General features: G+C 72.3%; 97 protein-coding genes, 1 tRNA gene and 1 pseudogene (2 of these 99 only partly in view). 55 read left to right on the top strand and 44 right to left on the bottom strand.

Annotation, left to right across the window (positions count from 1 at the left end):
* On the top strand, positions 1-341 hold the 3' portion of the coding sequence (locus Saso_RS04930) for a cytochrome b/b6 domain-containing protein (protein WP_189927551.1). It extends 283 nt beyond the left edge of the window; 341 of the gene's 624 nt are visible here — the last part of the coding sequence; the start codon falls outside the window, past its left edge; it ends in the stop codon at positions 339-341.
* A 52-nt stretch (positions 342-393) separates the two neighbouring features.
* Here the strand turns inward: Saso_RS04930 and Saso_RS04935 are convergent, their stop codons facing one another.
* The 4 genes from Saso_RS04935 to Saso_RS04950 all read right to left on the bottom strand — a co-directional run bounded on the left by Saso_RS04935 (position 394) and on the right by Saso_RS04950 (position 4,329).
* The gene (locus tag Saso_RS04935) at positions 394-1,536 is read right to left on the bottom strand and encodes an L-idonate 5-dehydrogenase (RefSeq protein ID WP_229901545.1); all 1,143 of its coding nucleotides are present in this window, start codon (positions 1,534-1,536) and stop codon (positions 394-396) included.
* Between the two features lie 16 nt (positions 1,537-1,552).
* Entirely contained in the window at positions 1,553-2,311 is a 759-nt protein-coding gene (locus tag Saso_RS04940) for an SDR family oxidoreductase (RefSeq protein ID WP_189927550.1), read from the bottom strand.
* A gap of 40 nt (positions 2,312-2,351) precedes the next feature.
* On the bottom strand, positions 2,352-3,749 hold the full coding sequence (locus Saso_RS04945; RefSeq protein ID WP_189927549.1) for a GntP family permease: 1,398 nt from the start codon (positions 3,747-3,749) through the stop codon (positions 2,352-2,354).
* Positions 3,750-3,810: 61 nt separating this feature from the next.
* Positions 3,811-4,329 carry a gluconokinase gene (locus Saso_RS04950; RefSeq protein ID WP_189927548.1) on the bottom strand — a complete coding sequence of 173 codons (519 nt, stop codon included), beginning with the start codon at positions 4,327-4,329 and terminating at the stop codon, positions 3,811-3,813.
* Between the two features lie 130 nt (positions 4,330-4,459).
* On the opposite strand from Saso_RS04950, the gene Saso_RS04955 reads away from it, so the two are divergent.
* Positions 4,460-5,161 (top strand): FadR/GntR family transcriptional regulator, encoded by a 702-nt coding sequence (locus Saso_RS04955; RefSeq protein WP_189927547.1) that lies wholly within the window; start codon positions 4,460-4,462, stop codon positions 5,159-5,161.
* Between the two features lie 3 nt (positions 5,162-5,164).
* Here Saso_RS04955 and Saso_RS04960 read toward each other — a convergent pair whose 3' ends face one another.
* From Saso_RS04960 to Saso_RS04970, 3 genes are all read right to left on the bottom strand, one after another.
* Positions 5,165-5,569, bottom strand: a complete 405-nt coding sequence (locus Saso_RS04960; protein WP_189927546.1) for a YchJ family protein — start codon at positions 5,567-5,569, stop codon at positions 5,165-5,167.
* Between the two features lie 191 nt (positions 5,570-5,760).
* Positions 5,761-7,113 carry a M1 family metallopeptidase gene (locus tag Saso_RS04965; protein ID WP_189927545.1) on the bottom strand — a complete coding sequence of 451 codons (1,353 nt, stop codon included), beginning with the start codon at positions 7,111-7,113 and terminating at the stop codon, positions 5,761-5,763.
* Positions 7,114-7,193: 80 nt separating this feature from the next.
* On the bottom strand, positions 7,194-11,063 hold the full coding sequence (locus Saso_RS04970; RefSeq protein ID WP_189927544.1) for a Pls/PosA family non-ribosomal peptide synthetase: 3,870 nt from the start codon (positions 11,061-11,063) through the stop codon (positions 7,194-7,196).
* 374 nt (positions 11,064-11,437) lie between these two features.
* Here Saso_RS04970 and Saso_RS04975 point away from each other — a divergent pair, with 374 nt between their 5' ends.
* Positions 11,438-12,316 (top strand): ABC transporter substrate-binding protein, encoded by an 879-nt coding sequence (locus Saso_RS04975; protein WP_229901544.1) that lies wholly within the window; start codon positions 11,438-11,440, stop codon positions 12,314-12,316.
* Positions 12,317-12,367: 51 nt separating this feature from the next.
* Here the strand turns inward: Saso_RS04975 and Saso_RS04980 are convergent, their stop codons facing one another.
* Positions 12,368-15,154 (bottom strand): SpoIIE family protein phosphatase, encoded by a 2,787-nt coding sequence (locus Saso_RS04980; RefSeq protein WP_189927542.1) that lies wholly within the window; start codon positions 15,152-15,154, stop codon positions 12,368-12,370.
* Between the two features lie 181 nt (positions 15,155-15,335).
* Positions 15,336-15,420, bottom strand: a tRNA-Leu gene (locus Saso_RS04985).
* A 206-nt stretch (positions 15,421-15,626) separates the two neighbouring features.
* On the opposite strand from Saso_RS04985, the gene Saso_RS04990 reads away from it, so the two are divergent.
* The 3 genes from Saso_RS04990 to Saso_RS38910 all read left to right on the top strand — a co-directional run bounded on the left by Saso_RS04990 (position 15,627) and on the right by Saso_RS38910 (position 18,425).
* Positions 15,627-16,955, top strand: a complete 1,329-nt coding sequence (locus Saso_RS04990) for a M20/M25/M40 family metallo-hydrolase (protein ID WP_189927541.1) — start codon at positions 15,627-15,629, stop codon at positions 16,953-16,955.
* A 166-nt stretch (positions 16,956-17,121) separates the two neighbouring features.
* On the top strand, positions 17,122-17,355 hold the full coding sequence (chpH, locus tag Saso_RS04995; protein ID WP_028806602.1) for a chaplin ChpH: 234 nt from the start codon (positions 17,122-17,124) through the stop codon (positions 17,353-17,355).
* 188 nt (positions 17,356-17,543) lie between these two features.
* Positions 17,544-18,425 carry a chaplin gene (locus Saso_RS38910; RefSeq protein ID WP_189927540.1) on the top strand — a complete coding sequence of 294 codons (882 nt, stop codon included), beginning with the start codon at positions 17,544-17,546 and terminating at the stop codon, positions 18,423-18,425.
* Between the two features lie 69 nt (positions 18,426-18,494).
* Here the strand turns inward: Saso_RS38910 and Saso_RS05005 are convergent, their stop codons facing one another.
* Positions 18,495-18,683, bottom strand: coding sequence for a DUF5703 family protein (locus Saso_RS05005; protein ID WP_005485166.1), 189 nt, complete (start codon positions 18,681-18,683; stop codon positions 18,495-18,497).
* A gap of 47 nt (positions 18,684-18,730) precedes the next feature.
* Between Saso_RS05005 and Saso_RS05010 the strand changes: the two genes are divergently transcribed.
* Entirely contained in the window at positions 18,731-19,426 is a 696-nt protein-coding gene (locus Saso_RS05010) for a hypothetical protein (RefSeq protein ID WP_189927539.1), read from the top strand.
* 86 nt (positions 19,427-19,512) lie between these two features.
* Here the strand turns inward: Saso_RS05010 and Saso_RS05015 are convergent, their stop codons facing one another.
* Both Saso_RS05015 and Saso_RS05020 read right to left on the bottom strand, forming a co-directional pair.
* Positions 19,513-21,813: a helix-hairpin-helix domain-containing protein gene (locus Saso_RS05015; protein WP_189927538.1), complete on the bottom strand. Its 2,301-nt coding sequence runs from the start codon at positions 21,811-21,813 to the stop codon at positions 19,513-19,515.
* The gene (locus Saso_RS05020; protein WP_189927537.1) at positions 21,810-22,796 is read right to left on the bottom strand and encodes an aldo/keto reductase; all 987 of its coding nucleotides are present in this window, start codon (positions 22,794-22,796) and stop codon (positions 21,810-21,812) included. Before Saso_RS05020 ends, Saso_RS05015 begins: the two co-directional genes overlap by 4 nt.
* Before the next feature lie 199 nt (positions 22,797-22,995).
* Between Saso_RS05020 and Saso_RS05025 the strand changes: the two genes are divergently transcribed.
* Together Saso_RS05025 and Saso_RS05030 are read left to right on the top strand one after the other, a co-directional pair.
* A complete protein-coding gene (locus Saso_RS05025) occupies positions 22,996-24,051 on the top strand; it encodes an LLM class F420-dependent oxidoreductase (RefSeq protein ID WP_189927536.1) in 1,056 nt (351 codons plus the stop codon).
* A gap of 244 nt (positions 24,052-24,295) precedes the next feature.
* Positions 24,296-25,084, top strand: coding sequence for a ferritin-like domain-containing protein (locus Saso_RS05030; RefSeq protein WP_189927535.1), 789 nt, complete (start codon positions 24,296-24,298; stop codon positions 25,082-25,084).
* 68 nt (positions 25,085-25,152) lie between these two features.
* Here the strand turns inward: Saso_RS05030 and corA are convergent, their stop codons facing one another.
* Positions 25,153-26,148 (bottom strand): magnesium/cobalt transporter CorA, encoded by a 996-nt coding sequence (gene corA, locus Saso_RS05035; RefSeq protein ID WP_189927534.1) that lies wholly within the window; start codon positions 26,146-26,148, stop codon positions 25,153-25,155.
* Positions 26,149-26,210: 62 nt separating this feature from the next.
* Here corA and Saso_RS05040 point away from each other — a divergent pair, with 62 nt between their 5' ends.
* The 4 genes from Saso_RS05040 (at position 26,211) to mshC (ending at position 29,749) form a co-directional block, all read left to right on the top strand.
* Positions 26,211-26,897 (top strand): histidine phosphatase family protein, encoded by a 687-nt coding sequence (locus Saso_RS05040; RefSeq protein ID WP_189927533.1) that lies wholly within the window; start codon positions 26,211-26,213, stop codon positions 26,895-26,897.
* Between the two features lie 111 nt (positions 26,898-27,008).
* Complete coding sequence (locus Saso_RS05045) at positions 27,009-27,599, top strand: DUF3090 domain-containing protein (RefSeq protein WP_189927532.1); 591 nt, start codon at positions 27,009-27,011, stop codon at positions 27,597-27,599.
* Positions 27,563-28,396 carry an SCO1664 family protein gene (locus tag Saso_RS05050; RefSeq protein ID WP_189927531.1) on the top strand — a complete coding sequence of 278 codons (834 nt, stop codon included), beginning with the start codon at positions 27,563-27,565 and terminating at the stop codon, positions 28,394-28,396. The genes Saso_RS05045 and Saso_RS05050 overlap by 37 nt, the downstream gene beginning before the upstream one ends.
* 123 nt (positions 28,397-28,519) lie before the next feature.
* Positions 28,520-29,749, top strand: coding sequence for a cysteine--1-D-myo-inosityl 2-amino-2-deoxy-alpha-D-glucopyranoside ligase (mshC, locus tag Saso_RS05055; protein ID WP_189927530.1), 1,230 nt, complete (start codon positions 28,520-28,522; stop codon positions 29,747-29,749).
* 99 nt (positions 29,750-29,848) lie between these two features.
* On the opposite strand, the gene Saso_RS05060 is transcribed toward mshC, so the two are convergent.
* From Saso_RS05060 to Saso_RS05095, 8 genes are all read right to left on the bottom strand, one after another.
* A complete protein-coding gene (locus Saso_RS05060) occupies positions 29,849-30,784 on the bottom strand; it encodes a PAC2 family protein (protein WP_189927529.1) in 936 nt (311 codons plus the stop codon).
* 178 nt (positions 30,785-30,962) lie between these two features.
* A complete protein-coding gene (locus tag Saso_RS05065; protein ID WP_189927528.1) occupies positions 30,963-31,634 on the bottom strand; it encodes a FadR/GntR family transcriptional regulator in 672 nt (223 codons plus the stop codon).
* A gap of 106 nt (positions 31,635-31,740) precedes the next feature.
* Positions 31,741-33,036, bottom strand: coding sequence for an amidohydrolase (locus Saso_RS05070; protein ID WP_189927527.1), 1,296 nt, complete (start codon positions 33,034-33,036; stop codon positions 31,741-31,743).
* The gene (locus Saso_RS05075; RefSeq protein ID WP_189927526.1) at positions 33,033-33,794 is read right to left on the bottom strand and encodes a phosphorylase family protein; all 762 of its coding nucleotides are present in this window, start codon (positions 33,792-33,794) and stop codon (positions 33,033-33,035) included. Before Saso_RS05075 ends, Saso_RS05070 begins: the two co-directional genes overlap by 4 nt.
* Positions 33,791-34,657, bottom strand: coding sequence for an ABC transporter permease (locus Saso_RS05080; RefSeq protein ID WP_189927525.1), 867 nt, complete (start codon positions 34,655-34,657; stop codon positions 33,791-33,793). The genes Saso_RS05075 and Saso_RS05080 overlap by 4 nt, the downstream gene beginning before the upstream one ends.
* A complete protein-coding gene (locus tag Saso_RS05085) occupies positions 34,657-35,700 on the bottom strand; it encodes an ABC transporter permease (protein WP_189927524.1) in 1,044 nt (347 codons plus the stop codon). Before Saso_RS05085 ends, Saso_RS05080 begins: the two co-directional genes overlap by 1 nt.
* Positions 35,697-37,247, bottom strand: a complete 1,551-nt coding sequence (locus Saso_RS05090) for an ABC transporter ATP-binding protein (protein ID WP_189927523.1) — start codon at positions 37,245-37,247, stop codon at positions 35,697-35,699. Before Saso_RS05090 ends, Saso_RS05085 begins: the two co-directional genes overlap by 4 nt.
* Positions 37,228-38,283 carry a BMP family ABC transporter substrate-binding protein gene (locus tag Saso_RS05095; protein WP_189927522.1) on the bottom strand — a complete coding sequence of 352 codons (1,056 nt, stop codon included), beginning with the start codon at positions 38,281-38,283 and terminating at the stop codon, positions 37,228-37,230. Before Saso_RS05095 ends, Saso_RS05090 begins: the two co-directional genes overlap by 20 nt.
* 379 nt (positions 38,284-38,662) lie before the next feature.
* On the opposite strand from Saso_RS05095, the gene mtnA reads away from it, so the two are divergent.
* Positions 38,663-39,694, top strand: coding sequence for an S-methyl-5-thioribose-1-phosphate isomerase (gene mtnA, locus Saso_RS05100; protein ID WP_189927521.1), 1,032 nt, complete (start codon positions 38,663-38,665; stop codon positions 39,692-39,694).
* 81 nt (positions 39,695-39,775) lie between these two features.
* On the opposite strand, the gene mtnB is transcribed toward mtnA, so the two are convergent.
* The 3 genes from mtnB to Saso_RS05115 are packed head-to-tail and all read right to left on the bottom strand — an operon-like array spanning position 39,776 to position 41,714.
* Positions 39,776-40,384 carry a methylthioribulose 1-phosphate dehydratase gene (mtnB, locus tag Saso_RS05105; protein ID WP_189927520.1) on the bottom strand — a complete coding sequence of 203 codons (609 nt, stop codon included), beginning with the start codon at positions 40,382-40,384 and terminating at the stop codon, positions 39,776-39,778.
* The gene (gene mtnC / locus Saso_RS05110) at positions 40,381-41,118 is read right to left on the bottom strand and encodes an acireductone synthase (RefSeq protein WP_189927519.1); all 738 of its coding nucleotides are present in this window, start codon (positions 41,116-41,118) and stop codon (positions 40,381-40,383) included. Before mtnC ends, mtnB begins: the two co-directional genes overlap by 4 nt.
* The gene (locus tag Saso_RS05115; RefSeq protein WP_189927518.1) at positions 41,115-41,714 is read right to left on the bottom strand and encodes a 1,2-dihydroxy-3-keto-5-methylthiopentene dioxygenase; all 600 of its coding nucleotides are present in this window, start codon (positions 41,712-41,714) and stop codon (positions 41,115-41,117) included. Before Saso_RS05115 ends, mtnC begins: the two co-directional genes overlap by 4 nt.
* 603 nt (positions 41,715-42,317) lie before the next feature.
* On the opposite strand from Saso_RS05115, the gene Saso_RS05120 reads away from it, so the two are divergent.
* The 4 genes from Saso_RS05120 to mtnK all read left to right on the top strand — a co-directional run bounded on the left by Saso_RS05120 (position 42,318) and on the right by mtnK (position 47,279).
* Positions 42,318-43,415, top strand: coding sequence for a substrate-binding domain-containing protein (locus Saso_RS05120; protein WP_189927517.1), 1,098 nt, complete (start codon positions 42,318-42,320; stop codon positions 43,413-43,415).
* A 118-nt stretch (positions 43,416-43,533) separates the two neighbouring features.
* Complete coding sequence (locus tag Saso_RS05125) at positions 43,534-45,009, top strand: sugar ABC transporter ATP-binding protein (protein WP_189927652.1); 1,476 nt, start codon at positions 43,534-43,536, stop codon at positions 45,007-45,009.
* 35 nt (positions 45,010-45,044) lie between these two features.
* Positions 45,045-46,091 (top strand): ABC transporter permease, encoded by a 1,047-nt coding sequence (locus Saso_RS05130; protein WP_189927516.1) that lies wholly within the window; start codon positions 45,045-45,047, stop codon positions 46,089-46,091.
* Between the two features lie 15 nt (positions 46,092-46,106).
* Positions 46,107-47,279 carry an S-methyl-5-thioribose kinase gene (gene mtnK / locus Saso_RS05135; RefSeq protein WP_189927515.1) on the top strand — a complete coding sequence of 391 codons (1,173 nt, stop codon included), beginning with the start codon at positions 46,107-46,109 and terminating at the stop codon, positions 47,277-47,279.
* 184 nt (positions 47,280-47,463) lie between these two features.
* On the opposite strand, the gene Saso_RS05140 is transcribed toward mtnK, so the two are convergent.
* From Saso_RS05140 to Saso_RS05155, 4 genes are all read right to left on the bottom strand, one after another.
* Positions 47,464-49,080, bottom strand: a complete 1,617-nt coding sequence (locus Saso_RS05140) for a glycerol-3-phosphate dehydrogenase/oxidase (protein ID WP_189927514.1) — start codon at positions 49,078-49,080, stop codon at positions 47,464-47,466.
* A 9-nt stretch (positions 49,081-49,089) separates the two neighbouring features.
* Positions 49,090-50,628, bottom strand: a complete 1,539-nt coding sequence (gene glpK, locus Saso_RS05145) for a glycerol kinase GlpK (protein WP_189927513.1) — start codon at positions 50,626-50,628, stop codon at positions 49,090-49,092.
* A gap of 73 nt (positions 50,629-50,701) precedes the next feature.
* Entirely contained in the window at positions 50,702-51,496 is a 795-nt protein-coding gene (locus tag Saso_RS05150) for an MIP/aquaporin family protein (protein ID WP_189927512.1), read from the bottom strand.
* Between the two features lie 408 nt (positions 51,497-51,904).
* Entirely contained in the window at positions 51,905-52,669 is a 765-nt protein-coding gene (locus Saso_RS05155) for an IclR family transcriptional regulator (RefSeq protein ID WP_189927511.1), read from the bottom strand.
* 362 nt (positions 52,670-53,031) lie between these two features.
* Here Saso_RS05155 and metH point away from each other — a divergent pair, with 362 nt between their 5' ends.
* From metH to Saso_RS05170, 3 genes are all read left to right on the top strand, one after another.
* Entirely contained in the window at positions 53,032-56,550 is a 3,519-nt protein-coding gene (metH, locus tag Saso_RS05160) for a methionine synthase (protein ID WP_203833507.1), read from the top strand.
* A 113-nt stretch (positions 56,551-56,663) separates the two neighbouring features.
* Complete coding sequence (locus Saso_RS05165) at positions 56,664-57,362, top strand: HAD family hydrolase (protein ID WP_189926442.1); 699 nt, start codon at positions 56,664-56,666, stop codon at positions 57,360-57,362.
* A gap of 478 nt (positions 57,363-57,840) precedes the next feature.
* Positions 57,841-59,448 carry an ABC transporter substrate-binding protein gene (locus Saso_RS05170; protein ID WP_189926440.1) on the top strand — a complete coding sequence of 536 codons (1,608 nt, stop codon included), beginning with the start codon at positions 57,841-57,843 and terminating at the stop codon, positions 59,446-59,448.
* Between the two features lie 256 nt (positions 59,449-59,704).
* On the opposite strand, the gene Saso_RS05175 is transcribed toward Saso_RS05170, so the two are convergent.
* Positions 59,705-60,376, bottom strand: a complete 672-nt coding sequence (locus tag Saso_RS05175; RefSeq protein WP_189926438.1) for a response regulator — start codon at positions 60,374-60,376, stop codon at positions 59,705-59,707.
* A gap of 14 nt (positions 60,377-60,390) precedes the next feature.
* A pseudogene (locus Saso_RS05180) lies at positions 60,391-61,430 on the bottom strand (RecB family exonuclease).
* Between the two features lie 250 nt (positions 61,431-61,680).
* Here Saso_RS05180 and Saso_RS05185 point away from each other — a divergent pair.
* The 3 genes from Saso_RS05185 (at position 61,681) to Saso_RS05195 (ending at position 65,156) form a co-directional block, all read left to right on the top strand.
* A complete protein-coding gene (locus Saso_RS05185) occupies positions 61,681-63,408 on the top strand; it encodes a site-2 protease family protein (RefSeq protein ID WP_372442402.1) in 1,728 nt (575 codons plus the stop codon).
* A gap of 52 nt (positions 63,409-63,460) precedes the next feature.
* Positions 63,461-64,363 (top strand): tRNA (adenine-N1)-methyltransferase, encoded by a 903-nt coding sequence (locus Saso_RS05190; RefSeq protein WP_189926432.1) that lies wholly within the window; start codon positions 63,461-63,463, stop codon positions 64,361-64,363.
* Positions 64,364-64,583: 220 nt separating this feature from the next.
* Positions 64,584-65,156, top strand: coding sequence for a hypothetical protein (locus Saso_RS05195; protein ID WP_189926430.1), 573 nt, complete (start codon positions 64,584-64,586; stop codon positions 65,154-65,156).
* A gap of 56 nt (positions 65,157-65,212) precedes the next feature.
* Here the strand turns inward: Saso_RS05195 and Saso_RS05200 are convergent, their stop codons facing one another.
* Positions 65,213-65,518, bottom strand: coding sequence for a ferredoxin (locus Saso_RS05200; RefSeq protein ID WP_189926429.1), 306 nt, complete (start codon positions 65,516-65,518; stop codon positions 65,213-65,215).
* Positions 65,519-65,761: 243 nt separating this feature from the next.
* Here Saso_RS05200 and arc point away from each other — a divergent pair, with 243 nt between their 5' ends.
* From arc to prcA, 6 genes are all read left to right on the top strand, one after another.
* Positions 65,762-67,528, top strand: coding sequence for a proteasome ATPase (gene arc / locus Saso_RS05205; protein WP_189926428.1), 1,767 nt, complete (start codon positions 65,762-65,764; stop codon positions 67,526-67,528).
* A 233-nt stretch (positions 67,529-67,761) separates the two neighbouring features.
* Positions 67,762-69,273 carry a depupylase/deamidase Dop gene (gene dop, locus Saso_RS05210; protein WP_351008037.1) on the top strand — a complete coding sequence of 504 codons (1,512 nt, stop codon included), beginning with the start codon at positions 67,762-67,764 and terminating at the stop codon, positions 69,271-69,273.
* A gap of 188 nt (positions 69,274-69,461) precedes the next feature.
* Complete coding sequence (locus tag Saso_RS05215; RefSeq protein WP_189926427.1) at positions 69,462-69,680, top strand: ubiquitin-like protein Pup; 219 nt, start codon at positions 69,462-69,464, stop codon at positions 69,678-69,680.
* A 36-nt stretch (positions 69,681-69,716) separates the two neighbouring features.
* A complete protein-coding gene (locus tag Saso_RS05220; protein ID WP_189926426.1) occupies positions 69,717-70,307 on the top strand; it encodes an endonuclease VII domain-containing protein in 591 nt (196 codons plus the stop codon).
* Positions 70,259-71,104, top strand: a complete 846-nt coding sequence (gene prcB / locus Saso_RS05225; protein ID WP_189926425.1) for a proteasome subunit beta — start codon at positions 70,259-70,261, stop codon at positions 71,102-71,104. Before Saso_RS05220 ends, prcB begins: the two co-directional genes overlap by 49 nt.
* 61 nt (positions 71,105-71,165) lie before the next feature.
* Positions 71,166-71,903, top strand: a complete 738-nt coding sequence (gene prcA / locus Saso_RS05230) for a proteasome subunit alpha (protein ID WP_189926424.1) — start codon at positions 71,166-71,168, stop codon at positions 71,901-71,903.
* Positions 71,904-71,964: 61 nt separating this feature from the next.
* Here prcA and Saso_RS05235 read toward each other — a convergent pair whose 3' ends face one another.
* Positions 71,965-72,981, bottom strand: a complete 1,017-nt coding sequence (locus tag Saso_RS05235) for a LacI family DNA-binding transcriptional regulator (protein ID WP_189926422.1) — start codon at positions 72,979-72,981, stop codon at positions 71,965-71,967.
* A 120-nt stretch (positions 72,982-73,101) separates the two neighbouring features.
* Here Saso_RS05235 and Saso_RS05240 point away from each other — a divergent pair, with 120 nt between their 5' ends.
* From Saso_RS05240 to Saso_RS05295, 12 genes are all read left to right on the top strand, one after another.
* Positions 73,102-74,361 (top strand): MFS transporter, encoded by a 1,260-nt coding sequence (locus Saso_RS05240; protein WP_189926420.1) that lies wholly within the window; start codon positions 73,102-73,104, stop codon positions 74,359-74,361.
* A gap of 9 nt (positions 74,362-74,370) precedes the next feature.
* Positions 74,371-75,732 carry a Pup--protein ligase gene (gene pafA / locus Saso_RS05245; protein WP_057607036.1) on the top strand — a complete coding sequence of 454 codons (1,362 nt, stop codon included), beginning with the start codon at positions 74,371-74,373 and terminating at the stop codon, positions 75,730-75,732.
* A gap of 138 nt (positions 75,733-75,870) precedes the next feature.
* Positions 75,871-76,875 (top strand): FKBP-type peptidyl-prolyl cis-trans isomerase, encoded by a 1,005-nt coding sequence (locus tag Saso_RS05250; RefSeq protein ID WP_189926413.1) that lies wholly within the window; start codon positions 75,871-75,873, stop codon positions 76,873-76,875.
* Between the two features lie 64 nt (positions 76,876-76,939).
* Positions 76,940-77,311, top strand: coding sequence for an FKBP-type peptidyl-prolyl cis-trans isomerase (locus tag Saso_RS05255; protein ID WP_020128331.1), 372 nt, complete (start codon positions 76,940-76,942; stop codon positions 77,309-77,311).
* A gap of 130 nt (positions 77,312-77,441) precedes the next feature.
* A complete protein-coding gene (locus tag Saso_RS05260) occupies positions 77,442-78,416 on the top strand; it encodes a helix-turn-helix transcriptional regulator (RefSeq protein ID WP_189926411.1) in 975 nt (324 codons plus the stop codon).
* A gap of 18 nt (positions 78,417-78,434) precedes the next feature.
* Positions 78,435-79,505 (top strand): helix-turn-helix transcriptional regulator, encoded by a 1,071-nt coding sequence (locus Saso_RS05265; protein WP_189926409.1) that lies wholly within the window; start codon positions 78,435-78,437, stop codon positions 79,503-79,505.
* Positions 79,502-79,792: a hypothetical protein gene (locus Saso_RS05270; RefSeq protein ID WP_189926407.1), complete on the top strand. Its 291-nt coding sequence runs from the start codon at positions 79,502-79,504 to the stop codon at positions 79,790-79,792. The genes Saso_RS05265 and Saso_RS05270 overlap by 4 nt, the downstream gene beginning before the upstream one ends.
* A 19-nt stretch (positions 79,793-79,811) precedes the next feature.
* Positions 79,812-80,006, top strand: coding sequence for a hypothetical protein (locus Saso_RS05275; RefSeq protein ID WP_189926405.1), 195 nt, complete (start codon positions 79,812-79,814; stop codon positions 80,004-80,006).
* 282 nt (positions 80,007-80,288) lie between these two features.
* On the top strand, positions 80,289-80,576 hold the full coding sequence (gene tatA, locus Saso_RS05280; RefSeq protein ID WP_189926403.1) for a Sec-independent protein translocase subunit TatA: 288 nt from the start codon (positions 80,289-80,291) through the stop codon (positions 80,574-80,576).
* Positions 80,577-80,623: 47 nt separating this feature from the next.
* Positions 80,624-81,583 carry a twin-arginine translocase subunit TatC gene (gene tatC / locus Saso_RS05285; protein ID WP_189926401.1) on the top strand — a complete coding sequence of 320 codons (960 nt, stop codon included), beginning with the start codon at positions 80,624-80,626 and terminating at the stop codon, positions 81,581-81,583.
* 31 nt (positions 81,584-81,614) lie between these two features.
* Positions 81,615-82,505 carry a diacylglycerol kinase gene (locus tag Saso_RS05290; RefSeq protein ID WP_189926399.1) on the top strand — a complete coding sequence of 297 codons (891 nt, stop codon included), beginning with the start codon at positions 81,615-81,617 and terminating at the stop codon, positions 82,503-82,505.
* 75 nt (positions 82,506-82,580) lie between these two features.
* Positions 82,581-85,439, top strand: a complete 2,859-nt coding sequence (locus Saso_RS05295) for a DEAD/DEAH box helicase (RefSeq protein ID WP_189926398.1) — start codon at positions 82,581-82,583, stop codon at positions 85,437-85,439.
* A 90-nt stretch (positions 85,440-85,529) separates the two neighbouring features.
* Here Saso_RS05295 and atzF read toward each other — a convergent pair whose 3' ends face one another.
* The 4 genes from atzF to Saso_RS05315 form a co-directional block, all read right to left on the bottom strand.
* On the bottom strand, positions 85,530-87,197 hold the full coding sequence (gene atzF / locus Saso_RS05300; protein WP_189926396.1) for an allophanate hydrolase: 1,668 nt from the start codon (positions 87,195-87,197) through the stop codon (positions 85,530-85,532).
* An 81-nt stretch (positions 87,198-87,278) separates the two neighbouring features.
* Positions 87,279-90,803 (bottom strand): 5-oxoprolinase/urea amidolyase family protein, encoded by a 3,525-nt coding sequence (locus Saso_RS05305; protein WP_189926394.1) that lies wholly within the window; start codon positions 90,801-90,803, stop codon positions 87,279-87,281.
* Positions 90,800-91,498, bottom strand: coding sequence for an urea amidolyase associated protein UAAP2 (locus Saso_RS05310; protein ID WP_229901467.1), 699 nt, complete (start codon positions 91,496-91,498; stop codon positions 90,800-90,802). Before Saso_RS05310 ends, Saso_RS05305 begins: the two co-directional genes overlap by 4 nt.
* A complete protein-coding gene (locus Saso_RS05315; RefSeq protein ID WP_189926392.1) occupies positions 91,495-92,322 on the bottom strand; it encodes an urea amidolyase associated protein UAAP1 in 828 nt (275 codons plus the stop codon). Before Saso_RS05315 ends, Saso_RS05310 begins: the two co-directional genes overlap by 4 nt.
* Positions 92,323-92,492: 170 nt before the next feature.
* On the opposite strand from Saso_RS05315, the gene Saso_RS05320 reads away from it, so the two are divergent.
* The 6 genes from Saso_RS05320 (at position 92,493) to Saso_RS05345 (ending at position 98,112) form a co-directional block, all read left to right on the top strand.
* Positions 92,493-93,119, top strand: a complete 627-nt coding sequence (locus Saso_RS05320) for a TetR/AcrR family transcriptional regulator (RefSeq protein WP_189926390.1) — start codon at positions 92,493-92,495, stop codon at positions 93,117-93,119.
* Between the two features lie 300 nt (positions 93,120-93,419).
* Positions 93,420-95,048 (top strand): sensor histidine kinase, encoded by a 1,629-nt coding sequence (locus Saso_RS05325; protein WP_229901466.1) that lies wholly within the window; start codon positions 93,420-93,422, stop codon positions 95,046-95,048.
* Positions 95,045-95,452, top strand: coding sequence for a roadblock/LC7 domain-containing protein (locus Saso_RS05330; RefSeq protein WP_062646899.1), 408 nt, complete (start codon positions 95,045-95,047; stop codon positions 95,450-95,452). Before Saso_RS05325 ends, Saso_RS05330 begins: the two co-directional genes overlap by 4 nt.
* A complete protein-coding gene (locus Saso_RS05335; protein WP_189926386.1) occupies positions 95,449-95,874 on the top strand; it encodes a DUF742 domain-containing protein in 426 nt (141 codons plus the stop codon). The genes Saso_RS05330 and Saso_RS05335 overlap by 4 nt, the downstream gene beginning before the upstream one ends.
* The gene (locus Saso_RS05340; RefSeq protein WP_189926384.1) at positions 95,855-96,475 is read left to right on the top strand and encodes a GTP-binding protein; all 621 of its coding nucleotides are present in this window, start codon (positions 95,855-95,857) and stop codon (positions 96,473-96,475) included. Before Saso_RS05335 ends, Saso_RS05340 begins: the two co-directional genes overlap by 20 nt.
* A 92-nt stretch (positions 96,476-96,567) precedes the next feature.
* Entirely contained in the window at positions 96,568-98,112 is a 1,545-nt protein-coding gene (locus Saso_RS05345) for a cytochrome P450 (protein WP_189926382.1), read from the top strand.
* Here Saso_RS05345 and Saso_RS05350 read toward each other — a convergent pair.
* Positions 98,106-99,077: a pseudouridine synthase gene (locus Saso_RS05350; RefSeq protein ID WP_189926380.1), complete on the bottom strand. Its 972-nt coding sequence runs from the start codon at positions 99,075-99,077 to the stop codon at positions 98,106-98,108. The two genes, Saso_RS05345 and Saso_RS05350, sit on opposite strands and share 7 nt — an antisense overlap.
* Before the next feature lie 69 nt (positions 99,078-99,146).
* On the opposite strand from Saso_RS05350, the gene Saso_RS05355 reads away from it, so the two are divergent.
* Positions 99,147-99,731: a GNAT family N-acetyltransferase gene (locus tag Saso_RS05355; RefSeq protein ID WP_372442404.1), complete on the top strand. Its 585-nt coding sequence runs from the start codon at positions 99,147-99,149 to the stop codon at positions 99,729-99,731.
* Positions 99,732-99,762: 31 nt separating this feature from the next.
* On the opposite strand, the gene Saso_RS05360 is transcribed toward Saso_RS05355, so the two are convergent.
* The 3 genes from Saso_RS05360 to Saso_RS05370 all read right to left on the bottom strand — a co-directional run bounded on the left by Saso_RS05360 (position 99,763) and on the right by Saso_RS05370 (position 103,645).
* Positions 99,763-101,319, bottom strand: a complete 1,557-nt coding sequence (locus tag Saso_RS05360) for an amino acid permease (RefSeq protein ID WP_189926376.1) — start codon at positions 101,317-101,319, stop codon at positions 99,763-99,765.
* A gap of 317 nt (positions 101,320-101,636) precedes the next feature.
* The gene (locus Saso_RS05365; protein WP_189926374.1) at positions 101,637-102,482 is read right to left on the bottom strand and encodes a siderophore-interacting protein; all 846 of its coding nucleotides are present in this window, start codon (positions 102,480-102,482) and stop codon (positions 101,637-101,639) included.
* 224 nt (positions 102,483-102,706) lie between these two features.
* On the bottom strand, positions 102,707-103,645 hold the full coding sequence (locus tag Saso_RS05370; protein ID WP_229901472.1) for a 5'-3' exonuclease: 939 nt from the start codon (positions 103,643-103,645) through the stop codon (positions 102,707-102,709).
* Positions 103,646-103,864: 219 nt separating this feature from the next.
* Between Saso_RS05370 and Saso_RS05375 the strand changes: the two genes are divergently transcribed.
* From Saso_RS05375 to Saso_RS05390, 4 genes are all read left to right on the top strand, one after another.
* A complete protein-coding gene (locus Saso_RS05375; protein WP_189926370.1) occupies positions 103,865-104,950 on the top strand; it encodes a quaternary amine ABC transporter ATP-binding protein in 1,086 nt (361 codons plus the stop codon).
* Positions 104,943-106,757: an ABC transporter permease/substrate binding protein gene (locus tag Saso_RS05380; RefSeq protein WP_189926369.1), complete on the top strand. Its 1,815-nt coding sequence runs from the start codon at positions 104,943-104,945 to the stop codon at positions 106,755-106,757. The genes Saso_RS05375 and Saso_RS05380 overlap by 8 nt, the downstream gene beginning before the upstream one ends.
* A 488-nt stretch (positions 106,758-107,245) precedes the next feature.
* On the top strand, positions 107,246-107,830 hold the full coding sequence (locus Saso_RS05385) for a helix-turn-helix domain-containing protein (RefSeq protein ID WP_189926367.1): 585 nt from the start codon (positions 107,246-107,248) through the stop codon (positions 107,828-107,830).
* Positions 107,830-108,555 (top strand): helical backbone metal receptor, encoded by a 726-nt coding sequence (locus Saso_RS05390; protein ID WP_189926365.1) that lies wholly within the window; start codon positions 107,830-107,832, stop codon positions 108,553-108,555. The genes Saso_RS05385 and Saso_RS05390 overlap by 1 nt, the downstream gene beginning before the upstream one ends.
* A 46-nt stretch (positions 108,556-108,601) precedes the next feature.
* Here Saso_RS05390 and Saso_RS05395 read toward each other — a convergent pair whose 3' ends face one another.
* Entirely contained in the window at positions 108,602-110,044 is a 1,443-nt protein-coding gene (locus tag Saso_RS05395; RefSeq protein ID WP_189926363.1) for a COG1470 family protein, read from the bottom strand.
* Between the two features lie 136 nt (positions 110,045-110,180).
* Positions 110,181-111,290 (bottom strand): TDT family transporter, encoded by a 1,110-nt coding sequence (locus tag Saso_RS05400; RefSeq protein WP_189926361.1) that lies wholly within the window; start codon positions 111,288-111,290, stop codon positions 110,181-110,183.
* Between the two features lie 70 nt (positions 111,291-111,360).
* On the opposite strand from Saso_RS05400, the gene Saso_RS05405 reads away from it, so the two are divergent.
* Positions 111,361-112,290, top strand: a complete 930-nt coding sequence (locus tag Saso_RS05405; protein WP_189926359.1) for a LysR family transcriptional regulator — start codon at positions 111,361-111,363, stop codon at positions 112,288-112,290.
* Positions 112,291-112,429: 139 nt separating this feature from the next.
* On the opposite strand, the gene Saso_RS05410 is transcribed toward Saso_RS05405, so the two are convergent.
* Both Saso_RS05410 and Saso_RS05415 read right to left on the bottom strand, forming a co-directional pair.
* A complete protein-coding gene (locus Saso_RS05410) occupies positions 112,430-113,149 on the bottom strand; it encodes a gamma-glutamyl-gamma-aminobutyrate hydrolase family protein (RefSeq protein ID WP_189926357.1) in 720 nt (239 codons plus the stop codon).
* Between the two features lie 76 nt (positions 113,150-113,225).
* Entirely contained in the window at positions 113,226-113,960 is a 735-nt protein-coding gene (locus tag Saso_RS05415) for a FadR/GntR family transcriptional regulator (protein ID WP_189926355.1), read from the bottom strand.
* A 105-nt stretch (positions 113,961-114,065) separates the two neighbouring features.
* On the opposite strand from Saso_RS05415, the gene Saso_RS05420 reads away from it, so the two are divergent.
* Positions 114,066-115,343, top strand: the 5' portion of a protein-coding gene (locus Saso_RS05420) for a glutamine synthetase family protein (protein ID WP_189926354.1). 105 nt of this gene lie beyond the right edge of the window; 1,278 of the gene's 1,383 nt are visible here — the first part of the coding sequence; it begins with the start codon at positions 114,066-114,068; its stop codon lies beyond the right edge, outside the window.

Genomic DNA, 115,343 nt, shown 5'->3' on the forward strand with positions numbered 1-115,343 from the left:
ACCGGCGCTGGCTGCGGGCCGCGCTGCGCCGGGACAAGCGCCGGGAGTCGCGTCCGGCGGCCAAGTTCAACGCCGGTCAGAAGATCTACGCGGCGTGGATCGCCGGGGCGACCCTGGTGATGGTCGGTACGGGTCTGCTCATGTGGTTCACCCATCTGACCCCGATCATGTGGCGGACCAGCGCGACCTTCGTCCACGACTGGCTCGCCCTGACGATCGGCGTCGTCCTGGCCGGTCACATCGGCATGGCCCTGGGCGACCCGGAGGCCCGCAGAGGGATGCGGACCGGCTCGGTGAGCCGGGAGTGGGCCGACCGGGAACACCACCTCTGGCACCCGTAGCACCCACCCGCCCCCACCGACCCGCTCCCCGCCCCGCCCCGGGCACACCGCCCTACGGCCCGCTTCCGGCGCACCGGCCCGCGCCCGCACCTCCGGCGTCGGCACCGGCGTCGGTTTCCGTCCCTCGTCCCGGGAACGGTGACGGGGACGGGGCGGGCCGGTGGGTCGGGTCGCCGAAGTCCAGCAGGACCTTGCAGGAGCGTCCGCGGTCCGCCGCGAGGGCGAACGCGGACTCCGCGTCCCGTACCGGGACCACCGCGCTGACCAGCGCGTCGAACGCGGGCTCGGCCGCGAGCAACCGCAGCGCCTCGTCGAACTCCGTGTCGAAGCGGAACGCCCCGCGCAGCTCGATCTCCCGGCTGACGACCAGGTTCCCCGCGAAGGGGCTCTGCCCGGGCGGCAGCATGCCGAGCTGCACGACGACCCCGCCGCGCCGCACCAGCCGCAGGCAGGTGTCGAGCCCGGCGGCGACCCCGGAGGCCTCCACGGCCACCTCGACCTCGGCGGGCCACCCGGCGTCCGCCGGGTCGTCGGCCCGTACGACGGTGTCGGCGCCCGCGGCGCGCGCGTACCCGAGGGCGGTGGGCAGCAGGTCGGTCACGGTCACCCGGGCCGCGCCCGCCGCCTTGGCCGCCGCGACCACCAGGCAGCCGATGGGTCCTGCGCCGGTGACCAGGACGTGCCGTCCGGCCACCGGACCGGCCCGCCGCACCGCGTGCAGGGCCACCGCGAGCGGTTCGGCGAGGGCCGCCCGGCGCGGCGGGAGCCCCTCGGGGAGCGGCCGCACCTGGGCGGCGGGGACGACGATCAGGTCCGCGAACCCGCCCTGGACATGCGGGGTGCGGGCCGCGCTGCCCAGGTAGCGGGTGTCCCGGCAGACGTTGCGCCGTCCGTCCGCGCACTCGGGGCACACCCCGCACGGCGTGGCGGGGTGGACGGCGACCGGCGTGCCCGCCGCGGGGTCCGACGCGGTGGGGGAGCCGTACGCGACGGCCGTCCCCACCACCTCGTGCCCCGGCACCATCGGCTCCGTGAGGCGGAAGTCACCGACCCCGCCGTGCCGCCAGTAGTGCAGGTCGGACCCGCAGACCCCGCCGTAGCGGACGGCGACGAGCACCTCGCCCGGCCCGGGCACCGGCGGCGCCAGCTCCTCGACGCGCAGGTCGCCCCGACCGTGGATCACACAACCGAGCATCCTTCGTCACGCCCCCTCAGAGCACACTGCTCATGCCGCCGTCGACGTACAGCACCTGCCCGCCGACGAAGTCCGCCGCGGGGGAGACCAGGTAGAGCAGTCCGCCCACCAGGTCCTCCGTGCGGCCCCACCGCCCGGCCGGGGTCCGGCGCCGTACCCAGGCGCTGAACTCCTCGTCCTCGACGAGGGGCCGGGTCAGCTCGGTCTCGATGTATCCCGGCCCGAGTCCGTTGACCTGGACGCCGTACGGTCCCCAGTCCGCGCACATGCCCTTGGTGAGCATCTTCAGCGCGCCCTTGGTGGCCGCGTAGGGCGCGATGCCCGGGCGGACCACCTCGCTCTGCAACGAGCAGATGTTGACGATCTTCCCGTGGCCGCGTCGCGTCATCCCGCGGGCGGCCTCCCGGCCGACCAGGAAGGCGCTGGTCAGGTTGGTGTCCAGCAGCCTGTGCCAGTCGGCGTCGGCGAACTCCAGGAGCGGGGCGCGCAGTTGCATGCCGGCGTTGTTGACCAGGATGTCGAGCGGGCCGACCTCTTCCTCGGTCCGCGCGATCCCGGCGGCGACCGAGGCGCCGTCGGTGACGTCGAACGTGCTCGTGCGCACGTCGCCGGGCAGGTCGGCGGCCGCCCGCTCCAGGCGCTCCGGGTCCCGCCCGTTGAGGACGACCGTGCAGCCGGCCTCGGCGAGGCCCCGGGCCAGGGCCAGGCCGATGCCCCGGCTGGAGCCGGTGACCAGGGCGATCCGGCCCGTGACGTCGAACAGGGGGTGGCTCATCGCCGTACTCCTCTCGTCCGTCTCCCTCTGCGGCGCGGCCCTACAGGACGAGCGAGAGGAGCAGGACCAGGCCGCCCGCGAACACGGAGATGATGGTCTCCATGACCGACCAGGTCTTGATGTTCTGGCCGACACTGAGGCCGAAGTACTCCTTCACCAGCCAGAACCCGGCGTCGTTGACATGGCTGAAGAACAGCGAGCCCGCGCCGATGGCCAGGACCAGCAGGGCGGTGTGCGTGGTCGACATGTCCGCCGCGAGCGGGGCGACCAGGCCGGCCGCCGAGATCGTCGCCACCGTCGCCGAGCCGGTCGCCAGCCGGATGACGACCGCGATGAGCCAGGCCAGCAGCAGCGCCGGGATCGACCAGTCCTTGGAGATGTCCAGGACCATCTGTCCCACGCCGCAGTCGATCAGCGTCTGCTTGAAGCCGCCGCCGGCGCCGACGATCAGCAGGATGCCCGCGATGGGCGCGAGGCCCTTCTCCACCAGCCCGGAGACCCGGTCCTTGGCGAACCCGGCGGGCCGCAGCAGGGTGAAGATGCCGACGAGGACGGCGGTGAGCAGGGCGATCAACGGGGAGCCGACGACGTCGAAGACGCGCTGCACGGTGTGCTCGGGGTCGTCCACCACGATGTCGACCAGCGCCTTGGACAGCATCAGCACGACGGGCAGCAGGATGGTGGCGAGGGTGGCGCCGAAGCCGGGACGCTTCTCCAGGTCCTCGGAGGGACGCTGGGGGATCATGCGGTCGGGGGCGGGGACGTCGACCCAGCGGGCGGCGAACCGGGAGAACAGCGGTCCCGCGACGACGACCGTCGGGACGGCGACGAGCACGCCGAGCGCCAGGGTGACCCCCAGGTTGGCGCCGACGGCGTCGATCGCGACCAGCGGACCGGGGTGCGGCGGGACGAGACCGTGCATGACCGACAGGCCGGCCAGGGCCGGGATGCCGATCCGCATCAGCGAGTAGTTGCCCCGCTTGGCGACCATCAGCACGACCGGGATGAGCAGGACGACGCCGACCTCGAAGAACAGCGGCAGGCCGATCACGGAGGCGATCAGCACCATCGCCCACGGCATCGAACGGCCGCCCGCCTTGGCCAGGATCGTGTCGACGATCTGGTCGGCGCCGCCGGAGTCCGCGAGCATCTTGCCGAGGATCGCGCCCAGCGCGATCAGCACGCCCACGCCGGCCACGGTGGTGCCGAGTCCGGTGGTGAACGAGGCGATGGCCTTGTCCAGGGGCGCCCCGGCGAACGCGCCGAGCGCGAGCGAGCCGATGGTCAGCGCCAGGAAGGCGTGGAGCTTGAACTGGGTGATGAGCGCGACGATGACGGCTATGCCCGCCACGACGGCGATGCCCAGCTGCACATGGCCGGCCGAGGTGATCGGCTCGACGGTGTCCGCTGCCAGCAGCTCGACATTGAGTCTGGTCACAGGGGATTCCCTTGCGGTGATGGGGAGGGGGTGATGTGAGGGGGACCTGGGGTGGGGAGGGTCAGGCGACGGCGTCGGGGAGTGCGGCGAGCGCGGCCACGGCCCGCTCGGTGATGGCCTCCGGGCTGCCCGAGACGTCGACGACGACGCCCGCCTCGTCCGCCTCGAGGGGCTGGAGCGTGGCGAACTGCGAGTCCAGCAGCGCGGTCGGCATGAAGTGACCCTGCCGGTGCGCCATGCGGTCCTCGATCAGCTGCCGGTCCCCCGAGAGGTGCACGAACACCACCGAGGGGGCGGCGGCCCTGAGCCGGTCGCGGTAGGACCGCTTGAGCGCCGAGCAGCTGACCGCCCCACCGAGTCCGGCCCGTTCGTCGGCCCAGGCGCCGATGGCGTCGAGCCACGGCCACCGGTCGGCGTCCTCGAGCGGGGTGCCGGCCGACATCTTGGCGATGTTGGCCTGCGGGTGGAAGTCGTCGCCTTCGGCGTAGGGAACGCCCAGCCGGGCGGCGAGCAGGGGACCGATTGTGGTCTTGCCCGTGCCGGCGACGCCCATCACCACGACGACGTGGGGGGTACGCATCTCTGCCTCGCTGTCTTCCTCGACACCTGATGTCGAGCACACTGAAGCCGATTAGGTACGACCAATACAAGAGTCTGTGACATATAAGTCTGACTTTTTAGCTCCGTGATCTACCCCGTACTCTGAGTGCATGACCACACCGGGCCGGGGTCTGCACGGCCGAGTACTGGACACCCTGGGCCCCGCGATCACCGCGGGCGAGTACCCGCCGGGCAGCGTCCTGCGCACCGACGAACTGGCCCAGCGCTTCGACGTCTCCCGCTCCGTGATGCGCGAGGCGGTCCGCGTCCTGGAGTCCATGCACCTGGTCGAGTCCCGCCGCCGGGTGGGCGTGACGGTGCGTCCCCGGGTCGAGTGGAACGTCTACGACCCGCAGGTCATCCGCTGGCGGCTGGCCGGCGCCGACCGCCCCCACCAGCTGCGTTCGCTGACCGTCCTGCGCTCGGCGATCGAGCCGGTCGCGGCGGGCCTGGCGGCGAAACACGCCACGGCGCAGCAGTGCGCCGAGCTGACGGAGTGCGCGCTCGGCATGGTGGCCAACTCACGCGGTCACCGGCTGGAGGGGTACCTCGTCCACGACGTCGCCTTCCACCGGGTGATCCTCGCCGCGTCCGGCAACGAGATGTTCGCCCGCCTCGCCGACGTCGTCGCGGAGGTCCTGGCGGGCCGCACCCACCACGAGGTCATGTTCGAGGACCCCGACCCGGCGGCCGTCACCCTGCACGTCCAGGTCGCGGAGGCGGTACGCGAGGGCGACGCGGCCCGCGCGGAACGGCTCACCCGGGAGATCACCGTGGGAGCCCTCCAGGAACTGGACATCCTGGCGCCCTAGCGGCTAACCGGAGCCCTCCGGGAACTCCCCGTCCACGTACACCCACGCCCCGGCCACCCGCTCGAACCGGCTGCGCTCGTGCAGCGCGCCGCCCCGGTAGGAGGCCCGGAACTCCACGGTCCCGGTGGTGTGGAAGGCGGTTCCCTCCGCCGTCCCGAGGATCTCCAGACCCGTCCACCGCATCCCCGGATCGAGGTCCAGCCGCTCCGGCCGCGTCCGCGGATGCCAGGTCCGCAGCAGATACCCCGCGTCACCGCGCACGAAGGCGCAGTACCGCGACCGCATGAGCGCCTCGGCGGTCGGCGCGGACCCGGCCCCCGCGTGGAACCGACCACAGCACGCCCCGTACTCCACGGGCAGCCCACAGGGACAACCGGCGGACGCCGCACGGTCATTTCGTCGAACCATCCCCCCATTCTCCCCCGAGGACGCGAGAGGAACTGCGCACAGCTGAGGGGAGCTGGACACCCGGCCCACCCCCACCCCCCCAGGGGCGCGGGGAACCGCGCACCCAGCCCTCACCGACCCGCACAACCCCCACTGGGAGCACCCCTCAGGGGCGCGGGGAACGGCGCAAAACTCCGCACCCCGGCGGAGCCCTACGCCGAGGCCGCCCCCCGCCCCACAGAAGCCACCGGCAACGGCGGCAGCGCCGTCCCGTACACCCACGCCTCGAACAACTCGTCCAGCGGCTCCGCCGCGAACCGCGCCGCATGCGCGACGAGCGTCGACGTCGTCACCGAAGACCCCCGGTGCAGCGAGAGCCAGGCACGCAGCATCCGGAAGAACCCCTCGTCGCCCAGCGCGCAGCGCAACGCGTGCACGGTCAGCCCGCCGCGCTCGTAGAGCCGGTCGTCGAACATCGACTTGCGGCCGGGGTCGCCGAGCCGCAGATCCTGCGGCAGCGAGGCCAGCGACCGGTGCGCGGCGGCGGCGAGCTGCTGCGCGCTGCGCCCGCCCGACCGCTCCGACCACAGCCACTCCGCGTACTTCGCGAACCCCTCGTTCAGCCAGATGTGCCGCCAGTCGGCGATGGACACACTGTTGCCGAACCACTGGTGGGCCAGCTCGTGCGCCACCAGCCGCTCCGAACCCCGCGCGCCGTCCACGTGGTTGGCGCCGAACAGCGACAACCCCTGCGCCTCGACGGGGACATCGAGCTCCTCCTCCGTCACGACGACCGCGTACTCGTCGAACGGGTAGGGCCCGAAGAGCTGTTGGAAGAGGTGCATCATCCCGGGCTGGCGCGCGAAGTCCCGCGAGAACTCCGCCAGCAGCTCCGCCGGGATGTGCCCGTGCTGGGGGACACCCCCGAGCCCCGGGTCGCCCAGCAGGACGGTCTGGTACTTCCCGATGGACAGGCCGACCAGATAGCTCGACGTGGGAGCCGACTGCTCGTACACCCACGTGGTCGTCGAGGCCTTCGTGGTGCGGGTCAGCAGCCGGCCGCCGGCCACCACGGAGTACGCCGACGGCGTCGTGACCGATATCAGGTAGGAGGCCTTGTCCGAGGGCCGGTCGTTGCACGGGTACCAGGAGGGCGCCCCGACGGGCTGGCTCGCCACCAGCGCCCCGTCGTCCAGCTCCTCCCAGCCGAGCCCGCCCCACGGGCTGTTCACCGGCTTGGGATTGCCCGACCAGTGCACCTCGACGGTGAAGGCGGCGCCCGCGCGCAGCGGCTTCGCGGGCCGCACCCGCAGCCGTCCGCCCCGGTGGGTGTAGTGCGTCGGCCGGCCGTCCACCCGGACCCGGCCGATCTTGAAGTCGGCCAGGTTCAGCTGGAACTCGGGCAGCGCCGAGCGCCCCGCGATCGCGTTGATCCGCGCCGCACCGGACAGCCGGTTCGGCCCGGGCCGGTAGTCCAGCGTGAGTTCGTAACGGTGCACCCGGTAGCGGGGATCACCGTTGGCCGGGAAATACGGATCCGGCCCGACCGACTGCTGAACTGCCACTTCCCCGTCCGCTCCCTGACCTGTGCTCGAACCACCCGCCGCCGGTGCACCGCTCCCCACCGGCTCCGGGTAGCCCCTTCTCAGGGACGCCATGCCTCGATCGGGTTGCCGAGCCAGCGGGTGTCGTCCGGGACGGACTCCGCGGCCATGACGAGCGACGCGGGACCCAGGGTCGTACGGGCCCCGACCGTGCTGCCGGGCAGCACGATCCCGCCAGGGCCCAGCGTGGCACCCTCACGGAGGACCACAGTATCCGTCCGCAAGATCCGGTCGTGGAAGAGGTGAGTCTGGAGCACGCACCCGCGGTTGACCGTCGCCCCCTCACCGAGCGTCACCAGATCCGACTCGGGCAGCCAGTAGCTCTCCACCCATGCGCCCTTGCCGATCCGTGCCCCGAGGCCGCGCAGCCACGCCGTCATCAGCGGCGTTCCCGGCACCGCGCCCGCCAGCCACGGCACCGCCACGACCTCCACGAAGGTGTCCGCGAGCTCGTTGCGCCACACGAAGCCGCTCCACAGCGGATGCTCACCGCTGCGGTGCCGGCCGACCAGCAGCCACTTGGCGGCGATCGAGACGAGGGCCGCCGCGCCCCCGGCCCCGAGCAGCACGAGCCCGGACAGCAGCGGCGCCCAGCCGCCCAGCGCGCACAGCGCCGCCACCGTCAGCACGGCCAGCCCGGCCGAGCAGAACACCGGCACGATCCGGCACAGCTCCACCAGGGCGCGCGCCCACAGCAGCCGCGCGGGCGGCTCGTACGTGCGGCTCTGGTCACCGCCGGCCGAGCTGCGGGGCAGCTTCACCGGCGGCAGCCCCAGGTACGAGCTGCCCTTCTTCGCCTTCTTCGGGGTCGCCGACAGGACACCGACCAGACCGCCGTCCGGCACACTGCGCCCCGGAGCGGTCATCCCCGAGTTGCCGAGGAACGCCCGCCGTCCGATCTCCGCCCGGCCGATCCGCATCCAGCCGCCGCCCAGCTCGTACGGCGCGGTCAGCGTGTCGTCGGCCAGGAACGCGCCCTCGCCGACCGTGGTCAGGCTGGGGAGCGCGAGGACGGTCGAGACCTCGGCGCCCTTGCCGATCCGCATCCCCAGCAGCCGCAGCCACACCGGGGTGACCAGCCCCGCGTACAGCGGGAACAGTGTCTCGCGCGAGTGGTCCATGAGCTGCGTGACGGTCCAGGCCTGCCAGCCGGCCCTGCTGTGCGTGGGATACGTGCCCTCCCGCAGTCCGAGACTCAGCAGCCGTACGGCGACCAGCAGCAGCAGGGCGTAGGCCGCGCCGAAGGAGAGCGTGGCCGGGACCAGGGCGAGCGCGGCGCCCCGCAGGGCCGTGCCGAGCCCGCCGCCCGGGGGCACGAAGCGGCTCGCCACCAGCAGGGCCGCCCCGGCCGCCGGCACCGGAAGCGAGGTCAACGCGAATCCCGACAGGCCGTACGCCACCCGCCAGGACGTGCGGCGGGCAGGCCGCTCCTTGGGCCAGTTGCGCTTGGCCTTGCCCAGCTTGACGGCGGGCGCGCCCGCCCACCGCTGCCCGGTGGGGACCTGACCGCTGACGGCCGAGCCGGGCGCCACCTCGGCGCGCTTGCCGACCCGGGCGCCGGGGAAGAGCATGCTGCGCGTGCCGACGACGGCGTGCGCCCCCACCTTGACCGTGCCCACCTCCAGCCGGTCGCCGTCCAGCCACCAGCCGGAGAGGTCCACCTCGGACTCCACGGCCGCGCCCCGGCCCAGCTTCAGCATGCCGGTCACCGGCGGGAGCGAGTGCAGGTCCACGTCCGGTCCGACCTTGGCGCCCAGGGCCCGCGCGTAGCGCTTCAGCCACACCCCGGTCAGCGAGGTCGCCCCGACGGACTCGGCCAGCCGCTCCGCCGTCCACAGCCGCAGATGGACCGCGCCGCCGCGCGCGTACCGACCCGGCTGCACCCCGCGCAGCAGCCACCGCGCCCCGCCCGCGGCGACCGCGAGCCGTCCGGGCGGGCTGAAGAGCAGCAGGGCGGCCGGGACGAGGAACCACCACGAGGCCGTCGGCAGCCAGCCGTACGCGGGCAGCAGATTGCCGAGCGCCGCCAGCGGCACCGCCCAGCGCAACCCCAGCAGGGTGAAGAGCGGGACGAGGAGCAGCAGCTGGACCGCCTTGGCGCGGGCGGGCACCGGGGCGATCACCCGGGCGGCGCCGTCGTCCTGGGCGGACCGCTCCAGGTGCCGGGCCAGCTTGCGCAGGGTCGGCTGCTGGTAGATGTCGAGGACGGCCGCGCTGGGGTAGCGGGTGCGCAGCCGGGTCGTCAGCTGCGCGGCGCCGAGACTGCTGCCGCCGATCGCGAAGAAGTCGTCGCGGGCGCTGCCCACGGGGATGCCGAGGACCTCCGTCCACTGCTCCGCCAGCCAGGCCTCGGTGCCGTACAGCCGCTCGGCCGGGCCGCCGGTCTCCAGGCCTTCGAGCGGCCAGGGCAGGGCGTTGCGGTCGACCTTGCCGGACGTCCGGGTCGGCAGGTCGGCGACCGGCGCGAGCAGCGGCACCAGGGCGGCGGGCAGTTCGGCGCGCAGCCGCTCCACCGCCGCCGCCTGGTCCCAGCCGTCCTGCGTCACGACGTACCCGACCAGCAGCTGGTTGCCGCCGCGGGCGGTCCGCACGGCGGCGGCGGCCCCCGCGACCCCGGGCAGGGCCTGGAGAGCGGCGTCCACCTCGCCCAGCTCGATCCGCCGGCCGCCGAGCTTGATCTGCTCGTCGGCCCGCCCGAGGAAGACGAGCCCCTCGGCGTCGGCGCGCACGAGGTCACCGCTGCGGTACGCGCGCTCCCAGCCCAGCGACTCCAGGGGCGCGTACTTCTCGGCGTCCTTCTCGGCGTCGAGGTAGCGGGCGAGCCCGACCCCGCCGATCACCAGCTGGCCGCTGCCGCCCAGCGGCACGGGCTCGCCGGCCTCGTCCACGACGGCCAGCTCCCAGCCCTTGAGCGGCAGCCCGATCCGCACCGGCTCCTCGCCGGACATCAGGGAGGCGCAGGCGACCACGGTCGCCTCGGTCGGCCCGTACGTGTTCCAGACCTCGCGTCCCTCCGTCACCAGCCGCTGGACGAGTTCGGGAGGGCAGGCCTCGCCGCCGAAGATCAGCAGCCGTACGTCGTTGAGGGTCTCGGGCTCCCACAGCGCGGCCAGCGTCGGCACCGTGGAGACGACGGTGATCTCCTGCTCGACGAGCCAGGGCCCCAGATCGGCCCCGCTGCGGACCTGGGAGCGCGGCACCGGCACCAGACAGGCCCCGTACCGCCAGGCCAGCCACATCTCCTCGCAGGAGGCGTCGAAGGCCACCGAGAGCCCGGCCATCACCCGGTCGCCGGGTCCGATGGGGTCCTCGGTGAGGAACAGCGCGGCCTCGGCGTCCACGAACGCGGCGGCGCTGCGGTGGCTGACGGCGACGCCCTTGGGCTTGCCGGTGGAGCCGGAGGTGAAGATGATCCAGGCGTCGTGCCCGGCGCCGGGGCGGGCGGCGGCGGCCGCCGCGGGCTCGCCGTGGAGGGTGATCTCGTGCCCGGCGCCGACGACCGCGCGCACCTGCGCCTCGCCGAAGACCAGCTCGGCACGCTCGTCGGGGTCCTCGGCGTCCACCGGGACATAGGCGGCGCCGGCGGCGAGAACGGCCAGCACCGCCACGTAGAGGTCGTTGGTGCCGGACGGCACGCGCACGCCCACCCGGTCGCCGAGTCCCACGCCCGCGTCCGCCAGCCGTCGCCGGAGGTTCTCCACCTCGACGGCGAGGGCGCGGTAGGTGAGGGGGGTGCTGCCGTCGTCCAGGGCGAGTTCGTCAGGGAACGACCGCACGGACGCGTCGAGGACGTCGACGAGGGTGCGTGCGGAGGCGGCGGGACCGCCGGAGAAGCGGGCGGTGTCACCGGGTCGAGCGTGGAATTCTTCGTCGAGCAGGCCGAGAGCGCTGCTCTCGTGAATGGCTGCCATCGGTCCTCGCGTCTCGAACCCGGAAGCCTCCGGGGTGCCGGCGGGCCCGCAGGTCTGCCTGGGGTTGTCCGGTCCAGCTCCGTAACAAGCCGGAAATTTTAGTACGAAGCTAGGTTCGCCGGGCTGTGCCGGCCACCCGGGGAGGCCGTTCGGGGCCGGTGGGAAGATCGTCTCCGCCATCCTGACCTGCGGGGTCTCCGGGGCGGCGAGATCTGCCCCACATCGGTGCGCGCGGGGGCGCGGAGGGCCGCGCGGGCAGGGCGCCGCGGGAGGACGCGGTGGCCGCGAGGCCGAGCGGGCGGGCCCCGGCAGTCGTATGGTCCGGGGTGATTTATGGTGACTCAAGGATTTCGCCCCTTTCCGGAGGTGCCATGATGCGCGCCGCGGCAGCGCTCGTCTCTCTGACCGTCGGCCTGGCGCTCATCACCGCGACATCGGCTTGTGACCAGGGCAAGTCGCAGTCGTCGAAGGCCCACTACGGGGACTGTCCGGTCTCGGGACATCGCGGGGAGTTCCATCTGTCGCCCCGGACGCCGGGTGCCCTGACGGTCAAGACGACCCTGCCCGCCCCCGGCTGGTGGAACGGCGGCACGCCGGGCTCCGTCCACAGCGGCTACGAGTACTGCATGGCCGCGAACATCGCCTACCGGTCCGGACTCGACCGGTTGAAGATCGAGAACGCCCCGTTCCCGGAGGTCGTCTCCGGGCGGACCAGCGACTTCGACCTGGCGCTGGCGCAGATCACGATCACTGCGCAACGGAGCAAGGTCGCCGACTTCTCCCCGCCCTACCTCTCCTCGACCCTCGGGGTGCTGATCAGGGACGGCGAGAAGATCGACGAGCGCAACATCCGTGACGTCCGCATCGGTGTGGCCGAGGGCACCACGGGCGAGGAGTTCGTCGAGAAGCGCCTGCGGCCGGCGAAGCCCGTCACGGCCTTTCCCAACGACCCGGAGATGGTCAGGGCGCTGGAGGAACGGCGGGTCGACGCCGTCGTCCACGACACGACGATTCTCCTGGCGTACCCCGAGAAGAGGGAGGGCAGGGTGCGCCTGGTGGGCCAGTACCGGACCGACCAGGGGTACGGCGCCCTGTATCCCAAGGGGTCGCCCGACCAGGACGAGCTGGACCGGATCATCAGGCAGCTGATCGACGACGGGACGCTGACCAAACTCTCGGCCGTCTACCTCGGGGCCGCCTTCGGGCAGGACCCGGCCAAGATCCCGTACTTCACGGTCGGCGCAGGCTCCTGAGCGCCCCCGACCAGCGCGCCCTGCGGGCCGGGAGCCGGCGTGCGCCCCGCCTCACGGTTCGGCCGCCGGGATCCCGGTCAGGTCTCCCCTGGCGGTGGCGTCGACCGCCTGCTCAGCCCAGATGATCTTGCCCCGGTCGGTGTACCGGGTCCCCCAGCGGCGCGACAGCTGCGCCACGAGGAACAGGCCCCGGCCCCCCTCGTCGGTGAAGGCCGCGCGGCGCAGGTGCGGGGAGGTGCTGGTGCCGTCGCCGACCTCGCAGATCAGGCTGTCGCGGTCACGCAGCAGCCGCAGAGCGATGGGGCTCCTTCCGTACCGGACGGCGTTGGTCACCAGTTCGCTGACGATCAGCTCGGTCGTGAAGGCGGCCTCGCCGAGTCCCCACGACTCCAGTGTGCGGGTGGCCTCGGCGCGGATCCGCGGGACGGCCGCGGGGTCGTCCGGCACCTCCCACTCGCCGACCTGCGCCGGGTCGAGCAGCCTGGTCCGTGCGACCAGCAGGGCGACATCGTCGCTCGACCTGGTACGCAGCATCGCGTCGAGCACCGCACGGCAGGCGTCGTCCGGGGTGGCGCCGCCGGTGTCGGCGAGCGCGTCCGCCAGCATGTCGAGCCCGACGTCGATGTCACGGCCGCGGGCCTCGACCAGGCCGTCGGTGTACAGGACCAGCAGGCTGTCGGCGGCCAGCCGGAGCTCGGCCGTCTCGATCGGCAGACCGGTGCCCGCCCCCAGCGGTGGGGCCACCGGAATGTCGGGGAAGGTCACGGAGCCGCCGGGCGACACCAGCGCCGGACCCGGATGACCCGCCCGGGCGAGCACGCACCCGCCGGAGACCGGGTCGTAGACGGCGTACAGGCAGGTGGCGCCCGTGACGGCCTCGGTGTCGCCCCGGGTCGTGGCGTCCTCGTCGATCCGGGTGATCAGGTCGTCCAGGCGCATCAGGAGTTCGTCCGGCGGCAGGTCCAGGGCGGCGAAGTTGTGCACCGCGGTCCGCAGGCGGCCCATCGTCGCGGCGGCGTGCAGACCGTGTCCCACGACGTCACCGACGACCAGCGCCACCCGGGCCCCCGGCAGCGGGATGACGTCGTACCAGTCGCCGCCCACCCCCGCCTGGGCCGGCAGATAGCGGTGGCCGACCTCCAGGGCGGACAGCTCCGGCAGGACGCCGGGCAGCAGGCTGCGCTGGAGGGTGACGGCCGTGGTGTGCTCGCGGGTGTAGCGGCGCGCGTTGTCGATGCACACGGCCGTCCGGGCGGCGAGTTCCTCGGCGGGGGAGAGGTCGTCCGGCTCGAAGGGCGCCTGCTCCGAACGCCAGAACTCCACCACCCCCAGCAGCTGGCCCCGGGCCCGCAGCGGCACCGAGATCATGGAGTGGATCCCGTGGGCGATGACCCTCCGGGCCCGTTCCGGGTTCTGGGCCCGCCACCCGTGGGCCAGGGCGAGACGCTCCACGAGAATCGGCCGGCCGGTGGCCATCCCGACGGCCACGGGGTTGTCGGGGGTGTACTGCATCCGCGTCCCGACGGGGTAGAGGGGCGAGTCGTCCCGGATGCCCGAGGCGGCGATGCGGCGCATCCTGCTGTCGGCCCCCGTCGGTTCACCGCCGCGCAGCACCGGCTCCACCAGCTCGATGGTGGCGAAGTCGGCGAACCGCGGGACCGCCACCTCGGTCAGCTCCTCGGCGGTGCGCGTCATGTCGAGGGTGGTGCCGATGCGGGTGCCGGCCTCGTACAGCAGTTGCAGGCGCCCGCCCGCCACGTCCGCCCGGCCGGCGAGGGCGCGCAGCTCCGTGGTGTCCCGCAGGGTGGCCACGCTGCCGCCCTTCGGGTCCACCGGCCGCACGTTGATCGCCAGCAGGGTGTCCCCGGACAGGAGGACCTCGTCGGTGGCCGCCCGCCCCGACCCCAGCAGCCGGGCCAGGGCCGGGCTCAGCCCGACGGCGGTGACCGGCCTGCCCTCGGCCTCCTCCGGCAGGGCGAGCAGCCGTCGCGCCTCGTCGTTGACCAGCAGCAGCCTTCCGTCGGCGGCCAGGATGATCACGCCTTCGCGGACCGCGTGCAGCACCGCGTCGTGGTGCTCGTACATGCGGGTCATCTCCACCGGACCCAGGCCCCGGGTCTGACGCCGCAGACGCCCGCTGACCAGCGCCGACCCTCCCGCGGCCAGCAACAGCGCGACGCCGCCGGCGGTGAGGAGCACCGGCAGCTGGTCCTGCACCACACCGGTCACCTTGGCCACCGTGACCCCCACGGTGACGAGGCCGACCGCGGTCCCCTTCTCGTCGAAGACGGCCACCGTCGAGTCGACCGCCTTGCCCAGGCTGCTGTCGAAGGTCGTCTGGTGGGGTTCGCCCTCCAGCGCCGCGCCGTAGGAGGTGGAGACGTGCTTCCCGATCTGGTCCGGGTCCGGATGGGTCCAGCGGAAGCCGTAGGGGCTCAGTGCGACGACGTAGTCGACGCCGGTCTTCTTGCGCACCGCCTCGGCACGCGGCTGGAGCGACGCCGTCGGATCGTCGCTCTTCATGGCCGCGGCGGTGCCCGGGGCGTTCGCGAACGACTCGGCCGCCACCAGCGACCGGTCGCGGGCCTCCTGGATGGCGCGGTTGCGGTCCTGGATCACGAGCACCACCACGGCGGTGGCGATGAGCAGCAGGACGACCACCAGTTGCAGCAGGAAGACCTGACCGGCGACGCTGCGCGGCTTCAGTGCCGACAGCGCCCGCCGGACGGCCGGGGGCCGACGGGCCTCCCCGTCGGCCTCCGGCGGCCCGGCCTGAGGCTCCGGCGGTGTGCGGTCACCCCGCCGGCGCGCCGGGGCATATCGCCCGAGTCTGCCCATTTCCTCAGTATCGGCGACGGGCCCGACAGGCGCGGCCCGGACCCGACCCGGCCGGGCTCGGCCATGGCGCCGGGACCGCCGCCATGGCCGGTCGCGCCCCCGCGGGTCTCGGGCACGACAAAAAACCGGCCGAGTCTATGACTCGGCCGGTCTTGTGCGAACGAACACGTCGTTCTGTCGGTGTCCGAGGGGGGACTTGAACCCCCACGCCCGATAAAGGGCACTAGCACCTCAAGCTAGCGCGTCTGCCATTCCGCCACCCGGACAAGGTGTCTGTCGTGCGGGGTTTCCCCCGCGGCGACGTCGTAAACATTACCAGGCTTTCCGGGGTGCCCGATCACGGGCGGCCGGGCCGCCGGGTGCCGCGCCCCGCGTGAACGGCGTGTGACGGGCCGGGACCGGTCTTGGGCGGGGGCCGGTGGAGAGGGAGGATGAGGGGGACCCACCAGCAGTGACAGCGGGAGGAACCAGCGTGAGCGCGACGGACGACACGGCCAGGGGCGTCACCGGCGAGGACGAGGTCGTGGACCTCTGCCGCGAGCTGATCCGGATCGACACCAGCAACTACGGCGACCACTCGGGCCCGGGTGAGCGCAAGGCGGCCGAGTGGGTCGCCGAGAAGCTCGCCGAGGTGGGACTCGAACCGGAGATCTTCGAGTCGCACCCGGGCCGCGCCTCCACCGTGGCCCGCATCGAGGGCGAGGACTCCTCCCGGCCCGCCCTCCTCATCCACGGACACCTCGACGTCGTACCGGCCAACGCGGCCGACTGGACCCACGACCCCTTCTCGGGCGAGGTCGCCGACGGCTGCGTGTGGGGCCGGGGCGCCGTCGACATGAAGGACATGGACGCGATGACTCTCGCGGTCGTCCGCGACCGGCTGCGCTCGGGGCGCAGGCCGCCCCGCGACATCGTGCTCGCGTTCCTCGCGGACGAGGAGGCGGGCGGCACCTACGGCGCCCGTCACCTCGTCGACAACCACCGGCACCTGTTCGACGGGGTGACCGAGGCGATCAGTGAGGTCGGCGGCTTCTCCTTCACGGTGAGCGAGGAGCGGCGGCTCTATCTCATCCAGACGGCCGAGAAGGGCATGCACTGGATGAAGCTGACCGTGGCCGGCACCGCGGGGCACGGCTCGATGATCCACCGGGACAACGCCATCACCGAGCTGTCCGAGGCGGTCGCCCGGCTGGGGCGGCACACCTTCCCGGTCCGGGTCACCAAGACCACCCGCGCCTTCCTCGACGAGCTCGGCGACGCGCTCGGCACCCCGCTGGACCCCGAGGACATGCAGGCGACCCTCGCCAGGCTCGGCGGCATCGCCAAGCTGATCGGCGCGACCCTCAGCAACACCGCCAACCCGACCCAGCTCGGCGCCGGCTACAAGGTCAACGTCATCCCCGGCGAGGCCACCGCCCACGTCGACGGACGCTTCCTGCCCGGCCACGAGGACGAGTTCCTCGCCGACCTCGACCGCATCCTCGGCCCGAAGGTCCGCCGCGAGGACGTGCACTCGGACAAGGCCCTGGAGACGTCCTTCGACGGTGCGCTCGTCGAGGCGATGCAGTCCTCGCTGCTCGCCGAGGACCCGACCGCCAAGGCGGTTCCCTACATGCTCTCCGGCGGTACGGACGCCAAGTCCTTCGACGACCTCGGCATCCGCGGCTTCGGCTTCGCGCCGCTGAAGCTGCCGCCCGAGCTGGACTTCGCCGGCATGTTCCACGGCGTCGACGAGCGGGTCCCGGTGGACGGCCTCCGCTTCGGCGTCCGCGTGCTCGACCGCTTCATCGACGCCTCCTGAAACCGTCCGGCGGAAACGCGATTTCGCCGCCCGAGGAAATCGGCCGCCTGTACGGACGTGACTGGGAAGGGTGAATGCGAGGATAAGCGCGTAGCCCCACTAATTCCGCCTCGTTACTGGTGATGCGATCCGCTGCTTGGGATCGCATTGCCAACGAGGAGGAATAATGATCAAGAAGGTCGTCGCTGCTGCGGCTGCCACTGGTGGGCTGGTTCTCGCGGGCGCGGGTCTGGCTGTTGCCGACGCCGGTGCCCAGGGTGCCGCCGTGCACTCCCCGGGTGTCGCCTCCGGCAACGTGATCCAGGTGCCCGTGCACGTCCCGGTGAACGTCTGCGGCAACACGATCTCGGTGATCGGGCTGCTGAACCCCGCCTTCGGCAACACCTGCATCAACAAGTGACGCCGACCCGCTGAGGGGTCGTCCGTCCACATCGTCGGCCCCGGAGCGCGCGCCATGCGCTCCGGGGCCGACCGGTCTTTCTCCGAAGGAAAAGCCGAAGAAATCGAAGAGCGCGGAAACGATCGAACAGCTGCCATGCTGCGGACGTTCCAGGACGCGTGACGAGATGGAAAGACAGGGATTCAGCAATGCGACAGGTCACCCGTAAAAGCCTCATGACCGTGGCGGCGGCGACGGGGGTGATCGCCGCCGCGAGCGGCTACGCCCACGCCGACTCCGCCGCGCACGGCGCCGCCACCGACTCGCCCGGCGTTCTGTCGGGCAACTCGGTGCAGGCCCCGGTCAACGTCCCCGTGAACGTGTGCGGCAACACCGTCGACGTCGTCGGGGCGCTCAACCCGACCTTCGGCAACTCCTGCGTCAACAAGGGCGGCGGGGCCAGGTCCGGCGGACACGGCGCCCACGGCGGCGGCTCCCACTCGGGCGGGTACGGCGGCCACCAGGGCGGTTACGGCGACCACGAGGGCGGCGGCCGCGGCGGCAGCCACGGCGGGAACCAGGGCGGCGGGTACGGCGGTCACGGCGGTCACCACGGTGGCTCCGGTGCCCACGGCGGCTCCGGGGGCGCGCACGCCGGCGGACACACCGGCGGATCGCCGGGCGTCGGCTCCGGGAACCAGGTCCAGGCACCGGTCGACGTCCCCGTGAACGTGTGCGGCAACAGCATCGACGTCGTCGGCATCCTCAACCCGTCGTTCGGCAACGACTGCGCCAACGGCGGCGGAGGCGACGCCTACACGCCCCCGTCCCGCGGCCACGAGACGCCGGGCAAACCGGGCGACCACGGCCCCGGCAAGCCGGGTCCCGGCCACTCCGACTCCTCCACCCCGGAGGGCAAGCCCTCGACCCCCCGCCACGTGACGCCGGCGGGAGCCTCCTCCGTGAACGTTCCCGCCGCTCAGCTCGCGCACACCGGCGCCGGGGTGCCGCTGGGCCTCGCCCTGCCGGCCGGCGCGGGCGCGCTGCTCGCGGGCGCGCTGCTCTACCGCAAGGCGCGCCTCTCCGCGTGAGACGCACCCACGCGCACGACGGAGCGGGCCCCGCCTCGGCGGGGCCCGCTCCGTATCCGTTCTCTCACCTCACCACGTGGCCCGCACCTGGCGGATGATCCGCCGGCGCAATCGCACCCTGCGGCTGCCGTCACGCAGCAGGCTCAGACGGTCCAACTCCCAGTGTCCGTACTCGGCATGGTCGGTCAGCAGTCGGGTCGCGTCCTTGCGGGACACCCCGCGCGGTACGTAGACGTCGACAAATTCGTATTCCGGCATCGCATCTATTGTGCGGTCCGGGGTCCGGTACGGATAGCGTCTGCACTATGTCTGATGCTGCGCAGCCCACCGCTGCCGAGGTACGCGCCGCCGCCGAGGCGGTCAAGACCGCGCTCGACCGCCACCTGGCCGCGGTCGAACGCAGGACGGGGGAGGACGACCCGGCCGTCTACGAGGCGTTCAACGAGCTGGCCGCGGCCGCCGAGGTCTACGACGAACTGCTCTACGACCGCTACGACGAGGTCACGCCCTTCGAGATCCCCGGCGCGGAGGACTCCCTGCCGCCGTACGCGGGCCCCGAGGAGCCGAACGCGCTGAGCGTCCTGATCCGCCGCGACTACGCGGTCGCGGAACCGCAGCGGCTGCTGGCGCAGGCACGGCGGGTCGAGGCGGCGGACGACGAGGGAACGGGCGCGGCCGTCTCGGACACGGTGCACGGGGCGCTGGGCATGCTGTTCGGCGAGTTCGAGGCGGACGAGATCGCCTCCCGGCACAAGGAGTTCGGCCTGGAGGAGGGCGACTCCACGCTGTGGGTGCTGGCGGCCGACGAACCGGCGGAACCGGGCGAGTGGCTGGAGACGCCCTTCGACCAGGCCGACCCCGGGCGGGTCGTCTGCCGCTTCGACGTCAGCTCGGTCTTCGACGACCTCGACGACGGCGACGACGACGATCTCGTGGACGACTTGGAGGACGAGGACGAGGACGAGGACGAGGACCTGGAGGCGCTGGACGCGGACCGCTAGCCGTTCCGTCCCGTACGGCGCACCCGGTCGACGGGTCCCGGCGGCGGTCGTGGGGGGATTCCCCTCGCGACCGCCGCCGTTCCGTGTCAGCCGCCCGCCGGCACCTGGGCGCGCAGCAGGACCGGCAGCCGGGTCGTCCGGGGCTTGGCCGGGATCTCCGCGACGGCCCTCGGCAGTGCCTGCTCGACACCGTGCACCACGGACAGATGGCGCTCCGCGCGGCCGAAGGCCGTGTACACCCAGGGCCGGGAGAGCGCCTGCGCCGCGTCCCCCGGGAGCACCACGACCGCCGCGGGCCACCGGCTCCCCACGGCCTGGTGCGCGGTCAGCGCCCACCCGTGCCGGACGGCCTGCTCCACCCGCTCCCGCGGTACGACGACGGAGGCGCCGGCGCAGGACAGGTGCAGTCCCTCCGCGTCGGCCGTCACCACCCGGCCCTGGACCGTACGGCCGGGAGCGGGCGCGTAGGCGATCCGGTCGCCGGGGTCGAAGCCGCCGAAGCGGCCGGGGCCGGGATTGAGCCGTTCCTTCAGGGCGGCGTTCAGCGCGCGGGTGCCGGCCGCGCCGCCGTGGCCGGGGGTGATCGCCACCGTCTCCTCGGGGCTGATCCCGAAGGCCCGGGGCACCGAGTCGGCGACGAGCTGCACGGTCCGGTGCACGGCCTCGCCCGCGTCCCGCACCGGCACGATCACGATCTCCTTGCCGGGCGCGTCGACCTGGTTCAGCTCGCCGATGCCGACCCCGGAGGCGAGTTCGCCGATCGGCCCCGGGTCCGGGGTGCGCGAGGCCACCTGCGGGCAGACGCGCGCCGCGAGCAGGTCGGCGAAGACCCGGCCCGGGCCGGCCGACCCGAGCACCGCCGGATCCCCGCTGAGCACCAGCCGTGCCCCGTCCGGCAGCGACTCCGCCAGCATCGCGGCGCTCTCCACGTCCAGTTGCGGCGCGTCGAGCAGGACCAGCAGGTCCAGGGCGAAGGCCCCGTCGGCGTCCCGCCCGGGCCCTTCGGCGCCCGCGATCAGACCGGTAACGGTGACGACGGCGCCGTCCCCCGCCGCCCCGGCGAGGAGGGCCTCGAACCGCTCCCGTCCGTCCGGTGTGTGGCAGGCCGCGACCGCGCGCAGACCCAGGGACCGGGCCGCGGTGAGCAGGGCCGCGGGCTCCGCGCGGGCGGCCTCGCCGCCGGTGTGCAGCACCAGACCGTGCCCGGCGACGGCGCGCAGCAGTTCGGCCGGGCCCGCGGACGCGGCGGCCGTGACCTGCTCCCACCGCGTGGCGGACTCCTTGGGCAGGGAGTTGACGACCCGGGCCAGCGCGTCGGCCAGGCTCTCCTCCGCGAGCGCGTACCGCTCCAGGCCGACCAGGACCCGGACCGGCCGGGCCTCCGCGCCCTCGTCGCCCTCCGCGCCGTCCTCACCCGGGTCCCCGGCGGGCTGTCCGGCGCCGGGTCCGTCCAGGGCGTCCTGGAAGGCCAGGGCCTCGCCCTCGGCCAGCGTGCTCTGTACGGCTGCGTCCGCGTCCGGCACGGCCTGCCGGCCCAGGGCGGCGGTGAGGGCCGGCAGCTCCAGGGCGGTGTGTCCGGCCAGGGCGGCCTGTTCCAGCAGCCACACCGTCACCGCACGGCCGCGCCGCTCGTCGTCCGGGGAGCACTCGGGGCCGAGCAGCGCCCGGGCGAACCCGTCGGCCTGCTCGGGCCGGACCCCGGGGACCCGCAGCAGCTGCCAGGGGTCCTCGCGCAGCACCTCCGCGGCGCCCTCGCCGAGCGCGACGGCGGCCTGTGGTGCGAGCGGCTCGGGCGCGCCACCGGCGGCCAGCACGCGCCGCACCTCCTCGACGGCGTCCGCGGCCGGCGGCGCCGTGTGCGCGGAGGGCCCGTCGGTCACCGGCTGCGGGCGCCGCACCGGCTCGGGGGCGGGCCTGCGGGGCGCCGGGGCCGGCTCGTCGAACACGGTGGCCGGGGGCTTCGCCCCGCCCTCCACCGCGCGTACGGCCGCGAGCAGGTCGGCGGCCTTCCCGCTGAGCTTGGCCCCGCTGGCGATGGGCTCCGCCTTCTCCGCCTTGCGTCGCTCGATCCGCTCCCGCTCCAGCTTCTGCGCGGCGAGCTCCGCCTCCGCCTCGGAGAGCTGCGCGGCCGCCTCGCCGTCGCCCGTCGCCTCGCCGCCGTCCGCCTCGGAGGCGTCCTTCGCGGCGTCCCCCTGGTCCGCCGGCTCCGCGTCGGCGGCAGCGTCCGCACCGGCTTCCGCCTCGCTCTGCGCGCCCCGCGCGGCGGTGGCGTCGGAGCCAGGCTCCGCCGTCGCGGTGGCGTCCGCGGTCCCGGGCTCCCCGGCGGCGTCCGGCGTCGCCGCTCCGGCGTTCTCGGTGCTCTCCGGGGGAACCGGCTCCGTGCTCACAGCGTGCTCCAGTCGTGATCGGGATAGCGGTGCACGGGCGCCGACACGTCGTCGAGGGCCCGGCAGATCTCGTCAGGAAGACTAAGGGCCTCCACTGACAGAGCCGCCGTGAGCTGCTGCGCGTTGCGCGCGCCGACGATCGGGGCGCTCACGCCGGGCCGGTCGCGGACCCAGGCGAGGGCGACCTGGAGCGGCGTGACCGCCAGGCCGTCGGCCGCGGTGGACACGGCGTCCACGATGCGGCTCGCGGTGTCGTCGAGATACGGCTCGACGAAGAGCCCGAAGTGGTCGGAGGCCCCCCGCGAGCCGGGCGGCAGGGCGTCGCCGCGGTACTTGCCGGTGAGGACGCCTCGGCCGAGCGGAGAGGACGGCAGCAGACCGATGCCCAGATCCAGCGCGGCCGGCAGCACCTCGCGCTCGACGCCGCGTTGCAGCAGCGAGTATTCCATCTGGGTCGCGGCGAGGCGGGTGCGGGTGCCCGGCGCGGCGAGCTGCCAGGTGGCCGCCTTGGCGAGCTGCCAGCCGCAGAAGTTGGCGACCCCGGCATAGCGGGCGCGGCCGCTGGTGACAGCGATGTCCAGGGCCTGGAGGGTCTCCTCCAGCGGGGTCCCGGCGTCGTACGCGTGCACCTGCCACAGGTCGACGTGGTCGGTGCCCAGCCGGGCCAGCGAGGCGTCCAGGGCGGCGAGCAGATGTCCCCGCGAGCCGTCGTAGCGGCGGTCCGGGTCGGGCACGCTGCCCGCCTTGGTGGAGATGATCAGGTCCCGGCGCGGCACCAGGCCGTCCATCAGCCGTCCGAGCAGATATTCGGCGTCCCCGTCGCCGTACACGTCGGCCGTGTCGACGAGGGTCCCGCCCGCCTCCCAGAACGTCTTCAGGACGTCCGCGGCGTCGTGCTCGTCGGTGTCGCGGCCCCAGGTCAGGGTGCCGAGCCCGATGCGGGACACGCGCAGGCCGGTGCGGCCGAGATGCCTCTGCTCCATGGACGCCGAGATTACTGGCCAGAACTGGGCAGTGGGTTGCCTGTGGATAACCGAATCCGCGCGCACCGGGGACGAGTTCCGCAGGCCGCGGCCCCGGTGCGGATCCGCGCGACCCTCGCCACACCGCCCTCCCCGGGCACCCGCCCCCGCGCTAAGGTCTGCGCAACAGCGTCGTTACTGATCAGTAAGGGGATCGGCCATGCAGCTCGGGATCAACCTCGGCTACTGGGGTGCCGGAATGGACGGCGACAACCTCGCCGTCGCCCAGGAGGCCGACCGCCTCGGATACGCCGTGTGCTGGGCCGCCGAGGCCTACGGCTCCGACGCGGCCACCGTGCTCACCTGGGTGGCCGCGCAGACCGAGCGCATCGACGTCGGCTCGGCCATCTTCCAGATCCCGGCCCGGCAGCCGGCGATGACCGCGATGACCGCCGCCACCCTCGACTCGCTGTCCGGCGGCCGCTTCCGTCTCGGCCTCGGCGTCTCGGGACCCCAGGTCTCCGAGGGCTGGTACGGCGTCAAGTTCGACAAGCCGCTGTCCCGCACCCGCGAGTACGTGGAGATCGTCCGCAAGGCGATGACCCGCGAGCGGCTGTCGTACGACGGCGCCCACTGGACCCTCCCGCTGCCCGACGGCCCGGGCAAGCCGATCAAGCTGACCGTGCACCCGGAGCGCGAGCACATCCCGCTGTACATCGCCGCGATCGGCCCGAAGAACCTCGAACAGACCGGTGAGATCGCCGACGGCGCGCTGCTGATCTTCCCGTCCGCCGAGCATCTCGAGGACACCGCGATCAAGCACCTGCGGGCCGGACGCGAGAAGGCCGGCAAGACGCTGGACGGCTTCGACGTCTGTCCGACGCTGCCGCTGGCGCTGGGTGAGGACAAGGACGTCGAGCGCCTCGCGGACACCTTCCGCCCCTACACCGCGCTGTACGTCGGGGGCATGGGCAGCCGCAAGCAGAACTTCTACAACCAGCTCGCGCGCCGCATGGGGTACGAGGCCGCGGCCGACGAGATCCAGGACAAGTACCTGTCCGGCGACAAGCAGGGCGCCGCGGCCGCCGTGCCGCACGACCTGATCGACCGGACCACGCTGCTGGGTTCGGTGGAGCGGATCGCCGACCGCATGAAGGCCTACGCGGCGGCCGGCGTCACCACCCTGACGCTCGCGCCCGCGGGCTTCACCCTCGACGAGCGCCTGGCCTCGCTGCGGGCCGGCACCCAGGCCATGGAGCTCGCCGGACTGGCGTAGCGCACGGGGCCCGCGGGCCCCGGAAGTTCAGCGGCCGTGGTGGGGGCTCGGGGGTCTTCCCCGCCACGGCCGTCACGCGGAACAACGCCCCGCGCGGCCCCTGGTTACGCTCCCGGGCCGACTCCGGGCGTCCCTCTTTCGGCGCAGTTGTCCGACACACCTGTTGCAGCACCTTCCTGGTCGCATTTGACTCGTTCCTTGCGGAATGCTGCGGAATCCTGCGCGATGCGAGAGGTGCCCCACGATGCTGTCGGCCAAGAGTCTGTTCCAGGAGATCATCGACGACGACGAGTCCTTCGCGCTCTTCTGTTCCATCGCCGCCGGCGGAGAGGCGCAGGGCGGCTGGGAGAACGCGCGGATCGCCGCGCTCGTCCCGCAGAGCCAGCGCGCCCTCGCCCCGAAGATCACCCGTCACGGCGCCGACGAGGACAAGCACGGCCGGATCTTCTACGCCCTGATCAAGAAGCGCGGCCTCGCTCCCGTCCCCGTCCCGGGCGACACCGACTACACGATGCTCCTGGAGCGCGCCGGCATCGGCCTCGCGCACGACCGGCTCAACTCCGACGAGCCGCTCACCGTGCGGGACATCGTCACCTACCTCGCCCACAGCAGGGTCACCGAGCAGCGGGCCGCCGAACAGATGCAGCTGCTGCGCAGGCACTTCGGCGACCATCCCGACCTCGGCCGCGCGGTGCGGATGATCTCCCAGGACGAGGACAACCACCTCGCCTACTGTCACGAGGAACTGCTGCGGCTGGCCCACGCGGGACACGGCCGCCTGATCCAGCAGACCCTGCGCGCGTGCGCGCTCGCCGAGATCCGGATCTACCGCGACGTGAGCCTGGCCGTCATGGCCCACATGGGCGACATCCTCGGCTGGACCAGGGCCAGGTCCGTACTCCTCGCGGCGGGCATCCACGCCGTCCACGCGTGGGAGCGCTTCGCGGGCTGGCGGCGGATGGTCTCCCTGGAGATGCCCGAACACCGTGACGCGCTCGGCGGTCCGGCCGTCCCGGCCCCCGAGTTCGCCTGAGCCACCCGACCGCCCGACCGCCCGGCCGCGTACGCGCGCCGGACGGCCCCGCACGCGGCCGCGGACCTCTAGAGCCAGCCCCGCCGTTTGAACAACCGGTACAGCAGCACCTCGAGCACGACCATCAGCGCGATCACCGCCGGATACGACCACACCCACCGCAGTTCCGGCATGTGCTCGAAGTTCATGCCGTAGATCCCCGCGATCATCGTGGGGACCGCGGCCATCGCCGCCCACGCCGAGATCTTCCGCATGTCGTCGTTCTGCCGGACGCTCATCTGCGCCAGATGCGCCGACAGGATGTCCGTGACCAGCCGGTCCAGCCCCTCCACGGAGTCGTTCACGCGCGTGAGGTGGTCGTTGACGTCCCGGAAGAAGGGCCGCGCCTTCTCGTTCACGAAGGGCACGCCCGGGCCGGACGCGCCGACACCGGCCAGCCTCGTCAGCGGCGGCCCCAGCGGACCGGTGGCCCGCCGGAACTCCAGGACCTGGCGCTTGAACCGGTAGATCCGCGACGCCGTGTTCCGCGAGCCGCCGCCGTCCGGCGAGAACACCTCCGTCTCCAGCTCCTCCAGGTCCGTCTGGAGCTCGGTCGCCACGTCCAGGTAGTGGTCCACGGTGGCGTCGGCGATGGCGTACACCACCGCCGTGGGCCCCTTGGCGAGCAGCTCCGGCTCCTGTTCCAGCCGCTGGCGCACGGCGGCCAGCGGCGCGCCCTCCCCGTGCCGGACGCTCACCACGAAGCCGTCGCCGAGGAACACCATCACCTCGCCGGAGGAGACGGAGTCGCTCTCGGGCTCGTAGACGACCGGCTTGAACACCAGGAACAGCGAGTCGTCGTAGACCTCCAGCTTGGGCCGCTGATGCGCCTTGAGGGCGTCCTCGACCGCCAGCGGGTGCAGGGCGAACTCCCGCGTGACGTGGTCGAACTCGTTCTCCGACGGCTCGTGCAGCCCGATCCACACGAAGCCGCCCGCCGCCCGCGCCTCGGCCAGGGCGTCCGAGAAGTCCTGCGGGCCCTGCGCACGGTGCCCGTCCCGGTAGACGGCGCAGTCGACGATCACTCGGCCCATCCTTCCCTCGGGCACCCGTCGGCACACGCGCGCGTGCGCCTACGCTGGGCCGCATGCCCACGCTGATCCTCGTCCGGCACGGCCGGTCCACCGCCAACACCTCCGCCGTGCTCGCCGGCTGGACGCCCGGCGTCGCCCTCGACGAACGGGGCGCCGCCCAGGCCGCCGCGCTGCCCGGCCGGCTCGACGGGCTCCCGATCGCCGAGGTCGTCACGAGCCCCCTCCAGCGCTGCCAGGAGACGCTCCGCCCGCTCCTCGAGGCCCGCCCCGGGCTGCGCGTCCACACCGACGAGCGGATCGGGGAGTGCCACTACGGCGACTGGTCCGGGCGCAAACTCGCCGAGCTGATGGACGAGCCCCTGATGGAGGTGGTGCAGGCGCATCCCTCCGCCGCCGCGTTCCCGGGCGGCGAGTCCATGCGGGCCATGCAGACCCGCGCCGCCGAGGCGGTACGGGAGTGGAACGCGCGCGTGGAGCGCGACCACGGCGCCGACGCCGTCTATCTGATGTGCTCGCACGGCGACATCATCAAGTCGCTCGTGGCGGATGCGCTCGGGCTTCATCTCGACCTCTTCCAGCGGATCTCCGTAGAACCGTGTTCCATCACCGCGATCCGATACACCCGGCTGCGCCCCTTTCTCGTGCGTCTCGGCGACACCGGGGACTTCGCCTCCCTCGCCCCGCGCGAGGAGCCGCCGGCCGGGGACGCGACGGTCGGGGGCGGTGCGGGCGCACCGTGATCGTCGGTCGCAGTAGGGTGAAGCGGTCCGCAAACGCGCGCGTACCCGCAGGGACGTTCCCCCATCCGTTCCCCGGCCCACGATGACCCCCGATTCCCATGGAGACAGGACGTGTCCCGTCAGGTGTTCCTCTACGACCCCCCGGACCGTTTCGTGGCCGGGACGGTCGGACTGCCCGGGCGCCGTACGTTCTTCCTCCAGGCCACCGCCGGCGCCCGGGTGACCAGCGTGGCCCTGGAGAAGACCCAGGTCGCCGCCCTCGCCGAGCGCATGGACGAACTGCTGGACGAGGTGGTCCGCCGCAGCGGCGGCAGCGCCCCCGTGCCCGCGATGTCACCTGCCGAGAACACCGACACCGCCCCCCTCGACACGCCGGTCGAGGAGGAGTTCCGGGTCGGCACCATGGCCCTCGCCTGGGACGGTGAGGAACAGCGCATGATCGTCGAGGCGCAGGCCCTGGTGGAACTGGAGGCGGACTCGGAGGAGGACCTCGCCGAGGCCGAGGAGAAGCTCCTCCAGGACGAGGAGAACGGACCTCCGATGCTGCGGGTCCGGCTCACCGGCGCGCAGGCGCGGGCGTTCGCCAAGCGCGCGCTGGACGTCGTCAACGCGGGCCGGCCGCCGTGCCCGCTGTGCAGTCTGCCGCTCGACCCGGAAGGACACGTATGTCCGCGCCAGAACGGATACCGCCGGGGGGCGTGACGGCCACCGACCCGGCCGGCGCCGAACTCCTCGCGCACGGCGCGCTCACCGTCCGCGGACGGATCAGCGACGCCTCGAACGCGGCCCTCTACTGCACCGTCACCCACGAGGGCCGCGAGGCGGCCTGCGTCTACAAGCCGGTCGCGGGGGAGCGGCCGCTGTGGGACTTCCCCGACGGCACCCTCGCCCGGCGCGAGGTCGCCGCCTACGAGGTGTCCGAGGCGACCGGATGGGGCCTGGTGCCCCCGACCGTGCTGCGCGACGGGCCGTACGGCGAGGGCATGTGCCAGCTGTGGATCGAGACGGCGCCGGAGTCCGACCTGCTCGCCCTGGTGGACGCGCGGGAGCCGGAGCCGGGCTGGAAGGCGATCGGCCTCGCCGAGGTCGGTGAGGGCCGCACCGCGCTGCTGGTGCATGCCGACGACGAACGGCTGCGCCGGCTCGCCGTCCTCGACGCGGTGATCAACAACGCCGACCGCAAGGGCGGCCATCTGCTGCCCACCGCCGACGGCCGGCTGTACGGCATCGACCACGGGGTCACCTTCAACGCCGAGAACAAGCTGCGCACGCTGCTGTGGGGCTGGGCGGGCGAGCCTTTGACCGGGGAGGCCCTGGACGTCCTCAAGGGCCTCAGGGCGGCCCTGGAACCCGGCGGACGGCTCGCGGTCGCCCTGACCGCGCTCATCACCCCGGCCGAAGTCGACGCCACCCGCGCGCGTGCCGAGGCGTTGCTGGAGACCGGCACCCACCCGGAGCCGAGCGGCGACTGGCCGGCCATCCCCTGGCCCCCGGTCTGACCGGCTCCTCCACACCCCCGACCCGGCGCGCGCACAGCCGGCGGGATCGCGCAAGAGGGCCTTACCGGCCGTCCGGCCTGCTCCGGTTCGTACAGGTCACTTCCGTCCGGTTAGGCTCATGACATGCATGCCTGGCCCGCTTCCGAGGTCCCCGCCCTGCCTGGTCAGGGCCGCGACCTGAGGATCCACGACACCGCGACCGGCGGCTTGGTCTCCCTCGACCCCGGTCCCGTCGCCCGTATCTACGTCTGCGGCATCACGCCGTACGACGCGACCCACATGGGTCACGCGGCGACCTACAACGCGTTCGACCTCGTCCAGCGCGTGTGGCTCGACACCAAGCGGCAGGTTCACTACGTCCAGAACGTCACCGACGTCGACGACCCGCTCCTGGAGCGCGCCGAGCGTGACGGCCTCGACTGGGTCGCCCTCGCCGAGAAGGAGACGGCGCTCTTCCGCGAGGACATGACGGCGCTGCGGATGCTGCCCCCGCGGCACTACATAGGCGCCGTCGAGGCGATACCCGGCATCGTCCCGCTCGTGGAGCGGCTGCGCGACGTCGGCGCCGCCTACGAACTCGAGGGCGACATCTACTTCTCCGTCGAGTCCGACCCGCACTTCGGCAAGGTCTCCCGCCTGGACGCGGCCGCCATGCGGCTGCTCTCCGCCGAGCGCGGCGGCGACCCCGAGCGCTCCGGCAAGAAGAACCCGCTCGACCCGATGCTCTGGATGGCGGCCCGCGAGGGCGAGCCCAGCTGGGACGGCGGCTCGCTCGGCCGCGGCCGGCCCGGCTGGCACATCGAGTGCGTGGCCATCGCCCTGGACCACCTCGGGATGGGCTTCGACGTGCAGGGCGGCGGCTCCGACCTCGCCTTCCCGCACCACGAGATGGGCGCCTCCCACGCCCAGGTGCTGACCGGCGAGTTCCCCATGGCGCAGGCGTACGTGCACGCCGGCATGGTGGGCCTGCACGGCGAGAAGATGTCCAAGTCCCGGGGCAACCTCGTCTTCGTCTCCAAGCTGCGCCAGGACGGCGTCGACCCCGCCGCGATCCGGCTCACCCTCCTCGCCCACCACTACCGGGCCGACTGGGAGTGGACCGACCAGGTCCTGACGGACGCCGTGGCCCGGCTCGGGCGCTGGCGGGCCGCCGTCTCCCGGCCCGACGGACCGCCCGCCGAGGCCTTGGTCGAGGAGATCCGCGCAGCCCTCGCCGACGACCTCGACGCCCCCGCCGCGCTCGCCGCGGTCGACCGCTGGGCGGCTTCGCAGGAGGAGCGGGGCGGTACGGACATCGGCGCCCCGGGAGTCGTCTCGCGGGCCGTGGACGCGTTGCTCGGCGTGGCGCTGTAACCGAAGGAGCCCCGGCCACGGGCACGAAGAGGGGCGGTGCGCCGACGCGCACCGCCCCTCTTCGTCGTCCGTCCCGGACCGCCGGACCCGCCGACCGTGTCATTCCTCCGACGACTCGCCGTCGTCGGAGGTGTCCCCGGTCGGCTTGGGCGGCTTCGGGGGCCTGGTGCGCTCCCCGGGGTCCGGCGGGCCTCCGCCGTCCCGGCGCCGCAGATAGCGCTCGAACTCGCGGGCGATCGCCTCGCCCGACGCCTCCGGCAGCTCCGCGGTGTCCCGCGCCTCCTCCAGGGTCTGCACGTACTCGGCGACCTCGGTGTCCTCGGCGGCCAGCTGGTCCACGCCCACCTGCCACGCGCGCGCGTCCTCCGGCAGCTCGCCCAGCGGGATGCGGACGTCGATCAGGTCCTCCAGGCGGTTGAGGAGGGCCAGCGTCGCCTTCGGGTTGGGCGGCTGCGAGACGTAGTGCGGTACCGCCGCCCACAGGCTCACCGCGGGTACGCCCGCGTGCGTGCACGCCTCCTGGAGGACACCCACGATGCCCGTCGGGCCCTCGTACTTGGTCTCCTCGAGATCCATCCGCTGGGCCAGGTCGGCGTCGGACGTGGTCCCGCTGATCGGCACCGGGCGGGTGTGCGGGGTGTCCCCGAGCAGGGCGCCCAGGATCACCACCAGCTCCACGCCCAGCTCATGTGCAAAACCGAGCAGCTCGTTGCAGAACGAGCGCCAGCGCATGGACGGTTCGATGCCGCGGACGAGCACCAGGTCGCGCGGTTTGTCGCCGCCGACCCGCACGACCGACAACCTTGTCGTCGGCCAGGTGATCTTGCGCACGCCGGCGTCCATCCACACCGTGGGACGGTTCACCTGGAAGTCGTAGTAGTCCTCGGCGTCCAGCGCCGCGAACACCTCGCCCTTCCACTCCCGCTCCAGATGCCCGACCGCGGTGGAGGCGGCGTCGCCGGCATCGTTCCAGCCCTCGAACGCGGCCACCATGACCGGGTCGATCAGCTCGGGAACCCCCTCGAGCTCGATCACCCAGCGCCTCCTTCCGACGTGCCCTCGCTTGACCACCCAACCTTACGGCGTTCCGCGGGAGCGCTCGCAGCCCCCTCGCACGGGGGAGTGAACGGATCACTGCCCCGTTCACCACCCCCGGACACCCCGCTTCCGCTCCGACTCGCGGCGCTCTTCACAGCCGGCGTACAGGGCGCGCTCACAGAGTCGAGCGCAACCACTGCTCCACGCTCGCGATGTGCACCGTGGCCCACGACCGCGCGGCCTCCGCGTCCCGGTCGCGCAGCGCGGCGAGGATCGCCCGGTGCTCGCGCAGCGTGCCGGCGACCGCGTCCTCCTGCGTCAGACCGCGCCAGATCCGGGCCCGGGTGGTCGGCCCCGAAAGCCCGTCCAGCAGCGAGCACAGCACCGAGTTGCCGGCACTGTGCACGATGCCCCGGTGGAACTCCAGGTCCCCGGCGACCAGTTCCTCGACCGAAGGATCGGCGCCGAGCTTGTCCAACTGGGCCTCGAGCGCGTCCAGTTGCTGCTCGCTGATCCGCAGGGCGGCCATCGCCGTGGCGGCCGGCTCCAGGATGCGCCGTACGGCGAGGAACTCCAGGACGGTGTCGTCGCGGTGGAAGTCGACGACGAAACTCAGCGCCTCCAGGAGCAGTTGCGGGTCGAGACTGGTGACGTACGTGCCGTCGCCCTGGCGCACGTCCAGGATCCGGATCAGCGACAGGGCGCGCACCGCCTCCCGCAGGGAGTTGCGCGACAGGCCCAGCTCCGCGGCCAGCTCGCTCTCCTTGGGGAGCCGGTCCCCGGGGCGCAGCGCACCCGAGACGATCATGCCCTTGATCTTCTCGATCGCCTCGTCGGTGACTGCCATGACCGGCCTCCCTGTGTCTCGCTCACCGCCCGGACGTCCGGACCCGGCCTCGGTCAGGACGCCGGATCAAGACATCGGATGTCTCAGCGGCCATTATGCGGGCAGATCACAGGACTGCCTCCAGATCCGCGATCACCGCCCGCTCGTCGAGCGTGGTGAGCCCGCGATCGCGCATCAGAACCCGCCCGTCGACGACGGTGTCCCGCACGTCCGGGGAGTGCGCCGCGTACGCCAGCGTCGACCAGGGGTCGTGGCGCGGCCGCAGGTGCGGCGCGTCCAGGTCGAGGACGATCAGGTCGGCCCGCTTGCCCGCCTCCAGGGAACCGAGCCGGTCACCGAGCCCGAGCGCCCGCGCGCCCTCGATCGTCGCCATCCGCACGGCCTGCTCGGCGCCTACCGCCGTCGGGTCGCCGCCCGCCTTGTGCACCAGCGCCGCCTGCCGCACCGCCCCCAGGACGTCCAGCGAGTTGGAGCTGACGGCGCCGTCCGTGCCCAGCCCCACCGTCACGCCCGCGCTCAGCAGCCGCGGCACGGGAGCGATCCCGCAGCCCAGCTTCAGGTTGGACACCGGACAGTGGGCGACGCCCGTGCCCGTGCGGGCCAGCGCCGCGATCTCCGGCCCCGTGAGGTCCACCGCGTGCGCGAGCAGCACGTCGGGACCGAGCAGCCCGAGCGAGTCCAGCAGCTCCACCGGCCGCTTGCCGTGCTGCACCTCGACGGTGGCGACCTCGGTGGCGTTCTCGGCCGCGTGGATGTGCACCAGCGCCCCGAACTCACGGGCCAGCGCGAACACTTCGGTGAGCTGCCCGGGGGAGAGGGTGTAGGCCGAGTGCGCGAAGACCACCGGCCGGTGCCCGGGCCGGGCCGGCCCGCGTGCCGCCAGGTCCCGGCGGGCCCACGCGAGCCGCGCCCCGTAGGCCATGCCGTCCGGCGGTCCGGGCACGTCCATGAAGGTGGGCCCGGTGTGCAGCCGCCAGCCCGCCTCCCGGGCCGCCCGCTCCGCCGCCTCGTGGAACCAGTACATGTCCAGCGCCGAGGTGACCCCGGCCCGCAGGCTCTCGGCGACCGCCAGCCGCACCGCCGCCGCCACGTTCTGCGGCGTCAGCAGCTCCGCCTCCCAGGTGAGGACCCGCTCCAGGAACCCCTGGAGGGTGACGTCGTCGGCGCGGCCGCGCAGCAGCGTCATCGCGAGATGGGTGTGCGCGTTGATCAGCCCGGGCAGGACGAGACACCCGGCGGCGTCGATCTCCTCGGCGGCCGGATGGCGGCCGCGCAGCTCGTCGGCCGGCCCCACGGCGACGATCTCGCCCTCGTGGACCGCGACCGCGCCGTCGCGCACGACGGTCCCGGCGTCGTCCATCGTCAGGACGTCGCCGCCGTGCACCAGCAGGTCGATGCTCACGCCTGCTCCCCTTCCTCCGCCTCGGCGAGCAGCCGCAGCGCCTCCAGGGAGACCACCGCGCCGCGTTCGACGCCCGCCGCCACGACCTCGCGGTGCGGGTCGTAGCCGCCGGTCGCCTGCTCGTCGACGAGTTCGTCGGCGTTCGCCCCGTCGATCACCAGCACACCGCCCGCGACCAGTCCGCGCAGCGAGGCGGTGACCAGCAGGGCGGACAGCTCCATCTCGATGGCGGCGAGCCCGGCGCCGGCGTAGGAGAAGAGCGGGAGCAGACCCGGCTGGAAGGCGGCCCGGGTCCACACGACGCCCCGGTGGTGCGGGGCGCCGGCGGCACGGGCCGCGCGCTGGAGCGCGAGGACCGCCTCCGGCGCCGCGACGGCCGGGTACTCCGGGGGCAGCAGCTGATGGGTCACCCCGTCGTCACGGACGGCGGCCTCCGCGACGACCAGGTCGCCGTCCCCGATGCCCGGCTTCATCGCGCCCGCCGTGCCGAACCGCAGGAAGGTGCGCACCCCCGCGTCGGCCAGCTCCTGGAACAGCAGGATCGCGCCCGGCGCGCCCACCCCGTGCGAGGCGACGACGACCGGCAGGCCCTTCCAGCTCCCGCTGAACACCCGGTACTCGCGGTGGTACGAGACCTCCTCCGCGCCGTCGAGGAGCGCGGCGACGGCCGCGGCGCGGGCCGGGTCGCCGACGACCACGGCGTGCGGGGGAAGCCCGGTGCGCGGCACGCGGGTGATGGGCAGCAGGTCCTGCGTCATTGGACGGCTCCGGTGGTACGGGGGCGGCGACGGCGGCGGGCCGTCGTGAGGAACAACGCGCCGAGCGTGACGACGTAGGGCGCGGCGTCGGTCGCCTGCTGCGGCAGGCCGAGACCCTGGAGGCGGAACCCGGCCGCCTCGGCGAGCCCGAACAGCAGCGCGGCGAGCAGGACACCCAGGGGCGCGGCGCGGCCCAGCATGACGGCCACGACAGCGATCCAACCACGGCCCGCCGTCATGTTCTCCGTGAACAGCGTGACGTTGCCCAGGGCCAGCTGGGCCCCCGCGAGGCCGCACAGGACCCCCGACAGCAGGATCACGCCGTACCGGTACCTCGCCGGGCTCACCCCGAGGGTGGCCGCCGCGTCGGGCGCCTCGCCGACCCCACGCAGCCGCAGCCCCCACACGTGCCGCGACAGCAGCAGCGCGGCGACCGCGACCGCCGCCCACGACAGGTAGGCGAGGGCAGTGAAGCCGCCGATCAGCGGCAGCCCGGCGAGCGAGGGGTCGTCGAAGGTCCCCTGCACACCGAAGACGGTGCGCAGCAGGAAGCCGGTGAGGCCGACGGCCAGCAGGTTCATGGCGATACCGAGGACCACCGCGTCCCCGCGCAGGGTGACCGCGCCCACCGCCAGGATCAGCGAGTACGCGGCCGCCGCGAGCGCCGCCGCCAGGACGCCGAGCCAGGCGCTGCCGGTGAACCAGCTGGTCGCCACCGACGTGAAGCAGCCCATCAGCATCATGCCCTCGAGGCCGATGTTGAAGACCCCGGCACGCTCGCACAGGGCGCCGCCGAGAGCGGCCAGCAGGATCGGGGTGAGGGCGCGCAGCGCCGACATGAGCAGATCGGAGTCGAGGAACATCACACCGCCTCGCTTTCCCGTGAACGGCGCGGCCGGCGGCCGGGCAGACGCAGCCGGGCCGCGAGGAAGACGATCACGATCGCCTGGAGCACCTGGGTCAGTTCGCGCGGCACCTCGGTGGTGCGCTCCATCGCGAGGCCGCCGACCTGGAGGACGGCGAAGAAGAACGCGGCGATCACGGTGCCCAGCGGAGCCGCGGCGGCGAGCAGGGCCGCGGTCAGACCGGTCCAGGTGTAGCCGGGACCGGTGAGCGAGCCGTCCACGAAGCGGTAGGGGAAGCTCAGCACGCCGATCGCGCCCACCAGCCCGGCCAGTCCGCCGGAGACCGCCATCAGCCGCAGCGTCAGGCCCTGCCGTCCGACACCCGCGTACGCGGCGAACCGGGGGTTGAGACCCGTCATGCGGATCTCGTAGCCCACCGCGGTGCGCCGGTCGGTGAACCAGTACACGGCGGCGGCGACCGCGACCAGGACCAGCCCGAGGGTGACCGTGGAGTCGCCGAACGCGGGCAGCGCCACACCCTCGGGCAGCGCCCGGGTCTGGGGCAGGCTGGAGCCGGGCTCCTTGAGCGGGTAGCGCGCCAGGTAGGAGGCCAGGGACACCGCCGGGTAGCTGAGCAGCAGACTGCTGACCAGCAGCGGAACCCCGAGGTGGTTCTCGCACAGGGCGGCCAGGACGGCGTACCCGGCGCCCGCGGCCAGCCCGGCCAGCAGGGCCAGGACGACGGTGAGGGGGGCCGGGAACGGCGAGTGCAGACCGGTCATCGTCGCCGTGATCCCACCGAGCACCATCTGCCCGTCGCCGCCGAGGTTGATCAGCCCGGCCCGCAGCGGGACCGCCAGCGCGAGCGCCAGCCCGAGCACGCTGGTGCCGGTGGTCAGGGTCGGGCCGATGCCGTCGGCGCCGAGCGCGCCGGTCACGACGGCCCGGTACGCCGTGACCGGGTCGGCGCCGGTGCCGAGCAGGAACAGCGCGCCGATGACCAGGCCCGCCAGCACGGAGAAGGTGAGGGGGGAGCGGAGCGCTCCGGATATGCGTGTCATGTCTGTGGGCTCACGTCGGTGTGCTCGTCTGCGGGGGTGGCCTCCACGGGGGCGCCGGCCATCGCCAGGCCCAGCGTCCGCTCGTCCGCCTCCGCCTTGGCGTACGTCGCCGCGATCCTGCCCTCGTACATGACGAGCACCCGGTCCGCGAGGCCGCGGATCTCGCTCAGCTCGGCCGAGACGAGGAGGACGGCGTGGCCGGCGTCGCGGTAGGCGATCAGCTGGTCGTGGATGTTCTGGACGGCGCCGATGTCGACGCCCCGGGTCGGCTGCTCGACGAGCAGCAGGGGTGCCTCGTGGGCGAGTTCGCGGCCGATGAGCAGCTTCTGGAGGTTGCCGCCGGACAGCGCCGAGGCGGGCACCTCGGTGGTCGCGGTCTTGACGCCGAAGCGCTCGACGAGCCGCCGGGCGTGCGCGCGGACCGCCGCCGGGGGCAGCAGACCGCGGGTCGACAGGGCCGTGCGGTGGTGGCCCATCGCCAGGTTGTCCGCGACCGAGGCGGCGGGCGCCGTACCGACCGCGTGCCGGTCCTCGGGGACGTAGGCGAGCCCTCGCACGCGCCGCCGGGCGGCCGAGGCGTGCGTGATGTCGTCGCCCTGGAGGGTGATCCGTCCCGAGGTGACCGGACGCAGTCCGGCCAGCGCCTCGACCAGCTCGCTCTGGCCGTTGCCGGCCACGCCCGCGACACCGACGATCTCGCCCGCGTGGACGGTCACGTCCACGTCGTGGACGGCGTCGGTGCGCAGACCGGTCACCCGCAGCACGGCCTCACCGGGGGTCCCCGGCGCGTGGACGCGGTCCAGCTCGACCGCGCGGCCGGTCATCGCGGCGGCGATCTCGTCGGCGGTGGTGGCGGCGGTGACCAGCCGGGCGACGACCCGGCCGTCCCGCAGGACGGTCACCCGGTCGCTGCCCTCCAGTACCTCGCGCAGCTTGTGGGTGACCAGGACGACCGTACGGCCCTGCTCGGCCAGCGACTTGAGGACCGCGAACAGGCCGTCCGCCTCCGCCGGGGTGAGGACCGCCGTCGGCTCGTCGAGGATCAGCGTACGGGCGCCCCGGTGCAGCAGCTTGAGGATCTCCACGCGCTGGCGCAGCCCGACGGGCAGGTCGCCCACCCGGGCGTCCGGGTCGACGAAGAGGCCGTGCTCCTCGGCGAGTTCGCGCACCCGGTGCCGGGCCGCGGCCCGGTCCACCAGGCCGAAGCGGCGCGGCTCGGCGGCGTAGACGACGTTCTCCGCGACCGTCAGCGAGCCGAACAGCTTGAAGCTCTGGTGGACCATGCCCAGCCCGGCGGCCATGGCGTCGGAGGGGCTGCCGAAGCGCACCTCCCGCCCGTCGACGCGGACCGAACCGGCGTCGGCGCGCTCCATGCCGTACAGGACCGACATCAGCGTGGACTTGCCCGCGCCGTTCTCGCCCATCAGCGCGTGGATCTCACCGCGGCGCACGGTCAGGTCGACGGCGTCGTTGGCGAGCGTGCCGGGGAACCGCTTGGTGATTCCCCGGAGTTCGACGGCGAGGTCCTCAGGAGGCGGCGGGGTCATCGACCTTCAGCTCTCCGGAGACGATCTGGTCGCGCAGTGCCTCGACCTTCGTCAGGACGTCCTTGTGGTCGGCGATCACGCACTTCGACGAGTCCACGCCGTCCTCGAGGCCGGTCAGGCTGATGCCGCCCTCCTTGAGGCCGTACGAGACGGTCGTGCCGGTCGTGCCGCCGAGGACCGTCCCGAGGCCCTTCTCGACGGCGACGTCCGTGCGCTTGATCACGTTGTCGACGACCGTGCCGGGCGCCGAGGGGCACTGGTTGACGTCGACGCCGTACGCGAACGCGCCCTTGGCCTTGGCCGCCTCGAAGACGCCGTAGTTGCCCGCCGCCGCGGCCGCCATGATCTGGTCGTAGCCCTTGGCGAGCAGAGTGTTCGCCTGCTCCTTGGCGCGCGCCGAGTCGTCGAACGGCGACTGGCCGCCGACGAACCGGGTGGACGCCTCGGTCTTCGCGGCGGCCTTCTTCGCGCCGGCCGCGAACGGGTCGCTGTAGCGGCGGAACTGGGGCGTGTCGAGCACGTCGACCGCGCCGACCTTGCCGGACTTGCTGAGCAGGCCCGCCTCGGCGCCCGCGAGGTAGACGCCCTCGTGCTCGCGGAAGACCGCGCAGCTGACGTTCTTGAAGGTCTTCGCGGTGCACGCGTCGATGATCAGGAACTGCTGGCCGGGGTTCTTCGCGGCCTGCTGGGCGACGATGTCGGCGAACTCGAAGCCGACGAGGACGATGACGTCCGGCTTGGCGTCCACCGCGGCCTGCACGTTCTGCTGCTGGGAGGCGGTGTCGGTGGACTGGTAGACCTTCTGGGTCCCGTCGTGCTGCTTCGCCGCGTTCTCGACGCCGGTCACCGCGAGCTTGAGGAACTCGTTCTGGCCGACGGCGTCGGGGGTGACGAGGGTGAAGGACGTGCCGCTGCCGCCGCTCGCGCCCGCAGCGGAGTCGTCCTTCTTCGCGGCGGCGTTGCAGGCGGTGGCGAGGAGCACGGTGCCGGTCGCGAGCGCGGCGAACTGCACGGAGCGGCGGTGTCTGCGGGGCATCGGGGAACCTTCCGGGTATGCCGGGAGACGCATCGGGAGGCTGCGGTGCGCGGGTCACGGCGGGGTGAGGTGAGCGACGGTGCTCGGAGCGGCGGAACCGCGGGGGAGGGGCGAGGAAGCGGACTAGCCGCGACAGCCGTCGCCGGCGCAGCGGCCGAAGTCGAGGAAGCGGCGCCGGGTGAGCAGCGGCATGCTTTCCTCCTTCGTCTCGTTCTGCGGGATGCTGGTATCGCCCAGCGGATGCAGGTGCTGGACTGTAACACTCGTTTCCGGACATCCGCCGAGCCGTCTCGAACTGTGGTTCACCTACGGCCGTTCGGGGGTTCTCCGAGGTCATGTACGGTGTCGAACATCATCGGAACATCAGGAGTGTCCCGTTATGTCCCAGGAACTGCGTGCCGTCGAGTGGACCGGAACCGGCCTCGCGCTGATCGACCAGACCGCTCTCCCGCACCGCACCGTGAGCGTCGAAGTCCACGATGTGGACACCCTGGTGGACGCGATACGACGGCTCGTGGTGCGCGGCGCCCCGGCGATCGGCGCGGCCGGCGCCTACGGTGTGGCGATCGCCCTGCTCCAGGGCGCGCGTGAGGGCTGGACGCCGGCCGGGACGCGCGAGGCCGTCGCCCGCGTCCGCGAGGCCCGGCCGACCGCCGTGAACCTCATGGTGTGCGTGGACCGCGTCATGACCCGTTTCGACGAGGGGCTCGACGCCGTTCTCGCGGAGGCCGCCGCTGTCCAGCGCGAGGACGTCGAGGCGAACCGCGCGATGGGCGCGTCCGGCGCCGACTGGCTGCTGAAGCGGGTCGGCGCGGACCGCCCGCTGCGGATCCTCACGCACTGCAACACCGGCGCGCTGGCGACCGCCGGGTGGGGCACCGCGCTCGGCGTCGTACGGGAACTCCACGCGCGCGGACGCCTCGAGGTCGTCTACGCCGACGAGACCCGCCCGCTCCTCCAGGGCTCCCGGCTGACCGCCTGGGAACTGCTCCAGGAGGGCATCGAGCACTTCGTCCAGGCCGACGGCGCCGCCGCCGGCACCATCCTGCGCGGCGAGGTCGACGCGGCGGTCGTGGGCGCCGACCGGATCGCCGCCAACGGGGACACCGCCAACAAGGTCGGCACCGTGGGCATCGCCCTCGCCTGCGCCTACGCGGGCATCCCGTTCCTGGTGGCGGCGCCCACCACCACGGTCGATCTCGCCACCCCGGACGGCAGCGCCATCCACATCGAACTGCGCGGCGAGGACGAGATCCTGGAGTGGGCCGGGACCCGTACGGCGCCCGCCGCGTCCCGCGGCCACAACCCGGCCTTCGACGTCACGCCGGGCAGCCTGGTGACGGGCCTGGTGACCGAGCGGGGCGTCCTGGAGGTCTCCGCGGGCGAACTGCCCGCGGACCACCTCCGCTGAGCGTCCTGCGGAGCGCGTCCGGCGGACACGGGTGAGGGCCACGGCCGAACGACCGTGGCCCTCACCCGTGTCCCGTGCGGATCAGCGTCGCGTCAGCTCCAACTCCAGCAGCCACTCGACGACTTCGGTGTGGTGACGGGCCTGGCGCGGGGTGTCGCCCCACACGTACAGACCGTGCCCCGCCACGACCACCGCCGGCATCCGGGGCTCGCGGGCCGCCTCGAGACGGTCGCCGAGGACCTTCATGTCCTGGCTGTTGGCGATGACCGGCAGTGTCACCTCGACGTCGTGCGCGGGCTGGCCGACCCCCTTGAGCATCTCCAGGTCCTTGAAGACGATCCCGCCCGGATGCCGGTGACCCAGCGCCACCGAGGCCACGGTGTGGACGTGCACGACCGCACCCGCCCCGGTCAGCGCGGCCACGCGCGCGTGCAGCTCCGCCTCTGCGGACGGCCTGCCACCGTCCACGGCGGCGCCGTTGCCGTCGACCAGCACCACGTCGGCGGGCGTCAGTTCGCCCTTGTCGTGGCCGCTCGCGGTGACCGCGAGCCGCAGCGGATCGCGGCCGAGTACCACCGACAGGTTGCCGGAGGTGCCGCGCATCCAGCCGAAGGAGGCGAAGCGGGCGGACTCGGCGGCGAGCACCGCCCCCGCCTCCTCCAGGTCGAGCGCGGTCAGGTCGGCGGTCATGAAGTGCTCCTGCTGTTGTTCACGGTGATCTCGTCGAACGTCCCCGCCTGCGCGTGGTCGCCGACCCCCTGCTCGAAATACGGCTCCCCGGGCCGCCGGACGCCGACCGCGTGCCACCCGGCCGCACGGGCCGCGTCCAGCTCGCCGGGCCGGTCGGAGAGGAAGAGCAGCCGCCCGGCCGGCACCCCGGTCGAACCGGCGATACGGCGGTACGACCGCGCGTCCTGCTTGGGACCGGCGTTCTCGGTGTCGTACAGACCGGACAGCAGCGGGGTGAGGTCGCCCGCCGGGCTGTTGGCGAACCACGCCCGCTGGGCGGACACCGAGCCGGACGAGTACACGTACAGCCGCAGCCCCGCCGCGTGCCAGGCGCGCAGCCGCGGCACGACGTCGTCGTAGAAGTGCGAGACGAGGTCGCCGCGCGCGAAGCCCTCGGACCAGACGACGCCCTGGAGGCTCTTCAGCGGGGTCGCCTTGCGGTCCTCGTCGAGCCAGGCGTTCAGCGTCTTCTCGATCCGGGCCGCGTCGGCGTCCGGCTCGCCCGTCAGCTCCCGTACCTGGGCCATCGCCCGTGCCACCACCGGCTCCCCGGCCCGCTCGGTGAGCAGTTCGGCGAACCGGGCGCGCGAGTACGGGTAGAGCACGTCCACCACGAAGCCCGTGGCGCTCGTGGTTCCCTCGATGTCCAGCACCACGGCGTCCACGTCGTGGGCCGGGGCGGCCGGCACGCTCACGCGGCGTCCCGGTCGGCCCGGTGGCCGGCCGCGATCGTGTCGTAGTCCGGGAACCGGCCGGCGATGGCGGAACCGGTGAAGCTGCCGATCCAGCCGTCCTCCTCGTGGAAGAACCGGATGGCCGTGAACGACGGGCTGGTGCCCATGTCGAACCAGTGCGTGGTGCCGCGCGGCACGCCCAGCAGGTCGCCCTTCTCGCACAGGACCGCGTGCACCTCGCCGTTCACGTGCAGGTAGAAGATGCCGGAGCCGGAGACGAAGAAGCGGACCTCGTCGTCATCGTCGTGGGTGTGCTCCTGGAGGAACTTCTCGCGGGCCGCCTTCGCCTTCGCCGGGAACTCCGGGTCGTCGCTGGGATGCAGCCCGAGGACGTCGACGGTGGTGAAGCCCTCCTGCGCGTTCAGCTTCTCGATCTCCGGGCCGTACGCGGCGAACACCGTGTCGCTGTCGGCGTCGAACGGCACGTCGGCGCGGACCGGCCACTGCTCGTAGCGCACGCCCAGCGGCGCGAGGGCCTCGGCGATCTCGGCGGGGTCGGCGGTACGGCGGACCAGGTTCTCCGGGCCGGACTCGGACCAGGTCGTCAGCAGCGTCATGGAAGCAACTCCAGGATTCTGTAAGGGATGTCCGGATGCCGAGACGGCACGGACGCAAGGAGCGGGGGAGAGGCAGGCGGCGGGGGCGGTCGCTCAGCCGCGACACAGCGCGCCGGGACAGCGCCGCATGCGGGGCATGCGCAGCGCGTTCGCGTGCCGTGTCGTCATCGGGGCCTCACGGTGCCGGGTCGGGTGCCGGTCCCGTGATGGTAACTCCCGGCGGTGCGTCCACCCCCTGTGACGTAATCGTTGTCTCGCATCATGAGATCCGGAGTCCATCCCTTTGACGGGTGGCGGAAAGCGTTCTCATGATCTGCGTATGAAGACGCTGCTGCTCGTACGGCGGCTGTACGTGGACTTGCTCCGGTCGACCACAGCCAGCTGTCGCTGACCCCTCCCGGAGCTCCGACGCGCCCCCGCTTCCCGGGCGCCCCCGCCGCACAAGCGGTTTCGCCTCCGTCCTGCGCTCCGGGCCCGGCATCCCCCGCTTCACCCCACTCCCTCAGCGCGGCACCCTCCGCCCGGCATTCCCTTGCCCGGCGGCGCCCGCCGCGCGTCCCCGTCGCGCCGCACCTCGGTAGCACCCCGCACCTGGAGCCCCTCATGTCCCGTGTCCGTCTGCCTCTCGCCGCCCTCTCGCTGGCGTCCCTCTCCGCCCTCGTCCTCTCCGGCTGCGCGCAGTCGACGGACGCCTCCGGGGACACCGGCAGCAGCGCCGCCCCGGCCGCGGCCGCCACCGGCAAGAAGCCCGCCCCCTTCGACGCCGGCGCGGTGAAGGTGGCCCTGGTCCGTCAGAGCGGCGCCGGCGACTACTTCGAGCAGTGGGGCAACGGCGCGAAGGCCCAGGCCAAGGCCCTCGGCATCGACCTGACCGTGTACGACGCCCAGGCCGACAACGCCAAGCAGGCCACCGACCTCTCCTCGGCCCTCAACTCCGGCGCGAAGGCGATCATCATCGACCACGGCTTTCCGGCGACCATCCAGCCGGAGATCGACAAGGCCGTGAAGAAGGGCGTCAAGGTCGTCGTCTACGACGTCGAGACCCCCACCAAGGGCGTCGTCTCCACCGAACAGGACGATGCGAGCATGGCCCGGGCGGTCCTTGACGTGATGGCCGAGAAGGTCGGCAAGGACGCGAAGGTGGGCTACGTCAACGTGGCCGGTTACGCCGCCCTCGACAAGCGCGACACGGTGTGGCGGTCCACGGTCGCCTCCGAGGGCTGGAAGCAGCAGTTCAAGGTCGGCAAGGTCACCGACTCCACGGCCACCGACAACGTTCCCCTGGTCTCCGCCGCACTCACCCAGCACTCCGACGTGGCCGGTGTGTTCGCGCCCTACGACGAACTCGCCAAGGGCACCCTGCTCGCCGTGCAGAACAAGAAGCTCCAGGACAAGGTGAAGGTCTTCGGCGCCGACGTCTCCAACGCCGACATCCAGCAGATGACCGCGGTCGGCAGCCCCTGGGTCGCCACGGCCGGCACCGACCCGTCCGCCGTCGGCGCGGCCGTCGTGCGCACCACCGCGCTGGAGCTGGCCGGTCAGCTGAACAAGACCACCGTGTCGTTCCCGGCCGTCGCCATCACCCAGGACTTCCTGCGCGAGAAGAAGATCGAGAACATGGACCAGCTGCGGAAGGCGCTGCCGGCGCTGAACCTGTCGCAGGTCTCGACCGCCGACTGGATCTCGAATGTCGCCCACTGAGCCGACCGAGCCGACCGAGCCCACCACCACCGAGCCCACCGGGCCCGCCGCCGGGTCCGCGGCCGGGCACGCCACCGGGCCCGCGCCGCACCCCGCCGTCGCGCTCACCGACGTCAGCATGGCGTTCGGGGGCAGGACGGTGCTCGCCTCCGTCTCGCTCGACATCGCCCCGGGCAGCGTGGTCGCGCTGCTCGGCGCGAACGGCGCGGGCAAGTCCACCCTGATCAAGATCCTCTCCGGTGTCCACGCGGGCCACGGGGGAGAGGTCCGCGTCGACGGCACCCCGGTCACCCTCGACTCACCGCTGGCCGCCCGCCGGCTGGGCATCCGCACGGTGCACCAGCGCATCGGCGAAGGCATCGTGCCGGGCCTGACGGTCGCCGAGAACCTGGTCTTCGAGGAGCTCGCCCGGCAGCGCGGGAACCCCTTCCTGAGCGGCCGCGTCACGCTCGCCCGCGCTCGTGCGATCCAGGCCGGCCTCGGTCTGGACTGGGACGACCGCGTGCTCAAGCAGGACGTCACCGAACTCGGCATCTCCGACCGGCAGCTGCTGATCCTGGCCCGCGCCCTGGCGACCCGCCCGCGGCTGCTCGTCCTCGACGAGCCGACCTCAGCGCTGTCCGCCGCCGAGGCACAGCGCCTGTTCACGCTCGTCGCGCGGATGCGCGCGGACGGCATCGCCGTGCTCTACGTCTCCCACCGGCTCGGCGAGATCGACGCCCTCGCCGACCGGCTGGTCGTCCTGCGCGACGGCCTGCTCACCGAGGACCAGGCCCGGCCCTTCGACTGGGACGCGGCCCTGCGCGCCATGCTCGCGCAGGCGCACGAGGCGCCGACCGCCCGGCCCGTCGGGGCGGGCGTCCAGGGAGAGGCAGCCCTCTCGCTGCGCGGGGTCCGCCTCTTCGAGGGCCGGGCCCCCCTCGACCTGGACCTGCGCTCCGGTGAGGTCACCGGCGTCGTGGGCCTGCTGGGCGCGGGCAAGACCGAACTGGCCCGCGGCCTGTTCGGCGCGGAGCCCTTCGCGAGCGGCGAAGTCGAACTGGACGGCACGGCCTACGCGCCCCGCCGCCCCTCCGACGCCATCCGCGCCGGCGTCCACCTCGTCCCCGAGGACCGGCACGCGGACGCCCTCGTGCCCGGCTGGTCGGTCGCCCGCAACATCTCGCTGCCCTTCCTGAAGTCCTTCTCCCGGGGCGGGCTCGTGAACGGGCCGAAGGAGGACGCCCTCGGCCGCGAGACGATCGACGCCCTCGGCGTGGTCACCCGCGACGAGCACAGCACCGTCGAGGAGCTGTCCGGCGGCAACCAGCAGAAGGTCGTCGTCGGCCGCTGGCTCGCCCACACCCCCCGCGTCCTCATCCTGGACGAGCCGTTCCGAGGCGTGGACATCGGCGCCCGGCGGGACATCGGCCGCCGGGCCCGCTCGCTCGCCGCCGAGGGCGCGGCCGTCCTCGTCCTGTCCGCCGACGTCGACGAGGTCCTGGAGGTCGCCGACCGGGTCGTGGTCCTCGCCGCCGGAGAGGTCCACCTCGACGCGTACGGCGAGGACGCCGAGCGCGACCGCGTGATCCAGACCATCTCGGCGTCCGTCTGACGCCGGCCCGCCCCCGAAGGCCCAGGAAGCACCCCATGACCACCACCCAGAGCACCGAGGTCCCCACCAAGGCGGCGCTCCCGCCCGCGACCTCCACCGCGGTGCGCGTCCAGAACGCCGTGATCAAGTACGGCTTCATCTTCGTGACGGTCGCGCTGTTCCTGTACTTCGCGCTGAGCGAGGGCTCCTTCCGCGAGTCGGCGACCCTGCTCGACACCCTGCGGTACGTCTCCGTCGCCGCGATCCTCGGTCTCGGCGTCACCCTCACCATGGCCGCCGGCGGGATGGACATGTCCGTCGGCGCCGTCGCCGGTCTCGGCGTCTCCGTCGCCGCGCACACCATGGTCGTCCTCAACCAGGTCGGCACGGTCGCGATCCTCGCCGTGCTGCTGGCGGGCGCCCTCGCCGGTCTGCTCAACGCGCTGCTGATCGTCGTACTGAAGATCCCCGACATGCTCGCCACGCTGGGCACCATGTTCGTGATCCAGGGCAGCAAACTCATCCTGGTCGACGGCCAGTCGATCACGCCCGGCATGACGATGTCCGACGGCGGCACCGCCCCGGGCCGCTTCACCGCCGGGTTCCTGCGCATCGACCGCGGCACCGTCCTCGGCGTCCCGGTCTCCGTGCTGATCTTCGGCGGGCTGACGGTCGTCGCCTGGGTCTTCCTCGCCCGCACCCGCTGGGGCCGCGTGCTCTACGCCATCGGCGCCAACCCCGAGGCGGCGCGCCTGGCCGGCATCCGCGTCGGCGCCCACCGCGCCCTCGCCTACGTCATCTCCGGCGTCCTCGCCTCGGTGGGAGGGCTCATCCTGGCGTCGAGGATCGGCCAGGGCGACGTGTCGGCCGGCACCTCCCAGCTGCTGGAGGCGGTGGCGGTCGCCCTCGTCGGCACCTCCGTGCTCGGCAGGGGACGCCCGAACGTCTGGGGCACGGCCCTCGGCGCGGTGCTCATCGGCATCATCACCACCGGCCTCACCATCAAGGGCCTGCCCTACTACACGCAGGACGTCGTCGAGGGCGCGGTGCTGATCCTCGCCCTGGTCTTCAGCTTCACCCTGTCCAAGCGCCGCACCGCATAAGGGAGTTCACCGACCATGGGCTACCGCATCCTGGAGACCCACGACATCCCCGCCTACCTCGGCGAGCGGGGCCACTGGGACGACCTCACGGACATCCGGGTCCGGGAGGTGTCGGACGGCAACATGAACCGGGTGTTCCTCGCGTCCTGTGCCGACGGCACCCGCAGCCTCGCCGTCAAGCAGGCCCTGCCCTGGGTCCGCGTCGCCGGCCCCTCCTGGCCGATGAGCCCCGACCGCGCCGACGCCGAGGCCCGCGCCTACCGGCAGGTCGCCCGGGTCGCCCCCGACAAGATCCCGGTCGTCCACGGCTACGACCCCGAGAACCACGCCCTCGTCATGGAGGACATGTCCGACCTCCGGGTCCTGCGCACCCTGCTCGACGCGGGCGGCGCGTACGGCCCGCACACCTCGGCCCGCATCGGCGAGTTCGTCGCCCAGTTCTCCTTCGCCACCAGCGACTTCGGCATGCCGTCCGCCGAACGCAAGGCACTCGTCGCGGAATCCGTCAGCCCGGAACTGTGCAAGATCACCGAGGACGTGGTCCTCTCGGAGCCCTACGTCGAGCACGAGCACAACCACTGGCACCCCGGCCTCGACGACCTGGCCGCCGCCCTCCGCGCCGACGCCCGCCTGCGCACCGAGGTGGCCGACCTGCGCCACACCTTCATGACCGCCGCCCAGGCACTCCTGCACGGCGATCTGCACACCGGCAGCGTCATGGTGGGCACCCGCGAAGGCGCCCCCGTCGTGAGGGTCTTCGACCCCGAGTTCTCCTTCGTCGGCCCCATCGGCTACGACCTCGGCCTGTACTGGGCCAACGCGCTGGTCTCCGAGGAGCGGGCCCGCGCCCTCGGCGCCCTCTCGGACCACGCCGAGCAGCTCCGCCTGTCCTGGGAGGCGTTCGAGGGCGGCTTCCGCCGCCTGTGGCCGTCCCGGGTCGACACCTTCTTCGACGACGCCTACCTGGACCGCTTCCTGCGCCGGGTGTGGACCGACGCCGTCGGCTACGCCGGCACCGAGATCGTCCGCCGCGTCATCGGCTTCGCCCACCTCACCGACCTGACGACCCTGCCCGACCCGGTACCCGCGTCCCGGCGGGCCCTGCTGCTGGGCCGCGAACTCATCGTGCGGCGCGGGGAACTGACGGACGTCACGGCGGTCCGCGCGCTCGTCGCGTCGCTCGGCTGACCGGCCGCACGCGCCGGCCGCACGCGCCCGGCGGCGGAGCCCGGCCCGCGCGGACGCGGGTGCGGACATGCGGAAGGGGCGGCTCCATAGGGGTGGAGCCGCCCCTTCCCGTTCCGGCCCCGGTACGGAGGGGCCGTCCCCCGGCGCCGGCCCCGGTCAGGGCAACGGGCCGACGGAGGGTCTGCTACTTCTTGTCGAGCAGGTCCTGCACCTTGCCGCGGACCTCGTCCGTGGCAAGGCCCCGGATCGTCAGCGTCGTACGGCGGCGCAGTACGTCGTCCGTCGTCTCCGCCCACTCGTTGTCCCGCGCGTACACGACCTGCGCCCAGATCTCGGGAGCGTCCGGGTGAACCCGCCGGCCCAGCTCGGGGTTGTCGTTGGCCAGCCGCGCGATGTCGAAGGCGAGCGAACCGTAGTGGGTGGCCAGGTGCCTGGCGGTGTCGGCCGCCATGCGCGGGCCGGGCGCCGGGTTGTCGACCAGCAGCCGGTGGGCGACCGCGCGGGGGTTGGCGACGCCGGGCAGCGGCAGCTTCTTCGGCAGCGAGGAGATCGGCTCGAAGTCGTCACCCAGCGGGTGGCCGGGCAGCGCCTCCAGCTTCTGCATCACCGTACGGCCGATGTGCCGGAAGGTCGTCCACTTGCCGCCCGCGACGGACAGCATGCCGCCGCGGCCCTCCGTGACCACGGTCTCGCGCTTGGCCTTCGCCGTGTCGCCGGGCCCGCCCGGCAGCACGCGCAGACCCGCGAAGGCGTACGTGATCAGATCACGGTCGAGCTGCTGGTCGCGGATGGAGAACGCGGCCTCGTCGAGTATCTGGGCCGTGTCCTTCTCGGTGACCGAGACGTCCGCCGGATCGCCCTCGAACTCCTCGTCGGTGGTGCCGAGGAGCAGCATGTCCTCCCAGGGGAGGGCGAAGGTGATGCGGTACTTGTCGATGGGGGTGGCGAGCGCGGCCTTCCAGGGGGCGGTGCGCTTGAGCACCAGGTGGGCGCCCTTGGACAGGCGGATGGACGGGGCCGCGTTCGGGTCCTCCATCCGGCGCAGGTGGTCGACCCACGGGCCGGTGGCGTTCAGCACCAGCCGGGCGTCGACACCGAACTCGTCACCGGAGAGCCGGTCGCGCAGCTCGGCGCCGGTGACCCGGCCCCTGGTGAACCGCAGGCCGCTGACCTCGGCGTGGTTGAGGACCACGGCGCCCGCCTCGACGGCCGCGCGGACCGTCATCAGCGCCATGCGCGCGTCGTTCATCTGGTCGTCGCCGTACACGGCCACGGCCTTGAGGTTGTCGGTGCGCAGCTCCGGGACGTCCTGCGCGGCCTTGGCCGGGGACAGGAGGTGGCCGACGCCGTCACCGAACGCCGAGAGCGCGGAGTAGGCGAAGACGCCCGCCCCGAGCTTCGCCGCGCCGTGCGGCCCGCCCTTGTACACGGGGAGGTAGAACGTGAGCGGGTTCGCCAGGTGGGGGGCCACCTGGCGGGAGACCGCACGGCGCTCGAAGTGGTTCTCCGCCACCAGCTTGACCGCGCCGGTCTGAAGGTAGCGCAGACCGCCGTGGAGGAGCTTGGAGGAGGCGGAGGAGGTGGCGCCGGCGAAGTCGCCGGCGTCGACCAGAGCCACCCTGAGGCCGGACTGCGCGGCGTGCCAGGCGGTGGAGATGCCCAGGATGCCGCCGCCGATCACGAGAAGGTCGTACGACGCCTTGGAGAGCTGCTCCCGGGTCTCGGCGCGGCTCGGGTTGGAGCCGGACGCCGGGTGCGTCCCCAGGGCAGGCACGGACTGCAGGGTGGGCTGACTGGTCATGTCGGGTTCTTACTCCTCGTCCTCGAGCCAGCCCATGGTCCGCTCGACGGCCTTGAGCCAGCTCTTGTACTCACGGTCGCGGGTGTCCGCGTCCATGCGGGGGGTCCACTCGGCGGCCCGGCGCCAGTTGGCGCGCAGGTCGTCGGTGCTGGTCCAGAAGCCGACGGCGAGACCGGCGGCGTAGGCGGCGCCGAGGCAGGTCGTCTCGGCGACCATCGGGCGCACCACGGGGGCGTCCAGGAAGTCCGAGAGGGTCTGCATCAGCAGGTTGTTGGAGGTCATGCCGCCGTCGACCTTGAGGGCCGCGAGCTCGACGCCGGAGTCCTTCGTCATGGCGTCGGTGATCTCACGGGTCTGCCAGGCCGTGGCCTCCAGGACGGCGCGCGCGAGGTGCGCCTTGGTGACGTACCGGGTGAGGCCGGCGATCACACCGCGGGCGTCGGAGCGCCAGTACGGGGCGAACAGACCGGAGAAGGCCGGCACGAAGTAGGCGCCGCCGTTGTCCTCGACCGAGAGCGCGAGCGTCTCGATCTCGGCGGCGGTGGAGATCAGGCCCATCTGGTCGCGCATCCACTGCACCAGCGAACCGGTGACGGCGATGGAGCCCTCGAGGGCGTAGACCGGCTTCTGGTCACCGATGCGGTAGCCGACGGTGGTCAGCAGGCCGGAGTACGAGTTGATGATCTTCTCGCCGGTGTTCAGCAGCATGAAGGTGCCGGTGCCGTACGTCGACTTGGCCTCGCCCTCCGCGAAGCAGGTCTGGCCGAACAGGGCCGCCTGCTGGTCGCCGAGTGCGGAGGCGACGGGGATGCCGCCGAGCAGGTCGCCGAGGCGTCCGCCGGTGACCTCGCCGTAGATCTCGGCGGAGGAGCGGATCTCGGGCAGCATCGCCAGCGGGACGCCGATGGACTCGGCGATCTTGTCGTCCCACTCCAGCGTGTGCAGGTTCATCAGCATGGTGCGGGAGGCGTTGGTGACGTCGGTGTAGTGCTTGCCGCCGTCGACACCACCGGTCAGGTTCCAGATGACCCAGGTGTCCATGGTGCCGAAGAGGATGTCGCCCGCCTCGGCGCGCTCGCGCAGGCCCTCGACGTTGTCGAGCAGCCAGCGCGCCTTCGGGCCGGCGAAGTAGGAGGCCAGCGGGAGGCCGGTCTCGCGGCGGAAGCGGTCCTGGCCGACGTTGCGGCCGAGTTCGCGGCAGAGGGCGTCGGTGCGGGTGTCCTGCCAGACGATGGCGTTGTGGACGGGCTGTCCGGTGTTCTTGTCCCACAGCAGCGTGGTCTCACGCTGGTTGGTGATGCCGATGGCCTTGATGTCGTCGCGGGTGATGCCGGCCTTCTCGATGGCTCCGGCGACGACTTCCTGGACGTTGGTCCAGATCTCGTTGGCGTCGTGCTCGACCCAGCCCGGCTTCGGGAAGATCTGCTCGTGCTCCTTCTGGTCGACGGAGACGATGCGGCCGTCCCGGTCGAAGACGATGCAGCGCGAGGACGTGGTGCCCTGGTCGATGGCGGCGATGAAGGGGCCGGCGGTGTGCGCGTCGGTCACGGTGTGCTCCTGGGGTTCCGTGGGTGAGGGGCCGTGCGTGCGGTGCTCTTACTACGCGGTGCGGCTGGTGCTCTCAAGCAAAAGCGACGTTGTAGATACCCGCAGCGATCGCGCCGCCGATCAGCGGACCGACCACCGGGATCCAGGCGTAGCTCCAGTCGGAGCCGCCCTTGTTGGGCAGGGGCAGGAGGGCGTGCACGATACGCGGACCGAGGTCACGGGCCGGGTTGATGGCGTAGCCGGTGGGGCCGCCGAGCGACAGACCGATGGAGACCACCACGAGCGCGGTGATGAGCGCGCCGAGGGTGCCGAGGCCGTTGCCCTTGTCGTTCAGGCCCTGCGTGAGGACGGCGAGGACCAGCACGACGGTGCCGATGATCTCCGTGGCGAGGTTCTGCCAGACGACCCGGATCTCCGGGCCGGTGGAGAAGACGCCGAGGACCGGTCCCGCGGCCTTCTCGCGCGCCTCGACCGACTTGGCGGCCGTGGCCTGCGTCGCCGGCTCGCCGACTATCTCCTTGTCGGTGAGGTGCGCGTGGAACTGGCCGTAGTAGGCGACCCAGACCAGGGCGGCGCCGATGGCGGCACCGAGCAGCTGCCCGGCCCAGTAGACCGGAACGTTGCTCCAGTCGTCGTCCTTGATCGCGAGTGCGAGGGTGACCGCCGGGTTGAGGTGGGCGCCGGAAAGGGGCGCCGAGGTGTAGACGGCCGTCAGAACGGCGAAACCCCACCCGAAGGTGATGGCGAGCCAGCCGGCGTTGCGGGCCTTGGAGGCCTTCAGCGTGACGGCGGCGCACACGCCACCGCCGAGCAGGATGAGTATGGCGGTACCGATGGTCTCGCCGATGAAGATGTCGGAGCTGGACACCCGCGACTCCTTTGTCCTTCGTCCAGGGAAGCCGAACCCCGGGTCCCACCGGGGGTTCGAGCGCCCTCGGGGGTGAGAGCGATGCCGGCCTTTGACGTTGTCACACTCTAGCGCGTATTGCCGGTAGGTGTTCGACAATGTCGACCGATGGACGGGAGTCTTGTCCCGGCGTTACGTGCACGTCAAGAGTGTTGTTGTCGAAAGTGCGATCGTTATTGATCGCCGGACGTTTTCGATCTTCGCGGCGGTGCGCATACTCTCGCCCTTTTTGCCCAGTTCAGGCGCTATCGCAGCGTATGACGAAGGCCGGGACCCCGTGCGGTGTCCCGGCCCGTTCTTACGCAGTTCTCAGGAGTCGGTGCTGCTCGGAGCCGGTGCGGCCCACGGGCGCACGGCGGCCCCCGGCGCTCAGAAGCGCCCGCCGCCCAGGTCCCGCGACACCGCGCGGGCGCAGTCGCGCACCGCCGCGATCAGCTCGGGGCGCACCTCCCCGTCGCGGCCCAGCCGCTCCACGGCGCCGGTGATGCCGACCGCGCCGACGGGCATGCGCCGCCGGTCGTGGATGGGGGCGGCGATGGACGCCACACCCTCCCAGGTCTCCTCCACGTCGGCCGCGTACCCGCGCGCGCGGGTCAGGTCGAGGATGCGCTCGAACGCCTCCGGCTCGCACACCGTGCGGTCCGTGAACGGCTTGCGCTCCGCCTCCAGCGCCTCGCTGTGCGCCACCGGGTCGTAGGCCGACAGCACCTTGCCCAGCGCCGTGGAGTGCAGGGGCTGCATGGCCCCGATCTCCAGCACCTGCCGGCTGTCGTCCGGCCGGAAGACGTGGTGCACGATCAGCACGCCCTGCTGGTGCAGAACGCCCAGGTGGACACTCTCCCCGCTGGAGCGCGCCAGGTCGTCCGTCCAGACCAGGGCACGCGCGCGCAGCTCGTGCACGTCCAGGTACGTGGTCCCCAGGCGCAGCAGCTCGGCGCCCAGCTGATAGCGCCCGGAGGCGTCGTCCTGCTCGACGAAGCCCTCCTGCTGGAGGGTGCGCAGGATGCCGTGGGCGGTGCCTTTGGCGAGGCCCGTGGACGAGGCGATGTCCGACAGGCCCAGCCGCCGCTCACCGCCGGCGAGCAACCGCAGCATCGCGGCCGCGCGTTCGACCGACTGGATGTTCCGTGCCATCGCCGTCCTGCCTCCGTCCCCTTCGGCCGTCCACGGACGGCAGCTGCCGCCGTCGTTCGGCAATGTCGAACACTACCGGTCCATGTCGACCTTCCGCTAACGTTCGGTCGATCCCTGTTACGTCACTTGTCTCTTCGCGGTGGCGCCCGCGTCGCCCGGTCGTGGGCCGCTCGGGAACGGCCCTGACCGCACTCGCGGTCCGCCGGTGCGGGACCGCCACGCGCGTCCGTCCCGTGGACGCCCCCGACCATAAGGCCTCCGTCCCGGCTACCCTGACGGCGTGCGCTCTCCTCGGCGCGGCTTCCCGTCCGCACCCGAGGTGACGCAAAGCCGACAGCCGTCGCACCTGAGGGAGCCCTTTCATGGCCTCTGTGCCGCCGACCCCTTCCGCCGACAGCCGGACCCGCGTGTCCGAGCTCCGAGAGGCCCTGGCCACCCGTGTGGTGGTCGCCGACGGGGCGATGGGCACCATGCTCCAGGCCCAGGAGCCCACACTCGAGGACTTCGAGCAGCTGGAGGGCTGCAACGAGATCCTCAACGTCACCCGCCCCGACATCGTGCGCTCGGTGCACGAGGAGTACTTCGCCGCGGGCGTCGACTGCGTCGAGACCAACACGTTCGGCGCAAACCACTCGGCCATGGCGGAGTACGACATCCCCGAGCGGGTGTACGAGCTCTCCGAGGCCGGCGCCCGCATCGCCCGCGAGAGCGCCGACGCCTTCGCCGCCCGCGACGGCCGCACCCGCTGGGTCCTCGGCTCGATCGGCCCCGGCACCAAGCTGCCCACCCTCGGCCACATCGCCTACGGCACCCTGCGCGACGGCTTCCAGGCCAACGCCGAGGGCCTGCTCGCCGGCGGCGCGGACGCCCTGATCGTGGAGACCACCCAGGACCTGCTCCAGACCAAGTCCTCCGTACTGGGCGCCCGCCGCGCCATGGAGGCGACCGGCGTCGAGGTGCCCCTGCTGGTCTCGATGGCGTTCGAGACGACCGGCACCATGCTGCTCGGCTCCGAGATCGGCGCCGCGCTGACCGCGCTGGAGCCCCTCGGCATCGACATGATCGGCCTGAACTGCTCCACCGGCCCGGCCGAGATGAGCGAGCACCTGCGCTATCTGGCCCGCCACGCCCGCACCCCGCTGCTCTGCATGCCCAACGCCGGCCTGCCGATCCTCACCAAGGACGGCGCCCACTTCCCGCTCGACGCCGAAGGCCTGGCCGACGCCCAGGACACCTTCGTCCGCGACTACGGACTGAACCTGGTCGGCGGCTGCTGCGGGACGACCCCCGAGCACCTGAGCCGGCTGGTGGAGCGGGTCCGGGGCGCCTCCCCGGCCGAACGCAGCCCCCGCCCCGAGCCGGGTGCCGCCTCCCTGTACCAGAGCGTGGCGTTCCGTCAGGACACCGCCTACATGGCGATCGGTGAGCGCACGAACGCCAACGGGTCGAAGAAGTTCCGCGAGGCCATGCTGGAGGGCCGCTGGGACGACTGCGTGGAGATGGCCCGCGACCAGATCCGCGAGGGCGCCCACATGCTCGACCTCTGTGTCGACTACGTGGGCCGCGACGGCGTCGCCGACATGGACGAGCTGGCGGGACGGTTCGCGACCGCCTCCACCTTGCCGATCGTGCTGGACTCCACCGAGGTCGACGTGCTGCGCGCGGGCCTGGAGCGGCTGGGCGGCCGGGCGGTGCTGAACTCGGTGAACTACGAGGACGGCGACGGTCCCGAGTCGCGGTTCGCGAAGGTCACGCAGCTGGCCCGGGAGCACGGCGCCGCGCTGATCGCGCTGACCATCGACGAGGAGGGCCAGGCGCGCACGGTCGAGGCGAAGGTGGCCATCGCCGAGCGCCTCATCGACGACCTGACGGGCAACTGGGGCATCCTCGAGTCGGACATCCTCATCGACTGTCTGACGTTCACGATCTGCACCGGCCAGGAGGAGTCCCGGGGGGACGGCATCGCCACGATCGAGGCGATCCGCGAGCTCAAGCGCCGGCGGCCCGACGTGCAGACCACCCTGGGTCTGTCGAACATCTCCTTCGGTCTGAACCCGGCCGCGCGGATCCTGCTGAACTCGGTGTTCCTGGACGAGTGCGTCAAGGCCGGCCTGGACTCGGCGATCGTGCACGCCTCGAAGATCCTGCCGATCGCCCGTTTCAGCGAGGAGGAGGTCGCCACCGCCCTGGACCTCGTTTACGACCGCCGCCGTGAGGGCTACGACCCGCTCCAGAAGCTGATGGCGCTCTTCGAGGGCGCGACCACGAAGTCCCTGAAGGCGGGCAAGGCCGAGGAACTGGCCGCGCTGCCGCTGGAGGAGCGGCTCAAGCGGCGCATCATCGACGGCGAGAAGAACGGCCTCGAGCAGGACCTCGCGCAGGCCCTCCGGAGCCGCCCGGCCCTGGACATCGTCAACGACACCCTCCTGGACGGCATGAAGGTCGTCGGCGAGCTGTTCGGCTCCGGGCAGATGCAGCTGCCGTTCGTCCTCCAGTCCGCCGAGGTCATGAAGAGCGCGGTCGCCTACCTCGAACCGCACATGGAGAAGTCGGACGCCGAGGGCAAGGGCACCATCGTGCTGGCCACCGTGCGCGGCGACGTCCACGACATCGGCAAGAACCTCGTCGACATCATCCTGTCCAACAACGGCTACAACGTCGTCAACCTCGGCATCAAGCAGCCGGTCTCCGCGATCCTGGAAGCCGCCGAGGAACACCGGGCCGACGTCATCGGCATGTCCGGACTCCTCGTCAAATCCACCGTGATCATGAAGGAGAACCTTCAGGAGCTCAACCAGCGCAAGATGGCCGCCGACTACCCCGTCATCCTCGGCGGCGCCGCCCTGACCAGGGCCTATGTCGAACAGGACCTGCACGAGATCTACCAGGGCGAGGTCCGCTACGCCCGCGACGCCTTCGAGGGCCTGCGCCTCATGGACGCCCTCATCGGCGTGAAGCGGGGCGTGCCCGGCGCGAAGCTGCCCGAGCTGAAGCAGCGCCGGGTGCGCCCGAGCGCCGCCGCGGCCGAGGTCGAGGAACGCCCCCAGGAGGGCCACGTCCGCTCCGACGTCGCCACCGACAACCCGGTCCCCGAGCCCCCGTTCGAGGGCACCCGGGTCATCAAGGGCATCCAGCTCAAGGAGTACGCCTCCTGGCTCGACGAGGGCGCCCTCTTCAAGGGCCAGTGGGGACTGAAGCAGGCCCGCAGCGGCGACGGACCGAGCTACGAGGAACTCGTCGAGACCGAGGGCCGGCCCCGGCTGCGCGGGCTGCTGGACCGGCTCCAGACCGACAACCTCCTCGAAGCGGCCGTCGTCTACGGCTACTTCCCCTGCGTCTCCAAGGACGACGACCTGATCGTCCTGGACGAGCAGGGCAACGAACGCACCCGCTTCACCTTCCCCCGCCAGCGCCGCGGCCGCCGGCTGTGCCTGGCCGACTTCTTCCGCCCGGAGGAGTCGGGGGAGACGGACGTGGTCGGCTTCCAGGTCGTCACCGTCGGCTCCCGCATCGGCGAGGAGACAGCCAAGCTCTTCGCGTCGGACTCCTACCGCGACTACCTCGAGCTGCACGGCCTGTCCGTGCAGCTCGCCGAGGCCCTCGCCGAGTACTGGCACGCCCGCGTGCGCGCCGAACTCGGCTTCGCCGGCGAGGACCCGGCCGACGTCGAGGACATGTTCGCCCTGAAGTACCGCGGCGCCCGCTTCTCCCTCGGCTACGGCGCCTGCCCCGACCTGGAGGACCGCGCCAAGATCGCCGAGATGCTGCGGCCCGAGCGGATCGGCGTCCACCTGTCCGAGGAGTTCCAGCTGCACCCCGAGCAGTCCACGGACGCCATCGTGATCCACCACCCCGAGGCGAAGTACTTCAACGCACGGTGACCCACGCGTGCCACTGAGCACACTGATCGGATAAGTCGTACACTGGTCGGTCCACTGAAGGCCGGTTCCCCCCAGCGGGAACCGGCCTGCTCGTCCCTCAAGGAGGTACGTGGATGACCAGCACGGTTCCCGCGCCACTCACCCGCACGGCCGAAGGCTCCGCCCTTCAGGCCGTGCTGCTCGACATGGACGGCACCCTGGTGGACACCGAGGGTTTCTGGTGGGACGTCGAAGTCGAGATCTTCGCCGGCCTGGGCCACACCCTCGACGACTCCTGGCGCCATGTCGTGGTGGGCGGACCGATGACCCGCAGCGCGGGCTTCCTGATCGAGGCGACCGGGGCCGACATCGACCTCGCCGACCTGACCGTCCTGCTCAACCAGGGGTTCGAGGACCGCATCACCCGCGCCCTGCCCCTGATGCCGGGAGCCGCCCGGCTGCTCGCCGAGCTGACCGAGCACGAGGTGCCCACGGCCCTCGTCTCCGCCTCCCACCGGCGCATCATCGACCGCGTCCTCACCTCGCTCGGCCACGAGAACTTCCGTCTCAGCGTGGCCGGCGACGAGGTCGCGCGCACCAAGCCGCACCCCGACCCCTACCTGTTCGCGGCCTCAGGACTCGGCGTGGACCCGGCCAGATGCGCCGTCATCGAGGACACCGCGACCGGCGTCGCCTCAGCCGAGGCCGCGGGCTGCCACGTCGTCGCCGTACCCTCCGTCGCCCCCATCACCCCCTCCCACCGGCGCACGGTCGTCCCCTCGCTGGAACAGGTCGACCTGGCATTCCTGCGCGACCTGATGCCGCTCCGATGACGGCCGCCGCGATCATCGGTGAGAGGCCGATGACGGAAAAGGGATAGGCGTTCACCCAGCGTGCACCGCCGATAGCGAGGAATTCGGCGGGTGTACGCGCGGGGGAATTCCGATCTTCGGCGCCGCGTCGGCGGCGGCCGAATTACACCCCTCCCGAACCCCGCACGGTGTGTGACGTTCCCCACCCGTCCGGGCCTCGACAGCTGACTCTCCGTGTGCATGACGGCCCTGCCGGGCGGGTCCGGGCGCGTCTTTGTGTCCCGATTGGTGAGCAGCTGCACGAATCCTTCCGGTGACGGTTGTTCAGTGCGTTCGCGACCGGTTCCGCAGCGTGATGGGCATTCAACTCCGGTGGCCGCGAACCCTCGTGCCGACGCGGACTAATCTCGTCGCGAGAACATCGCCCTAACCCCGTGATCCGCCGCGACACCCCTGCATGCCGGGTACACGGACTCGACAGCTCTGGAGAAACTCGAGCATGAACCGCAAGACTTTGGTGCTGCCGGCCGTGGTCAGTCTGCTCGCGCCCGTACTCGCCGCCTGCGGCGGGTCCGACGGCGGTAGCGGCGGTGGGGACGCCATCGTCTTGGGCACCACGGACCGGTTCACCGCCACCAAGGACGCCCCTGCCCCGCTCGACCCGGCGTACTCCTACGACGTCGGCACCTGGAACATCCTGCGCCAGACCGTGCAGACCCTGATGATCCAGCCCAAGGGCGAGGGCGAACCCGTCCCGGAGGCGGCGCAGAGCTGCGGCTTCACCGACACCGGCAACGAGCGCTACGCCTGCAAGCTGCGCAGCGGCCTGAAGTTCGCCGACGGCGAGGCCGTCACCGCCAAGGACGTCAAGTTCTCCATCGAGCGCGCCCGCACCATCAAGGCCGACTCCGGCGTCTTCGCCCTGCTGTCGACGATCGACACCATCGAGACGCAGGGTGACAACGAAGTCATCTTCCACCTCAAGACCGCCGACGCCACCTTCCCCTTCAAGTTGTCGACCCCGGTCGCCGGCATCGTCAACCCGAAGGACTACGAGAAGGACAAGCTGCGCGACGGCTTCTCGATCGACGGCTCCGGCCCCTACACCCTCAAGGCCGACACCGACGGCGACGAGATGACCAAGGCCGTCTTCACCAAGAACCCCAATTACAAGGGGACGCTCGAGGTGAACAACGACCAGGTCGACATGGTCTCCTACAAGGACGCCGACGCCATGAGCACCGCCCTCGAAAAGGGCGACATCGACCTCATGACCCGCACCATGTCGCCGGAGCAGATCCAGAAGCTCTCCGAGACCTCGACGACCGGCGACATCAGCCTCGTCGAGCTCAACGGCCTCGAGATCCGCTACCTCGCCTTCGACACCACCGACCCGTCGGTCAAGTCCAAGGCCGTCCGCCAGGCGATGGCCCAGGTCATCAACCGCGGCGCGCTCGTCTCCGAGGTCTACGGCTCCCAGGCCCAGCCCCTGTACTCGCTGGTCCCGGCCACCATCACCGGCCACTCCAACGCGTTCTTCAACCTCTACGGCGACCCGAACGTCACCAAGGCCAAGGAACTGCTCGCGGACGCCGACATCACCACCCCGGTGAAGCTGACGCTGAACTACACGACCGACCACTACGGCCCTGCCACCAAGCAGGAGTTCGAGGTGCTGTCGAAGCAGCTCAACGACAGCGGCCTGTTCGACGTCTCCATCAAGGGCACCCCCTGGGACGCGTTCGTCCCGGCCGAGCGCAAGGGCGAGTACGCCGTCTACGGGATGGGCTGGTTCCCCGACTTCCCCGACGCCGACAACTTCGTCGCCCCGTTCCTCGACAAGGACAACTTCCTCAAGTCCCCGTACTCCAACAGCAACATCATCGACAAGCTGATCCCGGCCTCCCGCCGCGAGGCCGACCGCCTCAGCGCCGCGAAGAACCTGACCGAGATCCAGGACATCGTCGCCCGTGACGTCCCGCTCCTGCCGCTGTGGCAGGGCAAGCAGTACGTCGCCGCCAACAACGACGTCACCGGCACCGCCTACGTGCTGAACTCCTCCGCGACGCTCCAGCTGTGGGAGCTCGGCCGCGGCGTGAGCAACTGACGCACCCCGCGCCGGGGCTGCCGACGGCGGCCCCGGACCGCGGCCCACGACCAGGCGCCGCGCACCCCCGCACGACCCGTGGCCGGTCCCGCCCTTCGAGGCGGGCCCGGCCACCGGCCTTTCGCCCCTCGGTGACACAACCGACACGATCGGGCCACCGCGACGATCCGCACGCCCGGACGAGTGAAGGCGCCCCCCGTCGAGGGGAGCGCCTTCCGTCGCTTCGTCCGTTTCGCGCCGTGCCGCCGTACCGCGCCTACTGCGCGCCGGGACGCACCAGTCCGCTCTCGTACGCGTACACCGCGGCCTGCACCCGGTCGCGCAGCCCCAGTTTGGTCAGTACATGACCCACATGCGTCTTCACCGTGGTCTCGCTGACGAACAGATCGGCGGCGATCTCCGCGTTCGACAGCCCCCGCGCCACCAGCTTCAGCACCTCGACCTCACGGTCGGTCAGCGTGTGCAGGGTGTCCGGCACCGGATCGTCCCCGGACGGCAGATGCGTCGCGTACTTGTCGAGCAGCCGGCGCGTGATGCTCGGCGCCAGCATCGCCTCACCCGCGGCCACCACCCGGATCGCCTGCACCAGCTCATTGGCGGGCGCGTCCTTCAGCAGGAACCCGCTCGCCCCGGCCCGCAGCGCCTCCACCACGTACTCGTCGAGGTCGAAGGTCGTGAGCACCAGCACCTTGGCCGGTCCGTCCCGCCCCGGCCCGGTGATCTGCCGGGTCGCCTCCACCCCGTCCATCCGCGGCATGCGGATGTCCATCAACACCACGTCGGGCTGCAACGCCCGCACCTGGTCGAGAGCCTGTAGACCGTCTCCGGCCTCACCGACGACCGCGAGATCCTGCTCGGCCTCCAGGATCATCCGGAAGCCGGTGCGCAGCAGCGGCTGGTCGTCGACCAGTAGGACGCGGATGGCCACGTAAGTCTCCTTCTCTAGCCCGGCCCCATTCTGCCCTGCGCCCCGTCCAGCGACTCGGCCGCCCTCACGGCGTCGTCACCGGCAGCGGATACGGCGGGGGAGTACCGCCGAACTCCGGGCAGTGCGCCTGGTGGTCGCACCAGCCGCACAGCTTGGTCGGCCGGGGCCGCCACTCACCCGTCCGCGTGGCCAGCCGGATCGCCTCCCACAGCGCCAGCAACTTGCGCTCCACGCGCTCCAGATCGGCCAGGACCGGGTCGTACGTCAGCACGTCCCCGCTGCCCAGGTACACGAGTTGCAGCCGCCGGGGCACGACGTTCTTCAGCCGCCAGACGACCAGGGCGTAGAACTTCATCTGGAACAGCGCGCCCTCGGCGTACTCCGGCCGCGGCGCCTTGCCCGTCTTGTAGTCGACGATGCGCACCTCGCCGGTGGGCGCCACGTCGACCCGGTCGATGATCCCGCGCAGCCGCAGCCCCGACTCCAGCTCCGCCTCGACGAACAGCTCCCGCTCGGCGGGCTCCAGCCGTGTCGGGTCCTCCAGCGTGAACCAGCGCTCGACCAGCCGCTCCGCCTCCACCAGCCAGCCGGCCAGCCGCTCGCCCTCCGGATCGTCGGCGAACAGCTCCACCACCTCCGGCCGCGTCTCCCGCAGCCGGTCCCACTGTCCCGGGATCAGCGACTTCGCCCGCGGCGCCGTCCGCTCCGCCGCCGGGGAGTCGAACAGCCGCTCCAGGACCGCGTGCACCAGCGTGCCCTTGGTCGCCGCCGGGCTCGGCTTCTCCGGCAGCCGGTCGATCACCCGGAACCGGTACAGCAGCGGGCACTGCATGAAGTCGCCGGCCCGCGAGGGCGAGAGCGAGGCGGGCGCCACGGCGGCCACCGGCACCACGACCGTCTCTGCCACCGCCGTCACCGCCGCGTCCGTGACTGCCGCGTCCGTCACCGCCGCTTCCGCCACCACCGCCTCCGGCGCGGCCGTCTCCGCGGGTGCCCGGTCCTCCACGACACCGCCGTCGCCCGCCGGGGCGACGCCCTCGCTGCTGCTCTCCATGACCACAGACTGTACGGCCCACCACTGACAGTCACCCAGTCGCGCACCCCGCCCCGCCCCGGACACCGGGCAGGATCGGGAAACCACCGGGGGTGCCGGGGCGGAACACGTCACGACTGCCGCATACCATCGGTCCGAGACCCTCCCGCCCGGCACGAGCGGGGGACGCTTCGATCGAGGGGACACCGTGGTGGAAAGCGGCGGGAGCGGGCGGCCGCGGCCGGACGACGAGCATGCGGCCGAGCACCCCGTGACACCTGCGCCTGCGGCCACCGACGTCGCGCGGACCCCGGACCCCGGCACCCCCGGACCGGCCACGCCCGAATCACGGGACGAGAGCGGTACCGCGCCCACCCCGGACACCTCCAGCCCCGACACCTCCACCCCGGCCGGGGACGGCCCCGGAGCAGAAACCGGCCAGGGATCCTCAGCGGAAGCCGGACACGAGCCCGAGCCCGAGCCCGAGCCCGAGCCCGAGGCGGGAACCGGAACCCGGCCCGAGGCCGGATCCGACGACACCCCTGCCGTATCGGGCCACGCCCCCGCCGAACCCGCTGCCGCCCCGGCCGGACAGAGCGACGCACCGCCCCGCGCCGCCACCCCGGCCGCACCCCGCGACGAAGCGCCGGCCGCCACGACCCCCGAGGCCGAGGAGCCGGCCGGCACGGGCACCGGGGCCGAGGAGCCGGCCGGCACGGGCACCGGGGCCGAGGAGCCGGCCGCCCCCGTCCGGACCCCCGCCGCCACACCCCCGTCCGATCACTCCTCCGGGCCCGCCCCCGTCCCCACCCTCCCCAAGGGACCCCCGCCCCAGCGCCCCCCGGAGCAGCCCCGCGGCGGCCTCCTCATGGGCCGCCCCTTCGGCGTGCCCGTCTACGTCGCCCCCAGCTGGTTCCTCGTCGCCGCCCTCATCACCTGGGTCTTCGGCAACCAGCTGGACCGCGTGCTCCCCGAACTCGGCGCCGCCCGCTACCTCGTGGCCCTCTTCTTCGCCGTCGCCTTCTACGCCTCGGTCCTCGTCCACGAACTCGCCCACACCATCGCCGCCCTCCGCTTCGAACTCCCCGTCCGCCGCATCCAGCTCCAGTTCTTCGGCGGCGTCTCCGAGATCGAGAAGGAGGCCGAGACCCCCGGCCGCGAGTTCTGGCTCGCCTTCGTCGGCCCGCTGCTCTCCCTCGTCCTCGCCGGTGTCTTCTACCTCGCCATGCAGCCCGTCGAGCGCGGCACCGTCCCCGGCGTCCTGCTGGCCGGCCTGATGATCTCCAACCTGATCGTCGCGATCTTCAACCTGCTGCCCGGCCTCCCCCTCGACGGCGGCCGCATGCTCCGCGCCGTCGTCTGGAAGATCACCGGCAAGCCCATGAGCGGCACCGTCGCCGCCGCCTGGGTCGGCCGCGCCCTCGCCGTCTCCGTCCTCATCGGCCTGCCGCTGCTCACCCAGTCCGGCGCCCTCGGCACCAGCGCCGAGGACAGCGTCGGCATGGACACCGTCACCGACGCCCTGCTCGCGGCCATCCTCGCCGCGATCATCTGGACCGGCGCCGGCAACAGCCTGCGCATGGCCCGGCTGCGCGAACACCTCCCCGAACTGCGCGCCCGCACCCTCACCCGGCGCGCCGTTCCCGTGGAGACCCACACCCCCCTGTCCGAGGCCCTGCGCCGCGCCAACGACGCCGGCGCCCGCGCCCTCGTCGTCGTCGACGCCAACGGCGAACCGCTCTCCCTCGTCCGCGAGGCGGCGATCGTCGGCGTACCCGAACACCGCCGCCCCTGGGTCGCCGTCAGCGGCCTCGCCCAGGACCTCAGCGACGGCATGCGCGTCTCCGCCGAGCTCGCCGGCGAGGACCTCCTCGACGTCCTGCGCGCCACCCCCGCCACCGAGTACCTCGTCGTCGAGGAGACCGGCGAGATCTTCGGCGTCCTGTCCGCCGCCGACGTCGAGCGCGCCTTCGTCAAGGCCATGGCCAGGCCCTCCTAGCCCGCCCCCGCCCGTGGTCGGCGGCCCCGGCAAACCCCGGTAGGCTGTTCACATGTCCGAACCGACCGGTGCCGCCCGCAGGCGCGGGCCCTTCAAGGTCGGGGACCAGGTTCAGCTGACCGATCCCAAGGGCCGCCACTACACGTTCACGCTCGAAGCCGGGAAGAACTTCCACACCCACAAGGGTTCCTTCCCGCACGACGAACTGATCGGCTCACCCGAGGGCAGCGTTGTCCGCACCACCGGGAACGTCGCCTACCTCGCGCTGCGCCCCCTGCTCCCCGACTACGTCCTGTCCATGCCCCGCGGCGCCGCCGTGGTCTACCCCAAGGACGCGGGGCAGATCCTCGCCTTCGCCGACATCTTCCCCGGCGCACGCGTCGTCGAGGCCGGCGTCGGCTCCGGATCGCTGAGCAGCTTCCTGCTGCGCGCCATCGGCGACCAGGGCATGCTGCACAGCTACGAGCGCCGCGAGGACTTCGCCGAGATCGCCCAGCAGAACGTCGAGCGCTACTTCGGCGGCCCGCACCCCGCCTGGCAGCTCACCGTCGGCGACCTCCAGGACAACCTCTCCGACACCGACGTCGACCGCGTCATCCTCGACATGCTGGCCCCCTGGGAGTGCCTGGAGGCCGTCTCCAAGGCCCTCGTCCCCGGCGGCATCCTGTGCTGCTACGTGGCCACCACCACCCAGCTCGCGCGGACCGTGGAGTCCATCCGCGAGATCGGCTCCTTCAACGAGCCGACCTCCTGGGAGTCGATGATCCGCAACTGGCACGTGGAAGGCCTTGCCGTCCGCCCGGACCACCGGATGATCGGCCACACCGGCTTCCTCCTCACCGCCCGCCGCCTCGCCGACGGCGTCGAGCCGCCCATGCGCCGCCGCCGCCCCGCCAAGGGCGCCTACGGCGAGGACTACACCGGCCCCAACGCCGACGGCGGCAACGGCCGCTGACACGGCCCCGCCGCGGCCCCAACGACAAGGCGCCGTGGCGGAGTTCCGGACCGACCCGGAACTCCGCCACGGCGCCTTCCCGTTGCCCCGCACCGCCCGCCACCAGGCACGGCCCCGTCCGATATCCCGTACCCCGCCGTTCCCCCACCGTGTGACGTGTGGCACGATGCTGGCCAATCCCCCGGCCTCACCGGCACAGCCACCACAGGAGACACTGCCAGTGCAGCAATCCGCCCTCCCGGAACTGGCACACACCCACGCCCGGCCCATCCACTGGGTCGCGACCGCCACCGCCCTCGCCGGTGTCGTCGCCCTCTCCTCGTTCCTCCAGCCCAGAGCCGCCACGGCCGCCCAGACCACCGGCCGCACCGCCAGACCCGCCACCACCGCCGCCCCCGCCACGACAGGCGTCGACTTCCCCCTCACCTGCGGCCCCGTCCAGGCACTCGTGGTGAAGAAGGCCAGCGGCGACCTCGACGGGGACGGCATCCCGGAAACGGTCGCGGTCGTCCACTGCGACGCCGCCATGGGCACCCCGCCCGACGCCGTCTACGTCCTCACCCACGGCGCCGACGCCACGCACGCACGCGTGGTCGCCACCCTCGTCGACCCCAAGACCCGCAACACCGTCACGAGCCTCACCGTCACCGACGGAGCCGTCCTCGCCACCCTGCTCGGCTACTCCACACCGGACGTACCCAGTTGCTGCCCCGACCTCAAGGACAGCGCCAAGTGGGAATGGAAGGACGACACGTTCGTCCGCTCGACACCCGCGGGCGCCCACAGCGTCTGATCCCGGCCACCGGCCTGTGAGAAATCAGACAACCGTCACCACGCGTCGCGACGGACTCACTCCGCGTCAGGCCCGTACACCTCGACGCTGTCCGAAACGCGTCGCACATGAATACAGTCACCGGGACACTCGCGCGCCGAATCCACCACGTCCGTCAGCAACGGCAACGGCACCGGCGTCGTGGCCCCCTTGGCCTGCAAGAGCTCGTCGTCCGCGCCCTTCACGTAGGCCAGACCGTCGATGTCCAGTTCGAAGACCTCCGGCGCGTACTGCGCGCAGATCCCGTCACCGGTACAGAGATCCTGGTCGATCCAGACCTCCAGCGCCTCGCCGCCGACCTGTGCCTCCTGCTGCACGCCCATGACTCCTGCCGTTTACTGTCGAGCCGCAAGGGAACGATGCAGGCTCTGACGGGTGTTGAACACTTCGACCCTACCCTCGGCGGCTTCCCCACCATGTTCCGTGGGTATCCCCCTGGCGTGAGGGAGAGCGCAAGGGTGAAGATCGGACACACCTCGACAGTCTTTGTGATCTAGGGGTTTCAATCGACACCCACCCAGGTAGGGTCTGGAAGCGTCCAGCTCCCCTTGGAGGAGGTGAGGACCGTGGCAGCCCACGACGACGACATGAACCGCGGCATCCGCCCGGGACGAGGGTCCGACGACCCGTCCGGGCAGATTGCCTACCTTGAGCAGGAGATCGCCGTCCTGCGGCGCAAGCTCGCCGACTCTCCGCGGCACACGAGGATTCTCGAAGAGCGGATCGTCGAGCTACAGACGAACCTGGCCGGCGTGTCCGCCCAGAACGAGCGACTCGCCAACACGCTCCGTGAGGCCCGCGACCAGATCGTGGCCCTCAAGGAAGAAGTCGACCGGCTCGCACAGCCGCCGGCCGGCTTCGGTGTCTTCCTCTCGGCCAACGAGGACGGCACGGCCGACATCTTCACCGGAGGCCGCAAACTCCGCGTGAACGTCAGCCCCGGCGTCGAGCTCGAGGAGCTCAGGCGCGGCCAGGAAGTGATGCTCAACGAAGCACTCAACGTGGTCGAGGCCATGGAGTACGAGAGCGTCGGCGACATCGTCACCCTCAAGGAGATCCTCGAGGACGGCGTACGCGCCCTGGTCCAGGGCCACACCGACGAGGAAAGGGTGGTCCGGCTCGCCGAACCCCTCCTGGACGTCGTCATCCGCCCCGGCGACGCCCTGCTCCTCGAACCCCGCTCCGGATACGTCTACGAAGTCGTCCCCAAGAGCGAGGTCGAGGAACTCGTCCTCGAAGAGGTCCCCGACATCGGCTACGAGCAGATCGGCGGCCTCGGCGGACAGATCGAGATGATCCGCGACGCGGTCGAGCTCCCGTACCTGTACCCCGACCTCTTCAAGGAGCACGAGCTGCGCCCGCCCAAGGGCGTCCTGCTCTACGGACCGCCCGGATGCGGCAAGACGCTCATCGCCAAGGCCGTCGCCAACTCGCTGGCCAAGAAGGTCGCCGAGGTCACCGGCCAGGCCACCGGCAAGAGCTTCTTCCTCAACATCAAGGGCCCCGAGCTCCTCAACAAGTACGTCGGCGAGACCGAGCGGCAGATCCGCCTCGTCTTCCAGCGCGCACGGGAGAAGGCCTCCGAGGGCACCCCCGTCATCGTCTTCTTCGACGAGATGGAATCCCTCTTCCGCACCCGCGGCTCCGGCGTCAGCTCCGACGTCGAGAACACCATCGTCCCGCAGCTCCTCGCCGAGATCGACGGCGTCGAAGGCCTCCAGAACGTGGTCGTCATCGGCGCGTCCAACCGCGAGGACATGATCGACCCGGCCATCCTGCGCCCTGGCCGCCTCGACGTGAAGATCAAGATCGAGCGCCCGGACGCCGAAGCGGCCAAGGACATCTTCCAGAAGTACCTCACCGAACGCCTCCCCCTGCACTCCGAGGACGTGGGCGAACACGGCGGCGACAAGACCACCACCGTCCAGAGCATGATCCAGACGGCCGTGGAACACATGTACGCCGAATCCGAGGAGAACCGCTTCCTGGAAGTCACCTACGCCAACGGTGACAAGGAAGTCCTCTACTTCAAGGACTTCAATTCCGGCGCCATGATCGAGAACATCGTCGGCCGCGCCAAGAAAATGGCCATCAAGGACTTCCTCGACCACAACCAGAAGGGCCTGCGCGTCTCCCACCTCCTCCAGGCCTGCGTGGACGAGTTCAAGGAGAACGAGGACCTGCCCAACACCACCAACCCCGACGACTGGGCCCGGATCTCCGGAAAGAAGGGCGAACGGATCGTCTACATCCGCACCCTCATCACCGGAAAGCAGGGCGCGGACACCGGACGCTCCATCGACACGGTGGCGAACACCGGACAGTACCTGTAGGACCAGGGCGGCTGCGGGTGCCCACCACGGGTACCCGCAGCCGTCTGTTTTCCGGGCCACGGCTGGAGCAAGGCAATGACGCAAATGATCTCCCCACCAGCGCGGAGGCGTTCTAGGCTCTTCCGTACCGCCGGGTCGCGCAGTGCGGGGACGGGCACCGCACACGCACCGGAGCACCACCGGTATCTGAGCGGCGCCCACGACCGAGGGTGCCGCCGGGCAAGGAGGGCCGCATGACCGTACGGCGAGTAATGGGCATCGAGACGGAGTACGGCATCTCCGTCCCCGGCCACCCGAACGCCAATGCCATGCTCACCTCGTCCCAGATCGTCAACGCCTACGCGGCGGCGATGCACAGGGCCCGCCGGGCCCGCTGGGACTTCGAGGAGGAGAACCCGCTGCGGGACGCGCGTGGCTTCGACCTCGCCCGCGAGGTCGCCGACTCCAGCCAGCTCACCGACGAGGACATCGGCCTCGCCAACGTCATCCTCACCAACGGCGCCCGGCTCTACGTCGACCATGCCCACCCCGAATACAGCTCGCCCGAGGTCACCAACCCCCGCGACGCCGTCCTCTGGGACAAGGCCGGCGAACGGATCATGGCCGAGGCCGCCGAACGGGCCGCCGCGCTCCCCGGCGCCCAGCCGATCCACCTCTACAAGAACAACACCGACAACAAGGGCGCCTCCTACGGCACGCACGAGAACTACCTGATGAAGCGGGAGACCGCCTTCTCGGACATCGTGCGCCACCTCACGCCCTTCTTCGTCTCCCGCCAGGTGGTCACCGGCGCCGGCCGGGTCGGCATCGGCCAGGACGGCCACGAACACGGCTTCCAGCTCAGCCAGCGCGCCGACTACTTCGAGGTCGAGGTCGGCCTCGAGACGACGCTCAAGCGCCCCATCATCAACACCCGCGACGAACCGCACGCCGACGCGGAGAAGTACCGCCGTCTGCACGTGATCATCGGCGACGCCAACCTCTCCGAGATCTCGACCTACCTCAAGCTCGGCACCACGGCCCTGGTCCTGTCGATGATCGAGGACGGCTTCATCGCCGTCGACCTCGCCGTCGACCAGCCCGTCCGCACCCTCCACCAGGTCTCCCACGACCCCACCCTGAAGCGACTGGTCACCCTGCGCAGCGGCCGCACGCTCACCGCGGTGCAGCTCCAGATGGAGTACTTCGAGCTGTCGCGCAAATACGTCGAGGAGCGGTTCGGCGCCGACGCCGACGACCAGACCAAGGACGTCCTCGCGCGCTGGGAGGACACCCTGAACCGTCTGGAGAACGACCCCATGAGCCTCGCCGGCGAACTCGACTGGGTCGCCAAGCGGGAGGTCATGGAGGGCTACCGGCGCCGTGACGGTCTCGACTGGGACGCCGCGCGCCTGCACCTCGTCGACCTCCAGTACGCCGACGTACGGGCCGACAAGGGCCTCTACAACCGTCTGGTGGCCCGCGGACGCATGAAACGGCTCCTGGACGAGAGCGAGGTCGAGCGGGCCGTCACGAAGCCGCCGGAGGACACCCGCGCGTACTTCCGCGGCCGCTGTCTGGAGCAGTACGCCGACGACGTGGCCGCCGCGTCCTGGGACTCGGTGATCTTCGATCTGCCGGGCCGGGACTCGCTCCAGCGCGTCCCAACCCTGGAACCGCTTCGCGGAACGCGAAATCACGTCAAGGAGCTCCTGGACCGCTGCCGAACGGCGGAAGACCTGGTCAGGGTGCTTTCGGGCGGCTGACCCGCCCCCGGGGCGGGCCCGGCCGGACGGGGTGGAAACCCCTCCGTCCGGGAATCATCGAGGTGGCCCCCGTACGTTGTGGCAACTGCGGGGCCGATGTCGGACCCGGCTTGTAGGGTCTGATCATCACCGATCGGCAGGAATGCCGACCTGTCGACCATGTCGGGCGAAAGAGCGGGGTGAGGGTTATGGCGACCAAGGACACCGGCGGCGGCCAGCAGAAGGCGACGCGGTCCACCGAGGAGGCCGAGGAGCAGGCGCCCGAGGCGCAGGCGTCGGAGGACCTCAAGGAACGCCAGGAGAAGCTGAGCGACGACGTCGACTCGGTTCTTGACGAAATTGACGATGTCCTCGAGGAAAATGCCGAGGACTTCGTTCGAAGTTTCGTTCAGAAGGGCGGCGAGTAGCCTTCGGATCAAAGGCTGCGGGGGGCTCGGAGCTTGATGATCGAAGATGCTGTGAAGCGCTGCTCGCGGTGCAAGGAGCTGAAGCCACGAGCAGCCTTCGCCGGCAACAGGGCGGCCCGGGACGGCTTGCAGGCCTACTGCCGGGAATGCTGGGCGGCCTATCACCAGGCTCGCCAACTCGCGAAGGGCCGGAAGGTGCGGCCGCGGGTGGAGACGCCCGAGGGGCACAAGTTCTGCCGCACCTGTGAGGAGGTCAAGCCGCACAGTGAGTGGCACCGTAACGCCACGGCGTCCGACGGCCTTGCGACCTGCTGCAAGGCGTGCAAAGCCGTCAAGGGCCGCCGTGGACACCTGATGCGCCACTACGGCATGACCGAAGCCGAACGCGACGCCATGGTGGCCTCGCAAAGGGGTCTCTGCGTGATCTGCCTGAAAGCTCCTGCCGTACATGTGGATCACTGCCACGAGACGGGTAGGGTCCGTGGCGTACTGTGCTTCAACTGCAATTCGGCCATCGGCAAGTTGGGAGACGATCCCGACGCTGTTCGTCGGGCAGCCGCTTACCTGGAAGGAACTCCATGGAAGCCAACACTCGTAGCACCGGGCGTCTACCGGCTGCCTTCCTGACGCCCGGGTCCTCGTCCTTCATGGACTTTCTCTCCGACCACCAGCCGGAGCTCCTGCCGGGCAAGCGGCAGCTGCCTCCGACGCAGGGCGTCATCGAGGCGCCGCACGGCACGACGATCGTCGCCGTGACCTTCCCCGGCGGTGTCGTGCTCGCCGGTGACCGTCGTGCCACGATGGGCAACGTCATCGCGCAGCGGGACATCGAGAAGGTCTTCCCGGCCGACGAGTACTCGGCGGTCGGTATCGCCGGCACCGCCGGTCTGGCCGTCGAGATGGTGAAGCTGTTCCAGCTGGAGCTGGAGCACTTCGAGAAGGTCGAGGGGGCGCAGCTCTCGCTGGAGGGCAAGGCGAACCGTCTGTCGACCATGATCCGGTCGAATCTGGGGATGGCCATGCAGGGGCTGGCGGTGGTGCCCCTGTTCGCCGGGTTCGACGTGGACCGCGACAGGGGCCGGATCTTCTCGTACGACGTGACGGGCGGCCGGTCGGAGGAGCACAACTACGCGGCCACGGGTTCCGGGTCGATCTTCGCGCGCGGGGCCATGAAGAAGCTGTTCCGCGGCGACCTGTCCGAGGCCGAGGCCACCACGCTGGTGGTGCAGGCCCTCTACGACGCGGCGGACGACGATTCGGCGACCGGTGGTCCCGATGTCGCGCGCCGGATCTACCCCATCGTCACCGTGATCACCGAGGACGGTTTCCGCCGGCTGACCGACGAGGAGTCGTCGGAGATCGCCCGCTCGGTTCTGGAGCGTCGTCTGGAGCAGCCGGACGGCCCGCGTGCCGCCCTGCTGTAGCCGGCGGCCGGTTCTCATCCCAGGTGATCCAGTGACTTCGACAGAAAGGGACGGATAGCCGGTGTCGACGCCGTTCTATGTCTCACCCCAGCAGGCGATGGCCGACCGTGCCGAGTACGCCCGCAAGGGCATCGCGCGCGGGCGCAGCCTCGTTGTGATCCAGTACGCCGACGGCATCGTGTTCGTCGGTGAGAATCCGTCCCGTGCGCTGCACAAGTTCAGCGAGATCTACGACCGGATCGGTTTCGCGGCCGCCGGCAAGTACAACGAGTACGAGAACCTGCGGATCGGTGGCGTGCGGTACGCCGATCTGCGGGGGTACACCTACGACCGTGACGACGTGACGGCCCGGGGTCTGGCGAACGTGTACGCGCAGACGCTGGGCACGATCTTCTCGTCGGCGGGGGAGAAGCCGTACGAGGTGGAGCTGGTGGTGGCGGAGGTCGGTGCCACGCCGGACGGGGACCAGATCTACCGGTTGCCGCACGACGGTTCCATCGTGGACGAGCACGGGTCGGTGGCGGTCGGTGGCAATGCCGAGCAGATCAGCAGCTATCTGGACCAGCGTCACCGGGACGGCATGAGCCTGGCCGAGGCGCTGAAGCTGGCGGTCCAGGCCTTGTCCCGTGACACGAACGGTACGGAGCGGGAGATTCCGGCCGAGCGTCTCGAGGTGGCGGTGCTGGACCGTACGCGGCCGCAGTCGCGCAAGTTCAAGCGGATCGTGGGGCGCCAGCTGGGCCGGTTGCTGGAGACGGACGGTGCGTCCACGGAGGCGGAGAGCGCCGACGAGGAGTAGTTCCGTAGGCGAGTGTCTCTGTCACGCCCCGGCCGGTGTCCCGGCCGGGGCGTGGTGCGTCTCAGGGGGCGCCGGGCGGGGCCGTGGAGGCCCGCACGACGAGTTCGACGGGGATGTCCCCGCCGTCGGGTGTGCGGCCTTCCAGGACGGCCAGGAGGGCTTGCATGCCGCGTTCGCCGAAGAGTTCGGAGTCGAGTCGCACAGTGGTGAGCTCGGGGTCGAGGGCGGTGGCCAGGGTGAGGTCGTCGAGGCCGGTGACGGAGATGTCGTCGGGCACGCGCAGGCCGAGGCGCCGTAGGGCTTTGTAGGCGCCGGCGGCGAGCTTGTCGTCGTCGCAGACGATGGCGGTGGGGCGCGGGCCGGGGGTGCCGAGGGCGGTTGCCGCGGCGGTGAGGGCGCCGTCGATGGAGATCGGGGCGGGGGCGGTGCGCAGGGTGGTGCCGGGGACGGTGGCGAGGCGGGTGGCGAGTTCGCGGGCGCGGATCTCGAAGGTCCAGGAGGGGATGTCGGCCGCGAGGTGCAGGAAGCGGCGGTGGCCGAGTCCGAGGAGGTGGTCGGCGATCTGGCGTACGCCGTCGGTGATGTCGAGGTTGACGGTGGCGGCGCCGAGGCTTCCTGCGGGGTCGCTGTCGAGCATGACGAGGGGGAGTTGGTCGCCGCGGATGGCGGTGAGGGCGTCGGCGGCCATGGAAGAGGCGAGGACGCCGTCGAGGGCGGCCTGTGCGGAGGCGAAGGGGTTGCGGGCGGGGCCGACGCCTTCGGGGGAGGGGTAGAGGACGACTCCGAAGCCGTGTTCGGCGGCGACGCGTGCCGCGCCGGTGTAGACGCCGGCGAAGAATTCGGTGGTGAGGGCGGGGACGACGAGGAGGACGGTGCGGGTGCGGCCGAGGCGGAGGTTGCGGGCGGCCAGGTTGGGGCGGTAGCCGAGGTCGTGGGCGGCTTCGCGGACGCGTCGGGCGGTGGTCTCGGAGACGCGGCCGCGCCATTTGTCGCCGAGGACCAGGGAGACGGCGGCCTGGGAGACCCCGGCGGCCCGGGCGACGTCACGGCTCGTGGGGCGCGTGCTGGCTCGTGCCACCGTGGGGCTGCTCCTTCGTATGGACGGGCGAACAGCGCACATGGTACGTATGACAAAAGACGTTATACGTAAAACCTCGGGGTGGTGCACCGTCCCGGGCGAGCCGACGGAGGCGGGACATTGGCCGCGGGGTACGGGGAGATCCTCAGGGCGAGGCATGCCGCCCGGCTGCTGACCGGCACGCTCGTCGGGCGGTTGCCCAACGCCACGGCCGCCATCGCGATCGTGCTGTTCGTGCGCGCGCAGGGCGGCACGTACAGCCTGGCGGGCGCTCTGGCGGCCGTGTACGGGGTGGCCAACGCCGTGGGGCAGCCGCTGCTGGGGCGGCTGGTGGACGTGTACGGGCAGCCGCGGGTGCAGTTGCCGGCGGCGCTCGCCTCGGCGCTGGCGATGGCGGTCTTCGCCTTCACGGGCACGGACCCGTCGGCCGCGGCCTACGCCTCGGTCGCGGGCGCGGGGCTGTTCACCCCGCCGCTGGAAGGGGGCCTGCGGGCGCTGTGGCCCACCGTGCTGCGGCGGGAGGACCAGGTGCACACGGCGTACGCGATGGACGCGGTGGCGCAGGAGGTGATGTTCACCGTCGGGCCGCTGCTGGTGACGCTGTGCGTGTCGCTGTGGTCGGAGCAGGGGGCCCTGCTGGTGCTGAACGCGCTGGGGGTGCTGGGCGCGCTGTCGGTCGTGGTGTCGCCGCCTTCGCGCGCGTGGCGTTCGGCGCCGCGCGAGGCGCACTGGCTGGGTGCGCTGCGGTCGCCGGGTCTGCTGGCTCTTCTGGGGGCGTTCCTGTTCGTGGGCGTCGCGCTGGGTTCGATCACGGTGGCGTCGGTGCCGTACGCGGACGAGCACGGCGGTGACGTGGTGTACGGCTGGCTGATGGCGGCGCTGGGGCTGGGCGCACTGGTCGGAGGTGTGGGGTACGGGGCGCGGCGGTGGGTCGGGGCGCCGGAGCGGCGACTGCGGGGCCTGGTGGCATTGCTGGCGGTGTGTTATCTGCCGTTGATGCTGATGCCGGGTGCGGTGGCGATGGTGGCGCTGACGGCGCTCGCGGGGGTGTTCCTGGCGCCGGCTCTCGCGTGTGCGTTCGTCATCGTGGACCGGCACGCGCCGCGCGGGACGGTGACGGAGGCGTTCTCCTGGCTGGTGACGATGTTCACCGTCGGGGCGTCGGTGGGGACGGGTGTCGCGGGTCCGGTCGTGGAGGCCGGCGGGGCGTTGTGGGGGTTCGCGGTGCCGGCGGCGGCGGGTGCCGTGTCGTCGGTGGTTTTGCTGGCCACGGGGCGGGTAATGGCAGCTCCCGCCGGGGGTGGGGTTGTTGCGGCTTCATCGGAAAATGATCCAAACCGTGCTGCCGAACCCCGTTTCAGTTCAGGGGATCGGGCGTAATGTTCACTCATGGACCGCCGCATTTTCGGGCTGGAGAACGAGTACGGCGTCACATGTACGTTCAGGGGACAGCGCCGGCTGTCTCCCGACGAGGTGGCGCGGTACCTCTTCCGCCGTGTCGTGTCATGGGGCCGAAGCAGCAACGTCTTTCTGCGAAACGGCGCCCGCCTCTATCTCGACGTGGGTTCGCATCCGGAATACGCGACACCGGAATGTGACAACGTGACCGAACTGGTCACCCACGACAAGGCCGGCGAGCGCATTCTCGAAGGACTCCTGGTGGACGCGGAACGACGCCTGCACGAGGAAGGAATCGCGGGCGACGTCTACCTCTTCAAGAACAACACGGACTCGGCGGGCAACTCCTACGGTTGCCACGAGAACTACCTGGTGGCCCGGCACGGGGAGTTCTCCCGGCTCGCGGACATCCTCATTCCGTTCCTGGTGACCCGCCAGCTGCTGTGCGGGGCGGGCAAGGTGCTCCAGACGCCGCGTGGCGCGGTCTACTGCGTCAGTCAGCGGGCGGAGCACATCTGGGAGGGCGTCTCCTCGGCGACGACCCGTTCGCGGCCCATCATCAACACGCGTGACGAGCCGCACGCGGACGCCGAGCGGTACCGCCGTCTGCATGTCATCGTCGGTGACTCGAACATGTCCGAGACGACCATGCTGCTGAAGGTCGGGGCCACCGATCTGGTGCTGCGCATGATCGAGGCGGGCACGGTGATGCGGGACCTGACGCTGGAGAACCCGATCCGGGCGATCCGCGAGGTCAGTCACGACATCACGGGCCGGCGCAAGGTGCGTCTGGCCAGCGGCCGTGAGGCCTCGGCGCTGGAGGTGCAGCGCGAGTACTACGAGAAGGCCGTGGACTTCGTCGAGCGCCGCGGTGTCCGCACCGGCACGGTCGACCAGGTCCTGGAGCTGTGGGGCCGCACGCTGGACGCGATCGAGGCGGAGGACCTCGACCGGATCGGCACCGAGATCGACTGGGTCATGAAGTACAAGCTCATCGAGCGGTACCGGGCCAAGCACAACATGACCATGTCGCACCCGAGGGTGGCGCAGATAGACCTCGCCTACCACGACATCCACCGTCGTCGTGGTCTGTACTACCTGCTGGAGCGCAAGGGTCAGGCGGCGCGGATCTGCAACGACCTGAAGATCTTCGAGGGCAAGTCGGTGCCGCCGCAGACCACCAGGGCGCGGTTGCGCGGTGACTTCATCCGGCGGGCGCAGGAGCAGCGCCGGGACTTCACGGTGGACTGGGTGCATCTGAAGCTCAACGACCAGGCGCAGCGCACCGTGCTGTGCAAGGACCCGTTCCGTTCGGTGGACGACCGGGTGGAGAAGCTGATCGCCGGCATGTGAGCGAGGCGCTCCGCGCGTGCTTGCGGGCACGGAGCGGAACGCAACACGGGCACCGTACGTTTCCCGTACGGTGCCCGTCTCACGTCGTAGAGTTGCGCGCACGCCATCAGAAGATCGACCGATTACGAGGCTCTCATCGTGCGCCGACGCTCCCTCATCCTTGCCGCCGTCCCCGCGGGGCTGGTCACTTTCGCCGCGTGCGGTGACGACAAGTCCGACACGAGCAAGGCGAGCGACGGCGGGTCCCCTTCCGCGGGGGCCTCGTCGGCCGCTCCCGCGCCGAAGATCGTCGACGGTCCGCTGCCGGCGATCACCGCGGGGGTGAAGTTCGGTGAGAAGCCGACGGTCGCCAAGGGCACGGGTGAGCCCTCGGACCAGTTGGCGGTGAAGACGGTGATCGCGGGCAGCGGCAGGACGGTCGCGGAGAACGACTACATCCAGGCCAACGCGCTCGGGCAGATCTGGGACAGCGGGAAGGTCCTGCTCAACACGTACGACACGAAGAAGCCGCTGTTCACGCAGCTCGCGCAGGGCGGCACGATCGACGGCTGGCGCTATGCCCTGACGGGCAAGAAGATCGGCAGCCGGGTGCTGTTCTCGGTGCCGCCGACATGGGCGTTCGGCAAGGACGGCGACGCGCAGACGGGTATCAAGGGCACCGACACGCTGGTGTTCGTCTTCGACATCCAGGACACGTTCAACTCGAAGAGCTCGGCCAAGGGCAAGGACGTGCCGCAGGACGATGCGGCGTTGCCGAAGGTCGGCACGAACACCGACGGCAAGGCGCCCTCGATCGACATCCCGAAGACGAAGGCGCCGACGGCGCTGGTCAGCAACTACGTGATCGAGGGCGACGGCGCGGCGCTGGCGGCGACCGACACGGTGCTGGTGCAGTACAAGGGCGTGATCTGGGACACGGGCAAGGAGTTCGACTCGACGTACAGCCGCAACGCGCTGACGTCGTTCTCGCTCCAGCAGGTGGTCAAGGGCTGGGCGCAGGGTCTGACCGGCAAGAAGGTGGGCAGCCGGGTCGTCATCGTCGTTCCGCCGTCGCTGGGTTACGGCGACAGCCCGCCGAGCGGCAGCGGTATCAAGAAGGACTCCACGATGGTGTTCACCGTGGACATCCTCGCCAAGGCGTGAGGTCCTCCAGGGTGTAAGACTGTCCGTGTTGTTGCTTTCCGTGAGACGTGCAGGAGCCAGTGACGTGAGCATTGACAAGCCCGAGATCGACTTCCCCGGCGGCGAGCCCCCGGCGGACCTGGAGATCAAGGACATCTGGGAGGGTGACGGGGAGGTCGCGCAGGCCGGCCACAACGTCAGCGTCCACTACGTCGGTGTGGCCTTCAGCACCGGTGAGGAGTTCGACGCGAGCTGGAACCGCGGGACGCCGTTCCGTTTCCCGCTCGGTGGCGGACGGGTCATCAAGGGCTGGGACCAGGGCGTGCAGGGCATGAAGGTCGGCGGCCGTCGCCAGCTGACCATCCCGGCCCACCTCGCCTACGGCAACCAGAGCCCGACGCCGGCGATCAAGCCGGGCGAGACGCTGATCTTCGTGGTGGACCTGCTCGGGGTCTGACCGTCGCACGACCAGTGTTGATCATCTGGGGCCCATGCCTGCCCGGGCATGGGCCCTCGGCTTTTGTCCGGGCACCGCGGGGCGGTACGGTCGTCGATCGTAAGCACCATAGGGGAGGCGAAGGGCGCCGATGGCCATTGCCAAGGCCGAGCGACTGATGAACCTGGCGCTGTGTCTGCTGGGGACGCGGCGGCCGCTCAGCAAGCGCGAGCTGCGCGACTCCATCGAGGCGTACGTGGAGACGTTCCGGTCCGGGAACGGTGCGGCGTCCGACGACTCCTTCAACCGGATGTTCGAGCGGGACAAGGACGATCTGCGCGAGCTCGGCCTGGTCATCGAGACCGTGGAGAGCCTGGACGGTGAGATCGGTTATCTCGCCCGCCGGGACAGCAACCGGCTGCCGCCCATCACGCTCGACGCCGAGGAGGCCGCGGCGCTGGGGCTGGCGGCCAAGGTGTGGCAGCAGGCGCGGCTGGCGGGGGCCGCGAGCGGCGCCCTCCAGAAGCTGCGCGCCGCCGGCCTGCCGGAGGACGTCGACCCGTACGAGGCGCACGGCGCGCTGGAGCCGCGGATCCCGGTGCACGAGGCGGCGTTCGAGCCGCTGATGCTGGCCTGCCGCGACCGCCGGCCCGTCATGTTCGACTACCGCAAGGCCACCGCCGCGCATCCGGAGCCCCGCCATGTGGAGCCGTGGGCGCTGGAGTGCTGGCGCGGGCACTGGTACCTGGCGGGTTTCGACCGGGACCGGGGTGCCGAGCGGGTCTTCCGGCTGTCGCGGATCACGGGCAGGGTGCGCTCGCGCGGGACAGGTTTCACCGCGCCGGTCCCCGATGTCGTCACCGTCCGTGAGACGGTCGCCGGCTGGGCGGGGGAGACCGCCGACCGCAGCGCCCTGATCCGGCTGCGGACGGGGGCCGGGTACCCCTTGCGGGCGAAGGCCACCGCGGTCCGGGAACTCGGCGACGGCTGGGACGAGTTGGAGATTCCGTACGGGCACGGGCTGGACGCCTGGCTGGTGGAGTTCGGGCCGGACGTGGTGGTCCTGGACCCCGCCGAGCTGCGTGCGGACGTCGTGGACCGGCTACGGGCCGTGGCGAAGGGCTGAGGGGGAGCGAGCAACACAGTGGCAGGCAAACCGGTCAGGCCGGCGAACGCGATCGACCAGACCCGGCGGATGCTCTCGCTGGTGACGTATCTCCGGGAGCGTCCGGGGGCGCGCATCGAGGACGTGGCGCGCGCCTTCGGCATCACCGAGGACGAGCTGGTCTCGGACCTCGACGTGCTGCCGATGTGCGGGACCAGCTTCCGCGGCGGCGACCTTCTCGACATCGACACCGACGGCGAGCGCATCTGGTGGCACAATCCGGCCGCGCTCGGGGCGGAGGCCGCCGAGCCGCTGCGGCTGGCCGCCGACGAGGCGACCGCGCTGCTGGTGGCGGCGCGCGCCGTGTCCACGCTGCCCGGTCTGCGCGAGGGCGACCGGCAGGCGCTGCTGCGGGCGACGGCGAAGGTGGAGGCCGCGGCCGGGGAGGCGGCGGGCGCGAGCGCGCGGCTGTCGGTGACGTTCGAGTCCGAGGGCGGGGTCTTCGCCGACGTCGACCGGGCGATCTCCGAGCGGCGCCGGCTGTGGATCCGCTACTACTCGCCGGCCCGTGACGAGGTCACCGAGCGGGAGATCGACCCGATCCGGCTGGTCAGCGTCGGGCACACGTACGTGGAGGCCTGGTGCCGCCGCTCGGAGGCGCGGCGCACGTTCCGGCTGGACCGGGTCGCCGAGATCAGGATCCTGGACGAGCCGTCGGCGCCGCCGGAGGTCGAGCTGCGGGACCTGTCGGAGGGGCTGGTGCAGCCGGCCGCCGAGGACCCGGAGGTCGTCGTCGAGGTCGGTCCGGGCGGCCGGTGGGTGGCCGAGTACTACCCGCACGACAGCGCCGATGAGCTTCCCGACGGCGGGCTGCGTATTACCCTGCGCACGCCCGAACCCGCTTCGCTCAGGCGGCTGGCGCTGAGGCTCGGCCGCGACGGCCGGATCGTCTCGCCGCCGGAGCTCGCCGACAGTGCCCGCCGGGCCGCCGCCGAGGCGCTCGCCGCGTACGACGGGGTCGAGGCGGGCGACGGGCCGCGCGCGGTGTCCGGCGAACGGCCGGGGCCGCGGGGCGGGAGCGGGTACGAGGGGCGGGAGCAGGGGCTGTGAACGAGTCGACGGCGTCCGGTGTGCGGGGCATCTCGGTGGCCTCCGCGTTCGCGGGCATGCGCAGCGTGGGCCCGGTGCGGTTCAGGGCGGGCTGTCCCGACTGCCGGGGGGCCTTCGAGCTGGCCGCCGGTGCCCTGCGGCTGGCGATCGGCGCGTCCAGCCGGACCACGTTCTACTCCTTCACCTGCCCCGGCTGCGGTGCGGCGGTGCGCAAGCCGGCCGGGGAGCGGATCGTCGAGCTCCTCACCGGCGGTGGGGTCAGGACCCTGCGGCTGCACGCCCCGTAGGACGGTCTAGGCTCGGTCCATGTTCTGGCCGATGTTCGCGGTTGCCATGGGTTTTGCGGGTCTCGCCGTCCTCGCGGTGTTCGCCGTGCGGGTCTTCACCGAAGCGCGGCGTCTGGGCCTTCAGGTCACGGAGTCCGCGCGCCGTATCGACCGGGCCGCCCAGGACCTGGAGCGGGCCGCGGTGAGCGTGGCCCGTGCCGCGGACCCCCGGTGACGGCCGCTGTGTGACCTCCGGCGGCCGCTGTGGCCGTCCTGTGAGTCCCGTGGCGAATGCGTTTTGGACCACTTCGCCCTCCCGCCGCGGTGGGAGGGGCAGGTACGCTGCTGGTCGCGGCCCGGATAACGAGGCCCGGACCGCTGACCGGGAGTACGCGCAGGGATTGCCTCACGTTTACCCCTGAGCGCTACGATCGCTGTCAACACGATCGTTCGGACAGGTGTCCGACCGATCGGACGGCATCCCGCCCCCGCAGCCTCGGTGAGAAGGTAAAGACTTATGTTCGGAAGGCTCGGCGCCCCCGAGATCATTCTCATCCTCGTCGTCGTCATCCTGCTGTTCGGCGCCAAGAAGCTTCCCGACATGGCGCGCTCGCTCGGCAAGTCCGCTCGCATCCTCAAGAGCGAGGCGAAGGCGATGAAGGAAGAGGGCAGCAGCACGGCCACCCCGGCGGGCCCGCCGAACGACGGCGAGCAGCCCCCCGCTCAGCGCACCATCCAGGCCGCCCCCGGCGACGTGAGCAGCTCCCGTCCGGTCAGCGAGCCGACGGACACCACCAAGCGCTGACGCAGGGCCGGTGACCTCCGGCCCTCCGCACGAGATGGGAACGTGGGTTGCTGAAGCCTGCCCGCAAACAGGAGAAGGACCCCGAGGGGCGGATGCCTCTCGCGGATCACCTTCGTGAGCTCCGCAACCGGCTCGCGAAGGCGATGCTGGCCATCGTCCTCGTGACGGTCGTGGCCGCCTTCTTCTACAACGACATCATCAACTTCCTCACCAAGCCGATCCTCGACTCGGTCGGCTGCGGGAAGACTTTCGAGGAGATCGCGGGCCAGCTCAAGTCCGGCGACTCCACCAACAAGTGCGCCAGCATCACGATCAACGGTCTGCTCGCGCCCTTCACGCTGGCCCTCCAGGTCTCCCTGATGGCCGGTGTCGTCTTCGCCTCGCCGGTCTGGCTCTACCAGCTGTGGGCCTTCATCGCCCCCGGTCTGCACAACCACGAGCGCAAGTACGCGTACGCGTTCGTCGGCATGGGCGCCCCACTCTTCATCGGCGGCGGCTACTTCGCCTACCGGGTGCTGCCGACCACCGCCAAGGTGCTGATCGACTTCACGCCGGGCGGCGTCGCCAACCTGCTGCCGCTGGACGACCTGCTCCAGCTCGTCACGCGCATGGTCGTCGTCTTCGGCCTCTCCTTCGAGCTGCCGCTGCTGCTGATCTTCCTGAACCTGACCGGCATGGTCACCGGCAAGCGCATGCTCGGCTGGTGGCGAGCCATGATCATCGGCATCACGGTGTTCGCCGCCGTCGCCACGCCCAGCACCGACCCCGTCTCGATGCTGGCCCTCGCCGGACCGATCTGGGTCCTGTACTTCGGCGCCACCGTCTTCGCCCTGCTCAACGACCGTCGCAGGCGCCGCCGCGACGCCCTGGGCCCGGCCGACGACGAGGCCTCCGAGCTGGACCTCAGCCCCGAGGACATCGGCGAGGTCGAGTCGGTCGGCGCGAGCCGCTCACTGCCGGAGCAGACGAGCACGGACCGGGTCAACGGTTATGACGACGTGACCTGACGACCACCGGTGAGCTCTTAAGGTCATCCCCGTGACCAGCGAGATCACCCTCTTCGTCAACCCCGCGGCGGGCCGCGGCCGGGGCGCTCACGCAGCGCGGCCGGCCGCTTGCGCGTTGCGGGCGGCCGGCTTCACCGTGCACACCGTCGTCGGGGCCGACGCCGGCGACGCCCTCGCACGCGCGCGTGCCGCCGTCGCGGGCGGCACCGGCGCCCTGATCGCCGTCGGCGGCGACGGACTGGCCCACCTCGCGCTCCAGGCCGTCGCCGGCACCCGTACCCCGCTCGGGCTGGTAGCCGTCGGCACCGGCAACGACCTCGCCCGCGCCCTCGGCCTGCCCGTGCGCGACCCGGCGGGCGCCGCCCTGCTGGTCGCCGACGCCCTCAAGGGCGCCCGGATCCGCGACATCGACCTGGGCCTGGTCGGCGACCGCTGGTTCGGCACCGTCCTCGCCTCCGGTTTCGACTCCCGCGTCAACGACCGGGGCAACCGCATGAGATGGCCCACCGGGCGCGCCAGGTACGACCTGGCGATGCTCGCCGAACTGGCGGCGTTCCGTCCCGTTCCCTACCGCATCACGTTCGACGGCGGTGACGTCCGGGAGATCGAGGCCACCCTCGTCGCCGTCGGCAACGGATCCTCCTACGGCGGCGGGATGCGGATCTGCCCCGGCGCCGACCCGGCCGACGGGCTCTTCGACGTGACGATCGTCGGCGACTGCTCCCGCCGCACGCTGCTGCGGGTGTTCCCCAAGGTCTACCGGGGCACGCACGTCGATCATCCCGTGGTCGGCGTCCACCGGGCGGCCGAGGTGCGGATCGCCGCCGCGGACGTCTCGGCCTACGCGGACGGGGAACGGCTCGGGCGGCTGCCGCTCACCGCGCGGTGCGTACCGGGGGCGGTACGGGTCGTCGGCCCCTGAACCCGGACGTCCGGCCGCCGCCTCGCGCCTCCGTGAGCTGGGCGTACCGGGGTTCGGAGGCACCGGATCCGGATAATGATCGTCCTGTTGTCAGTGCGGCCCGGTACGCTCGAAAGCACGATGACAGAGGATCTCTCACCGGCCGAGCGGTACACGGCAGCACGTAAGCGCGCTGTCGAGCAGGCCACCGCGCTCGCGTCCTTCCGCGAGATGTACGACTTCGGTCTCGACCCCTTCCAGATCGAGGCCTGTGAGGCACTCGAGGCGGGCAAGGGCGTCCTGGTGGCCGCCCCCACCGGCTCGGGGAAGACGATCGTGGGCGAGTTCGCCGTCCACCTCGCCCTCCTCCAGGGCAAGAAGTGCTTCTACACGACGCCCATCAAGGCGCTCTCGAACCAGAAGTACGCCGACCTGAGCCGGCGCTACGGCAGCGACAAGGTCGGCCTGCTCACCGGCGACAACAGCGTCAACTCCGACGCCCCGGTGGTCGTGATGACCACCGAGGTGCTGCGGAACATGCTGTACGCCGGTTCGCAGACGCTGCTCGGTCTGGGCTACGTGGTGATGGACGAGGTGCACTACCTCTCCGACCGCTTCCGGGGCGCCGTGTGGGAGGAGGTGATCATCCACCTCCCCGAGTCGGTCACCCTGGTCTCGCTGTCGGCGACGGTGTCCAACGCCGAGGAGTTCGGCGACTGGCTCGACACCGTGCGCGGGGACACCGAGGTGATCGTCTCCGAGCACCGGCCCGTGCCGCTGTTCCAGCACGTGCTCGCCGGGCGGCGGATGTACGACCTCTTCGAGGAGGGCGAGGGCCAGCGCAGGGCCGTCAACCCCGACCTCGCCCGGCTGGCCCGCATGGAGGCCAGCCGGCCCTCCTACCAGGACCGCAGACGCGGCCGCGCCATGCGCGAGGCCGACCGTGAGCGCGAGCGCAGGCAGCGCTCCCGGGTGTGGACCCCGGGACGGCCCGAGGTCATCGAGCGGCTCGACGCGGCGGGACTGCTGCCCGCCATCACCTTCATCTTCAGCCGGGCCGCCTGCGAGGCCGCGGTCCAGCAGTGCCTGTACGCGGGCCTGCGGCTCAACGACGAGGACGCCCGGGCCGAGGTCCGTGCCCTGGTCGAGGAGCGCACCGCCGCCATCCCCCACGAGGACCTGCACGTCCTCGGGTACTACGAGTGGCTGGAGGGCCTGGAGCGCGGGATCGCCGCCCACCACGCCGGCATGCTGCCGACCTTCAAGGAGGTCGTCGAGGAACTGTTCGTACGGGGCCTGGTCAAGGCCGTCTTCGCCACCGAGACGCTCGCCCTCGGCATCAACATGCCCGCCCGTTCCGTGGTGCTCGAAAAGCTCGTCAAGTGGAACGGCGAGCAGCACGCCGACATCACACCCGGCGAGTACACCCAGCTCACCGGGCGCGCGGGCCGGCGCGGCATCGACGTCGAGGGACACGCGGTCGTGCTGTGGCAGCGCGCGATGAGCCCCGAGCACCTGGCCGGGCTCGCGGGCACCCGCACCTACCCGCTGCGCTCCAGCTTCAAGCCGTCGTACAACATGGCGGTCAACCTGGTCGAGCAGTTCGGGCGGCACCGCTCGCGCGAGCTGCTGGAGACCTCGTTCGCGCAGTTCCAGGCCGACCGGTCGGTGGTCGGGATCTCGCGGCAGGTGCAGCGCAACGAGGAGGGGCTCGACGGCTACAAGGCCTCCATGACCTGCCACCTCGGCGACTTCGAGGAGTACGCGCGGCTGCGCCGCGACCTCAAGGACCGCGAGACCGAACTGGCCAAGCAGGGTGCGGCGCAGCGCCGTACCGAGGCCGCCGTGGCGCTGGAGAAGCTCAAGCCGGGTGACGTCATCCACGTGCCCACCGGCAAGTACGCCGGTCTCGCGCTGGTGCTCGATCCGGGCCTGCCCGCCGGGCGGGCCAACGGCCACCGCGGTTTCGACCAGCACGACGGGCCGCGGCCGCTGGTGCTCACCGCCGAGCGGCAGGTCAAGCGGCTCGCCTCGATCGACTTCCCGGTGCCGGTCGAGGCGCTGGACCGGATGCGCATCCCGAAGACGTTCAACGCCCGCTCGCCGCAGTCCCGCCGCGATCTCGCCTCCGCGCTGCGCACCAAGGCCGGGCACATCCCGCCGGAGCGGGCCCGCAAGCAGCGCTCGCAGGCGGCCGACGACCGGGAGATCGCCCGGCTGCGCACCGCGATCCGCGCCCACCCCTGTCACGGCTGCTCCGACCGTGAGGACCACGCCCGCTGGGCCGAGCGCTACCACCGGCTGCTGCGGGACACCTCCCAGCTGGAGCGCCGGATCGAGGGCCGCACCAACACGATCGCGCGCACCTTCGACCGGATCGTTGCGCTGCTGACCGAGCTGGACTACCTGCGGGGCAACGAGGTCACCGAGCACGGCAAGCGGCTCGCCCGGCTCTACGGCGAGCTCGACCTCCTCGCCAGCGAATGCCTGCGGGCCGGCGTCTGGGAGGGGCTGGCCCCGGCCGAACTGGCCGCCTGCGTCTCGGCGCTGGTCTACGAGTCGCGGGCCGGGGACGACGCGATGGCGCCGAAGCTGCCCTCGGGCAAGGCGAAGGCCGCGCTCGGCGAGATGGTGCGCATCTGGGGCCGGCTGGACGCCCTGGAGGAGGACTTCCGGATCCGGCAGACCGAGGGCGTGGGACAGCGTGAGCCCGATCTCGGGTTCGCCTGGTCGGCCTACATGTGGGCCTCGGGCAAGAGCCTCGACGAGGTGCTGCGCGAGGCGGAGATGCCGGCCGGTGACTTCGTGCGCTGGTGCAAGCAGGTCATCGACGTGCTCGGGCAGATCGCCGCGGCGGCTCCGGCCTCCAGCGGTGGCTCGACGGTGGCGAAGAACGCCCGCAAGGCGGTCGAGGAGCTGCTGCGCGGAGTCGTGGCCTACTCGTCCGTGGGGTGATCGAGTCCGGCGGCGGTGACGGAGCCGTCCGCCCCCGCGCCTCATCAGGGGCTGGGGGGCCGTACTTCGGTACGGCCCCCCAGCCCCTGATCATTTCTGGTCCGGGCGCGCGTCGAGATACGCGCGCCAGCTCCCGTACGCGGTGACGTCCTGCGCGCCGGTGAGGGCGGACGGCTCGCAGAGGAAGCCGGGGACCTGGTCGCCGTCCGCGAGTTCGACGCGGCCCAGGGCCATCGGGCGGGGGAGCGCGGCGAGCAGCCGGCCCAGTCCCTCCGCCGGGAGGCGCCAGATCTCCACCTCGATCGCGGCGCCGCCGTCGCCGGTGTGCACGAGCCCCGGCTTGGGCGGGGCCGTGCGCAGGGCGTGCAGGCGGTACACCGGGGCGGTCGTGGTGGTGCGGTCCAGTACCGCGCCCAGGGAGAGCAGTTGTGGGTTCAGGGGCTGCCCGGTCAGATGGGCGCCCGCCACGGCGAGGCGGACCGGCGGTCGCAGCAGGGCCGCGACGCGCGTGAGGCGTTCGTCCGTGAAGGCCGGGCCGATCAGCATCACGCCGAAGGGGAGGCCGTCCACCTCACCGGCCGGGACGGCGGCCGCCGCCAGGTCGAAGAGGTTCGTGGAGTTGGTGAAACGGCCCAGACGGGCGTTGGCGCCCAGCGGGTCGGCGGCCACCTCGGCGAGGGTGGGGTGCCCGGGGGCGGTGGGCAGCAGCAGGGCGTCGCAGTCGGCGAGGCCGGCCACGGCGCGGGTGCGCAGGGCGGCCAGCCGGGCGGTGTCCGCGTGGAGCCGGTGGGCGGGGACGTCCCTGGCCCGGGTGATGATGCCGGCGACCGTCGGGTCCAGCCCTTCGCCGCCCTGGTCGGTCAACTTGTCGACAAAGGCGCCCACGGCGGTGTAGCGCTCGGCGACGAACGCGCCCTCGTAGAGCATCGCCGCGGCCTCGGTGAAAGGGGTGAGGTCGATCCCGTGGATCTCGGCCCCGGCCGCCTCCAGACGCCGTACGGCCTCCTCGTAGGCCTGCGCCCAGCCCTCGTCCAGTTCGCCGAGCTGTTCGCGGGGCGGGACGGCGACGCGCCAGGGGCCCGGCGGGCGGGCCGGGAGCGCGGGAAGGGCGCGGCCGGCCGGGGAGGCCATGTGGGCCAGGGCCTGTTCGGCCTCGGGGAGGGTGCGGGCGAACACCGTCACGCAGTCCAGCGAGGCGCAGGCCGGGACGACGCCTGCGGTGGGGACCAGCCCCCGGGTGGGCTTCAGGCCGACGATGCCGTTGAAGGCGGCCGGGACGCGTCCCGAGCCGGCCGTGTCGGTGCCGAGGGCCAGGTCGGCGATGCCGAGGGCCACGGCGACGGCCGAACCGGAGCTGGAACCGCCGCTCACGCGCGCGGGGTCGACGGCGCCGCGGACCGCGCCGTGCGGGGAGCGGGTGCCCACCAGGCCGGTGGCGAACTGGTCGAGGTTCGTGGTGCCGAGCACCAGCGCGCCGGCCGCCCGCAGACGGGCGACGGCCGGGGCGTCGGCGGCCGGCTCGTAGGCGTAGGCAGGGCAGCCCGCGGTGGTGGGCAGCCCGGCCACGTCGATGTTCCCCTTCACGGCGAGCAGCCGGCCGGCGAGCGGGAGGCGTTCGCCCCGCGCCAGCCGTTCGTCGAGCCCGCGGGCCTCCGCCTCGACGTCCGCGAGCGGCCGCAGGTCGATCCAGATCTCCGGCCGGTCCACGGCCTCGATGCGGGCGTAGGCGGCGCGGACGCGGGACACGGTCGTGGACATGGGGGCTCCTTGCGTGGTGTCGGCCCGTTCCGCGGCATCGGCCCGGTCCTCGAGGTCGGCTCTGTCGGGGGTGCGGCGCGGTCAGCCCGCGGCCGGGGCCAGGACGAGCAGTGCCGTGCCCGCCTCGACCTGGTCGCCGGGCCGGGCCAGGAGCTGTGCCACCACGCCGTCGGCCGGCGCGTGGACCCTGGACTCCATCTTCATCGCCTCCAGGGCGAGCAGCGGCTGCCCCGCCGTCACCTCGTCCCCGGCCGAGACGTTCACCTGCCACACGGAGGCCGCGAACTCGGCCTCGACCAGACGGCCGCCCGGCGGCACGGCCACCTCGGCCGGGGGAGAGGGCGGCGCGGCGGCGGCCGCCGCCCGGGTGAACTCGCCCGCCGCCTCCCAGGCGTCCCGCTCCCTCGCGAACGCCGTCTGCTGGCGGGACCGGAACTCGGCTATCGGCGCCGCGTTGTCGTCGAGGAAGGCCTGGTACGCGGCGAGCGAGAAGGTGCCCTCCTCGACGCGCGGCACGAAACGGCCCGAGGTGATGTCCGCCCGCAGTTCGAGGAGTTCGTCCGCGTCGACCGGATACCAGCGGATCCGGTCGAAGAAGCGCAGCAGCCAGGGCGAGCCGGGGGCGAACGCTCCGCGCTGCTGCCAGGGCGACCACACCTGGGTCGTGCGGCCCACGAACTGGTAGCCGCCCGGTCCCTCCATGCCGTAGACGCACAGGTAGGCCCCGCCGATGCCCACCGAGTTCTCGGCCGTCCAGGTGCGCGCCGGGTTGTACTTCGTGGTCACCAGGCGGTGGCGCGGGTCCAGGGGGGTGGCCACCGGGGCGCCGAGGTAGACGTCGCCCAGGCCCAGGACCAGGTACTCGGCCGCGAACACCGTGTCGTAGACGTCGGCCACCGTGGCCAGGCCGTTGACCCGGCGGATGAACTCGATGTTCCAGGGGCACCAGGGCGCGTCGTCGCGGACGCCCGCCATGTAGCGGGCGATGGCCTCGCGGGTCGCCGGGTCGTCCCAGGACAGCGGGAGGTGCACGGTCCGGGACGGCACGACCAGCTGGTCGGTGGGCGGCAGGGCCGCCGTCATGTCCCGCACGGTGGCGAGGAGTTCGGCCTGCGGGAGGAGGCCCGGGTCGGCGCGGATCTGGAGCGAGCGGATGCCGGGGGTGAGGTCGGTGACACCGGTGAGGTCGGCCGCGGCCACCGCCTCCATCAGCGCGTGGACCCGCATGCGCAGTGCCAGGTCCAGCTGGAGCGGCCCGAACTCGACCAGCAGGTTGTCGTCGCCGCTGCGTCGGTAGGTCACGTCGCCGTCGCGGGCCAGCACACCCCCGTCGACGATCCCGGGACGCGGCGCGCCGTCCACGTCCACCGGCGCGAAGCGCACCGTGTCGCCCGGCCGCAGCTGGCCCAGCTTCCAGCGCTCGGAGCTGTGCACGGTCGCCGGGCACACGAAGCCGCCGAGGGAGGGGCCGTCCGGGCCGAGCAGCACGGGCATGTCCCCCGTGTAGTCGACGGCGCCGACGGAGTAGGGGGTGTCGTGGATGTTGGACGGGTGCAGTCCCGCCTCGCCGCCGTCGGTGCGGGCCCAGCGCGGCTTGGGGCCGACCAGGCGGACGCCGGTGCGGGCCGAGTTGAAGTGGACCTTCCAGTCGGCGGCGTAGAAGTCGTGGATGTCGTCCTCGGTGAAGAACTCCGGTGCCGCGTGCGGGCCTTCGACCGCCCCGATGTGCCAGACCGCGGCGAACTCCGGGCGGGCGGGCCGCGGGCGGTCCGGGGCGACGGTGGTGTCCTCGGCGGGCGTCCCGCCGTGCAGGACGTCGCCGGTGCGCAGCGCGCGCCCGCCGTGACCGCCGAAGCCGCCCAGCGTGAAGGTGGCGGCGCTGCCCAGGAACGCGGGGACGTCCAGGCCGCCCGCGAACAGGACGTAGGTGCGCAGACCGTGGACGTCGGGCGCGCCGATCTCCAGCAGGCTCCCGGCCGGGACGGTCACCGGCTCCCACTGCTGCGTCGGTGCGCCGTCCACGGTGACCGGCGCGGGCGCCCCCGTCACACACACGGTCGTGGCACGCGAGAAGCGCAGGGCGGGGCCCTGGAGGGTGCACTCCAGGCCCGGGGCGCCCTCGGGGTTGCCGAGCGCCAGGTTGCCGAGGCGGAACGAGCGGTCGTCCATGGGGCCGGACGGCGGGACGCCGACCTGCCAGTGCCCGACGCGGCCCGGCCAGTCCTGCACGGTGGTCAGCGTGCCGCCGGAGACGACGTCGACCCGGGGGGTCGGATCGGTGACGGTGGCGAGGGTCGCCGTGGAGTGCGCCGCCGCCGTGAACCGGGGGTCCGCCAGCGCCGCCCGCACCAGCCCGAGGTTCGTCTCGATGCCGTCGACACGGGTGCGGGCCAGAGCCTCGTCGAGGCGGCGCAGCGCGTGCTCGCGGTCCGGGCCGTACGCGATCACCTTGGCGAGCATCGGGTCGTACGACGTCGTGACCTCGGTGCCGGTCTCCACCCAGCCGTCGACACGGACCCCGGCCGGGAACTCGACCCGCGTCAGCAGGCCCGCGCCGGGCCGGTGCCCGCGGCTCGGGTCCTCCGCGTAGAGCCGTGCCTCGACGGCGTGGCCGCGCGGGGCGCCGGGGTCGCGTACGACGTCCCGCTCGCCGCGCGCCAGGCGCAGCATCCAGTCGACGAGGTCGACGCCGTAGATCTCCTCGGTGACCGGGTGTTCCACCTGGAGGCGGGTGTTGACCTCCAGGAACCAGGCCTCCTCGCGGGCGGCGTCGTAGACGAACTCGACGGTCCCGGCGGAGCGGTAGCCGACGGAGGCGCACAGGTCGTGCGCCCCGGCCGCCAGTTGCTTGCGGATGTGCGGGGGCAGACCGGGGGCGGGGGCCTCCTCCACGACCTTCTGGTTGCGTCGTTGCAGCGAGCAGTCGCGGTCGCCGAGGGTGACGACCCGGCCCGCGCCGTCACCGAAGACCTGCACCTCGACATGGCGGGCGTGCTCGACGAGCCGTTCCAGGAAGACGCCGGCCGAGGAGAAGGAGGCTGCGGCGACACGCTGGACGCGTTCCCAGGCGTCGGTCAGCTCGCCGGCCGAGCGGCAGGCCGACATCCCGATGCCGCCGCCCCCGCCGGTGGCCTTCAGCATGACCGGGTAGCCGATGCGACGGGCCTGCTCCAGCGCCTCGGGCAGGTCCGCCAGGAGTCCGGTGCCGGGCGCCAGGGGCACCCCCGCGGCCTCGGCCGCCGCCCGCGCCGTGTGCTTGGCGCCGAACAGGTCCAGCTGCTCCGGGGTCGGGCCGACGAAGACGATCCCCGCGTCGGCGCAGCGGCGCGCGAAGGCGGCGTCCTCGGAGAGGAATCCGTAGCCGGGGTGGATCGCTCCCGCGCCGGTGTCCGCGGCCGCTCGCAGGACCAGGCCGGCGTCGAGGTAGGACTCCTTCGCCGGTGCGGGGCCGAGGCGTACGGCTTCGTCGGCGAGCCGGACATGGGGCGCCGAGCGGTCGGGGTCGGAGTACACCGCGACCGTGCGCAGGCCCAGCGCGCGGGCCGAGCGGATGATCCGGACGGCTATCTCGCCCCGGTTGGCGACCAGCAGCTTGTCGAAGGTCATCCCGCGTCCCCGTCCCGTGCGCTGCCGCTGCCACTGCCGCTGCCGCTGCCGCTGCCGCTGTCGTGCGTGCCGTCCGTGTCGTGTTCCGCGTCCCGGTCGGGCCCGGTGATCGTCATCTCCACCGCCGTCGGTTCGAAGCCGTTGCAGGGGTTGTTGATCTGGGGGCAGTTGGAGACCAGGACCAGGACGTCCCGCCGGGCGCGCAGGGTGAGGGAGAGGCCCGGAGCGGAGAGCCCGTCGACGATGCCGAGGGTGCCGTCCTTCTCGACCGGCACGTTCATGTACCAGTTGATGTTGGAGACCAGGTCCCGCTTGCCGAGGCCGTACCGGGCGCCCTCGGCGAGGAAGTTGTCCACGCACGCGTGCTGCGCGAACGTGTGGTGGCCGTAGCGCAGGGTGTTGGACTCCTTGGAGCAGGCGCCGCCTACGGTGTCGTGGCGGCCCACGTCGTCACGGACCACGGTCATCAGCGGGGTGTGCTCGCTGGACATCAGCACGCTGCCCGTGGTGAGGAAGATGCCGCCCCGGGCCTGGACGGTGTCGGGCGCGCTGTAGCGCACGGACGTGTCGTGGGCGTCGTAGACGAGGAAGTCGACGGCCTGGTTGCCGTGCAGGTCGGTGATGGTCAGCGTCTCGCCCTCACGGACGACGGCGGACCAGGCGGCGCGGGCCGCGACCACGGATCGTGTGCTCATGCGAGCCCCCTGGCGGCGAGGAACTCGGCGGTGTTGAGGAAGGCGCGGCGGCCCTCGGGGGTGGCGTCCCACAGCGGGTCGTCCGGCCCGGTGGGCGCGGCCCGCCAGGCGAGGACCTCCAGCGGGCTGCTGACGTAGTGCGGCCGGTCGTCGGCCGGGTGCGGCACGTTGGCGATCAGGACCGTCACGTCCTGCTCGGCGCGCAGGGTGACGCTGCCGCCCGGGCCCGCCGAACCGGTGAAGTCGAGGGTGCCGTCCTCGCGTACCCGCACCCCCTGGAAGAAGGAGAGCGACGGCGGCAGGTCGCGGGGCTCCAGGCCGTTCTTGGCGGCGGCCAGCTTGAACAGCTCCCGGCCGGCCGGGGACGGGGACTGCGGGCTGCCGTCCCCGTAGCGCTCGGTGTTGCGCACGAGGGTGGAGGTGCCGCACAGGGCGTCGTGGCGACCCGAGGTGTCGGCGACCACGGAGGCCAGCACCCGGCCCTGGTCGGACAGCAGGAGCACGCCCTCGCCGAGGTAGGCGTTCCACTGGACCTTGACCGTGTCGGCGACGTTCAGCCGCTCCCAGGGCCGGCCGTCGGCGTACAGGAGCAGATGGGCGCAGGCGTCCCCGTGCGGGTCGGTGAGGCGGAGCTCGGTGCCGCGCGCGAGGACGCGGTGGGTGTAGTTGCCGCCCGCGACGGTCTCGGCCCACACCAGGTGGCCGGCCTCGCAGGGCGGGTCCGGCCAGTCGCGGGCCGGGACCACCGGCATCGCCTCGGCCCGGGCGCCCTCCTGCGCCCGGGCGTGGGCGCGCGCTCCGTACGTGGTCGCTGTCGCCGCCATTGCGGACCTCCGCAGCTCGGTTCCGTCGCTGTCGCGGTATTTCTGTCGCCCGACAGAAATTAGGTCCGGGCCGGGTCGGCGCCGTTGCTCCGGGGTTGCGGACCGGTTACCGACTCCTCACCGGCTCGCCGGAAGATCGTCCGCGGGGTCCGTGTGCGAGGATCGCGGGCATGGGGACGAGCAGCGGACGTCGAGTGGGCCGCCCGCGGGCCGCGCAGCGCCCGGACAGCGGTCTCACCCCGCGTGCCGAACTGCTCGCGGCCGCGGCGGAGTTGTTCACCACCCGGGGATACGCGGCCACCACGACCCGGGCGGTCGCCGAACGCGCCGGGATGCGTCAGGCGTCGATGTACCACTACGTGTCCGGCAAGGAGGAGCTGCTCGCGGCGCTGCTGGAGTCGACGGTGACACCGTCCCTGACCTGCGCCCGTGAGCTTCTCGCGGACGAGGCGCGCTCGGCCGAGGACCGGCTGTGGGAGCTGTGCCGCACCGACGTGGAGCTGCTGTGCGGGGGTCCGCACAATCTCGGCGGCCTCTACCTGCTGCCCGAGGTGCGCGCCGAGCGGTTCGCCGGGTTCCACGCCGTGCGCGCCGAACTCAAGGACGCCTACCGCCGGTTGATCGCCGCCACGGCGGCGGGCGGGCGCCTCGCGGGCAGTGCTCTCGATCTGCGCACCGACCTGGTCTTCGGCCTCATCGAAGGCGTGATCCTCGTCCACCGTTCCGATCCGGAGCGCTCCGTCTCGGAGTTCGCCCGCGCCACCGCCGACGCGGCATTGCGTATCGCGGGCAACTGAACCCCGTCCGGCGCCACTTGGGGGTGCGGGCGGCCGTGGACGGGTGGTCCCCTCATTCGTCCCGGTGAAGTGTTTCGCACACCCGTCCACCGTAACTCTCGGTGTTCGAACGGGAGCCCTGTGTGCAAATGGGCTGAGGTTACTCCACGTACGGAAGTGGTTTCAGGCGGTTGCCGAATATGACACGGCGGTGATCCGGTCGGACTAAGCTCGCCCGCGGCGCACCGAGATGAGGCGTATTCGTGCGCTTGTTCCCAAACTTCCCGAAGATGCCGACAGGTCCTTACAGAGGGTGCCCACATGGTGAGTGTTCAGTCCCCACCCGGTCGCCGAGAACTTCCCTACGCGCGCGTGCTGTTGCTGCCGGCGATACTGATGGCCGCGGCGACCGGGGCCGCCGTCGCCCTGGTGGCGACGCAGGCGCGGCTCGCCGTCGGCGTCTGCGGAGCCGTCGCCACCGTCCTGGTGACCGCGGTGGGAGCCGAAGCCGTCCGCCGTGGCCGGTGCCTGCGGGAGCTGCGCACGGAGCGGGACGAGCGCGTCGGCCACCTGGAACGGCGGGTGGCCGCTCACACGGAGGAGAACCGGCGCCTCGCCCGCCAGTTCGTGCCCGAGGCGGTGGAGTGGCTGCGCGCCGGGAATTCCCCCAGGGAGGTGATGCGCGACTTCAGTGCGAGTGATCCCGGCTTCCGCGGACTCGACGACGCACAGCGTGCCGTGGTCCGCAAGATCCTCGACATCGTCGACCACGAGGAGTCCCTGCGCGACTCCGCGCAGCGCTCCTTCGTCAGCATCGCCCGCCGGATGCAGGCCATCGTCCACCAGCAGGCCGCGGAACTGCGGGAGATGGAGGAGGACCACGGGCGCAACCCCGAGGTCTTCGACGACCTGCTGCGCATCGACCACGGCACCGCGCTGATCGGCCGCCTCGCCGACTCCATCGGCGTGCTCGGCGGTGGCCGCCCCAGCCGCAACTGGCCCCAGCCGGTCCCGCTCTACAGCGTGCTGCGCGGCGCGATGTCCCGGATCCTGGACTACCGCCGGATCCAGCTGGACTCCATCGCCAAGGTGAACATCGGCGGCCTCTCCGTCGAACCGCTCATCCACGCGCTCGCCGAACTCCTCGACAACGCCACCCGCTACTCGCCGCCGAACAGCAAGGTGCACGTCAACGCCGTCGAGGTGCAGACCGGCATCGCCGTCGAGATCGAGGACGCCGGCGTCAGCCTCAGCGAGGAGGCCCGCGCCAAGGCCGAGCGCATGCTGGAGCAGGCCATGCGGGGCGTCGACATCCAGGACGTCGGCGGCACCCCCCGCCTCGGTCTCGCGGTCGTCGGCCGGCTGTGCACGTCGTTCAACCTCCAGGTGTCCCTGCGCACCTCGGCCTACGGCGGCGTCCGGGCCGTCCTCATCGTGCCGAGCGAGATGCAGACCTGCGACCCCGCCCCCGGGTTCGCGCACGGCATCGGCGCCACCGCCGTGCCGCAGATCGACCTGAGCCAGGTCGGCGAGGGACCCAAGCGTCCGCCCAAGAAGCGCCGCCCCACCAACGCGCGCATCCCGGCCGGGGTCTCCCTGACCGACGACGAGGTGCCCGTGGTCACCGAGTGGACCGACCAGGGACTGCCCCAGCGCCGCAGCAAGGCCACCATCCCGATCACCCAGCGCTATGCCGAGGCGTACGCCGCCCAGGAGGCCGAGCGGCTGGGCAAGCCCGACCCGTTCGCACGGCGCCGGCCCGAACCCGAGCCGGAGCCCCGCGAGAAGCGGGAGCCCGGCCTGGCCTTCGAGGCCTTCTGGGAGGGCCTGGTCAAGGTGGCCCCGCCCGGTGTGCACCCCACCGACTTCACCCGCAATCCCACCGCGTACGTGCATCTGCTCGAAGACAAGGCCGAGCCCGCGGCCGACGACGAAGGGGACCTCACGTGATCCAGCAGCGCCAAAACTTCGACTGGCTGCTCAAGGAGCTCTACGACGGGGTTCCGGGCATCGAGATGATCGTCGTCCTGTCGGCCGACGGCCTGCGCATCGCCCGCTACGCCGGTGACCCCGACGCCGCCGACCGGGTCGCCGCCGCCTGCGCGGGCCTCCAGAGCCTGGCCGCCGCGGTCGGCCAGGAGATCCACTCCAGCACCGGCGAGATGGACATGGTCGTCATCGACCTGAGCGGCGGCTACTTCTACATGATGTCGGCCGGGGCCAACGCCTACCTCGCCGTCCTCGCCGACGTGCGCTGCGAGGCGAGCCGGATGAGCGGCATGATGCGCGACCTCGTGGTCCGCATCGGCGCCCATCTGACCAGTCCGCCCCGGCGCAACGGGCAGAGCGTATGACGCCTCCGCAACGCCGTAGGCGACAACCCCAGCCGCCCCCGCCCCCGCCTCCGCCGCCACCGCCCCCCAAGGAGGACCCGGAGGGGAACGAGGGCGAGGGCAAGAACCCCGAACGGCTGTACATCATCACGGGCGCGGACGGCGAACGCGCGCCCGTCGACCTCGTCACGCTGGTCGTGGCGCGTGCGGAACCGCCCTCGTCGGCCACCCCCGAACAGACGGCGGTGCTGCGGATGTGCGCCGCCCCGCTGTCCGTGGCCGAGATCTCGGCCTACCTGCGGCTGCCGTTCAGCGTGGTGACGGTGCTGCTCACCGAGATGCTGGCGGCCGAACTCGTCCAGGCGCGCGCCCCCATCGTCCGGCAGCAGCTCCCCGACCGTTCCCTTCTCGAAGCGGTGATGCATGGACTTCAACGGCTCTGACACGATCCCCGGCCCGCGGACCGAGGACCGTCTGCCGCACACCACCACGGCCGCGGCGAAGATCGTCATCGTGGGCGGTTTCGGCGTCGGCAAGACCACCATGGTCGGTTCCGTCAGCGAGATCAGGCCGCTGACGACCGAGGAGACCATGACCCAGGCGGGCATCGGGGTGGACGACAACTACGGCTCCGACACCAAGACCGCGACCACCGTGGCCATGGACTTCGGCCGGATCCGCATCACCGAGCAGGTGGTGCTCTACCTGTTCGGCACGCCCGGGCAGGAGCGCTTCTGGTTCCTGTGGAACGGTCTGTTCGAGGGCGCGCTCGGCGCGGTCGTCCTGGTCGACACCCGCCGCCTCGAGGTCAGCTTCGAGGTCATGGGCCGGCTCGAGGAGGGCGGCGTGCCCTTCGTCGTCGCCGTCAACACCTTCCCCGACGGGCCCCGTTACCCCCTCGACGACCTGCGGGGCGCCCTGGACCTGCCGCCCGAGATCCCGATCGTGGAGTGCGACGTCCGGCGCCGCGCCTCCAGCCGCGACGTCCTGATGACGCTCATGCGCTTCCTGCACTCCCTGGCCCTCACCCGCAGCCTCACCTGACCCGCGGCCCACCCGGACCCGCGGTCCCACCCGCCCCCGCACGGCACACGACCACCCCCACCGGATCCAGCACAGTTTCGGAGCGACCCCCTGTGACTCCCGAACACCCCACCCCGACCGGACCGCACGACCTCGCCCTGGACGCGCCCCCCGGCTGCCCCGCGCACGTCCGCGGCCCCGGCGGCCTGGCCCGCCTCTACGGCCCGGGCGCCGAGGACCTCAGCGAGCTGTACGAGCGGTTGCGCGAGGAACACGGCACCGTGGCGCCCGTCCTGATCCACGACGACCTGCCGATGTGGATGGTCCTCGGGCACGCCGAGAACCTGCGCATGGTGCGCACGCCCTCGCAGTTCACCAAGGACAGCCGCATCTGGTCGCAGCTGCTGGACGGCAAGGTGCGGCCCGACCACCCGCTCATGCCGCACATCGCCTGGCAGCCCATCTGCGCCCACGCCGAGGGCGACGAGCACAAGCGGCTGCGGGGCGCGGTCACCTCGGCCATGGCCACCATCGACGACCGCAGTGTCCGCCGCTACATCAACCGCTCCAGCCAGCGCCTGGTCAACCGCTTCTGCGAGCAGGGCCGGGCCGACCTCGTCGGCGACTTCGCCGAACACCTCCCGATGGCCGTGATGTGCCACGTCCTCGGCATGCCCGACGAGTACAACGACAAGATGGTGCACTGCGCCCGCGACGCGCTCAAGGGCAGCGAGACCGCGGTCGCCAGCCACGAGTACGTCGTCGGGGCGCTCGCCCGGCTCACCGCCCGCCGCCGCGCCGAGCCCGAGGAGGACTTCACCAGCCACCTCGTCACCCACCCGGCGGGTCTCACCGACGACGAGGTCCGTGAGCACCTGCGCCTGGTACTCTTCGCCGCCTACGAGGCCACCGTCAACCTGCTCTCCAACGCCCTGCGCATGGTCCTCACCGACCCGCGCTTCCTCGCCCAGCTCAACGGCGGTCAGATGACGGTCGCGGAGGCGGTCGAGCAGTCCCTGTGGGACGAGCCCCCCTTCAGCACCATCTTCGCCTACTTCGCCAAGCAGGACACGGAGCTGGGAGGGCAGCGCGTGCGCCGGGGCGACGGCCTCTTCTTCGCACCCGCGCCCGGCAACGTGGATCCCCGGGTGCGCCCCGACCTGTCGGCCCACATGCAGGGCAACCGCTCCCACCTCGCCTTCGGCAGCGGCCCGCACGAGTGCCCCGGTCAGGACATCGGCCGCGCCATCGCCGACGTCGGCGTGGACGCGCTGCTCATGCGGCTGCCGGACGTGCAACTCGACTGCGATGAGGATGAGTTGAGGTGGACGATGTCGATCGCCTCGCGCCACCTGGTGGAACTGCCGGTCCGGTTCGAGCCCAAGGAACAGCAGGACGTCAGGCACAAGCCGAGCCACGCCCCGATCCCCGCCCAGTACCCGGCGCGCCCGGGAGGCGTCCACCCGCGGCCCGCCACGGCACCGGCCGCCCCGCCGGCCGTGCCCGAGCCGGTACCCGCTCCCGAACCGCCGGCCGCGGCCGGGCCGGTGGCCGCACCGGAGGCCGCACCCGCGCCGCCGGCGACCGCGCAGCCGGTGCGACCGGTCCGCGGGCCGAGCGCCTGGCGGCGCTTCCTGGCCTGGTGGCGCGGCTACTGAGGGACGTCCCCCGCGCGGGAGGCCGCCCAGTCGTCGTACGACGCCCAGGCCCCGAGCACCCGGCCACTGCGCAGCCGGTGCTCCGTCCCGGTGACCGGATCGGTGAACTCCAGCTCCCGCGCCAGCAGTTGCAGCGGACGCCGGAAGTCGCCGGCCGGCACGGGGGCGGTCACCTCCGGGTAGAGCGGATCGCCGAGGATGGGCACGCCGAGCGTGTTCATGTGGACGCGCAGCTGATGGGTCTGGCCGGTGGCGGGCAGCAGCCGGTAACGGCCCAGCCCCGACGGCCGGTGCCCGACGAGTTCGACGCGGCTCACGGCGTTCGGCTCGCCCGCCACCTCGTAGGCGGCCAGCACCCCGCGTTCCTTCACGATCCGGCTCCGTACGGTCCGGGGCAGCGCCAGTTCCGGGTCGTACGGCGCGACGGCCTCGTACACCTTGCGCACCCGCCGGTCGCGGAACAGCGCCTGGTACGCCCCGCGCTCCTCGGGCCGCACGGTGAACAGCACGAGGCCGGCGGTGAGCCGGTCCAGCCGGTGCGCGGCGCCGAGTGCGGGCAGGTCCAGCTCCCGCCGCAGCCGGGCCAGCGCGCTCTCCGTGACATGACTGCCGCGCGGGGTGGTGGCCATGAAGTGCGGTTTGTCCACCACGACGACGTGATCGTCCCGGTGGACGATCTCCAGCGGGAACGGCACGGGGACCTCGGGCGGCAGCTCACGGTGGTACCAGACGAACATCCCCGGCACATAGGCCGTGTCTGGCGTCACCGCCCGTCCGTCGGCGCCGACGACCTGCCCGGCCGCGAGCATGCCGTCCACGACGCCGGTCCGCGCCGCGCCCAGCCGCTCCACGAGGTGCTCGCGCACCGTCGCCCAGGCGCCGTCGCCGGGCAGCCGCACCCGCACCGGATCGATCCCGTCGCGCTGCGGCAGCGGGGAGGGCGGGGGAGGGGTACGGCGTCTCATCGTGAGCAAGCCTACGGCGGCCCGGAAAACCCGTTGGCCAGGGCGCCGTGCGTCGGCAGGATGCGGACCATGCCCTGCACCGTGGATCCCGTACTGCCCGCCGGAACCCTCGCGGGGGTCCCGCAGCCCGAACTGCCCACCGGGGACGGGCTGCTGCTGCGCCCCTGGCGGGCCGAGGACGCGCCCGCCGTGTACGCCGCATTCCAGGACCCCGCCATGCACCAGTGGCACATCAGGGCCGCGGACTCCGAGGAGGAGGTCGCCGGGTGGATCGAGGAGTGGCGCTCCTGCTGGGCGCGGGAGACCGCCGCCCAGTGGGCCGTCGTCGACGCGGACGGCGGCGAGGTGCTCGGCAGGGTGGCACTGCGCTGCATCCTGCTCGCCGAGGGCGTGGCCGAGGTCGCCTACTGGACCGGGGCGGCCCGCGGCCGGTCGGTCGCGCCCCGGGCCACGACCGCCCTGGCCCGCTGGGCCCTCGACGAGACGGGCTTCCACCGGCTGGAACTGATGCACGCCACCGCCAACGAGGCCTCCTGCCGCGTCGCCGCCAAGGCCGGATTCGCCCTGGAGGGCACCAGGCGCAGCGCCACGCTCCACCCGGACGGCTGGCACGACATGCACCTGCACGCGCGTGTCCGGGGCGACCGGCCCTGACCCGTGCGCCGACGCGTGCCCGGGCCGGGGGCTAGGCGGCCGCCGTCCCCGGTACGGGGGCGGCCGTGGCCGGGGTCCGCCTGCGGGCGGCGCGGAAGGCCACGCCGGCCGCGAGGGTCACGGCGAGGAACAGGACGGTGAACCACCGGAAGTACCAGTGGCCGCCCGCCGGGTCGTAGACCGCCGCGCGCGGCCAGGCGAGGTTGACCGTCATGGCCAGGCCGTAGAGGAGGGCGAGGGCGTTCACGGGGACGCCCCAGCGGCCGAGGGAGAACAGGCGGGCGCCGGTCTCGTCGGTACCCGCCGAGGAGAAGCCGCCGCGCAGCCGGCGCACCAGCAGCGGGCCGGTGACCATCGCGTACGCCAGGTACAGCAGCACGATGCAGGTGGTGCCGATCGCGAGGAAGGCGTCGGGCGAGGCGAAGTTCAGCAGCAGCAGGGCGGCGGCGAGGACGCCGACGACCAGCGCGGGCGCGCCCGGCATCCCGGTGCGCGGGTTCACGCGCGCGAGGCGGGCGGAGAACGGGAGTTCACCGTCGCGGGCCATGGAGAACAGCATCCGGCAGGCCGCCGTCTGGATGGCGAGCGTGGCCACCGCGATCGCGACCACCACGTCCGCGAGCAGCACCTTGCCCACCCCGTCGCCGAGGCTGCTGGTCAGGACGTAGCTGAGTCCGTCGACGCCGAGCCGTCCGTCGGTCAGGCTCGGCGCGGCCAGCAGGCCGCCCAGCACGATCAGCCCGCCGAGCAGTCCGGCCGCGCCGAGCGCCGTCAGGATGGTGCGCGGAGCGGTGCGCCTCGGACGGTGCGTCTCCTCGCTCATCTCACCGGCGCTGTCGAAGCCGATCATCACGTACGCGGCGGTGAAGGAGCCGACGAGGAGCGCCCCGAACAGACCGCTCTGCGCGGCCCCCGTCGTGTGGAAGGTGATGCCCGGCGTGCGCTCGGAGTGGGTGAGCAGCAGGACGACGATGAGGACGGCGCCGATGATCTCGGCCGTGACGCCGATCCGGTTGACCACGGACATCACCCGGTTGTCCAGGAGGTTCACGAGCGTCGTCAGGGCCAGCAGGACCACCCCGAGCAGGGCCGCGTTGGCCGCGCCGTCCGGTGAGGTGGGTGCGGGGTCGGTGCCGATCAGCTGGAAGCCCGGCCAGATCGCGGGCAGTACCGTCTGGAGCGCCAGCGCGGCCGCGGCGACCACGACGATCTGCCCGATCACCATGATCCAGCCGGCGAACCACCCGAACGAGGGCGTCGACAGCCGTGTCGACCACTGGTAGATCGCCCCCGAGATCGGGTAGCGCGCCGCCAGTTCCGCGAAGCACGCGGCGACCAGCAGCTGGCCGGTCAGCACGGCCGGCCAGGCCCAGAAGAAGACCGGGCCGCCGAAGGCGTACCCGAAGGCGAAGAACTGGAAGACGGTGGTCAGGACGGAGATGAAGGAGAACCCGGCGGCGAAGGAGGCGTACCGGCCCAGGCTGCGGTGCAGCTCCTGGGGGTAACCGAACTCGGCGAGGGAGCCGTCGCCCGCGTCGGGGGAGTGCGGCGGGTCGGGGCGTACGTCGGAGGGGGTCGTTGTCGTCACGGCGAAACCTGCCTTGGTCCCAGGGGAACGTAATTCCTGTCGGGCGACAGAAATTAGGGACGGGCTGTTTCGTACGCGTCACGCCGCCGTGTCCGGGGCGGGCCCAACTCCTCACGCCGGACGGGAACGCGCCCGGTCGCGTCGTGCGGCGTCCTGGCGCGGGGGTGTGGGGGTGCGGGCGGGGGTGGAGTGGCGCCGGTGGTCCGCGGGAACGCGCCGAGGCGGCCCGCGCCATCGGCACGGGCCGCCTCGGTCGGGTCGGGCGGGCGGACACCGGGCGCCGGGTCGGGTGCCGGGCGCGGGGTGTCGGTGTCAGGTCACGCGGCCGGGGCGGCGCCCTCCTGCTCGGCCTCCACGCGCGCGTTCCAGTCCCGCTTCGAGGCCTGCCAGCCGTCCTCGTTGTGGCCGAGCCGCCAGTAGCCGGAGACCGACAGGTCCTCGCGCGGGATCTCCAGCTCGACGCGCAGGAGCTTGCGCAGCTCCTTCACGCAGGCGGCCTCGCCGTGCACGAACGCGTGCACCCGGCCCTCGGGGAACTCCAGCGCCCGGACGGCCTCCACGAGCTTCTCGCCGACCGGCCGGTCTCCGCGGTGCAGCCAGACGACCGGCACCTGGGAGTCGATCTTCTGCTCCTCCTCGGGGCCCGCCACCTCGATGAAGGCGTGGGCGACGCTGTCGGCGGGCAGCGACTCCAGGGCGGCCGCGATGGCGGGCAGGGCGCTCTCGTCGCCCGCCAGCAGATGCCAGTCCGCCGCCGTGTCGGGCGCGTAGGCGCCGCCGGGGCCCATGAAACGGACGGTCTCGCCCGGCCGGACGCGCGCCGCCCACGGCCCGGCGAGCCCCTCGTCGCCGTGCACCACGAAGTCGAGGGTCAGCTCGCGCAGCTCGGCGTCCCAGTGGCGCACGGTGTAGGTCCGGGTCACCGGCCACTGCTCGCGCGGGAACTCGGCGCGGATGCGCTCCAGGTCGAAGGGGTCCGGGTAGGTCACGCCCTCGGGGCCGAAGAGCAGCTTGACGTAGTGGTCGGTGCAGGTGCCCGCCGTGAACTCGGCCAGCCCCTCCCCGCCGAGCACGACACGCTGCATATGGGGGGTGAGCCGTTCGGTGCGGACGACCTGCGCGGAGTGGGGCTTCCGCGGCTTCCGTGCCGGACGTTCTGCCATGACGGCCTCCCGTTTACATTTGGTTAGGGTTACCTAAGTTAGCATCTTCCCCCGGAGGTGCCCTCCCCCTCGGTGAGATCGGCTTGTCCGCGGCCCCGGTCTCACGTGGTGCCCATCTGCCGGGATCCCATGCGGCGCCCGGCGTACGGCCTGCCGCGCGCGGCTCCCGGTCGAGGACGATTTCCGGCCTCCGGCGGTGTCGTTCCTCCACGCGGGAGCGATGATCACGCGGGCGGCGCGCCGAGCGTCGTCAGCAGCCGCTGGAGCGAGCCGCCGAGACCCCAGCGGTGCCCCAGTGCCTCCAGTGTCTCTCCGTCCCGCGGCGCGCGGGGCAGTGCCGTGTCCACGTCCGGCAGCGGCACGTCCTCGGCGACCCGGACCACCGTCGGCGCCACGGCGAGGTAGGGCCGGGCCTCGTCCAGCCGCAGTCGCTGCGAGGGCGTCAGCTTCGCCTTCGGGTCGCCGGCCGCCGCCACGATTCCGGCCAGGTCGCCGAAGGCCGCCAGCAGTTTGGCCGCGGTCTTCTCCCCGATGCCCGGCACGCCCGGCAGGCCGTCGCTCGGGTCGCCGCGCAGCGTGGCCAGATCGGCGTACCCCCGCCCGTCGACGCCGTACTTCTCGCGCAGCCACGCCTCGTCCGTCAGCTGGAGGGTGCCCACGCCCTTCAGGGGGTACAGCACCCGCACCCCGCGCGCGTCGTCCACCAGCTGGTACAGGTCGCGGTCGCCGGTGACGATGTCGACCGGGCCCTTCGCCCGCGCCGTGAACGTGCCGATCACGTCGTCCGCCTCGTAACCGTCGACGCCCACCCGTGCGATGCCGAGCGCGTCCAGGACCGCCTCGATGACCGGCACCTGCGGCGAGAGCGTGTCCGGCACCTCCTCCTCGTCCGGTCCGCCCTCCCGCACCTGCGCGACCCGGTGCGCCTTGTAGGAGGGGATGAGGTCGACCCGCCACTGCGGCCGCCAGTCGGCGTCCATGCAGGCCACCAGCTCGTCCGGCTGGTGGTCCTTCACCAGCCGGTCGATGAATTCCAGCAGTCCGCGCACGGCGTTCACCGGGGTGCCGTCCGGCGCCCTCACGGAGTCCGGGACGCCGAAGTAGGCGCGGAAGTAGAGCGAGGCGGTGTCGAGGAGCATCAGTCGTCCGGTCACGCCTCGCATCATGCCGCACACGGCCGCCGGTGACGGGCGTGTGTTCACTGCCGTGGCACGCGTGAACGTCCGGTGAATGCTCCTGTGAACCGGGCCACTCGTCCGTTTGCCCCGGTCGGAACAGGGCAGGGGCCGCCTCGGAGCGGCTCCGGTTGCACTTTCAACCGTTTGCTGTCGCCTCGTGCCGCAGCCGTGCCGCTCCGATCCCGTCCCCTACGAGAGGTACGTGTGTCCTCCAGGCTTGAGGCCGAGCACCTGTACAAGGTGTTCGGCAGAAGACCGCGGCAGGCAGTCGAGCGGCTCCGGGAGGGAGCCGACCGGGAGGAACTCCGGGCCGACGGCGCCACCGCCGCCGTCATCGACGCCTCCTTCACCGTGGAACCGGGCGAGATCTTCGTCGTCATGGGCCTGTCGGGCTCGGGGAAGTCCACCCTGCTGCGCACGCTCAACGGGCTGCTGGAGCCGACCTCCGGCCGGGTCCTGTTCGACGGCCGGGACCTGACCGCCCTCGACGGGCGTGACCTGCGCGAGGTCCGTTCTAGGAAGATCAGCATGGTCTTCCAGCACTTCGCGCTCTTCCCGCACCGCAGCGTCCTGGACAACGCCGCCTACGGGCTGGCCGTCCAGGGCGTCCCCCGCCGCGAACGCGAGGAGCGCGCCGCCGAGGCGCTGCGGCTGTGCGGACTGGCCGGCTGGGAGACGTCCTGGCCGGACGAGCTGTCCGGCGGCATGCAGCAGCGCGTCGGCCTGGCCCGCGCCCTCGCCACCGACGCCGACCTGCTGCTGATGGACGAGTCCTTCAGCGCGCTGGACCCGCTGATCCGCCGCGACATGCAGGACCAGCTCCTGACGCTCCAGCAGACGCTGAAGAAGACCATCGTCTTCATCACCCACGACCTCAACGAGGCCATGCGCCTGGGCGACCGGATCGCCGTCATGCGCGACGGCCGCATCGTGCAGACCGGCACCGCGCAGGACATCCTGATGCGCCCCGCGAACGACTACGTCGCCTCCTTCGTCCGCGACGTCGACCGCTCGCGCGTGCTGACCGCCTCCGCCGTCATGGAGACCGCCGTGCGCGGCGACGAGGCCGACTGCGGCTGCGAGACCGCCACCCCCGACACCCCGTTCACCGCGCTGTGCGCGCTCAGCGCCCGCCTGACGCACCCGGTCGCCGTCCTCGACGGGAAACGGGAACTCGTCGGCGTCGTGCCGGGACAGCGCCTCGTGCGCTTCCTCGGCGACGAGGAGGGTGCGACGACGGCCTGCGAAGGCCCGCGCGGCGGCGGGAAGAAGGTGACGGCCCGTGCCTAGGTTCCACCTCGGCGACCGGGTCGACTCCGGTGTCGCCTGGCTCGTCGCCCACCTGTCCTGGCTCTTCGACGCGGTCAAGACGGTCGTCGAAGGCATGTACGACGGCCTGGACGCCGTCCTCACCTTCCCCGAGCCGCTCCTGCTCGCGGGCATCCTCGCGGTGCTCGCCTGGTGGCTGCGCGGCCTCACGGCGGGGATCCTGGCCTTCGCCGGGTTCGCCCTCGTCGACTCCCTCGCCCTGTGGGACGAGGCCATGTCGACGCTCTCCCTGGTGCTCGTGGCCACGGTGATCGCCCTGGTGATCTCCCTCCCGCTGGGCATCTGGGCCGCCCGCTCCAAGGCCGTCGCCACCGCCCTGCGCCCGGTCCTCGACCTGCTCCAGACCATGCCGTCGATGGTCCTGCTGATCCCGGCCATCCTCTTCTTCGGCATGGGCGTCCCCGCGGGCGTCGTCGCCACCCTGATCTTCGCGCTCGCCCCGGGGGTGCGGATGACCGAGCTCGGCATCCGCCAGGTCGACGCCGAGCTCGTCGAGGCCGCCGAGGCGTTCGGCACCAGGCCCCGTGACGTCCTGCTGCGCGTGCAGCTGCCGCTCGCCCTGCCGACGATCATGGCGGGCGTCAACCAGGTCATCATGCTGGGCCTGTCGATGGTCGTCATCGCCGGCATGGTCGGCACCGGCGGACTCGGCGGCGCCGTCAACGAGGCCATCGGCCGGCTCGACATCGGCCTCGGCTTCGAGGCCGGTCTCGGGATCGTGGTCCTCGCCGTCTACCTGGACCGGATGACCGGCGCCCTCGGCACCCGTATCTCGCCGCTCGGCCGCCGGGCCGCCGCCCGGGCCCGGGGCACGGTGTGGACGTACCGGCCGCGTCCGGCCGTGGCCGTCGTCGGCGTGGTCGTGCTCGCCCTCGTCGCCGGCGGCATGAACGTCTTCGGGCCCTCCTCCGGCACCGCCGCGGCCTCCGCCTCGGACGTCGGCCGGGGCAAGAAGATCACGATCGGTTACATCCCGTGGGACGAGGGCATCGCCTCCACCTACCTCTGGAAGGAGCTCCTCGAGGAGCGCGGCTTCGACGTCACCACCACCCAGTACGCCGCCGGCCCCCTCTACACCGGCGTCGCGACCGGGCAGATCGACTTCCAGACCGACGCCTGGCTGCCCACCACCCACGGCGAGTACTGGAAGAAGTACGGCGACCGTCTCGACGACCTGGGCAGCTGGTACGGCCCCACCTCCCTCGAACTCGCCGTCCCCTCGTACGTGAAGGACGTGGACTCCCTCGCGGACCTGAGGGGCCACGCCGCGGAGTTCGGCGGCAGGATCACCGGCATCGAGCCCAGCGCCGGGATGATGGGACTGCTCAAGGACAAGGTCCTCGAGCGGTACGGCCTCGACGGCTCCTACACCGTCGTCGACGGCTCCACCCCGGCCATGCTGGCCGAACTCAAGCGCGCGTACGCGGCGAAGAAGCCGGTCGTCGTGACGCTCTGGTCGCCGCACTGGGCGTACAGCGACTACGACCTGAAGAAGCTGAAGGACCCGCAGGGCGCCTGGGGCAAGGGCGACGGCGTGCACACCGTGGCCCGCCGGGGCTTCGCCGACGACCACCCCGAGGTCGGCGAGTGGCTGAAGGACTTCCGGATGACCGAGGCCCAGCTCACCGGTCTGGAGGCGCGTATCCAGCGGGCCGGCAAGGGCGGCGAGCAGGACGCGGTCCGGACCTGGCTGAAGGAGAACCCGGGACTGGTCGAGAAGTGGGTACCGGTCGCCGCGGACGGGCAGAAGAGCCGGGCGGCCCGGTGACCTGACAGCACCGGAACCGTCCTACGGGGGCGGGCACCGACGTACGGCCCCCGGGGCCTGCGACGGGGCCCGCCCCTCGTGCGTCCCACCGGTCCCTCGCGCCGCCGCCCGCCGGCCGCACCGCCCTCCCGCGGTGGCCCGGACCCGCCCCCGTACGGCATGGATCCGGCCAAGTACGCAGAGCGATGCCCATGCCCTGGCTCGGGGCGGCGCGGCCGGGGACGAGCGGGAACATGCGGGGCCGCTCGCGCATTGAAGGGTAAAGCCGCGAGAAGAGCGCGCGCCGGGCGTGTGCCGGGCCCGATCCGCTGGCGCGAACTGTGAGGTCCGGTGTTGCGGGAGGTGCCCCCGATGCGACGGGCACGTGAAACGGTTTGCCGAACATGCGTAGGGTGCAGACAACTCCTCGAGGGAAACGGCGGGGAAACGGCGGACGAGCGGTAACGGCGGACGAGCGGTACCGACGAGCGAAGGAGGGAGCCGGAGCGATGGGCGACCACAAAGAACAGCCCCTGCGGGTGGGCGCGGCCGTGCGGCGCCGACGCCGTTCCCTGGAGCTCACCCTCGCCGTCGTGGCCGAACGCAGCGGCCTGTCGGTGCCGTTCCTGAGCCAGATCGAGAACGACCGTGCCCGGCCCAGCACCGGCTCCCTGGAGAAGGTCGCCGACGCCCTGCGCACCACGGCTGTCGAGCTGCTCGCGGCCGCCGACCCCGCGTGCAGCGTGGACGTCGTGCGCGCCGAGGTGACCGAGCCGGTCCCGGGTCCCGAGCCGCACTCCCGTTCCCTGGTGCGCGGCCACCACCAGATGCACGCCTCCGAGTTCACCGGCGACCACGACGCCGGCCGTGAGTTCCAGTACCGCAACGACCAGCTGATGTACGTGGCCGACGGCGCGGTGGAGATCGAGGCCGAGGGCCGCGCCTACCGTCTGGGCCGCGGCGACACCCTGTACCTCACGGGCGGCGTCCGCCACCGCTGGCGGGCCACCGTGCCGGACACCCGGGTGGTCGTCGTCGCCGTCGCGGAGCACATCGAGGCGGTACGCGACCGCGACCGCGGCCGCAAGCGCTGATGCGGATCGTCTCGCTGGTGCCGTCGCTCACGGAGGCCGTGGCGTCGGCCGTGCCCGGCGCCCTGGTCGGCGCCACCGACTGGTGCACCCGCCCGGCAGGCCTCGACGTGACCCGCGTGGGCGGCACCAAGAACCCCCGGGTCGACGAGATCGTCGGCCTCGCCCCCGACCTGGTCGTCGCCAACGAGGAGGAGAACCGGGAGCCCGACCTGGCCGCCCTGCGCGCGGCCGGACTCGACGTCCTGGTGACCGAGGTGCGTGACGTGCCGCAGGCGTTCCGGGAGCTGGCCCGGGTCCTGCGGGCCTGCGGGGCGCCGGCACCGCCCGCCTGGCTGACCGGGGCCCGCGCGGCGTGGACCGCGCCGCCGTCCCCGCCGGCCCGCCGCACGGCCGTGGTGCCGATCTGGCGCCGGCCCTGGATGGTGCTGGGCCGCGACACCTTCGCCGGGGACGTGCTGGCCCGCCTGGGCGTGGACCAGCTCTACGCCGGGCACCCCGAGCGCTATCCGCGCGTCCCGGTCGCCGATCTGCTCGCCGCCGGGCCCGACCTCGTTGTCCTGCCCGACGAGCCCTACCTCTTCACCGCCGACGACGGCCCCGAGGCCTTTCCCGGTCTGCCCTGCGCGCTCGTCAGCGGACGGCACCTGACGTGGTACGGCCCGTCGCTGGCCGAGGCACCGCAGGTGCTGGGCGAGGCGCTGCGAGCAGCACGTCCACGGATGTAGCTTGCCCGACTGTCCACGGACGTCACACCGTGGTGGACGGTTCGGATCAGACGGTGAGCCTGAACGCTTCGATCCATGAGTCGTTGTCATGGGTGCCGGCGTAGGTGAAGTCGAACCCGGTGCCAGGTTCGTCGCATGCCAGGGCGAGCCAGGCGTCGTTGTGGACGTAGGCGGACTGGCAGACGGCGCCCTTGCCGCCATCGACGTTGATGGTGAATCCCAGCATGTTCGGGGCGTCCTTCTTGGTACTGCCGACGTAGTTGTCGACACCGTCGGCGGCATTCGCCCACGGGTCGGGGAAGTGCCCCTCACCACTGGTCGACGCGGGGTCGTGGGCGTAGGCGCCGCTGGACGTGCCATGGGTTCCGGACACAGCGATGTTGACGGCCTTGAGCGGCGTCCCCCCGCCCACTGTGCCCGCGGTTTCGCCGTCGCACACCGCGTCGGACCAACCCTCACCCGTCGCGTAGACCCGGTAGCAGATGTGCGGTCCGCTCGGATCCTTCGCGGCCCGTTGCTGGACCGCGGTCGCCGCGGTCCGCTCCTGGGTGTCGGTCTCCTTCTTCTCGGAACCGTCGCTTCCCGCTCCGGCCACGGCTTCGTTCGCCTGCGGGGTCTCGGTCGCGGCCGGGGGTGCCGCGACGTCGGCGGACGGGGCCTTCGATGCCTTCGATGCCTCGGACGTCGGCGAGGGGGCGGGTGGCAGCGTGGCGATGCCGGCCTCCTGGACCTTTTCGGTGGCGTCGGTGCGGACCTCGGGCCTGTAGGCGATCCAGATCATCACGAACGCGATGGCCAACGCGACGAGCGTGCCGAGGAAGGCCGCCAGCCGGCGCGGCAGGAAACTACGCTGCACGTACGTGCCCGCCACCTCCAGCGGCGCGACACCCGATCGCCGCACCGCCAGGGTGTAGGGCCGGGCCTCCTCGGACCCGAACCAGATGATCTGCCGCGGCTTCAGCGTCATCTTCACGAACGCCGCACGGCCCGGCTCGACCTGCACATTGCTCGGATGGATGTCGTACGACAACCGGTCACCGTTGTCGCTGCCACTCGCCGACGCCGTCAGCTTCGTATTGCCCAAGTTGTCCACCGCCAGGCTCGGTCGGCCGCGGAAGCGGCCCTTCACCGTCGGCGGCACCAGCTCGGCCCGCACCTCCGTGAACGGAGTGACGGTGAGGTTCCCTTCCGGGACACTCGTCGCCTCCGGATGCTCCGTCGGTGTGATCCGCACCCCGTACGGATGCGGACCGGCCGTCGCGTCCGGCGTACGCGGCGGGGAGAACGTCAGCTCGGCCGTCCCCGTCGTCCCCGGATACAGGCGCAGTGACTGCGGCTCCACGACAGTCCAGGGCGCGAGAGAGCCCACCGTCTCGAAGCGGTACTCGTCCACCACGTCACCGGTGTTGCGCAGACGCAGCCGCACAGTCGTACTGTCACCCGGGTCCACGGTCGCGGAGGCGGGTTCGAGAGAGGTCCAAAGGCTCACTCACGGACACTAGACGCAACAACGGTGCCTGGTCAGGAAACCACGGGGCACGGTGGGTGCCCGAAAGGGCGGCACCGGCTGCCCCCGCTTCACATCCAGTCCGGTGGCGTCGAAGGCGGGGCCCCGGGGCAACCTTTCACTCAGGCGCTGCGAGCAGCTCGCCGCTGAGCAGTCCGCGCAGGGTGTGGGCGGCCGCGACGGCCCACGCGGCGACGAGGACGACGTACAGCGCGCAGGCGAGCAGGCCGTAGACCACCAGCCCGGTGTGCCGGGCCAGCGCCGCCGCGCCGGTCACACAGGTGCCCACCGGGAAGGTGAACGCCCACCAGGTCATCGCGAAGCGCGCGCCGTGCCGGCGGGCCCGCACCATGTGCGCCGTGGCCAGCGCCAGCCAGAGCAGCGCGAACCCCGTCACGGGCACCCCGTAGAGCACGGCGAGGACGGCCAGACCCCGGCTGTCCGCACCGGCCAGGACCCCCGGGGCGGCGTCCGCGAACTTCCCGACGGCGGTGGTGGACTGCCCGAGCGGGCCCAGGACGAGGAACAGCGTCGGGACGAGGGCGCCGGGCAGCGGCCCGCCGGTCAGCAGCCGCCCGAACACCAGGGGCAGCAGGGCGAAGGTGGCGAGCAGGCTCAGTCCGAACAGGGCGAAGCACGCGAGGAGCAGGGTCCGTTGCGGCTGCCCGGCCGGCAGGTACGGCACGAGCAGCGGCCCGAGCGCCGCGGACACCATGGGGGCGACCAGCGGCAGCAGCCACACCGGGGTGGCCTCGGACGCCGTCACGCGGTGGCGTACGGCCATCAGGAACGGGACGGCGACGGCGGCCGTGAGCGCGACCGCCGTGCCGACGGTGAACAGCACCGCGTCGAGGAGGACCGCGGCCCGGGTGCCGAGCAGGCCGCGGCCGGCGGTGAGGGCGCCGCCACCGACGGCGAGCAGCGCCATCGCCAGGCAGCCGTAGAACGGTGCCGTCGCCGGGTCCAGCAGATGGGCGCGGGCCCGGTCGCGGTGATGACGCCAGTGCAGGGCGCGGGCGCCGAGCAGGACCAGCAGCAGGACGGCGGCGAGGAGCCAGCACACGGTGAGCAGCGGCCGCAGCCCCGGCGGACGGACCGGGAGCGCGGCTCCCGCCGTGGCCAGGATCGCGGTGCCCATGACCGTCGCGTACCAGTTCGGCCCGAGGTGACGGACGGCGCCGGCGCGCGGACGGGAAGGGGCGGGGAAGGGCTGGGCGGCGGTGACCATGTGCCCACGGTCGCCCCGGCGCCCGCCCACGACCAGGGAGGACGCTTCTATGGGGGCATAAGCTGGGTTTATGGGGAGTGTCGAGGAGCAGCCCGCGGACGCCGCGGCGGGGTCGATCGCGCACCGCGTCCCGGACCTCGGCGCACTGGAACTGCTGCTGGCCGTTGCCCGGCTCGGCAGCCTGGGCGCCGCCGCACGGGAGCTGGGCATCACCCAGCCGGCCGCGAGCAGCCGGGTGCGGTCCATGGAGCGCCAGTTGGGCGTGGCGCTGGTGGACCGGTCACCGCGCGGCTCCCGGCTCACCGACGCGGGCGCGCTGGTGACGGACTGGGCGGGACGGATCGTCGAGGCGGCGCGGGCGTTCGACGCGGGGGCGCAGGCCCTGCGGGTCCGGCGTGACTCACGGCTGCGGGTGGCGGCCAGCATGACGATCGCCGAGTACCTGCTGCCCGGCTGGCTGCTCGCGCTGCGCGCCGGGCGCCCCGACACGGCGGTCTCGCTGCTCGCGGGCAACTCGACGGCCGTCGCCGAGCGGCTGCTCGCGGGGGAGGCGGACCTGGGCTTCGTGGAGGGGCTGACGGTGCCGCCCGGCCTGGACTCCGCCGTGATAGCCCACGACCACCTGATCGTCGTCGTCGCGCCCGCTCATCCGTGGGCCCGCCGACGGCGGTCGCTGCCCGCCTCCGAGCTGGCCTCCACGCCGCTGATCCTGCGGGAGAAGGGCTCGGGGACCCGCCAGGTGCTCGACACGGCGCTCGGCGGGCTGGCCCGCCCGCTCATCGAGCTGTCCTCGACGACGGCGGTGAAGGCGGCGGCGGTCAGCGGGGCGGGCCCCGCGGTGCTCAGCGAACTGGCCGTGGGGGAGGAGCTGGCGCTGCGCAGGCTGGTGCAGGTGCCGGTGGAGGGGGTCGCCCTGGCGCGCGACCTGCGGGCGGTGTGGCCGACCGGGCACCGGCCCGCGGGGCCCGCGCGGGAACTGCTGTCGCTGACGCGGGGGTGACGCCCGCCGCCCCCGCCGGGGCGTGGTGTCCGGGGGTCCCGCCCCCGCGGCCCGGAGGGGGGCGAGCTCAGGCCGTGCCAAGACCCGTGCCCAGGCCGTGCCAAGACCCGTGCCCAGGCCCGTGTGCCGAGACCCGTGCTCAGGCCCGTGCCCGGGTGCCGGACGGGCTCGCTGTGGCCGCTTCCACCAGGGCGCGCATGACCCGCACGTCCTGGTCCATCTCCGGGTGCCACTGCACGCCCAGCACCCAGCGCGCCGACGGCAGTTCGACGGCCTCGACGGTGCCGTCCGCCGCGTGGGCCGACGGGACCAGCCCGCTGCCGAGCCGGTCCACGGCCTGGTGGTGGTACGCCGGTACGGAGGTCTCCTCGGGGACCGCCCCGGCGTACCGGGTGCCGGGGACCGGCTCGACCGGGTGGGTGCCGAACGCGCCGACGACCTCGGCGTGTCCGTCGATGTGCTGGACCAGGGTGCCGCCGAGCGCCACGTTCAGCAGCTGCATGCCCCGGCAGATGCCCAGCAGCGGCACGTCCGCGGCCAGGGCCGCCTCGATCAGCGCCAGCTCCCAGGTGTCCCGCTCCCGGGCGGGCGGCCCGGTGCGCGGGTCCGGCTCGGCGCCGTAGCGGACCGGCTCGACGTCGGGGCCGCCCGCGATCACCAGGCCGTCGAGGCGGGCCACGGTCGCCGCCGCGTGCTCGGGGGAGTCCGGCGGCAGCATCGCGGCCAGCCCGCCGGCCCGCTGCACCAGCCGCGGGTACCCGACGGGCAGCAGCGCCGCGTCGAGCTCCCAGACGTTCCAGCGCGCCCGCGGCTCCAGATACGTGGTGACGCCGATCAGCGGCCGTACGCCGTCCGTCATGTGCTCTCCCGTTCCCGTTCCCGTGCCCGTTCTCGTGCCCGTTGCCGTTTTCGCAATGGACCGCGTCCGTACCATTTCAGGTGAGGAAGCCCCTGAGCAGGGCCGCCGTCCCCGCGCAGTGCTCCCGCATCATCTCCCGCGCGCCGTCCGCGTCCCCGTCGAGCACCGCCTCGACCAGCGCGAAGTGCTGGCGCTGCGAGTGCTCCAGGTTGCGCACCAGGAGCGGGATGCAGTCGAGCAGGTCGTTCACCGTGGCCCGCACCGCCGCGTACTGCGCGGACAGCGAGGGCGAACCGCACAGTTCGGCCAGGGTGAGGTGGAGCATCGTGTCCAGGCGGCGGTAGTCGGCCAGCGGCGCGTCCGCGGTACGGGCCAGCGCCTCGCGCAGCCGGTCCGCCCGCCCGCCCTCCAGTCCGTGCGCGGCGCACAGTCCCGCCGCGCCCACCTCGAGCACCTCGCGGAAGCGCAGCACGTCCTCGACATCGACCTCGGCGATCCGCCGGCGCAGCTCGTCCTCGCCTCCGGCGTCCGTGCGCGGCAGCACGAACGTCCCGCCGTAGCGGCCCCGGCGGGATTCGACGAGCCCCTGGTCCTGGAGGACCTTCAGCACCTCGCGCAGCGTCACCCGGCTGATCCCGAGGCGCTCGGCCAGATCCCGCTCGGCGGGCAGCCGTCCACCGCCCGGCACCAGGCCCAGCCGCATCACCTGGAGGATCTGTTCCAGAGCCTCCTCGAAGCCGTTCCCGGCACGGACCGGCCGCAGGACCGGCGTCAGCCGGTCGTCCGCCCCGCCGTCGGTGTCCAGCGACATCCGGCCGCGCCCCCTTCCCAAGCAATGGTTCTCCGCAATACCTTATGGCTCCCGGTCCGCCCGAAGAAGACGGGGGAGCCGGGGAAGCCGAAGGAGGACCTTCCCGTGGCAGACCGCACACCCCCGCTCAGCGTCGACGAGCTGCACGCTCACGTCGCGAGCGGTGAGATCGACACTGTCGTCCTGGCCTTCCCCGACATGCAGGGGCGCCTCCAGGGCAAGCGGTTCGCCGCCGGATTCTTCCTCGACGAGGTCCTGCGCAACGGCACCGAGGGCTGCAACTACCTCCTCGCCGTCGACACGGAGATGAACACCGTCGACGGGTACGCCATGTCCTCCTGGGACCGCGGCTACGGCGACTTCGCCATGCGCCCCGACCTGTCCACCCTGCGCCGCGTGCCCTGGAACGCCGGCACCGCGCTGCTGATCGCCGACCTCGCCTGGAACGACGGCTCCCCGGTCGTGGCCGCGCCCCGCCAGATCCTCCGCCGCCAGCTGGAGCGCCTCGCCGAACACGGCTACACGGCCCAGGTCGGCACCGAGCTGGAGTTCATCGTCTTCAAGGACACCTACGAGCAGGCCTGGGACGCGAACTACCGTGGGCTGACCCCCGCCAACCAGTACAACATCGACTACTCGGTCCTCGGCACCGGCCGCATCGAACCCCTGCTGCGCCGCATCCGCAACGAGATGGCGGGCGCCGGGCTCACCGTGGAGTCCGCCAAGGGCGAGTGCAACCCCGGCCAGCACGAGATCGCCTTCCGCTACGACGAGGCCCTGGTCACCTGCGACCAGCACGCGATCTACAAGACCGGCGCCAAGGAGATCGCCGCCCAGGAGGGCGTCTCGCTGACCTTCATGGCCAAGTACAACGAGCGCGAGGGCAACTCCTGCCACATCCACCTCTCCCTCACCGACGCCGACGGCACCAACGTCATGGCCGGTGACAGAGGACCCGGCGGCGGGCACGGCGGTGGGATGTCCGACGTCATGCGGTACTTCCTCGCCGGACAGCTCGCCGCGCTGCGCGACTTCTCCCTCCTCTACGCCCCCAACATCAACTCCTACAAGCGGTTCCAGCCGGGCTCCTTCGCGCCGACCGCCGTCGCCTGGGGACACGACAACCGCACCTGCTCCCTGCGCGTGGTCGGCCACGGCCGCTCCACCCGCTTCGAGAACCGGCTGCCCGGCGGCGACGTCAACCCCCACCTCGCGGTCGCGGGCCTGGTCGCCGCCGGGCTGTACGGCATCGAACACCAGCTCCCGCTGCCCGACCCCTGCCCCGGCAACGCCTACACCGCCGAGTACGCGCACGTCCCCACCACCCTGCGCGAGGCCGCCCGGCTCTGGGCCGACAGCCCGATCGCGCTCGCCGCGTTCGGC

The sequence above is a fragment of the Streptomyces asoensis genome (assembly GCF_016860545.1).
GTDB classification, from domain to species: Bacteria; Actinomycetota; Actinomycetes; order Streptomycetales; family Streptomycetaceae; genus Streptomyces; species Streptomyces asoensis.

Bases quoted from the DNA above. Each gene is read 5' to 3' on its own strand.
- Saso_RS04935 (WP_229901545.1), bottom strand. From the start codon at position 1,536: ATGCTCGGTTGTGTGATCCACGGTCGGGGCGACCTGCGCGTCGAGGAG.
- Saso_RS04940 (WP_189927550.1), bottom strand. From the start codon at position 2,311: ATGAGCCACCCCCTGTTCGACGTCACGGGCCGGATCGCCCTGGTCACC.
- Saso_RS04950 (WP_189927548.1), bottom strand. From the start codon at position 4,329: ATGCGTACCCCCCACGTCGTCGTGGTGATGGGCGTCGCCGGCACGGGC.
- Saso_RS04955 (WP_189927547.1), top strand. From the start codon at position 4,460: ATGACCACACCGGGCCGGGGTCTGCACGGCCGAGTACTGGACACCCTG.
- Saso_RS04960 (WP_189927546.1), bottom strand. From the start codon at position 5,569: ATGGTTCGACGAAATGACCGTGCGGCGTCCGCCGGTTGTCCCTGTGGG.
- Saso_RS04970 (WP_189927544.1), bottom strand. From the start codon at position 11,063: ATGGCAGCCATTCACGAGAGCAGCGCTCTCGGCCTGCTCGACGAAGAA.
- Saso_RS04975 (WP_229901544.1), top strand. From the start codon at position 11,438: ATGCGCGCCGCGGCAGCGCTCGTCTCTCTGACCGTCGGCCTGGCGCTC.
- Saso_RS04980 (WP_189927542.1), bottom strand. From the start codon at position 15,154: ATGGGCAGACTCGGGCGATATGCCCCGGCGCGCCGGCGGGGTGACCGC.
- chpH (WP_028806602.1), top strand. From the start codon at position 17,122: ATGATCAAGAAGGTCGTCGCTGCTGCGGCTGCCACTGGTGGGCTGGTT.
- Saso_RS38910 (WP_189927540.1), top strand. From the start codon at position 17,544: ATGCGACAGGTCACCCGTAAAAGCCTCATGACCGTGGCGGCGGCGACG.
- Saso_RS05005 (WP_005485166.1), bottom strand. From the start codon at position 18,683: ATGCCGGAATACGAATTTGTCGACGTCTACGTACCGCGCGGGGTGTCC.
- Saso_RS05010 (WP_189927539.1), top strand. From the start codon at position 18,731: ATGTCTGATGCTGCGCAGCCCACCGCTGCCGAGGTACGCGCCGCCGCC.
- Saso_RS05020 (WP_189927537.1), bottom strand. From the start codon at position 22,796: ATGGAGCAGAGGCATCTCGGCCGCACCGGCCTGCGCGTGTCCCGCATC.
- Saso_RS05025 (WP_189927536.1), top strand. From the start codon at position 22,996: ATGCAGCTCGGGATCAACCTCGGCTACTGGGGTGCCGGAATGGACGGC.
- Saso_RS05030 (WP_189927535.1), top strand. From the start codon at position 24,296: ATGCTGTCGGCCAAGAGTCTGTTCCAGGAGATCATCGACGACGACGAG.
- Saso_RS05040 (WP_189927533.1), top strand. From the start codon at position 26,211: ATGCCCACGCTGATCCTCGTCCGGCACGGCCGGTCCACCGCCAACACC.
- Saso_RS05050 (WP_189927531.1), top strand. From the start codon at position 27,563: ATGTCCGCGCCAGAACGGATACCGCCGGGGGGCGTGACGGCCACCGAC.
- mshC (WP_189927530.1), top strand. From the start codon at position 28,520: ATGCATGCCTGGCCCGCTTCCGAGGTCCCCGCCCTGCCTGGTCAGGGC.
- Saso_RS05065 (WP_189927528.1), bottom strand. From the start codon at position 31,634: ATGGCAGTCACCGACGAGGCGATCGAGAAGATCAAGGGCATGATCGTC.
- Saso_RS05075 (WP_189927526.1), bottom strand. From the start codon at position 33,794: ATGACGCAGGACCTGCTGCCCATCACCCGCGTGCCGCGCACCGGGCTT.
- Saso_RS05080 (WP_189927525.1), bottom strand. From the start codon at position 34,657: ATGTTCCTCGACTCCGATCTGCTCATGTCGGCGCTGCGCGCCCTCACC.
- Saso_RS05085 (WP_189927524.1), bottom strand. From the start codon at position 35,700: ATGACACGCATATCCGGAGCGCTCCGCTCCCCCCTCACCTTCTCCGTG.
- Saso_RS05090 (WP_189927523.1), bottom strand. From the start codon at position 37,247: ATGACCCCGCCGCCTCCTGAGGACCTCGCCGTCGAACTCCGGGGAATC.
- Saso_RS05095 (WP_189927522.1), bottom strand. From the start codon at position 38,283: ATGCCCCGCAGACACCGCCGCTCCGTGCAGTTCGCCGCGCTCGCGACC.
- mtnA (WP_189927521.1), top strand. From the start codon at position 38,663: ATGTCCCAGGAACTGCGTGCCGTCGAGTGGACCGGAACCGGCCTCGCG.
- mtnB (WP_189927520.1), bottom strand. From the start codon at position 40,384: ATGACCGCCGACCTGACCGCGCTCGACCTGGAGGAGGCGGGGGCGGTG.
- Saso_RS05115 (WP_189927518.1), bottom strand. From the start codon at position 41,714: ATGACGCTGCTGACGACCTGGTCCGAGTCCGGCCCGGAGAACCTGGTC.
- Saso_RS05120 (WP_189927517.1), top strand. From the start codon at position 42,318: ATGTCCCGTGTCCGTCTGCCTCTCGCCGCCCTCTCGCTGGCGTCCCTC.
- Saso_RS05125 (WP_189927652.1), top strand. From the start codon at position 43,534: ATGGCGTTCGGGGGCAGGACGGTGCTCGCCTCCGTCTCGCTCGACATC.
- Saso_RS05130 (WP_189927516.1), top strand. From the start codon at position 45,045: ATGACCACCACCCAGAGCACCGAGGTCCCCACCAAGGCGGCGCTCCCG.
- mtnK (WP_189927515.1), top strand. From the start codon at position 46,107: ATGGGCTACCGCATCCTGGAGACCCACGACATCCCCGCCTACCTCGGC.
- Saso_RS05140 (WP_189927514.1), bottom strand. From the start codon at position 49,080: ATGACCAGTCAGCCCACCCTGCAGTCCGTGCCTGCCCTGGGGACGCAC.
- Saso_RS05155 (WP_189927511.1), bottom strand. From the start codon at position 52,669: ATGGCACGGAACATCCAGTCGGTCGAACGCGCGGCCGCGATGCTGCGG.
- metH (WP_203833507.1), top strand. From the start codon at position 53,032: ATGGCCTCTGTGCCGCCGACCCCTTCCGCCGACAGCCGGACCCGCGTG.
- Saso_RS05165 (WP_189926442.1), top strand. From the start codon at position 56,664: ATGACCAGCACGGTTCCCGCGCCACTCACCCGCACGGCCGAAGGCTCC.
- Saso_RS05170 (WP_189926440.1), top strand. From the start codon at position 57,841: ATGAACCGCAAGACTTTGGTGCTGCCGGCCGTGGTCAGTCTGCTCGCG.
- Saso_RS05190 (WP_189926432.1), top strand. From the start codon at position 63,461: ATGTCCGAACCGACCGGTGCCGCCCGCAGGCGCGGGCCCTTCAAGGTC.
- Saso_RS05200 (WP_189926429.1), bottom strand. From the start codon at position 65,518: ATGGGCGTGCAGCAGGAGGCACAGGTCGGCGGCGAGGCGCTGGAGGTC.
- dop (WP_351008037.1), top strand. From the start codon at position 67,762: ATGACCGTACGGCGAGTAATGGGCATCGAGACGGAGTACGGCATCTCC.
- Saso_RS05215 (WP_189926427.1), top strand. From the start codon at position 69,462: ATGGCGACCAAGGACACCGGCGGCGGCCAGCAGAAGGCGACGCGGTCC.
- Saso_RS05220 (WP_189926426.1), top strand. From the start codon at position 69,717: ATGATCGAAGATGCTGTGAAGCGCTGCTCGCGGTGCAAGGAGCTGAAG.
- prcB (WP_189926425.1), top strand. From the start codon at position 70,259: ATGGAAGCCAACACTCGTAGCACCGGGCGTCTACCGGCTGCCTTCCTG.
- pafA (WP_057607036.1), top strand. From the start codon at position 74,371: ATGGACCGCCGCATTTTCGGGCTGGAGAACGAGTACGGCGTCACATGT.
- Saso_RS05260 (WP_189926411.1), top strand. From the start codon at position 77,442: ATGGCCATTGCCAAGGCCGAGCGACTGATGAACCTGGCGCTGTGTCTG.
- Saso_RS05275 (WP_189926405.1), top strand. From the start codon at position 79,812: ATGTTCTGGCCGATGTTCGCGGTTGCCATGGGTTTTGCGGGTCTCGCC.
- tatA (WP_189926403.1), top strand. From the start codon at position 80,289: ATGTTCGGAAGGCTCGGCGCCCCCGAGATCATTCTCATCCTCGTCGTC.
- Saso_RS05295 (WP_189926398.1), top strand. From the start codon at position 82,581: ATGATCGTCCTGTTGTCAGTGCGGCCCGGTACGCTCGAAAGCACGATG.
- atzF (WP_189926396.1), bottom strand. From the start codon at position 87,197: ATGTCCACGACCGTGTCCCGCGTCCGCGCCGCCTACGCCCGCATCGAG.
- Saso_RS05305 (WP_189926394.1), bottom strand. From the start codon at position 90,803: ATGACCTTCGACAAGCTGCTGGTCGCCAACCGGGGCGAGATAGCCGTC.
- Saso_RS05310 (WP_229901467.1), bottom strand. From the start codon at position 91,498: ATGAGCACACGATCCGTGGTCGCGGCCCGCGCCGCCTGGTCCGCCGTC.
- Saso_RS05315 (WP_189926392.1), bottom strand. From the start codon at position 92,322: ATGGCGGCGACAGCGACCACGTACGGAGCGCGCGCCCACGCCCGGGCG.
- Saso_RS05320 (WP_189926390.1), top strand. From the start codon at position 92,493: ATGGGGACGAGCAGCGGACGTCGAGTGGGCCGCCCGCGGGCCGCGCAG.
- Saso_RS05325 (WP_229901466.1), top strand. From the start codon at position 93,420: ATGGTGAGTGTTCAGTCCCCACCCGGTCGCCGAGAACTTCCCTACGCG.
- Saso_RS05335 (WP_189926386.1), top strand. From the start codon at position 95,449: ATGACGCCTCCGCAACGCCGTAGGCGACAACCCCAGCCGCCCCCGCCC.
- Saso_RS05340 (WP_189926384.1), top strand. From the start codon at position 95,855: ATGGACTTCAACGGCTCTGACACGATCCCCGGCCCGCGGACCGAGGAC.
- Saso_RS05350 (WP_189926380.1), bottom strand. From the start codon at position 99,077: ATGAGACGCCGTACCCCTCCCCCGCCCTCCCCGCTGCCGCAGCGCGAC.
- Saso_RS05355 (WP_372442404.1), top strand. From the start codon at position 99,147: ATGCCCTGCACCGTGGATCCCGTACTGCCCGCCGGAACCCTCGCGGGG.
- Saso_RS05365 (WP_189926374.1), bottom strand. From the start codon at position 102,482: ATGGCAGAACGTCCGGCACGGAAGCCGCGGAAGCCCCACTCCGCGCAG.
- Saso_RS05370 (WP_229901472.1), bottom strand. From the start codon at position 103,645: ATGCGAGGCGTGACCGGACGACTGATGCTCCTCGACACCGCCTCGCTC.
- Saso_RS05385 (WP_189926367.1), top strand. From the start codon at position 107,246: ATGGGCGACCACAAAGAACAGCCCCTGCGGGTGGGCGCGGCCGTGCGG.
- Saso_RS05390 (WP_189926365.1), top strand. From the start codon at position 107,830: ATGCGGATCGTCTCGCTGGTGCCGTCGCTCACGGAGGCCGTGGCGTCG.
- Saso_RS05400 (WP_189926361.1), bottom strand. From the start codon at position 111,290: ATGGTCACCGCCGCCCAGCCCTTCCCCGCCCCTTCCCGTCCGCGCGCC.
- Saso_RS05405 (WP_189926359.1), top strand. From the start codon at position 111,361: ATGGGGAGTGTCGAGGAGCAGCCCGCGGACGCCGCGGCGGGGTCGATC.
- Saso_RS05410 (WP_189926357.1), bottom strand. From the start codon at position 113,149: ATGACGGACGGCGTACGGCCGCTGATCGGCGTCACCACGTATCTGGAG.
- Saso_RS05415 (WP_189926355.1), bottom strand. From the start codon at position 113,960: ATGTCGCTGGACACCGACGGCGGGGCGGACGACCGGCTGACGCCGGTC.